This window comes from uncultured Kriegella sp. (genome assembly GCF_963975415.1).
In the GTDB taxonomy this organism is placed as follows: Bacteria; Bacteroidota; Bacteroidia; order Flavobacteriales; family Flavobacteriaceae; genus Kriegella.
This window is the reverse complement of sequence record NZ_CAXBGN010000007.1, coordinates 115,343-230,685: the sequence shown is the minus strand read 5'-3', so window position 1 is coordinate 230,685 and position 115,343 is coordinate 115,343. Positions and strand designations below refer to the sequence as shown.

Sequence of the window (115,343 nt, the reverse complement as noted above, 5' to 3'; positions counted from 1 at the left end):
TTTGGTTATCATTGCAGATGATGCCGGATGGAACGATGTGGGTTACAATGGTTCTGAGGTACAAACCCCGAACCTTGATCTTTTGGCCAAATCTAGCGTTCGTTTAGACCGTTTTTATGTAAACCCTACTTGTTCACCTACAAGAGCTAGTTTTTTGACCGGTATGCCAGCCAGTCGCATGGGCATTGTTGCCCCAATCGCCGGTCGTAGTGAAAAAAAATTGCCGGATACGGTAATTACTTTGCCCCAACAATTGCGAAAGCGAAACTACCAAACGGCACTATTTGGAAAATGGCACTTGGGCTTAAAGCCGAGTAGCGGACCAAAAGCCTACGGCTTTGATTATGCCTATGGGTTTTTGCATGGGCAAATTGATCAGTACTCCCACGAATATAAGAATGGAGACCCTAGCTGGCATAGAAATGGCGAGTTTATTGAGGAAGATGGGCATGCAACTGATTTAATAGGGGAAGAAACCATGACTTGGCTCCATTCAAAACGTGATACGACCAAAAATTTTTATGTTCAGTTGGCCTATAGCGCTCCCCATTATCCTTTACAGGAAGAGGAGCGGTGGAAAAAACGCTACCTGAAATCGATTGAAAATGAATCTAGAAGAGATTTTGCCGCTGCCATGACACATATGGACGATAATATCGGGCAGGTTTTAAAGACCTTAAAAGAACTTGATCTCGACAAAAACACCATCGTCATTTTTATGAGCGATAACGGGGGTATGCCCAGTTGGTATCCTGGAAATCAATACAACGGCAAACATGGTCCCAATTCAGTATTGGGAAACAATCTTCCTTTACGCGATTGGAAAAAATCGAATTATGAAGGTGGTATTCGTGTACCCGCCATTATTTCATGGAAGCGTAAACTAGCATCCTCAATCAATACCGATTACATATCGGTTATCGATGTGATGCCTACCTTGCTTGAACTCTCGGGGGCGACATCGATCCCTGAAACGGTGGAAGGAAAAAGCATATGGACTTCCCTTGTTTCCGGTAAGAGCTGGAGCAATGAAATTTATGTGAGAGGACATTTACAGGAAAGCTTGACAAAAAAACCTTGGAAATTAATTCGCACACGGCATCGGGGAGGGGTTCCAACTGAATTTGAATTGTACAACCTAGAAATCGATCCAGAAGAAAAGGATAATGTTTATTCCGATGAGGCAACCATCGCCAAAGATTTAAATGAACGGTTACAAAAACAATTTGCTAAAGATGCTCCGACGGTAAATGCGGAGATAAACTAAAATCAGATTAGAATGTATAGAAATGCCTTTACGATGAAATTAAAACCTGGGTTCGAAGCGGAATATAAAAAGAGGCATGATGAAATATGGCCCGAACTTTCTGCCTTACTTTCGAAATCGGGTATTCATGAATATTCAATCTTTCTAGAAGAGGATTCACTCACACTTTTTGCCTTTCAGAAATTGAAAGAAGGGTTTGACGGTACCGCGGTTTCCAATGACCCAATTGTACAAAAGTGGTGGGCATATATGGCCGATATTATGGAAACCAATGAAGATCATTCCCCGGTTACCAAAACGCTGAGTGAAGTTTTTTATATGGATTAAGGGAAGGGAACCTATTCATCCATGCGAAATTCCAATAGTGCAGAAACACTTAAACGGAATTCCGCTCGATGTATTTAAATACGTTCTTTACTTTTTCCGTTTTGTTTTTGAGAATCATATAGGCTGTAGTTTCGCCCATTGCCTTAAAGTCGGTACTGATTACGGTAATGCCCAATAATTCTTTTAGAGGGGTGTCATTGTATGAGATAATGCCAACATCTTTACCCAAGACCATATTTTTTGCATTGATCTGCCGCACCAAGTTTACCAAATCCATCTCTTCAATGGTGATATAAACATCTTTACTATTTAATTCCATGTCATCATAAATTTCATCCAATACTTCGGAGTCAAAACCAAATTCACCACAAAAACGGGTGAACCCGTGAACGATGCGCATGGGGTAGGGGAAAACTGATTTTCGAGGATAGACTAAAATTAGTTTGTCGTACTTTCTTAATTTATCGATTCCTTCTTGTAGTGCGTTATACAAATCATCTTTGAAATCTTGATAAATAGACCCGTATTTGCCCTTAATTTCCAACCTGTTATTGTCGAGAATAATGAGCTTGTCTTTCGGTATTCGCTCTATTTCCTTTAAAACCGCATCCGTAGCACTGACATGCGCTAATTTTTCGTCTTTAAAATGAGGCATAATAACATAGTAGTCAAAAGCACCTAGATTTTTCTGTAACGCCCTTACGAAGAGTGTTTCGTCACAATGGTAGATCGACAGGGTGACATGGCCATTAACCCCAATGCCGTTTACAAAGGCATTGTAAATGCTCATCTTATAGTAACTGGGTTTGTTGACCAAAAAGAATATACTGATTTTGGATATCAAGTCGGTTTTGGAAGTGTAGTACCCTTTACCCTTTACCGAAATGATGGCCTTTTTGTTTTTCAGTTCTTTATAAGCTTTTTCGACAGTGTCCCGAGATAGGTAACATGAAGCGCTCAACTCATTGATCGAAGGTATTTTTTCGCCTATTTCCAATTTGCCTTTGGCAATATCATTGGTAATAGACTCTACGATTTGCTTGTATTTTGGAATTCTCGATGATTCGTTGATCTTGATATTGAGTTTTTGGATCATACCTGCAAATTAGGAAATTTCGCCACACGGGTCAACAGGGGAAAGATGGCACAATGCCGAATAACAACATTGATTTTTAATTGCGATTTTTTTGATCGCATAACATAAATAAATACGGTCTTTAGGTAACGAAATTCAGCTTTATGAGCATTTCATAATCCTATAAATTCATTGTACTAAAAACCGCACTATTTAAAATGAATTGACGACGAGATTGATTTGATGCGTGCCGGGAGTCAAACGAAGGGAGCCGAAGGCCATACTGGCCTTTTCCCCGTTCAACGTGACCACATCATTTTCAGCGGCCTTGATGTTGAATTCCGCGACCATATTGGCGGGAATTTCTACCGTATATTGCTGTAATCGTCGGCTTTTGTGGGTATAGGTTGCCTTGATTGTTCCCTTAATAGTAGGTACTTCAATGGTGCTACTCTTTAAATCTCCCATCTGGGGTTTAATAGTAGCAATGCCAAAGCCTGGTGTTTTTGGTTGAATTCCCCAAAGTCCGCGGGGAATCGCGTTTGCGGGTACAGCTCCCCAGGCATGGTTCCAATCGAGATTGTTTTTATATTTTAAATCCCAAGCTTCTAACGTAATCGTAGAACCAATGCGAATCATATTGTACCAACTTCTGTCACTGGTATCTGTTAATAGATCCAAGGCATAATCTGCCGCTCCAGCATTATATAGGCCATCCATCAAATATTGTGAACCATATACACTGCACGCCATTCCTCTTGACTTAACAAATTCAACTACTGAAGCCTTGTGCTCCTCTGGAACCAAATCAAAAGCCAGTGGCATCATGTTGGCATGTAATGAGGCATGGTCTGTTCCAATCCCATCTATGTAAATTCCTCTCTTTGCATCAAACATTTTTTCATTGAAAGCCTTTTTTGCTTTCAAGCCCCTTAATTTAAAATCTAAAGCTTCTTGTGTCTTCCCTAAAACTGTAGCGAATTCGGCCATGATTTTCATGTTTTGATAATAAAAGGCATTGACCACGGTATTATAGTCCTTAAAAACGTAGCCATCGCGTTCGCCTTTGTTTGCCGGATCACCGCCCCAGCCAGCAGAGGGCCAGTCAACAATGTCTCTAAAAGTTTCCTTCATGGTTTTGGGAAACCCGAGATTGGCCATTAATTCGGGGGTCATTTTGGTCGAAGTGATCAGGCCATCTTCGTTCGCAAGTTCATAAAGTGTTTTATATTTTAATTGATCGTAGTATTTCTCAATAAGCTCCGTATTGCCCGTATACATATAATCGGCATAAAACATGAGTGCTACATGTTGTTGCCATTCTGTTGGCCATGTAGGGTGTTCCATAAAATACTCGATGGTCTGTCTTGCGATGGCATATTCACGGTCGGTGGTGTAATGGCTCAGTTGGTTCAGGTAGGCATCGGCCTCATAGGGAATTCTTTCTCGGTCACCATCTACATATAATCCGTTAAAGGTGGTAGCCTTTATAGAATATTTGCATAGATCCCAAACCTGATTTAAAATATCATCTGAACTTGTGAAACTGCTTGCATTATCTTCCCAATAACTGTGATGGGCAAGTTGCGTAAAATTTTCAGCAGTCAATGATTCTTGGGCACCGTCAACCTCGGCGTATCGAAAAGGCATCAAAACCGGAAAACCTTCAGGTAGCGGTAGTGCCTTTCCCGGCAGGGTATTTCGCCTATTTGGTTTTATTTGAAGTTGGTATTCGGTTTGTTCGGGTTTTACCTCAACTTGTATTTCTTGATATCGAATATGGCTTTTTTCAAAGGGTTTTCTATTGATGTTTTTACCCGCTAGCTGTTCCCCGATTCGAAAGGTAAGCGTGTGTTCCGTTTGGGCATTATAGGTAAAATCAAGGGTTGCAAAAGCAGCTTTTCCGAAATCGATAAAATAGGAGTCCCCTCTTTTTTCGAATTCGACCGGTTTTATTTTGTCGATTTGAAAACTATTGGGTGTAGTGATCGTGGCTTTTGGGTTTCCCATGGTGAATGACTGACTTTTTGAATAACGAGAAAGCCGATTGTCTTGGTCCCAAATGCGTACTTTCCAAAAGTAGGTCTCTCCATTTTTTAATGGTGTTCCCGCATGCTCTATTTCCGTGGAGGCATCGGTTCTTATTTGGCCACTATTCCATATATCGCCTATGTTGTTAATTATCTTTTGTTCAGACGATGCTACCAATACTTGATAAGCCGATTGTGAGACTGCACCGTTTGGCACCACCCACCCGTATTCTGGTTTGGAATCTATGATGATAACCCCGGCTGTGTTTCTTATCCATTCAACAATTAAATTGGAAGGTCCGGCTGAATATTTATCGGAAAGTTCAATGGTTAAGTCATCCGTTTTTTTACGGAAGGCTTTGAGCTTCTCAGTATATTTTGAATTTTTCGCTAGGTTATTGATTTCTTTTGGGTCTTTCTTAAGATTGTAGAGTTCCTCGAACGATTTGTCATTGACATACCTGAAATACTTCCACTCTTGGGTGCGTACCCCTTCACTGGGCGGAATATTTTCAAATTCCCAGAGATGCTCGATGAGCACCGTGTCTCGTTCCAAATTTTTACTTTGACCGACAACCAGAGGGAGAAGACTCTTCCCTTGCCAACTTTGGGGCTGTGCTACTCCGGCCATATCTAAAATAGTTGAAGGCACATCTATGTTTAGGGCCATGTCGTCAAGGTCTTGGTGTTTTTTAACCCTTGGGTCGTAAATAATAAGGGGCACACGAACCGAATTATCATACAGCAGCCATTTTCCGGCCAATTGACGTTCTCCTAAAAAGTAACCGTTATCACCCATTAGAATGATAACCGTATTTTTATCGAGTCCTTTCTTTTTGAGACGCTCCCGAATTTTTCCTATTTCTCGGTCAATCCCTGAAATCATACGGTAATACCCCTTTAAACTGTGCTGATATTTTTCAGGGGTATCATACCGCCAATGCCAGCGGGTACGGTTAAAGCCTTCCCGAACGAATTTGGGCTGTTGCTCGAAATACTTGTCTTCGCCAAGAGCAGGGCCGGGCATGGTGGTGTTTTGCAATAGCTTATCAGATTCCTCTTGCCAAAAGTATTGGTCCTTGGCGCCGTCATGGGCATGGGGTGCGCTAAAACTGAGTGATAGACAAAAGGGAGAAGATGCATCGGCGGCATCAATATAATCCAATGCTTTTTGACCAGTATAGCGAGTTAGGTGTACCGTGTCTTTACCCAAGGTTTTATAATAGTAGCCCCGTCTGTCTTTAAAGGCTCCGTTGCGGTCATACGATTCAAAGACATCGAATTGCTTTTCGAGATGGTCATAGCGCACACCGTACTTTCCAAAAAAACCGGTGTGATAGCCGTTATTTTTTAAAAGGGTAGGATAAGAGGTAGCCATATAACTGTCCCTAATATTTCCCGTTTGAAAGTTGTAATTGTGGGTGCGCTCGTAAAGTCCGGTCAAAATACTGGCACGACTGGCGGCGCAGATCGGGGTGGTTACCATGGCATTTTTGAAATAGACGCCAGACTTGGCCAGTTCGTCCATTTCTGGTGTATGAATCAATGAATTTCCCGCATAGCCTAGTGCATCGAACCGCTGGTCATCGGTTAAGATAAATATGATATTCGGACGGTCAGTACCTTTTTGTGCTTTGTTCTTTTGTGCATGGAACTTGGGCCCCGATACCAAAAACAAGAGTAGAATAAAGTGGGCACTATATTTTTGATAATTCATTAATTTTAATTTTTTAAGCAGAATTTTGAAGTAGGTCAAACTTAAGCCATTTCCTATGATTGGGTATCCTGTGCCGTCCTGTTTCTTAAAAATAAACTTTCTCACTTCCTCTATAAATATATACCTTTAAGGTCGATCGATGTCATCTTGTAAATCTACTTTTAAGAAAAACGAAATCCCTGAAATGATAAGGAGTTTAATAAAATCGGTATTTATTTCCGTTACATTATTGTTTTGTGCACCATGTAAAAGCCAAAATAAAGTAAGTGATTTTGATCTTTTTCAAATAGAAAGAAACCGAGTGGTCGATAGGGCGCGGGAATTCGCCACTTTAGAGCCTATTACCGTAACCCATGATTATAGTGAGCGTAGTGCGGGTACGCTGCATGATTTTTATTCGGAGGGAGATTATTGGTGGCCCGACCCGCAAAACCCTGATGGACCTTATATTCGAAAAGATGGCTTGACTAACCCAGATAACTTTACGGCGCATCGTAGGGCCATGATTCGTTTGAGCCAGATTTCCGGGGCTTTGGCATCGGCCTATTTGGTTACCGGTGATAAGGCTTATGTCAAACAGTTGCTTCCACATTTACAGGCGTGGTTTGTTAATGAAGACACTAAAATGAACCCCAATCTGCTGTATGCCCAGGCGATTCAAGGAATTGTGACAGGAAGGGGCATCGGTATTATCGATACCATCCACTTATTAGAAGTCGTTCTGGCGGTTCAGGCGATCGAAGACGCAAAAGTAATTTCCGTTGGTGAGATGGTTGAAATACGGAAATGGTTTTCCGATTACTTGGAATGGATTACAACACATCCTTATGGCATGAAGGAACGTGATAATGGAAACAACCACAGTGTTTGTTGGGCCATGCAGGTTGCCGTTTTTGCTGATTTTGTGGGCGATGCTCAACAGAAAGAATTCGCCCGGAATTTTTATAAGGAAACCTTGCTGCCTGATCAAATGGACGATAGAGGCGCTTTTCCCCTAGAGTTGGCGCGGACGAAACCCTATGGGTATTCTCTTTTTGTACTTGACGGAATGGCAGCGCTTTGCCAAGTTCTGTCTACCAAGCATGAAAACTTGTTCACCTATGTCACGCCCGACGGGAAAAGTATGATCAAAGGACTTTCGTTTTTATATCCTTATGTGAAAGATAAAAGCAGTTGGCCCTTTCAGGAGGATGTCATGTATTGGGAGGAATGGCCCGTGAGACAACCGTCGTTCCTGTTTGGAGGAATGGCACTGAATAAGACCGCCTATTTGGATTTATGGAAATCCCTTGAGCCTCATTTCGATAACCCTGAAGTTATACGGAATATGCCCATACGCTATCCGTTACTTTGGGTAAGGAAATAAAGGATTTACTCTAAAAAAAAGGGGTGTATTGCTTTATAGTTTTTTTAATAGAATGTTTCTGTATTCGACTTTCATTGGTGGGCCTACATGCACTTGAACGCCCAAATAACCTGAAGATGACCGGTTTACGGTGTCATCATCGATGACTTCACTCATCAAAATACCGTTGATGTAATGTTGTAATTTGTTTCCTTTGATGATGAGGTGGGCTTCGTTCCAATCTTCGCTTTTGATCTTTGTTTTAAGTTCATCGGAGTCGCCTAGAGATTCGACGACTTCACGGCTCTGCCAAGCATTTTTTGCGACATTGGCACGCAAAGATCCTGGGGTATCGGCATTTTCCTGTGAAGTAATAACGGCCTTTTCACCACGATAGGCAAGGGTAGCGCGTTTTTTCTCCTCATAGTTCTGCCCTGTATACCTGATTTTGCCATCGATGTCGGCCTGATAGCCCCGTAGTGCATATTGAATCGTGTCGATTTTTTCGCTGCGGTAATTAATGCCGCTATTTCCTGCTTCTGCAATACGGAACTCTAACTTCAATTCGAAGTCGCTGGGCTGATCACCCTCCCAAATAATAAAGGTATTGTTTTGCAGCAAAGTGGAAGGGGTTACTTCACCCACCAAATTGCCATTTTCTACCCGCCAGTAATTCGGGTCTCCCTGCCAATTGTCTAGGGTCTCCCCGTCAAATATTGCTTCAAAACCATCATTGTCGTCGACCAATGTAGTCGATTCTTCCGTAGTTTGACTTTCCTTTTTCTCCTTGCAAGATTGTAAACCGATAAGAACTAGAATTACCAGTGCGTAGCGCATATACTTTGTTTTGAGGTTCATTTTTTTTATTTTTTTGTTGGTTCGTTGTAATAGATTGTTAGCCCGTCTTTTCCGGCTACGATAATGTCTTTCATTCCGTTTTTGTTCAAATCGGATACGCTAAAATAGACTCCGGTACCTTTTCCTTTGCCATAAGCACCGTAATCGATAATTTGCTTGCTGAAATTTTCGCCCGTCCATCTGAAATAATAGAGTCCGAGTTTATCATTCCCGCCAGGGTCTTTGCCATTGTGGGCTCGGTATCGCTTGCCAGTCACCAATTCATTTTCCCCATCCTGATCGATATCGGTCCATTCCATACTATGGTATTGTGAATTATAGGGATCAATGGCATGTTTGGTCCAGGTTGTTTTTTTATCTTTTTGAGATGTTGTTTGTTCGTGCCAATGGAGCCCGTAACCATGGCCTTGACCAACGATTAAATCGGTGAGTCCATCTTTATTGATATCGGCAATAATCATAGGCACGCTGGCCGTACCGAGCTCAAAGTCTTGATGAAATTTCCATTCTCCGGTAAACGGATTCTTTGGTGCTTCGATCCAACCCGATGGAACGACCAAATCTTCGCGGCCATCGGCATTAATGTCGCCAAAACCTAGACCATGGCCATGTTTTCCGGTAATGGCGTGTTTACTGAATTTTCCGGCACCCTTCTTATTATGATCCAATACCAGGCGATAGATAACTAAGGAATCATTGGGTGTGTTCGGAACGATTTCGATGATGCCGTCGCCATCAATATCCCAAGAACGGGTACTTTTGATATTACCTACTTCAGCAATCAGATGTTCTTTCCATTCACCGTTATCACCGGGATTCTCTTTCCAAACCAATTGTTTTCCAAACCAGCCCCCAGTAATAAAATCTATATTTCCATCACCATTGACATCGAGTGGAATGGTCGAAAAGTCATCGTAATATTCGCCATACCGTTTTGCCGAACCGATATAGTGTCTGTTATGATAATCAGGTCCCTCGTACCAGTAGGCACCCGATACGATATCAGGCACATTGTCATTGTTGACATCGAAGACCCCGGCCGATTCATAACTTTCTGAAGCAATCGATTTTTTGGTAAACACTAAAGGCTTCGATTGGGCGTATCCAAAAACACCTACCAAGAAAAGGAGGATGAGCAGAGTGCGCACTGGGATATTTTCGGATGTAATTTTAGAAGCTGGCACCATGTAGTCTATGGCTACATAACGACCAGCTTCTTTTACTGACGTATTCATTTTAATTGTTAGCCTCCGTGTAAATAGGGTTTTTAGGATCGCCTCCAGAAATCAAGTAAGCCAGAAGGTCTTTTAGTTCATCCTCGTTTAACGAATTAATGGTGCCCGGGGGCATTAATGACACAGTTGACATTTTTATGTCGGTCACCTGATCTTTGGCAATCTCACGTGTAATGTCGGGAGCGTAAGGGTTCTGGGAAACTACATAGTTTTGATCGGTTTCGTTCATCAACCTGCCCACTATCGATTTCCCATCTTTTAGGGTATATACTGTGGAGTTATATTGGTCGGAGATAACGTCATTTGGATCGATAATAGCCTTTAATATATCTTCAGGAGAGAAACGAGTACCAAGTTGTGTAAGATCGGGCCCGATGTTTTGGCCTTCGCCTTGCATAGTATGACAGGTAACACAGCTTGTAGAGGCAAACATACTTTTACCATATTCAAAATCTCTCCCTTTTAAGCCATCGGCCAATAAGGGCTCGATTTCATCTACCTTCCAATTATGTCTAGGTCCTTTAGGTGATACTGTGGAAACGGCTAAATCGTTACCCGAACTTGTCAATAAGTCGGCACCTGACATTTTATCGTAGAAATCGAATTTAGCCTTAGGTACATGGGTCAGGGCCTTTTTTCTGGCCTTATCAATAAAACCAATATAGCTTCTGCCAGCCTTGAACGAAAATGCCTTGTTAAACCACTTGAAGTACTTTTCTCGGAGTTCGGGAGTCCATCCTTTGTCGACATCTTCAATAACCATACCGTAGTAGGTGTGTTGGGCCGGAGGCATGTTTTTCAAGGTAAGGGCGATATCCATACCGTATTGTGGGTTTCTTAAAATCAAATCGGAGGCATCGGTGGCCGTGTTGGCCATTACGTCTACATTCTCACCGGTATTCGATTCTAACAATGCCAATGTTTTCTTGGCGACTGTAGGGTCATCAAGATAGGCAAGGGTTTTACTTAACAACTGATTCAATACATCGGTCTGTGCCGGATATTTTGGTGAAAGATAGTTGATGACTTTATTTTTTGTACTGGTCGATGGCACTCCGAAACGGGAGAGCGTTAGTTCAAAAGCTCGAAGCAGATCAACCTGGTGTTGTGGTGAAAGTGAAGCATAATCTACACCCAAAAGTGCATTGAGCATTCCGGTTTGTTGTGCTTTTGAGCCATGGCGGGCCAAAGCGATAACACCTTGTGCCAAGGCTACCGGGTCCTTTTCGGCCAACACCTTGGCTTGCCATTCTTGTACAGGCTGATGTTCTACTGCAATTCGTGCGGCATACTGTAGAAAGCGGTCTTCACTGTTTAAATGGGGCCAGGCAAAAGCTATGGCTCCTTCTTTTGGTCCTTCATGGTAGGCCTCAAGTTGTCTTCTGATTTTATTTTCTTCGGTCAATTCGGAAGCTTCGTTTGAAGCTGCAACTGACTCATCACCGGTATAATGTACTCGGTAAAGGTCGGAATCTAACCTACGACCACCCGACATAAAGTACATCGCTCCATCTGGGCCAATTACCCCATCTGTCAAAGGCAGGGGAATACCCGATAAAAATTCCTCGCGTTCACCATCGTAAGAAGAGCCATTAGGTGTAAGGTGAATGGCATAGATCATTCCAAAACTCCAATCGAAAGCATAAATGCTTTTTTGGTATTTCTCAGGAAATTTTGCTCCTCTTCCATACACCACATTGGTTGGCGAGCCTTGGCCAATATTCACTATTGCAGGAAGGTTGTCAGGGTAGGCCGGTGACCACTTTCCGTTACCGGTACGCCATCCGAATTCACTACCACTTGTTACATGGCATATACGGGTTGGTCGGTACCAAGGCATGCCTAAGTCCCATTCCATATCACTATCGTAAACGAACATATCGCCTTCATCATTAAAATCAAGGTCAAAAGGATTTCTGAAGCCGGCGCTCACCAATTCCCAATTTTTTCCCTCGGGGTCGATTTTTGCTATCCAGCCCCCTGGAGCGCCTCTATCATTGGCATGACCCCTAGGGTCTTTGACCTGGGGGAATAGGTTGTCGTCTTGCCACACTTTTGGCAAACGATAGGAATCCATTTCAGGGAGGTCGGTATGATTACCCGCAATGACGTGAAGTGTCTTTCCGTCGGGACTCATTACGATACTATGCGGACCATGTTCACCGGCGCCATTCAACGCCTTTAGTAAGGTAATCTTGTCATATTGGTCATCGTTATCAGTATCCTGTAAACGGTAAAGACCGCTGCTTTTTTCAAATTCGTCGTTGCCCCGGTGGTTGACCATAACGTATAGGCTGTTGAAAGCATAAAGTAGACCTTGTGCGTACCCCATTTGAATAACGGAATCGGCAACAGTTTCCCCGGTCTGGATTTTAAGCTTTTCAATTGTTGGTGTCACATCATCAGCACCGATAGGGGGAATTTCCATACGATATAAGGCGCCGTATTGGTCGGCTGTAATTAGGCGATCTTTGTCATCAAAGGTCATGGCGACCCAAGATCCTTGGTCATTATCTGCAGGACTATACAGGTGTTCTGCCTCAAAACCTGGCTGTAATTTAAGCTTCGATAGTTTTGGGTCAAGCTCTTGGGTGCTTTTTGAATCCGTTTCCTTGGCATCCTCACAAGAAATGGAAAAAAGCATTGCAAAAATAATTGCGACGAAAAGTCTGGTCATGTTTTTGGATTTATGATTATAAGTCGACTAATTTAATTAAAAATTCGGGTTTAAAGACGATTCGGATGCTGGAAGTGCATAGCGTTCAGAGATATTGGTAAAGACATTGCCCCTTGGTTCTACCCCTGCCGGATAGTAGTAGTCAACCGGGTTGGCTTTTATTTTATTTCCATGGGCGGTAATCACATCTATGGCACGACCTGTGCGTACAAGATCGAACCATCTTTTGTTTTCAAACGCCAGTTCAACCCTTCGTTCGTTAAAAATGGCTTCTCCCAAATCACCTGTAGGGGCACCAAGACCCGCACGTGTGCGAACTTCAGTTAGATACGGAAGAGCTTCTCCATTTTTACCTTGTTCTTCCAAGGCTTCCGCCAAAAATAACAGTACTTCGGCATACCGATAAACGGGCCAATTCATACCATGGTTGCCATGCAAGGCATGAGGTTCAACATATTTTTTAATGATGGGATAAATGCCATCTTCCCAAAAACTCTCGCTAGCGGTGATGTACATTATTGAAGCTTCTTCCCTTAAATCCCCATCTTCATAAGCTTCGATGATATCTGGGGTAGGAATATTGTTCCCTTCACCGTTAACGGGTTGCGGATTTGATGTTCCGGTTATTGCACCAACTTCTTCGGCGCTAATTGGTCTTGGGAGAAAGTTATATAAAAAACTACCATTCAATCCTTCGGCACCTTCCCGGTATTGAATTTCAAAAACCGACTCTATATTATTCTTATTGTCACTATTCCCTGAAAAAGCATCCTCATAGTTGGGCATTAAGGCATATTCATTACTGGCTACAACCGCCTTCAAAACAGTTTCGGCTTCGGGCCATTGTTGACGTACTATATATACGTTGCCCAATAGGGTTTGAGCAGCACCAGAGGTTACCCTACCAGGCTGTTGTTCTGATTTGAGTGGTAATAAGGGAATAGCCGCTTGGGTATCTTCGATAATCTGTGCATAAAGTTCATCTTCGGAGGCTAGCGGCAAAGCAGCCCCTTCACGGTCTACTACAGGTTCAAGGTGCATGGGTACGCTACCAAATAACTGTGCTAGGTCAAAATAAGAATACGCTCTTAAAAAAAGAGCTTGGCCTTTTACATTCGCTTTTGCAGTTTCATCAAACTCAGCGTCATCTATTGTTGCTAAAATCTGATTGGCTCGGGCGATAACTTCATAGTAGCCAACATAAACATTATTTACGTGGGTATTTGCCGTGATACCTCCATCGCTTGGTATAGAGTGGTCGGCTATATCCTCTTGGTTGTCTGTAGCTCCGAAAGCCGTATTACGCGCAAAATAGGTATTGTCAGAATGCATTTCGGCCAAAAAGGGCTTCGATTGATTGTTGATACCACGTAGCGGTACATAGGTGCCATTGATGGCCTGGGTAAAATCTTCTTCTGTTTTAAAGAAGGTAGGCACACTTAACGAGTCTTCTGGGAAAATGGTTAGCTCATCGTCGCAACCGCTTATCAGAAACCCCAGTATTATTGCGATAAAATAGAATATATTTTTCATTTTTTCATTTTTAAAATTTGTCGAAAGTGATCTATTTTTTGACATAATAATTTACGATTTAAAAGTTTAAGTTTAAACCCAAACTAAATATACGCGGAACCGGATATCCTGAAATATCTACTCCGGAAGCCAAATTGCCACCATCACCCTCTCCATTATTCTGGACACTTATTTCAGGGTTTGGTCCGCCCCAATATTTTGTAAAAATGTGGACATTTTGAATTGAACCAAATACACGGGCCGACTTGAAATACTTCTCCAATCCCGGAATTGTATACCCTAAAGTGATGTTTCGAATATTGAAGTAAGAAGCGTCGGCAACGAATCGATCATTGATCCAGTCTCTTTCAATACCGGTAACGTTACCACCGCCAACCGTAGTGCCATAAAAACCGTCACCAGGGTTCTCAACCGATCGAAAACGGTTTTCAACATCCTTCAAAAGGTTAAAGACCCCGTCTAAGTTTGTTGTGCTATACAAGTGTCTGACAAGTAGTTCGTTACCGTATGAGCCTGTACCCACAATAGAAAGGTCAAAATTATTGTAATTGAAAGTATTTGTGATACCATAGGTGAAGTCAGGGAAGGGACTTCCCATGATGGCGCGGTCATCTTCATCACCCCCACGAGTAATGATTCCGTCACCATTAACGTCGAGTAATTTAATACTGCCTACCGTAGAACGCCCTGGTACCTGGGGAGAGCTGTCTAAGTCTTGCTGGTTAAGATAAACCCCATCGGATAAATGACCATAAAATTGACCAAAGGGCTCGCCTACTTTTGTAATATGCCATCCGCCCGGCCCATAAACTCGATCAATCCCCTCCGCAAGTGCTACTACTTCATTGCGGTTGAACGATATATTGGCGTTGGTGGTCCATTGAAATTCACCGGTGGTGTTAACCGAATTTAGACCGAACTCATGGCCCCAAAATTTGATTTCACCAATATTATCGCTGAAGTTGGAAAATCCAGATTCCCTGGCGACCTGAACATTGTATAGTAGATTTGTCGTGTTTTTGGTGTAATAGTCATAAACCAACGATACCCGATCATTGAATAGACTTAAATCCATACCAATATCAAACTGTTTTGTGGTCTCCCATCCCAAATTAGAATTTGAGAGTGAATTTACCGCTGAACCAGGCGCAAAATCGTTGCCAAATACGGCATTCACTGTATTGTTGATTAAGGCGTATTGGGTGTAATTTCCTATATTATTGTTGCCGGTGACACCATAACTGGCGCGTAATTTAAGAAGCGAAATGGATTCTATATTTTCTAGAAAAGCTTCATCGGAAGCTATCCATCCTGCAGATACGGAAGGAAATGTACCCCACCTATTCTCAGATCCAAACCGTGAAGACCCATCACTACGAATAGAGCCCGTCAATAAATATTTTCCTTTATAGTTATAAGTCAACCTAGAAAGAAATGAAACCAAACTCCACTCCTGTACTTGGTCGAAAGTACCGCCTCTATTAATGTTGGTCGCACCTTGTATATTAGGCAATCTGTCGTCAGCAAAATCACTGGCCGCAACCCTACTGCGGTCCATACGATATTTTTGATAGGTAAATCCTCCTAAAAGAGAGAAGGTATGGTCACCGATACTTTTGTTGTAAGTAACCGTGTTCTCGTTCAGCCAAGAAAAAGTATTTCGGTCGTCCCAAACCGCTTCGTTATTTGTAGGTATAGGACGATTTATTGCATAAGTAGCATTGGTAGGACTGAAATATTCGTATTGACTATTATAAAATTCGGCATTTAAACTCGATTTAATGGCAAGCCCTTCTATAGGCTGATATTCGATATAGGCGTTTGACAAAAGATTAAGTTCTTTGGTTCCGTCTTGAATTCTCTCGGCAGAATTAAGCCAGTTGGCATAAGAGAAGATGTTTCCTGTATTCGCCGGAAAATTATTGAACTCTGTTCTGGTTCCGTCAGGATTGTAGATTGGCATAATCGGCCAGGTGTGCAACGCATTAAATAGAAGGCCTGTTCCCCTGCTACCATCTGTTCTTGGTATATTATCCAATATGTAACTAGGTGCAATATTAACACCTAAGCGAATCTTGTCGGATAAATTATAATCCAAATTTGCACGTAATGAATATCTTTTATAATCTGAGCTTAAGACTACACCTTCTTGATCCAAGAAACCTAAAATCAGAGAGGTTCGCAATTTTTCTTTATTGGAGGTAACGGTGAGATTGTAGTTGGTCATAGGGGCCGTTCTAAGCATTGCATCGTACCAATCGTTGTTTTGTCCCTCATACTGTGACGGGTTCTGATAGATATCAGGAACTGGGTCCCCTTGATCCTCATAGTACTCCTTTTTAAATTGGGCAAATTCAACGGCATTCATCATTTCTATTCTCCCTCTATCCGGAACGTTCTGCATACTGCTTGTAACATTCAAGCTTATACTTGTTTCGCCTGGCTTTCCGCTTTTGGTCGTAATCAGCACAACACCATTGGCGGCCCTTGAACCATAGAGCGAAGTTGATGCGGCATCTTTCAAAATGGAAATATCCTGGATCTCATCAGGGTTTATATTGTTGATTCCTCCTGAAATCGGGAAGCCATCAACTACATATAAGGGATCGCTACCACCTGAAACAGATAGTTGCCCGCGAATTCTTACCGACATGCCCTGACCCGGTTTACCCGTAGTTTGGTTGATTTGAACCCCTGGAATTCTACCCTGTATTTTTTGAGTAATCTGGGAGACCGGAATATCGGCAAGTTCAGTGGCCTGAATGGTAGACACTGACCCGGTAACCTGTCTTTTAATCTGGGTGCCATAACCCACTACGACGACTTCATCGAGACCGGCGGCGCTTTCTTCGAGTGTGACTGTTATAGTCGATTGTCCGTTTAAGGGGACTTCCTTAGTGGCAAACCCGATGTAAGAAAAGACCAAAGTGGCGTTTGTGTTGGCAACCTCAATGGAAAAATTTCCGTCAAAATCTGCCGTTACTCCATTTGTAGTGCCTTTTTCAACAATGTTGGCTCCGGGAAGTCCTAGACCGTCGGTGGAAGAAAGAACCGTGCCTGTAATGGCCACGTCTTGAGCTTGGGTGTTAAGTGCAAAAAGTAACATTAAGGCAATAAGAAATACCTTTGAAACAGCGTTCAATTTTTTTTTCATTGTAGTGTTGATTAAGTTGTTGTCTTTAAAAAAACGAGATGTCAAAATACCTTATAGTGTTTCAAAGTAATTCTGTCGTCTTTTTGTCGAAAGTACTGACCTAATCTTGATGAACTATCCTGTACTGTCCTGTTTAAAATGAATATTATTTAGTATTGATGGATTTTTTTTATCAAAAAATATTTTTTTCGCGTAAAAAACAAATAATTCAACAATACTGAGTGCTTTGTGTGAGAGTTAGGGCTGATTTTTTTCATCGAATCGGGACAGTACAGGATACCTCGCTCGATTCCCTTGCTTACTTTAGCCCTATCAAAACTAAATTAAGACGATTAAAATGAGCAATACGGTTAAGAATTTCAACTATGTAGATTATCTCTGGGACGAGGAAAAAGCGGCACAACTCGGTGAAGACCAGGTCGCACTGTTTTTATATCGTTCGAATATTCTCGGAGCCGACCTGAGAATAACAAATTACGGTGGGGGTAATACGAGCTGTAAGACCATCGAGAAAGATCCATTGACTGATGAAGAAGTCGAGGTGATGTGGATCAAGGGGTCAGGCGGTGATATTGGTACCCTTACCAAGGCGGGTATAGCTGGGTTGTATACCGAACGGCTCCGCAACCTAAAAAATGTATATGGAGGATTGACCGACGAAGACCGTATGGTAGGCCTCTTCAATCATTGCATCTATGATTTGGATAGCAAAGCACCTTCAATCGATACCCCTTTGCACGGTCTGTTGCCCTTTAAACATATCGATCACTTGCACCCCGACGCGCTTATTGCGGTAGCTGCCGCTAAAGACAGTGAGAAAGTGACCAAGGAGATTTGGGGCGATACCATGGGCTGGGTGCCATGGCAACGACCAGGCTTCGATTTAGGGTTACAGTTGGAAAAATGTTTAAATGACAATCCTGGTATCCGCGGTATCGTTTTGGGCAGCCACGGACTTTTTACATGGGGAGACACTTCATATGAATGTTATATGAACAGTTTGGAAGTCATTGAAATGGCTTCCGAATATATTGAGAAGAAAATCAAGGAGAAGGGCAGCGTTTTTGGTGGGCAGAAAGTACAGTCGCTCCCAAAAGATGAACGCCTTGAAAAGGCAGCGCAATTAATGCCGATGTTACGCGGACTCTGTTCTTCGGAAAATAGGATGATAGGCCATTTTACCGATAGTGATGTGGTACTTCAATATATAAACAGCAATGATCTTGAGCGTTTGGCGCCCATGGGTACTTCGTGTCCCGATCATTTTTTACGTACAAAAATTCAACCCTTGGTACTTCAATTGGATACCAAGGAAGACCTTTCCGATACCGAAGCGGTGCTTGATAAATTAAGACCGGCTTTCGAGCAATATCGAAAAGAATACCAAGATTATTATGATACCCACAAACGGGATAATAGTCCCGCAGTTCGCGATGCCAATCCGGTCATTATTATTTATCCTGGGGTGGGTATGTTCAGCTTTGCCAAGAATAAACAGACAACCCGTGTGGCCAACGAATTTTATGTGAACGCAATCAACGTAATGCGTGGTGCCGAGGCCATTACGGAGTATACTTCGTTGCCGAGGCAAGAGGCCTTCGATATCGAATATTGGTTGTTGGAAGAAGCAAAGCTACAACGCATGCCCAAGGAGAAGCCCTTATCAAGAAAAGTAGCATTGGTAACCGGTGCCGGAGGTGGTATTGGAAAAGCGATTGCCGATAAATTGGCTGAACAAGGCGCCAATATAGTCTTGACCGATATTGCTGAAGACCGTCTACAAGAAGCCCTGGGGACCTATGGCCGGGATACGGCGGCCTATGCCGTATGCGATGTTACTCAAAACAGTTCCATTGCCGAAGCTTATAAAAAGGCATGTCTAGAATTCGGGGGTGTCGATATTGTTGTGCACAGTGCGGGTCTGGCCATTTCCAAACCGTTGCAAGAAACCACCGAAAAAGATTGGGATATTCTTCAGGACGTCTTGGTCAAAGGGCAGTTTGAACTTGCCAAACAGGCTGTTGCGGTCATGCGCAAACAAGGTCAGGGAGGTGATTTTATTAGTATAGCCAGTAAAAATGGTCTAGTTTCAGGTCCCAATAACGTCGGTTACGGTACCGCAAAAGCAGCCCAACAACACATGGCCCGTTTATTGGCTGCTGAATTGGGCGGTGACAAGATACGTGTGAATACGGTCAATCCCGATGGGGTAATCGTCGGTAGTAAAATCTGGGAGGGCGATTGGGCCGAAGGTCGTGCCAAAGCCTACGGTATTACCGTGGAGGAATTACCGGCGCATTACGCGAAGCGTAATCTGTTGAATGAGATTATTTATCCTGAAGATATCGCCAATGGGGTCTTTGCCTTGGTCGGTATATTGGATAAGTCTACAGGAAATATTATCAATGTCGATGGCGGTATGGCCAACGCATTTGTACGATAGTTATTTGAGTGAGTTTTTTTGAGTTATTTTAGGACTATCCGCAGGCCCGGTGCCTGTGGGTTTTCCTTCTTGTAAGTACATCATTATTATGAAGATAGAAAAAGAACAGATTTTAGGTGAAAACCAACAGCAAACGACTTCGCATAATGAAAGTTTTGATTTTTTGGGGAGCTCCTTGGGTAAGAAAGGAGTCGATGTTGAAGAAGTCGTTCGACGGTTGGCCGATTTTCAAGTAGCCATCCCAAGTTGGGCCTTAGGTGCTGGGGGAACACGGTTCGGAAGGTTTTCCTTTTACGGTGAACCTGCAAACTTGGAACAGAAAATCGACGATGTCGGTGTTTTGCACGCCCTTACGGGAACGGCCGGGGCCATTTCATTGCATATTCCTTGGGACATTCCCGAAGATTATAAGGCCATAAGGGAACGGGCGGCCTCTCACGGATTGATTTTCGATGCGGTCAATTCCAATACTTTTCAAGACCAGAAAGATGCTAAAGAAAGTTACCGGTACGGTTCGCTATCGAACAGAAGCGATGCTGCACGCGAACAAGCGGTACAACATAATCTTGATGTCATTAATATTGGCGAGAAGCTAGGATCAAAAAGCCTTACGGTATGGCTTGCCGATGGTTCCAATTTCCCGGGCCAGGACAATTTTCAAACAGCACTGTTGAACACCGAGAAGAGTTTGAAACAAATCTATGCAGGCCTTCCCGAAGACTGGAAACTCTTTATTGAATACAAGCCCTATGAGCCTAATTTTTACAGTACCGTAATACAAGATTGGGGCACTTCGTTCCTATTGGCGAACGCCTGTGGAGAAAAGGCTTATACGCTTGTCGATTTGGGGCATCACCTGCCCAATACCAATATCGAACAGATTGTCTCAACCTTAATGTTGAAGGGTAAATTGGGGGGCTTCCATTTTAATGATAGCAAGTATGGCGATGACGATAGTACGACAGGAAGCGTTAAACCTTATGCGCTATTCTTGATATTCAACGAGCTGGTATATGGTATGCAGAACAATCCACAAAACCCATATCCCGCCTGGATGATTGATGCCAGTCACAACATCAAAGATCCATTGGAAGACTTGATGCAATCATTGGAGGCCATACAGGAGGCCTATGCCAAGGCCTTGTTGGTCGACCAAAAACAATTGAAAGCGGCTCAAGAGGAGAATGACGTGGTTCAGTGTCAAGAAATTTTGCAAAATGCATATCGAACCGATGTCCGACCGTTGTTAGAACGGGCGAGACTTCAAAGAGGCGGTGCGTTGAATCCTTTAATGGCTTTCCGTTCGCTAAAAGTACGTGAGAACTTAATAAAGGAGCGAGGCAGGCACACGGTTGCTACCGGACTTTAAGCTATTTCAATGAAAACGAAAGTTACGGCCATATTCGATATCGGGAGAACCAACAAAAAGTTCTTTCTTTTTGACGAGGATTTTCAAGAAGTCTATCGGGAATATTCCCGTTTTGAAGAAATTACGGATGAGGATGGATATCCTACGGAAGATCTGGAAGCCCTTGAAAATTGGTTGAAAGAAGTCTTTGACCGTATGATGGATGTACCCGATTATGAGATAAGCGCCGTTAACTTTTCCAGCTATGGTGCTACTGTCGTTCATATCGACGAACATGGTAAGGTGCTCACCCCCTTGTACAACTATATGAAACCTCTGGATGAAGCCATATCCAACACGTTTTATGACGAATACGGTCCCGAGGCGGAACTTTCAAGAATCACGGGGTCGCAAAAATTGGGTATGCTGAATACGGGCATGCAGCTCTATTGGCTCAAACGCACACGACCGGAAGCCTTTCAAAAAATAAAATATACACTACACCTGCCACAATACCTGAGCTATTTGTTTACGGGCGTACCTGTGAGCGAATATACCAGTATCGGTTGCCATACGTTGCTTTGGGATTTTGAAAAAAAGGAGTACCATGCATGGGTCTACAAGGAAGGGATAGATAAATTATTGCCACCCATCACTACCGCCGATACTTGTTTGAATGTGGATTATAAAGGTAGAAAGCTAAAGGTCGGGGTGGGTATACATGACAGTTCTTCGGCGCTTTTGCCGTATGTGCGGAGCACTGAAAACCCTTTTGTATTGGTTTCCACGGGAACCTGGAGTATCTCCATAAACCCGTTCGCCAAAGACATGCTTACCGATGACGATATCGCTAACGACGGCCTTTTCAATATGCGTATCGATGGAAGCCCGGTCAAAGTATCCCGTTTGTTTCTCGGCAATGAGTACAAATTTCAAATAAAACAACTCTCTGCACATTTTAATCTTCCAGAAGATTACCACAAATTGGTTAAATTCGATCAGGAAATTCTGTTCGAGGTTACCAAAGATTTTGTCCCCATGTTCAAATGGACGAGCATTTCGGCCAAGAATATGCCGGCAGAAACTACGATCCCATATGACAGGTTCGAACACTCCTATCACCAATTGATGCTGGAACTGGTGCTGTTGCAAGTGGAAAGTATTAAGTCGGCCGTAGGTGCTACCCCTGTTGAACATCTTTTTGTCGATGGTGGTTTTAGCGATAATGATGTGTACATCAAATTGATGTCCCATTACTTGGGCCATATGGGGTTGCAAACTACCGATTCGTCCTTGGGGTCGGCGCTGGGTGCGGCAATCGTTATTTCGAAGGCGAAGCTTGATACGACATTCCTTAAAAATAATTATGCTTTGAAGACACATGCACCCTTTATCTTAAAATAACTATGAAGTCCGAAATAAACTCACAATACCCGTCCGTAGAAGATTTAAGGGAAAAAGCCAAAAGGCGAGTTCCCAAATTTGCTTTCGAATATCTTGATGGCGGCTGTAATGAAGACGTAAGTATTACAAGAAATACTTCGGAAATACGAGAAGTACAGTTACAACCTAGATACCTTCGAAATAAAGGTATTAGTGATACTAAAACTAAAGTGCTGGGAATGGAGTTCGATGCCCCTTTCGGCATAGCGCCTGTTGGTCTTCAAGGCCTGATGTGGCCTAATTCGCCTGAAATTTTGGCCAAAGCGGCTTTTAAGAACAACATTCCTTTTATATTGAGTACCGTCACCACTATGAATATCGAGCGGGCGAGCGAATTGACAGAAGGGAATGCCTGGTTTCAATTGTATAATCCTGTTGAAGATGAGCTGCGCGATGACATTATTAACCGTGCAGAAGCCGCTGGTTGCCCGGTGCTTGTATTGTTGTGTGATGTACCTACATTTGGTTATAGACCCCGTGACATTCGAAATGGTCTGGCATTGCCACCCAAAATGTCTCTGACCAACATTCTGCAGATTTTAGGAAAACCAAGTTGGGCCTATAACACCCTCAAATACGGGCAGCCGACTTTTGAGACTTTAAAACCTTACACGCCCGAAGGACTCAATTTAAAACAGTTGGGACAATTTATGGACAAGACCTTTTCTGGTCGTTTGAATGAAGAGCGAATAAAACCAATTCGTGATAGGTGGAAGGGAAAATTGGTATTAAAGGGTGTAGCTTCCGAACAAGATACCCAAGATGCAATTCGAATGGGCTTCGACGGAATCATTTTATCCAATCATGGGGGTAGGCAGTTAGATGCCGCTCAATCGACCATCGGTTCACTACAGGAAGTGGCATCTAAATATGGCGACCAGATTGAAATCATGATGGACAGTGGTCTTCGATCGGGTCCTGATATCGCCAGAGCGATGGCTAGTGGTGCGAAATTTACTTTTATGGGACGTTCTTTTATGTATGGGGCAGGGGCTTTGGGCAATAAAGGTGGTGATCACACAATTGCCATGTTAAAGACCCAGTTCAAACAGGTCATGGACCAATTATGCTGCGAAAGGGTTGAAGATCTACCAAATCATTTACTCCAACGTGCTTAAATAATAACCATCCGAATAACTTTACTTAGAATATTTCAAGTTTAAAACCATACCAATGAGCCAATACAGTATCGAAGAGGAAATAATCGAAGAAATCACAGGAGGCGAGTTTGAACGAACTCCCGTTCCCGAATCTAGCCTCAAAGGATGGAAAAGTTTTTTAGGTATGTATGCAGGTGAGCATGCCGCGGGAACAGAATTTATCATTGGTCCATTGTTTTTAACAGCAGGGGTAAGTGCATTTGATTTGATTATCGGGTTATTGATAGGCAACCTATTGGCTGTATTGAGCTGGCGTTTTTTGACTGCCGAAATTGCTGTGAAGTATCGATTGACCCTCTATTATCAATTGGAGAAAATCTGCGGAAAAACGCTGGTGACGGGTTATAACTTGGCCAATGGTATATTATTCTGTTTTTTAGCGGGGGCCATGATTACCGTTTCCGCAACGGCAGTAGGCATCCCTTTTGGTATGGAAATGCCCAAATTAACAGATACCATGCCTAATGGCCCTACTTGGGTCATCATTGTTTTGATTGTCGGAGCCGTAATTTCATTAATCGCCTCCAAGGGCTACGATACTGTTTCCAAGGCAGCGAATTGGATGTCTCCTGTAATCGTCTTGGCGTTTATTGCCTGCGGTGTTGTTGCATTAGGGCAATTGGGGGTAGACAGTTTTTCTGATTTTTGGAATATCTGGGGCGAAGGCTCCGATCCCTTTCCAGGACAATTGAAATACACTTTTTGGCATGTGGTTATCTGGTCGTGGTTTGCTAATGCGGCCATGCATATTGGTATGTCGGATCTTTCGGTTTTTAGGTTTGCCAAAAGTCCCAGTTCAGGTTGGACGACCGCTGCAGGAATGTACGTCGGCCATTATATGGCGTGGATTGCAGCTGCGTTGTTATATGCCGTCTATCTCAAATCTCCCGAAGCCCAAGCATTTTTAACCAATGGGGAAGCCCCGCCCGTGGCTCCGGGACCTTTAGCGAATAATGCCATCGGTATTTTCGGCATCATTGCCGTGGTTTTGGCTGGCTGGACAACCGCTAATCCGACCATTTATAGGGCCGGACTTGCCTTTCAGGCCATTGTTCCGAAACTCTCGACATTTTGGGTCACTATTATCGCAGGTACGGTAGCTACCATCGCAGGGCTTTTTCCAGCCTTTGCCATGAAACTATTGGGTTTTGTAGCTCTATATGGATTTATTCTCGCACCTTTTGGAGCAATTATCGTGTTCGAGCATTTCTTTTATAAAAATGCCGGCATCGTAAAAAATTATGCCGAAGCTGCGAACATCAAGTTTAATAGATCGGTGTTTTGGGCATGGGCACTAAGTTTCGGACTTTTCTATTTTATATCCTTGCAATTCGATGTGTTCCTAAGTTTCGTAACGCTTCCTGCATGGTTGCTCTGTGGTGTACTTTTTCTGTTGTTCAGTAAGATGTGGCAAAAAAAAGATTAAAGGGGAAACCTTTATGATAAAGCCTTGTTTAGAGGGCTTTTAATCTAGTTGGTTTTTTTTAAAGCATCCCATCTCGTCTATTTTTTTATCAAATTAGCATGGTTGCTGTTGCTATACGGGACTGTAACTTGCCATGTTTTTCCTTCTGATTTTATCGTTAAACTTAAGTCATCTTTGTTTTCAGAAATAATCTTGGCCCTCACCTTTGGTGTTTCCTTTTCGGAAGGAAATAGCAGCCAGACAAAAGAACTATCAGCGTTGATTTGCGTACTGTACTTACTGGCAATGTTCGGTTCGAACAAATTATATTCAGGGCTATACCATCCTTGTATTTCGGGAGTTTCCTGCCCTTTGATGAATTCAATATCGAATTTTTGTTTGCTAATTGGTATGACGGCCAAGTTCCCGAATTCATTAGTCGTCTTGACAATCGAACCGTCTTTTTCGACCACTGATTCTGGATGCCAGTGCCACATCACATCTATTTTTCTCGGTCTATCCGTAGCAATACGGTCTACGACCACCCAAAATTCACCCCGAACATAAAGTACGGCACGAGTGTGCTTGGCTTCTCCGGTAACATCAGTATATTGGTCAAACGAATTCGAGGCATAATCGAAATCATCGGTAATTCTAAAAAAGTTGTCACCAATGGGTTCTGTGGCGAGCCTTGGTCCTGCATTTTGACCTTTTTGGTCGATTAAAATACTATTATGTCCTGCCGTGCCTTTGGCGTAAGGCCTAAATTTTTCCGCTACTTCGCCAGTATAGGCGAACCTTCCCGAATCGACTAAAAGATCTCTACCGTAGGCGGAAATGGAAATATGTAATTTGTCGTTATGTTGATGGCCGCTGCCCCAAGGGCCTATATCGAAAAATGACCACTGTGCATTGGCATCGAAACCACTTCGTGATATAAAATGACCGGCCCAAGGATAAAAATAAGAGGGGCCGTCATTTGGTTTGATTCCTGATGTACCGTTCGTGGCAATGTATTCCCACTCCGGGTGATTGAATCTTTTTGCACCTTTTAGAATTAAATCACGGTCACTGCCCTTATCACCATCATTATTCAAAATACGAAAACCGCTTGGGCGCACGACGTGGGAGATATAACTGTACATATCTTCAATCGTATTGTTAAAGAAGTCGGGTAGTTGTTTGTTGGCCCTGTTACAGATATCTTGAAAGAGTTGAAAGTTGTGGAGTGAAACATTATGGTAATGGGAGGTAAGTTCCGTTTGAACCCCGTCGGCATATACTTGTCCTTTCATGCTTTCGCTCATCGTTTCAATGGCATAGTCTAACCATTCATTCGATTTTTTATATTCTGGGAAATTAGCCGATACGGTCGCCAAAGCCGAAATTTCCATGGTCAACCAGTTGTTGCCACTGTGAAAATTTCTGTTGTAGTGGGCATGGTCTGGCAAACTCGCCAGCATCAAAAGTTGTGTGGCAGGTGAAATATATTCACTGTCGATCATCCCATAAAAAATTCGGGACCAGACTTTGACCCGAGCTGCAACTTCTAGACCGCGCCATACCGAGGTGCCGCTTTTAACGGCAGGGTAGGGCATACTTTTAATGATAAAATCCCTTAGAAACTGATCGATATATTCTGCATATTTCGGGTTGCCCGTTTCCAGATAAGTTGCGAATACACTGCTTAGTTGACTATGTCTATTCGATAGCCAAGCCCATTCTTTGTCATTGTTCGGGCCTTTATAATACCAATCACGGTGACCATCACTTAAAACAGGTACTTTTCCCCTTACATTTTGAATGATAAAAACATCTGTCAGCGTCGTGTCGGTTTCCGTTTTGGTGCTATTCGATTTTTTGGGCGAATCTTTTCTGAGCTCCGCCGCTGTATTTCCATTCTTGTAGTAGGCTAACAACGCGGTACTGGCCTCTACCATGTTTCCGTTGGAGTAAGCTTCTTTTACTTTTTCCAACCCGGGGTAGTCAAGATTGAATTGCTCCAACATCTTTTTTACGGTCTCGGGATAGCTTGTACAAAGTTGCTCCACAGTGGTAATGTCCTTCCAATTAGATTGGGAAAAACAAGTGGAATACGCACAAAACAGCATAATTAGTAGGGCAAGGTTCCGCTTAATTTTTAATATCATCGTTTGTTTTTTGGTTATAGTGACTTCGGATTTTTCTCTTTTCCGAGGGATTATTTGTGATGTTTAATTCGCTAATTTTCTTTTTGTATCAGGAACAATTGTTTGCAATGCTTCATCGGCATTGATGTATTTGTGTAGATCTCTTAGGGCGATTACGGTAAAGTCATGATCGGCCAAATAGTTCAGATATGCCGTAAATAATTCAGGGGGCGTGTTGACCCAAGGATGTTCGACATCGGGAACCCCGTGAAGCGTCAAGACAACAATTTTTCCATGTTCGGCGTGATCAAGCGCTGCTAAGATGATTTCTTTGTTCTCTGCATTGGTAGCCCAACTCGGAATAAGAAAAGGGTGGTCGACCAAGGGTGCATAGGCTCTTGAACCACCTGCGCGGGCGAAACGATACCCAAGTTCACTTAAAAATGGAAGAACCTCTCCGTTAAGTCCGTAACCCGGGTAAGCAAAACTCGTCGGTTTTTTAATGTTCAGCGACTCGCATTTGTTTTCAATATAGCTAAGTTCCTTTATAAATTGTGCTTTCGACAATTTGGTAACATTCGCATGTGTTTTGGTATGATTGGCTATTTCAAAACCCATATTGTCAAGTTCCTTTATTTGGCGCCAATTCATATAAAGTGTACTGTCTTTATAGTTTGGTGGAAATTCACACACGAAAAAGGTAGCCCCAAAACCAAATTTTTTGAGCAAGGGTGCCACTACCGAATATTGACTTGCCGGGGCATCATCGAACGTAAGTACAACTAGTTTGTCTGGAATTTCTTTTTTTAGGATTTGGGAATGCCCATAAAAAAAAACAGAAAACGCAAAAAACAGTGCGAGTACTGACCTCATTTCAGGTTACTTGGTTTAAAGAATAAAGCCATAGGCTATTTAACGACCGATATGAAAATCACATAACGGTCTCTAAAAATAAGCGATTAATTTTAATCTGAAATGAATTCGTAGAGATTTACAGTTTAGATATCTCCGGATAATCAAAGAAATATAACGCTAAGGCAAGAACATGAAAAGTTTCAGCCACTAATCGCTTACCAATTTTTGAGTTAAGAGAATTTCCATTTTTTTATTTGGTAAGCACTGTCCCAAAATTCGAACTCCATTCGGCTAGCAGTTATAAAAGCTTCAGTCATATTGTTTTGGGTCGAAGAATTGGTGTTGGCCGCTGCCCTATCGCAAATTTCAATAGCACGGGCTACAGCAATGCCAAATTCTTCCCCAGCGTAGGTGTCGATCCATTTTTGATAGGGATTGTTTGGCGCTTTTTGATGTTTATAGATATGGTTGCCAACTTCTTTATAGATCCAAAAACAGGGAAGTACGGCTGCCATGGCAATTTCAATGGACTCATAAGCTGCAGTGCTTTTCAAATAATGGATGTAATGATGGCACGTAGGTTCTAACTTCCCGCTATCCGTAATACCAAAATCCTTAAAATACGATTCGTGAAGCGCATTTTCCACCAAAATGGCATTTTGTCCAAATTGTATAAAAGCTAAAGCGTCTTCAATATGTGGTGCTTTGGCCCCTATCATTGACAAAGTGCGGCCAAAATGTTCAAGATACCCAGAATCTTGTGCCATATAGAACTGGAATTTTTCTATAGGCAGGCTGCCATCCATCAATTCTCTAATAAAAGGCATAGTGATAATAGACTTATAAATGGGAACGATACGTTCCCATGTTTGCTTAGACCAGGTCATTTTTTACTAATTTTTGAGGGTTGAAAAAGTGGTTTAACGGGCCATTTCCTTTTCCGATAACTACATCTTTACCATGGAAAATGGCTTTATGAACATAGGCTTGTCCTTTTGAGATGGCTTCTGTGAAAGAATTGTCTAAGGCAATATAACTGGCTATGGCAGATGAAAGTGTGCATCCCGAGCCATGGGTGTTGGTGGTCTCATATTTTTCCTGTTGAAAAGCGGTGACCTTATCGGAATTATCAAAGTACAACGAGGTCAATTCTGGTGTTTTAAGATGCCCTCCTTTTAGCAGGATGTCATTTGCTCCCAATGCCTTGATTCTTTTGCCGGCCGTATACATGTCTTCTATGGTAGTGATTTCCATTTGTGCCAAGATGGCCGCTTCGTCCAAATTCGGAGTGAGAATATCGGCAATGGGAAATAGCTTTTCTATAATGGTGTCAATGGTGCTGTCTTCAATAAGTTTGTGACCACTAGTTGCGACCATTACAGGATCGACGACCAGTGGAATTTTAGGATATTTTTTTAGGGTTTCGATAACCGAAGACACAAGTTCAGAAGTGTGCAGCATGCCAATTTTAATGGCATTTGGGGGAATGTCTTCCATAATAGCCGCGATTTGCTCTTGTACTGCTTTATAGGAAATTGGATAGATCGATTTTACACCCGTAGTGTTCTGAACAGGCAAAGCGGTTAAGACAGAAGTAGCGTAACATCCTAAGGCAGATATGGTTTTGATATCTGCTTGTATACCAGCGCCACCACTACCGTCAAAGCCTGCAATGGTCATAACCGAAGGGTAGGAATACTGTTTCATAATGTTTTTAGAATCTTATTTTTAAGTTCGAAGGCTGCTTTCTCTGGATTTTTAGCGCTGCAAATGGCCGAAACCACTGCGATGCTGTCAGCACCTGCTTCCAATACGGGTGCTATGGTGGCAATATTCATGTTTCCGATAGCTATCAAGGGTTTCGGTGTCAGGTCGCGAATGCGCCGAATACCTGCCAATCCCCACTCCGTTACCGTATTTTCTTTCGTTTGGGTTTTAAAGACAGGGCTAACCCCCAAACAATCTGCCATTTGTGTTTCTTGGGTATAGAGCTGTTCCAGGGCTTCTAAAGAGTAGCCTAACGATTGACATCCTTTCCAGATTTTACGAATGTTACTAGGAGGAATGTCGGTAGTGCCCACATGAATTCCGAAAGCATTTACCTTTATGGCAACCTTTAAATTGTCGTTTATGATTAAGGGAATATTATATTTGTCTGTTATCTCTTTAAGTTTTTCGGCTTTGGCAATGAACATTTCGTCATCACAATCTTTTTCCCGGAGTTGAATGAGGTCGACTCCGCCACGAATGGCAGCTTCGGCAACTTTAAGAAAGGATTGGTGCTTGCAATCACCTTCTGAAATGACTAAATACAGTGGGAAAGGAAATTCATGATTAGCCATTGCTCTCGATTTTGAGTGTGGCAAGAAATTCTTTTTCAGTGATATTGTAGAGTTTGTCCAACAATTGAACCTGAAGACTTCCGGGGCCGGCGCTGTTTTGAGCGGCCAACTCTCCGCAAATACCAAGTAAGGCCATGGCTGCCGATACAGCTTCCGTTTTATCTTCTATAATGGCAATAAAAGCGCCAATTATGGCCGTCGCGGAACACCCTAGACCCGTTACCTTGGTCATCATCACATCGCCATTTTTGATGAAAACGGGTGTATGGTCACCCACAACAATATCTGTCTCACCCGAAATACAGACCACTGCGTCATATTTTTTGTGTAACACCTTGGCGGCTTCGATAGCGTCGGTACTAAAAGCTGTACTGTCAACCCCCTTGGTCTTTGTTCTTTTGACCTGGGCCAAAGCCATAATTTCGGAGCCATTGCCCCTGATTACCGTTGGTCGGTATTCGAGTAATTGGTCCAGCAGGGTCGTGCGGTAATGGGAGGCTCCGGCGCCGACGGGGTCGAGAACCCAAGGTTTCTTTATTTGATTCGCGAATTCAGCCGATTTCAGCATTGCTTGCGACCAATAATCGTCTAACGTACCAATATTGATAACCAACGATTGACAAATGGTGCCGATATCCTTGATTTCGTCATGTCCGTGGGACATGATGGGAGAGGCTCCCAAGGCTAAAAGAGCATTTGCCGTATTGTTCATTACCACAAAATTGGTAATGTTCTGTACCAGAGGGGCAGCATTTTTAACGGCTTCAATGTGTTTCCAGAAAAGGTTTTCCATAATATTTTGTGTGTTATATATTATGGCTATAGGGCATTTCTCGAATATAAGAAGATGCTAGGTCACTGTGGTGACCAGATACTTTTCCCTACGACGGTATCAACCGTTTCAGGTTCAAAGGGACTCTCTCAATTCCTTTTGCGGAATACCCCTAAAGCCATTTCAAATATAGCATGCTTTTATGAAAAGATAGGCTAAAATGACGATTCATTAACTTTTAGATTCGATTTCTTCTATATTTAGCCTCATATTCAATATGTTGGGTTGAAACCCCATTTTCCTATAGGCACGAATAGCACTGTCGTTCGAAGCGTACACTTCCAATTGAATTTCAGATAGACCACGTTCTTTGGCCCATACAATCAAATTCTGGTTTATGACCCCATTGATGCCTTGTCCCCTATACTTTGGTGCTACAAACATAAAGCCTAAATAGGCATACTGCTCTGACCGGAAATAAGGTTCTGATTTTTTTACGAGCGCGTAACCCGAAGCGATGATTTTATTTCCGTCTACAGCGACCAACACTTGGGCGTCATCTCGTTGAATAAGCTCTTTAATGTCGTAATAGGTTATAGGGTCTTCTTTAAGTTGCGGGGCAAAAGATCGTTCATAACGAATGATTTCTTGTTCAAATGCTTTAAGGTCGGGTAGCTCTTCAAGACGTGCCTCCCGAACGATTATGTCAATTTGTTTGTTCATTGTATATATTATCAGCTTTTGATATCTTTTGTGCAATCTGTATCATTTTTATGAGCCTTACAATTTCTTTTTAAAGGCCGTCGGACTTAATCCGGTATGGTTTTTAAAGAAACGTGAAAAACTACTTAAAGATTCAAATCCGAAGAAAAAAGCCATTTCTTTTAGGGTCATATCCTCTTGTTTGATCATTCGTTTTATTTCGGTGGTTTGTCGTTGTTGAATAATTTGCTTAGCCGTTCGGTTCAATTTTTTTTTAAGAATTTGATTGAGCCTTTTTTCACTTATCCCAATTTCTTGGGCGTAGAACAAACCTGATGTTTTGTCAAGATAGTGCGATTCCATTAGCTTTAAAAAAGAGAAAACTCTTTTTTGGTCAAGGTCTTGTTCAAGATAGACTGTGTTTTGCAGTCTGATAAGTTGTAGCATTAGAACTTTGAGGAGCGATTTAATAATTAAATAGCCATTGCGTTTGTCATGGTACTCTTTTGATAGTAATTCGATTACGGCTTGAATGGAAATAAATTCATCTTTAGAAATAAAGAGGCGTTTTTTGGATGCTAGATTGAACATTTTTAAAATGTCAAGTGCATATTCTTTATCATCTTCCTCAATAAATTCACGTTCAAAACAAAGGTATAAACCTTGGTTTGCTTCAAAGAGAACAGCCGGAAAAAGCTCGTTCAAAGGTTTAAAATAGACATAGCTGCCCTTTTGAATGTTCACAAAAAAAAGTCCGAAAGAATTTTCGTGCGGAAAAGCAGGTTCAATATCGCACTGCTCGGTTATATTAATTTTAGTGCTCCAATTTTTCATTCGTAAAAGGTAGAGAGCCTAAAAGTACCAAAACATTTTTATGCCCTTGCCAGATATACAGACATCTTCTTGGAAAGAAGGAATAAAATGGTCGAAATTATCAATGCCAAAAATGCGGCAATGCCAAAGATTGTTCTGGGGTCGTTTGCTATAAATTCGATGAATGTTGAAAGAAATTGTCCTGCGAAAACAGCCATAGAGTAAAGGCCTAAATTCTTTCCTTGGCTCTTTTTATCACTAACTTCTACCATCATATGGTTTAGAAGGGGAATAGTGAGTCCAAAACCTATTCCGATAAAAATAGCGGCCGGAAATAATAGGGTAATCGTCATTGAAAATGCAAAGCAAATATAGCCTAACATAAAAAATGCAAACCCCAAGGCAACGGTATTGTAAGAATTTATTTTAGCAACAATTTTTGGCATTTGACTGGCTGAAATTACTGCTATCAGTGAAATGAGTGCCATAAAATATCCAACGTATGAGTCACTGAATTCAAAACTTTCGGGTAAAAATTGGGGTAGACGCACGAAACTGACAAAAAAGAGAACCATGGCGAGAAGTGCACTCCAAAATATGATGGTTACTTCCTTTTTTTCCTTGGTGCCAATTATTGGGGCAACTGATGAAACAGGGGCATTATGAACTCTTTTTTCTTTGGGGAGTACGGTGCGAACCAAAATAAAACAGGGCAAGGCAATCAAGTATATTAAAAAGGGACTGCGCCAGTGCCATTCGCCCAAGACACCTCCGATTGAAAGAAACACTACACCTCCGACCTCTATGGCCATCCCTTGCCAAGCGATAAGTTCTATTCTTCGTTGTCCTTCAAAATAATCGGCAATGTAGGTGGTTACCGCTACCTGAATGGCTACTGCCGAGCCGCCCAATAAGATACGATTCACAATCAGTACATACGGATCGGAAATATAGCCGCCAGAGTAGCCCAGAATAGCATAGGGTATCAACCCCAATGTTAATAGTTTAAAGGCTCCCAGCTTTGAGATAAGCCGGCCGATAATCGGGGCAAAAAGAACAACGCCCAAGGAGGGCAGTGTAATCAGCCAACCCGGACTAAAGCTGAAGTCAAGATTGATGGCTATTTCAGTTAAGGAAGGTGCTATGGCAGTACCTACCATAATGGTGAGACTGCTGGTTAAAAGAAGTGCTATTATACCCGATTTTGTGATGTTTTTCATTCCGTTTGATTTTCGTTTTAAGGTGCAAAGTTGTGACATCCCCAATCGAAACGGATTCCCATTTTTCTAAATTAGTATACCATTTTGGAAATGAGTTGATAGGGAGGTGATTTAAGTAGTACAATATTCAGGTCATTTCGTGGGAAAAGAAAGATGGTTAAAGAATTGTGGCCTGCATCGTTTTGAAGCGGTTCTTTGGATTTCTTGTTCCGATGAAAATGTTGGCTGTGGAAGTTCGTAAAAGGGAGTTAAGGTCCAGGGTCCGCTAATTGGGCTTTTTTTAAAAGCGTTCGTTTTCGCAGGAATCTTTTGTTCCTCATGTCTACAAAATAGCGACAATCTTTCCTGTATGTCTGCCGCGGCCAAAATATGTTATAAGTTCTGGTATTTTCTCAAAAGCATGCGGACCATCAATAATGCATTTTAGTTTTCCTTGGCTATAAAGCTCGTTAATAGTGTCTAGACCTTGATTCGGTTTAAGACTTAGAATCTGGAGTTGCCTCTTAAAGAAAAAGGAAATGAATTTTTTGTAGCATAATATTTGCAATAGACGATGTAGTTTTCCACCTATCGAAACGTAACGGCCATTCTGCTTTAGTGAACGTAAATAAGCAAAAGGATTTCGATTGGTCTTACAATCTAGAATCAGGTCGTATTCTTGTTTGTTTCTGGTGAAATCGATTTTTTTATAGTCGATGACATGGTCAAACCCCATTGATTTTATGGTTTCCAGTTTTTTACCGGTGTCTACTCCTGTAACTTCACACTCGTGATGTTTTGCCAGTTGAAGAGCGAAAGTGCCTACGCCCCCACCGGCACCGTTGAGCAAAATTTTGTATCCTTTTTTAATTTTTCCCATCCGTAGGCCCTGTAAAGCCAAAAGTGCCGCATGGGGTATTGAAGCAGCTTCATGAAAATCCATGGTCTCCAGTTTTTTGACCACTGCTTTTTCATGAATGCAAATGTATTCGGCAAAGCTGCCGAAACCATAGTCAGAAATATCACCGTAAACGCTATCACCGATTTTGAGATTTTCAACATTCGGGCCTAGCGCCTCTACCGTACCGGCCAATTCCATTCCTGGAATTTGTCTTTTAGGTTTTCCAAGGCCGAACATAAGACGGTACAAATAGGGTTTACCGCGTACCATGCTCCAATCATAGTCGTTGATGGCTGTGGCACGGACACGAATTAGAACTTCATTTTTTTTAGGTACAGGTTGTGCTACTTCTTGAATTTTGAGCAACTCCGGAGCCCCGTATTTTGTACAAACAATTGCTTTCATTGAAACGGAAAGGGTTAATTTCAGTCGAGAATTTAAATATAGCAAAAAGGAAACAGGCCCGGTATACGCTCCGTTTCTTCGCCCTACTGTTCTTAAATTTCGATTACAAACGAGGTAATGGATTTTAATTTAGTGGCTTTGGCTCCGCTAAATTCATAAAAATCTGAAAAAGCATAGTTTTTTCCGTTTTGCATTTTCACAATTCCGCTAGCTGCGCCTTCCTTTCCATGGGTTAAAATTCGGTCAAGTATTAATTCAGACACCTTTTGTGCTTTCATATTTTTCAATTCTTCCCTCAATTTTTCTTTGCCCTCAATTTTTTTATCGCCGATTATATTCCAAACTATGCCGTCTGTAACACTTTCGAGCAGAAAATCTGAATTTCCTTTGGCAAAAGCGATATTAATCTTCTTTATGAATTCTTTTTTTGGTGCGTTTCCGCAATCTATGGTCAAGGTGATTTTTGTCATTTTGTGAATTTATATCCTTACTCCAACTAGTGGAGTAAAAAATATGTAGTTATTGGGATTGTATAATTGAAAGACAGTTATTTTGTCGAGGTTTTGAAGGGGTGTGCATAGTTAGTTTCCTAGTCCGTTTAAGTTCGCTTTTAAAATGGACTCGACATCGGCCTCTTCAACATGACCCAAAATGCCAAAATCTCCTTTGTATCCTTTTTCTATCAATATGTTGATCATTTCTTTTTCATAGTCACCCGCTCCAATGGTAAGTAATTTTGGCCCTTCTTTTCTTAGTCCATTTAAATTTACATTCCAAAGGTGGGGCAACATTATGGTTACCAATTCAGGAAAAGCGTCAATTTGTTTGTGCGCATGATGAAAATTGTAGACCAGGCCTAAATCTTCTTGCGGTAAAGATTCGATTATCTTTATTTGATTTTTAGGTTCCCCGAACCAACCCCCATGATTATACAACGCAACTTTACAGCCCAGGGTGGTTGCTTTTTTACTTAAGAATGCAATCATTTTCGCACCCTTTTCCATTGCATCGGCATCCGAAAGGTTCTCAAAAAAATTGTTATTGAAACTTACCCAGATATGTCCCTCATAACCTACCTCCTTTATTACACTAAAGACCTTCTCATTTGAGTTGTTCAATCCGTTCAAAGAATCCGAGTTATTATCTATCCAAAGCCAAAGCGCAATTACTTCGATGTCGTTCTTTTCAGCCAATCTCAATTCTTCAGCCATTTGTGGAAGATGCTCGCTTCTCCAATCATAGGCGTATTTCGTAATTCCCAGCCGCTTAAGCATTTCAATTCTTTCGGCAGGAGACCGTTTCATACGGTCATAGGGAACAATGCACCAAGCGTAAATATTCTCAAGGTCAATGATGCGATCCTTTTTTGTTTCCTTGCATGAAACGAGAAAGACAAGGGATACTATCAATATTGGAATATAATGTTTCATGTCGTTTGATTTTGTTCCTTAGTTTTTCGTATCCGCTTTGTTCAAGTGCGTTTTTTATGGAAATTGGCCGCGATGAGTGGTTCGAAATTTAAGTGATGGCCGATTCTTGGGTGTTTTGATTGGTGTACAAGAATATTGCCCTACTAATATAGCCATTAACGGTACGGGGGTGCTTACAAATTTAATCGTTTTTGATTTTCGTAGGGAATATTTAAAAACAACGCTTCGAACATTGGCTGCCCGAAGCGCTGGTTACTATTTTTGTTTAAGGAGTTTTATTCTACATCCCACCAAACTCGTGTGTCTAAAATATCAGGGCCTTGTCTACCAATTGCAGCGTCTAGATTGGCCGAATTGACCGTTCGTTCGGCATCGGGGTAGGTCAACCTTCGAATAAAATCTTCGGTCTTCAATTCCCCGCCAGGGTAGGGGTTAGGGGCTACGACGGGAAAACCGCTTCTTCTGAAATTGGCCCAACTCTCCGAACCGTTCAAAAAGGAAGATATCCAATATTGGGTGTTAATGTCTTCCAATTCCGATCCCGGTGTCAATGAATGTGTTGCCAAGTAAGCTGTGATTTCAGATTCAGGAACGGTCGTTTCTCCCGGCCAATCGGCCAGTTGTTCCATATGGGCGCGAATAGCCTCTTGATATACGGCGTTGGCATCACCGGAAGCCCATCCACGAACGATTGCCTCGGCATGTAACAATAACGTTTCGGAATAGGTTACATAGAAACTTGGAGCTTCGGGGGCGCCTAAGCGTGTTCGATCCAACTGGCTGTAATCAAAAAGACTTGCTACTCCGTCGGCGGCAACCTGTGGCGCTATGGTGGTATTATCGAACCCTTGAGGCATTCCTATTTGCACATCGGGATCTCTATCGGCATTTTCTGGAATTTGCCCCCCCTCCGACGCCGATCCTACATACCGAACCGCTATGGCCTCCAATCTTGGATCATCGTTGCTTTGCATAAAGTCGACCAGCTCTTTGTCCAAATAATAAAATGGCGCTTGACCACCGTTCAAATTGGTTCCCATAGCATTACGGAAGCTGGGGTCATGTCGAACCAAGGCATTGTCTTCATTGGAAGTCATTATACCACCGGCAATCGCCTTCGCCGAAAATTCTTGGGCCTTTGCGGGGTTGACTTTGACCAATCGCATGGCTGCTCTTAATAAAAGGGAGTGCCCCAATCTTTTCCATGCACTTATATTATCGCTAATGCCGGCACCGGCATACATGACTTCTTGGTCTACTGCATCATTTGCAGGGTTTAAGGCTGCGGAAGCTTCTTCCAGTTCTTTGAGCAGATCGTCGTAAATCAGCTCCTGAGGATCGTATTCCGGAAAAGGAATCTGTTCCAAAAATCCCTTCCCGGCACTAAAATATGGTACATCTCCATAGCTGTCGGTCAAAATCATAAATTGATGCGCCCGCCAAATTCGAAGCATTGACAATAAATTCGTTTTTTCGGGATCATCTTCAATGGATGCGATGCCGTCGACTAGATTTTTGATGGTGGTGCGATATCCAAGGTTCCAAAGTTCGAGCGTTGCAGCACGGTTATCTTGATTGAGATTCGCCCCGGTACCAACTCCCGCAAAGGGAGTAATCATCTGTCTCACGATTGTTACTTGATAGGTCAGGTTATTCCCATAACCAGGGGCACCTTGTATGATGGCGGTGTTCAGTTGATAGGTTGGATCTATTGAGACCAGACGGACTTTGTCGGTATTCAGGTCATCGAACCCATCGTCACATGAGATAAGCAATGCCATTATCAAAAACGTACTCGATATATATTTTGCTATATTTTTCATCGTCTTTGTATTAAAATTTAATGTTCATGTTAAAACCGATATCCCTGGTAATCGGTAGACCGGTGGCCTCTAGACCTGTGTATTGATCCCCGATGATCCCGTTTTGATCGGGATGGATATGGGGGACCCATTTTTTAAGAACGGCCACATTATTGGCAACAATATCGAATTTCAAGTTTTTTATAAACTTGATTTTATCCAAGTGTGATGTAAAGTCATAGCCTATTGATAATTGTCTTAGCTGCCAAGAGCCCGCATTGAAAACCGATGCTTCAGATCCCCTATGGGTACGTATCGTCTGGTAGTACCCTTGAATATCGGCCTGTGCCGTATTGACACTGCCATCGGGATTGACCCCTTCGCCAATGACGTACCCGACATCCCGTCCGACCAAAGTGGCTTTGTCAAGCCCGTGCCGATACGCATTGATGTGGGTACCTGAAATCATTTTATGGCCCAATTTGTAGTCTATTAAGAAGGACGCCGTAACGTTTTTGTATTTAAAGGAATTGGTAAAACCACCGACCCAGACGGGTAGGGCAGTACCAAAATTAAGCTGCTCTTCAGACCGTAGCGGAAATCCATTGTTTGGGTCGAATACCTGGTTTCCTTGGTCGTCGCGCAACCATCCATACCCGTAGAGCTGTGCCATAGGCTTACCGACCACCTGTCTAAGTTCTCCATGGAACTCGGCAAGTCCGACGGTAATAAAGTTATCATCGACACTTTCGCCAAGACTCAATACTTCAGAAGTATTATAGGATAAGTTCGCAGCGGTGTTCCATGTAAAGTTTGGGCTGCGTATGGGACTGACCGAGAGGAAAACTTCAAATCCTTCATTTCTACTTTCCCCAACATTTATACGACGGGTGGTATAGCCCGAGGCATCTGAGGTTTGTGCCTGGAGTATCTGATCGGAGGAAAGCTTGTTGTAATACGAAGCCTCGAACCGCAAATTATTGAACAGGGTCAGTTCTAACCCTATTTCCCGCTCGGTCACACGCATGGGTCTTAAATCGGTGTTGGGAATAGTACTGGTGTCGATACCGCCAACAGGCTGGCCTAAAAGTTGTAACGGATTGATTCGATAAGGCAGGTTGTCGGCGTATGCGCCCACATCAGTATCACTGCCAACCTCTGCATAGGCTAATCGTATTTTTCCGAAGGAAAGCCAGCTGGGCATATTTTTAAAGGCCTGGCTGAAAACAAAACTACCTGTTATGGAAGGATAGAGGATGCTTCTATTTTCAGGGGAAAGGGTAGAGAACCAGTCATTTCTGGCGGTGGCATTTACATACAGGAAGCCGCCGTAAGAAAGTTCGGCTGCAGCATATAGCGAATTTATCTGTTCTTCCGAACGCACGTAATTTGGCGATACCGTACTGGCATTTCCAATAGTGTATAGATCTCTAGTGTAAAAGTTCTCTCCTAAAATAGTATTTACATCAGATCGTCGATACATTTGGTTACCACCAAAATTCAACATGGTGCCAAACTCGCCAAATTGTTTGTTGGCACTGATCAAAAAGTCGGCATTGACCTCTCTGAAGCGGCGTTGGTCTTGAATATATTGACCGTTTACAAAACCTGGTGGCGGATCAGATTGTCTTTGACTCCCCGTGGGCAGGTTATAGTCGACATCGCGCATATAATAATCTTGCCCGACCCGAACTTGGGCAAAAAGCCAATCAGCAAAATCGTATTTAGTCGTAATGTTGCCATACACCCGATCTCGCGTATTGTTTTCAAACCGTTTTAGTGCAAAATAAGGGTTGGTTCTATTGGTAAACCTTGAATACGGAATTTCGTCCCCATTTGCATCGCAACAGTTCTCCCTTAAGAGATCTAGTGGCATTGTAGATGCAAGGGTATAAATGACCACAGGGCTAAAATCCTGTTCGGCGATATTCGGGGGGTTGGTACGTTCCTCATTCGAGTAATTGACATTTCCTGAAATGGTAAACTTGTTAAGTTTTTGGGTAAAACCAAGGTTTACCGTTCTTCTTACATAGTCGGAACCGGGCAGAATAGAAGTTGCATCCATATTGGAAGCGGAAAAATTCAAGCCGCCATTTTCGCCACCCGAAGCAACACTAATGGTGTTCATTAATGTAGAACTATTGCGATAATAATCCCTGATTTTGTTCGGCGTCGGGGTATAAGGCACTACTAACCCGTCGAATAAGACCTGTGTGCCCCCTACAGGCTCTCCGAAACTCCAAACCCCTGTATTGGGGAACGGCGCATCGGGTCGAACCCCGCCTTCACCTTGACCATATTCATACTGATAATCGGTGAAATCAAGAGGGGCACCATTGGTATAATTGGTGTTGAAGGTAACTTCTACCCCGCCATCTGCAGACCTATTTTTGGTCGTAATCATGATGACGCCATCTTTGGCCCTTGATCCATATAAGGCTGATGCGGCCGCACCTTTTAGAATGGTCATGTCTTCGACATCGTCAGGATTGATACTACTGAGTCCGTCACCACTATCGGACCGTCTATTGCTGCCTACTTCGCCAACGTCTCCCTGTACACCAAAAGAGGTGTTGTTTATGGGAACACCGTTTACCACGATTAATGGGGAGTTGTTATTCCCGAACGAGGAAATACCGCGGATCCTTATTTTACTGCTTCCTTGGGGGCCAGATCCCAACCCTGAAATATTGACCCCTGCTACTTTCCCTTGAAGGGCATCCATAAAATTCGGGGTTCGATTTACCGCGAATTCTTCTGAATCGACGTTGGCAGTTGCATAGCCCAGAGTTTTTCGGTCTCTTTCGATTCCCAGTGCCGTCACTACGACTTCACCTAAGGCCTCGGCACTTTCTTCTAAGGTTACATTGATGGTAGTTTGCTCTCCGACGACCACTTCTTTAGCCGTAAACCCGATATAGCTAAAAACCAGAACGGCACTACTGTTCGGTACGTTTATAGTATAGTTGCCATTGAAATCAGAGGTGACCCCAGTATTGGTTCCTTTTACAAGAATGCTTGTTCCGGGTAACGGCCCACCATTGACATCGGAGACGATGCCACTTATCGCAATGGGATCTTGCAATATGATGGGAGTTGTCGTATTTCTCGTAGTGCGATTCGTATTATGCGATATCAGTACGATTTGTTTGTCAATAATCTTAAAGTTTACCTTGCCAAAGGGAAAAAGCTTTTGGAGTATTTTTTCTATGCTTAACCCCTTTACCCGTATATTTACTTTGCGTTGCAAGTTTAAATCTTGTTTGCTATAAAAGAATTTAAACTCGGTCTTTGCTTCTATAGCATCGATTATTTCGAGTATCGTAGCGCCGGTTTTGTCTAAATCGATTTTTGTGTTTTGGGCGTAGCCCGAGGTGGCATGTAATTGACAGATTGATCCAGTGAAAAAAAAGAGGATTGCAATCACTTGACAATTGAATTTTGGAAGCAGCACATGGGCAATTTCCAATAGTTTCATTGGTTTTTTCATAATTGCTTTTTTGGTTGATTATGTTATTGAGTGTTTTGCTTGAAGGTGTTTCAGCACTTTCAGAATGCATACTTGTAATAGGTTGCGTTTAATTCATTCAGTAATTTTTAAGATTTTTCTTTTTCCCTGATGGTTATTGTGCTTCCCTTTATCCTAAAATCAAAAGGGGTGTGTTCTTGAAATACCCTCAAAATTTGATCTAGGGATTCTTTGGTGAAAGTTCCTGTAAATCGTTTTTTATTTAATGGTGCAACTTGGTTGTCAATAGCGATATTAAAATGTCTTTCCAGTATTTTGACAATTGTTTCAAAGGGGTCATCGATGAATATCAATTTTCCAACTGTCCAAGCGATGTGCTTATTTACGTTTACTTCGTCGATGGAAATGTCATCTTTGATCATGAGGGCGCGCTGTCCTGGAACAATTTTGATATCGTCATGGCTTGAGACATTACTGGTTTTATAGACACCGACACTTCCTTCAACTAAAACTACGGCGGTTTCTTCTTCTTCCCCGTAACCGCAAATGTTGAATTTTGTTCCGTATACCCGGGTATTCATAGTATTGGTGATAACTTTAAAGGGCCAAACCTTATCTTTTTCTACTGAGAAATAGGCTTCGCCATCAAGAAAAACATTTCTTGCGCTATTGTTTGAGAAGGCTACAGGATAGCGCAATTTAGAGCCTGAATTCAAAAAAACATGAGAGCCGTCTGAAAGTCTTAGTTCGAATTTTTTGCCGTAGGGTACGACGAGCTCATTGTAGGCTATGTGCTGTTGGTCACTAACTCTTTTCTTATCGTAAACGAGTGTGTTTCGCTCTTGATTTACAATCCTATTCCCTTTTTCGTTCATAATAACTTCCGAGGCCTGCTCCTTTAGAACGTGCACCGATCCGTCTTCAAGTTTTAAGGTTATCCGTGAGCCCATAGGCTCAATATTCCCTTGTTCTGAATTGAACAGCAAGTGGTAAAGCGCGAAGGTGGTACTTATTACGATAGTAAAGAGTGCCGCAAACCGGAGAAGGGATTTGATTTCAAATGGAGATGAAGGGTACAGTTGAAAATAGTTCCTGTTGCTTTTTTTCTTTCTTTTTTGAAAAATATTTTGCCACATCGTATCAATTTCCGTGGCAGAAAGTTCTTCTTTGCCGGCGAATTGTATCAGTCTTATCATACGTGCCGCATTTTCAACGGTATCCTTTTTATGGGGATGTTGAAGTACCCAATTTTCCCAAAAATTTCGGGTCAAACGGTCAGGGTCTAAGATCCATTTCTGAAAATAGGTGTCCTTTACAAAATCTTCTTCTTTGTAATGGGTGTATTTCATGCTTCAATCCATTAGGTACTATAGCAAGTAATTGCCCAGACTTACTACTTGTCTTTAGAAAGAGATGGAAAGTTGAGTTTTACCCCAACGAAATCTGTTTTTTTTGCATAAAAAACAGTGTTTAGTAGCTTGATATAAAGTGTTTTGGTAAGAATATTGTCAAACATGGGTATTCCTTTCCCATGTATATGCAACCTAGTTTTATTTCTGAAGATAATGCTATAGAACGCGTTACAGAATGCTATTTTGTCGTAACTGGTTTTTAAGATGATTTTCAAAAAAAACAGCACCATTTAAATCAAACGATGCTGTTTCCGACTAACTAAACTAACTAATTCTTTTATGAATAGCCCATGTCAATGGCGTGCATTAGCGCTTTAATATACCCAAAAGCATAGGCGTGACCTTGAAGATTGCTTCCCGGATCTTCGTGTCGCGGAATATGGTCGGGCATGACCATTCCGGCATAATCAACATCACGTAGGGCTTTGATAATTTCACCGAAATCCATATCGCCATTGTCAGGATAGACTTCCTGGAAATTATTATACCCTCCTTTGATATTGCGTAGATGGATGTTGAATATCTGTTTGCGTTCGCCCACCCATTTAATGATGGGTAGAATTTCCGTTCTTGGGTCTTTTAAGCCTTCTGCCGTCGATCCAAGACAGAGGTTAAAACCATGTGAAGGGCTGTCGTACAATTGGGCAAAGCGTTTTATGCCCTCAAATACGTCGGGGCTGTTCCATCGGGTAATGCCACGAAAACCTACAGGTGCCGGGGGATCGGCGATATGGTTGGCCAACTTTATATTATATTCCTCGGCTACAGGAAGCACGCGGTCAAGAAAGTACGTGATGCGCTCATAAATTTCGTCGATGTCTACTTTTCCGGCAACGGTAAGCCCTTCATTTTTAGCGAGGGCCTTTTCAAGATTCCAAGTGCTGTAATAGGAATTGCCCCGTGTCGGATCTAAAGTGGGTTCGGTTCTGAGAATGACGTGTATGATGGTATTATATAACAGTGCTTTTACACCAGTTTTACTGGCGACGGAAATCATTTGCTGAATCATTTCGATTTCGCGGTCACGTTCCGGACTTTTACCCAACATAATATTCGGCGTGCTAATGTTTTCAATGCCGGCAGATGATAAAGGAAGGTGATAGGCGTCTAGCGCGATACCGTATTTTTCGCAAGCTTCCCGTTTTCGCATGGAGTCATCAAGGTCCCAGCCAATGCCTTCGATCATTTTAGGAGACCCACCATCCATATTAAAAACCCCGTATCGGGCTAAAAATTCGAGGTTTTCTTTTCCGGTTCCTCCATGTTGACATCCAATTTTCATCAACATTGGTTTTTTAGGTGTCTTGGTAACCGGGGCTTCTTCACTTGTCTTTTGAGCTTGGTCACCGCAAGCCGAAATAGTTCCTATTGACCCGAATGCCGCAGTAGCTCCTAATCCTCCTTTTAATAAAGTAGAGAGGGCCTTTCTTCGATTTAAGTTTTCAATTTCTTTCATTTTTAAAGGTTTTTAAAAGCATATTTAGCGACTTGGGCTTATGGGGTGATTACCATCTTTGTAGTTTAAAGTGCCATTGTGGGTCTACTTTTTGCATTTCTACTTCATCATTGCGTTCTTTTAAGCCGCATGCCAGAAATTTTTCATGCAGTTTTTGCAGCTGCTCCCGATCTAAGGTTACTCCAAGGCCGGGTCTGTCCGATACTGTAACGAATCCGTCTATTATCGGAATTTTCCCGCCTTCTATTACCTCGTCTATCTGCCAAGGGTAATGGGTGTCGAGGGCATAATCAAGATGAGGTATTGCTGCCCCCAAATGGGCCATTGCAGCCATGGATATGCCGAGATGGCTGTTGGAATGCATTGAAAATCCCCTATCAAAAGTTTGGCAGATTTTGTTCAGTTCCATAGATGCGCGCAAACCGCCCCAAAAGTGATGGTCGGATAAAATGATATGTTCAGAACCTAACCGAATGCTTGCAGGAATGTCTTCAAAAGAAGTAGTGCACATATTGGTCGCTAACGGAATGTTAACTTTTTGACTCAATAAAGCCATGTCAATTTGGCCTCTGACAGGATCTTCATAATATTCGAGAATACCCTCCATTTTCTTGCCGTATTTTATGGCGGTTTCCAACGACCAGATCGCATTCGGGTCTAACCGCAAAGGCATATCGGACCCAAAAGCTTCTCGCAAAGCCAAAATGCTTTCATATTCGATTTCCGGGGGGCGGGCACCGCCTTTTAATTTTATGGATTGAAAACCGAACGCCTTGCACATGGCTTTGGCTTGGTCGACCATTTGGGCGGGTGATAAGGCTTCTTCTTGTCGGGCCCGTAACCAACCCGTTGCTTCTTTGTCCGTACCAGATCCGAGTGCGCCACCAGCACCTTCGTATTTATAGAAAAGGTAAGCCGAAAAGGGTACCTTGGTTCTAGACCTTCCGCCTAATAAATCAACAACGGGCCGGTCTAATTTTTTTCCGATACAATCTAAACAGGCAACTTCTATTGCACTAAATAAATGAACCAATAACCTTTGGTCCCAAGGAGCTACGCCCCGTTGGTCTTCCCGTTCCCCAAATTTTTGATTGATCAACTTCTTGATCATATTGAGTTGGAACACGTCTTGACCGATGAGATATGGTTTTAATTCGGACAAGGCCTTATGTATTTTTTCGCTTCCTGGAATTTCACTCAGTCCGGTAATTCCCGAATCGGTAATTAGTTCTACGATAATTCGCAGGGCGTACGGGGCATGCAGGCCTGCAGCATTTAATAGGGGAGGGTCTCCTACTGCAATCTGGGTGATATCTATATCGGTTATTTTCACGGTTTCATTTTAATAGGATATTCAAGCTATTGGAACATTCAAATACCGGCCAATTCGGCAAGTAATACGTACAGGGCGCTATGGTCGAGCTCCCCTTTTTCCTGGGCGATTAGGGCATCCATGTTAGAAGCGACCTGTGCACTGCCGGGTAATGGGACGGAGAATTCCTTTCCCGCCTGAAGCGCGATGTTCATGTCTTTTCTATGTAATTTCACTTTAAATCCGGGTTTGAAATTGTCATCGATGATGCGTTGGCCGTGTAAATCTAGAATACGGCTTTGGGCGAATCCACCTAATAATGCCTCCCTCATCTTTTCGAGATTTACATCGGCTTTTTTGGCCAGGGCGAAAGCTTCCGCTACGGCTTGAATGGTCATTCCCACAATGATTTGATTACAAGCCTTCGTCGTTTGGCCGGCCCCTGCATCACCAATCAATACGGCACTTTTCCCCATAACATTAAATAGTGGGAGTACTTTGTTAAATGCATCTTCACTTCCCCCGACCATAATTGATATCGTGCCGCTTTCGGCACCCACTTGCCCACCGGATACAGGAGCATCCAATGCTTCAACCTTTTTTTCTTGAAAGGCGTTGTGTATTTTCTTTGCGGTAGCGGGGGCTATGGTCGACATATCGACGAAAATTGATTCCGGGCGTATGCCTTCAAGAACGCCATCTTTACCTAAAACTACCGTTTCAACTTCAGGGGAATCGGGAAGCATCGTTATGACGATGTCGCTATCATGGGCCAGATCATTACTCGTTCTATACGACTTTGCCCCGGCTGCAGTTACAGCTTTGGCCTCTGCGCTAGTTTCTAATATCAATACAGTATATCCGGCCTTGATTAAATTTAGTGCCATGGGTTTTCCCATTATTCCCAATCCTATAAATCCTACTTTTTCCATTTGCTGTGTTCTTTTTCTACTATTGTTTATTAAAATTAATTATGTTTTAGTCTTGTTGTTCTTACACCAGGGGCCATAGTTGCGCGGCAATTAGAATGACGATTAGACCAGTTACACCCATTATCGTCAACATGGGTGAAAATGTTTTTAATAGTTCCTTTTCTGTCAAGTTACTCATTTTACATACAATCCAAAACCCGCTATCGTTCATCCAAGGAAATATTTTAGACCCGCAGGCAATGGCAAGTCCGACATAAAGTTGATGATAGCCAAGGTCCATTGTTGCCGACATTCCTGCAAGGATGCCCGATGCAGTGATCATGGCAACTGTAGCCGATCCTTGGGCTGTGCGAACTACAACGGCTATAAAAAAAGCCAAGGGTATGATGGCCATTTGATAGCCCTGGGTAAGTTCTCCGATACGTGCGCTTATGCCTGTTTGTTGCAGCATTCCTCCAAAAGCGCCCCCCGCTGCGGTAATCAATATGATGACGCCACCGCTCATGAGTGCAGTTTGAACTGCCCGGCCCATAGCCGTTTTGTCTTCTTTTTTTTGAAGCACCAGAAGCACCAATGCGGATAACGCCCCGCAAATCAGGGCTGTGTTCTTCTCCCCGAAAAAGTTAACCAAAGTTAGTAAGATGCTTTCGGTGTTCTCGATATTCATAAAAGTATCAATTACCGCTTTGACGGTTATAAAAACCAAGGGAATTAAAACGGGAAGCGTAGAAAACCACAATGAAGGCAAGTGTTCATCTGATTTTAATGACAAGGCTTTTATATCTTTTAGTGGAGCGTCAACCGAATCGCGAAGGGGTACCGGCCATTTTCGATTCGCCCATACCGCATACATATAGCCCGTTGAAATAGTGAAAAGTCCAACTAAAATACCACCCAACATCATCATACCAATAGGAATGTTCATTTCGCTGATCAAGAATAAAGGTCCGGGTGTTGGTGGCACCAATGAATTGGCCATAGCGGCGCCTGCGGTAATGGCAAGTACCAAAAGTAAATAGTTTTTCCCTAATTTGTTGGCCAACGCTTTGGCCAAGGGAATCATCAGGTAAAAAACAGTGTCAAAAAAAACGGGAATGCCCAAAAAGAAACTTCCTCCTAAAAATGATATGGGGGCATTTTTGACCCCGGTCCATTTGAGAAGTGACCGTATAATTTTCTCTGCCGCACCACTTTCGAGCATACACTTGCCTATAATGGCGGCCATGGCTATGAGAATTCCGATTTTACCACATGTTTCGCCAAAGGCAATAGCAATTCGTTTGCCGACGTGCCAATGGGACATTTGGAGTGCCGTTTCACCATTGACGCCCTTGGTCAAGGCGAAAGTTTCAATAGCTGAAGCTGGGGTCAATAAAGCCACAGCGAAGGCTGCGATCAATAGGGCCAGAAAAGCGTGGAGACGAAGTCCGATAATTCCACCGACAACAATTACAATACCTATTAAAAGAATAAATAAAGGGTCGGAAAAAAAACTGACTAAGGCCATAGTGGTGGATTACGCTTTTTTTGAATTTAACAAATTGGCCATTTGGGAGGCGCCTTGACTCACAAAGGTGGCGTCGGAGCCACAGGCAATTAGTCGAATACCCATGTCATAATAAGTTTTATAGTCGTCAGGGTTGAACAGGAGGATGCCTACTGCCTTTTTGGCTTTGTCGGCAGCAGCGATAATGGCTTTTAAGGCGTTGATATAACGCGGGTGGTCTAGTTGGCCAAATATTCCTAAAGACATCGTTAAATCTGAAGGCCCCACAAACAATACATCGACCCCATCCAAAGCTGCAATTTCATCTAAATGGTTTAGCGCTTCGGTAGTCTCTATTTGAATTACCCCTAGAATGTTCTCTTTCGACTTTGTTCTGTAGGCATCGAAGTTTTTACCAAAATCCGTTGCCCTTACCATTTTGGCTACGCCCCGTTTTCCATCAGGTGCGTAATACAAGCCCTCAATTACTTTTTCTGCATCTGACGGGGTTTCGACTTGTGGACACATGATGCCTTCGGCCCCCATGTCTAAGGCTCGCTGAATACGTCTTTTATCATTGCTCTCAACTCGAATAACGGCACCCGTTGAACTGGCTTGTAGCGCCTGAAGCTGTAAGAGCGCGTCTTTTTCATTCCCTGAGCCATGTTCAAGATCTATCAAGACCCAATCAAAGCCTGCCTGCCCTACAATTTCGGCTGTTAATGAGCTGCCAAGATTTAACCAGCAGCCATTTAAGGCTTCTCCGTTTTTAAGTCTTGTCTTTAGGTTTTTCATAAAATATGCAATTGATTGGTGGTTATGAAAGCTTGGGTAATTGGTGGTGCTTTACAGTCAAGAGAGGGATTTTTAATTTTTACCCCATAGTTGAAGCATATTTTTCGAAAGTGTTGATATTTTATTGAATAGGTAAGTTTATATCGCGTGGTTTTAATCATAATCCAGCTTGGAGTTGAACTACTCAAAAATTATACTGCACTGCAGATTTTTTATTTTTTATACAACTATCGAATTCATTTTATTGAATGTATTAATTATTAGTTGTTAATTTATTTTGTACTTTGTTGGCATATTCCCAAAATTCCCCTAGCATTAATAGCATATAACTATTTTTCAACTGCGGATATATTTTATTTTGGATTTAAACTTATCATATTTTCAGAGCTACATTTCGGATGAGCGAAGTAAGATGCCCAAGATTATCTCAAGAGATAACAAGGGGATAGCAGATTTTCAATTATGGCAAGAGTTCCAGGCCGGAAGCGATATTGCATATGCTACTATTTATAGAGATAATGTGTCCTTTTTATATAGTTACGGGCTAAAGTTGATTAAGGATAAAGAATTAATCAAAGATTGTATTCAAGAACTTTTTGTGGAGATTTGGAATTCCAAGCATAAGTTGGGTCGAGTGAAATCGATAAAGTCATACTTGTTCAAATCTATTAGAAGAAAACTGATCGCCGAATCTGTAAAGCAACGCAAGAGATCGATGCCCCTTGATTTAAAACCTAATTTTTTAAAAGTATTGGTCACCCCTTCAATTGAGTTCGATATGATTGAAAGACAATGTTTTGATCAGCAATGTCAAAAACTAAAAAAGGCACTTGAAAAGCTTACGGATAGACAAAAAGAAATCATTCATCTAAAATACTATACCCAATTGAGTTATGAAGAGATAGCAGAGATTATGTCGCTCAGTAAAAAGGGAACTTATAAGTTAATGGGTCGATCTATATGTTTTCTTAGAAAATATATGGGAGCTATTCTTTTTCTAGCCTTGCTCTTACAATTTTAATTAATAGGATTGGACTATGGTAATCATCTGTCAAGACCTTTTTATTCAAAAAAAATGGTTTCTAGGGCTTTGTGTCGTTCTATAGTTTTTTTTGAAACCTTGTCTTTTGATGATATCGCCTTTTGTACTTGCTCGTATAGCTCCTGATGTGTTTTGTGTTCCACTTCTTCACAGGCTTCTTCCCTTGCCTTGTATTCCTTTTCTATTTCATCTTAAATATCACAAAGAAAAAGGTACGTACCACTAAGGCCGTTTCTAAAGTAATGATATGTAATTCATGATAAATTTGGTGCATTTTTTCCTTTTCGAGAAAATGGCCTTTTTTCCGGGAAAAAATAGTTTAACGTTTGCAATTGCCAATCCGAATATTAAGATAATAATAAATGAAGAAAGGTGCATTTTTTTGTCTATGGCGTAAAATAATAACAACACGGCAATGAGCAAAAATTGCTTTGCCTGACTTTTTATGCGTTAAAAAATGAGTACAAGGGCATAACTTGCGACTATTGAAATAACTATGGTCAAAACGCTATTACCTATGAAGCCGAGGGCTCCTGGGTCTTCTTCTGGATTGAGGCCTCCTGCTAAAAAATAGAACATCATAATACCCATAATGTCGGAAAAGGTGCTTTCATAGATGTGGAACTCTTTCTTGTCGTTGGAAAGACCGCCTACGCTAGGGATTATGATGGCAGGTGAAAGTATAGATAGTGGCGTAGCACAGAGCCAGGCTGATTGCGTGGTCATATCGGGTATGAACCGTTACAGTATCAATGCGGCCGCCCAGGCGGAGCCAATTAAGCCGATTAGGGCAACTGCCATTGATTTTAGAAGGGGTTCCAGTTTTCTCTTTTAAGTTGCAATTCCAAGGTAGCTTCCAGTACGATCATGATAAACCCTATGGTTCCAATAATTTCCAGGGTGCCTTTTAGGCCCTTTTCGAAATCAATGTGGTCTCCGATGAAATATTTTAGTACAAACTGTAAAACAATGCCCAGAACAATGAGCATTAAAACCGAAGGTATATTGGTTCGTTTAGAAATTCCATTAAACGAAAAAGATAAAATAACGATGATAGAAGCTCCGATTATTTTTTGTATGAAGACAATACGTCTATGGGGTAGGCAGGTTATTCTGTGTTGTTGTTTTTAAACAATACGCCTTACATAGCAAGTTAAAGTTCTTTTTATTGCAGTAAATAATAGAAGTTTAAGGTGTTGGAAAAAAGGGCTTTGCCACAAATAAATTGTGGGAAACAAAAAAATTGTATATTTGCACCACTGAAAGGATATAAAAGTATTCATGAGGGGACCATAATAGTCCTCTTTTTTGTTTGCAAGATTTTCTTTTCTTGGGGTATTAAGATGCGAAGTAGAGCGAGTCGATCGTATCGATGCTGAGTAATTTGAAAGATTTTAAACGTTACGATTCATGTTAAAAGATAAAGTTAGGGCACTTTTAGAAGCTGCTTTACAAGAGGATTTATCTCTCTTTCTTATAGATTTTTCCGTAACACTTGATAATAAAATAAAGGTCATTATTGATGGCGATCAGGGCGTTACGGTGCAAGATTGTATGAAAATCAGTAGGGCTATAGAGCATAATCTCGATCGGGAAGAAGAAGATTTTTCACTTGAAGTTGCTTCTGCCGGTGCCGCTGCACCGATGGTGATGCCTAGGCAGTATAAAAAAAATATTGGCAGAAAATTAGAGGTCAATAGTTTAGGTGATACCTTTGAGGGGAATCTAACCGATGTTACCGAAAATGGTATTATCTTAGAATGGAAAGCGCGCGAACCCAAACCCATTGGAAAGGGAAAGGTTACGGTTCGAAAAAAAAAGGAAATCGGATTTGCCGATATAAACGAAGCAAAAGTTATATTAAAATTTTAATTGTAGCATAAAAATGGAAAATATTGCGCTCATTGAATCTTTCTCTGAATTTAAAGACGATAAATTCATAGATAGGGTAACGCTAATGGCGATTTTGGAAGATGTTTTTAGAAACGCGCTAAAGAAGAAATTCGGTTCCGATGATAATTTTGATATTATTATCAACCCTGATAAGGGGGATTTAGAAATATGGAGGAATAGAATTGTTGTTGAAGATGGTGAGGTTGAGGATCCAAATGAAGAAATATCACTGTCTGAAGCCCGTAAAATCGAGCCTGATTTTGAAGTTGGCGAAGATGTTTCCGAAGAGGTGAAATTAATAAATTTAGGGCGAAGGGCTATTTTGGCATTACGTCAGAATCTTATCTCAAAGATTCATGAACATGACAATACGACCATTTATAAGCAGTTTAAAGATTTAGAAGGAGAAATTTATACGGCAGAAGTACATCATATTCGTCACAAGGCCATCATTCTTTTAGATGATGAGGGCAATGAGATAATTATGCCAAAAGACCGACAGATTCCATCTGATTTCTTTAGAAAAGGAGATAATGTACGTGGTATTATAGAAAGTGTAGAATTGAAGGGAAGCAAACCGACCATAATCATGTCGCGAACCTCTCCCAAATTTTTGGAAGCTTTGTTTTTTCAAGAGATCCCCGAGGTTTTTGATGGCTTGATTACGATTAAAAAGGCAGTTCGAATTCCTGGAGAAAAGGCAAAAGTTGCCGTTGATTCGTACGATGACCGTATCGATCCGGTAGGTGCTTGTGTAGGTATGAAAGGTTCTCGTATCCATGGAATCGTGAGAGAACTGGGTAATGAGAATATCGATGTAATTAATTGGACGGGTAACCCACAATTAATGGTGACCAGGGCGTTGAGTCCGGCACGTGTTTCCACGGTGAAACTGAATGATGAGAAAATGACTGCACAGGTATATTTGCGACCTGAAGAGGTTTCAAAGGCTATTGGTAGAGGTGGGCATAACATTCGATTGGCGGGTCAACTGACTGGTTATGAGATTGATGTGTTCCGTGAAGGTGTTGAGGAAGATGTAGAGCTTACCGAGTTTTCAGATGAAATCGAAGGGTGGGTTATTGAAGAATTCAAGAAAATTGGAATGGATACGGCACGAAGCGTTTTAGAGCAAGACGTAGCCGATTTGGTAAAACGTACTGATCTTGAAGAAGAAACAATTTCAGAAGTTGTGCGCATACTAAAAGAAGAATTGGAAGATTAGCTATATATTAGCGGTGTTTTATTGAAAGAATAGGAATTAATATTTATGGCAGAAGTTGCAAAAATTAGGCTTAACAAGGTTCTCCGAGAGCTCAATATTTCATTGGATAGAGCTGTGGATTTTCTTAAGGAAGCAGGGCACGAGGTAGAGGCGCGACCGACCACGAAAATATCTAATGAAGTGTATCAGGTGCTTGTCGACGAGTTTGAAACCGACATGAGCAAGAAAGTTGCTTCAAAGGAAGTCGGTGAGGAAAAGCGCAAGGAGAAGGAAGCCCTAAGACTGCAACTGGAGCAAGAGCAGGAAGAAAGGCGTTTGGCCCGGGAGAAGCGAACCGCAGCATCTGAGAATATTATTAAGGCAAAAGCTTCACTTGCGGGACCAAAGACAGTTGGTAAGATTGATTTGGACAATAAGAAGAAGCCCAAGGCAGAGGTTGAGGAAACCCCTAAAGCTGAGGTGCCGAAGGCGCCCGAAGTCAAAGCTCCTGAGGTTAAAGCTCCTGAAGTCAAGGTTCCTGAAACCAAAACGCCTGAAGCAAAAACCCCTGAGGTTAAGGCTTCCGAGCCGAAAAAGCCTGAGGTTGTCAAACCATCTGAACCTGCAAAAAAGGAAGAGCCGAAGGAAACACCTAAGGTAGAAGCGAAAAAGGAATCGGAAGAGGTTAAGAAAAAGGAGGAGGAACCTGCACAGACAGAGGGAGAAACTATAGCTACCAACTACAAAAAGTTGAGCGGACCAAAAATTACTGGTGCCAAAATAGATTTATCCCAGTTCAATAAGCCGAAGAAGAAGAAAGAGGAAACAAAAGCTTCAGATTCCGGTGATAGAAAGAAAAGAAGACGCCGTATTGTTAGTGGTAACAACACCAAGCCTGCGGCAGGAAGGGGTACTGGGCCAAGAGGTGCTAATTCGGGATCAAACGACGGAAGGAGAGGTCCGGGCAGACGTTTTACGTCACCTGTTAATAAGGTCGAGCCTACCGAAGAAGATGTACAAAAGCAGGTAAGGGAAACCCTGGAAAAATTACAGGGTAAATCCAAAAAGGGAAAAGGTGCCAAATATCGTAGGGATAAGAGGGATCAACATAGGCAACAAACAGAAAAAGATTTAGAGCAGCAAGAACTTCAGAGTAAGATTTTGAAGGTTACCGAATTTGTTACGGCAAGCGAGGTGGCAACGATGATGAATGTTTCTACGACTGAAATAATTTCTGCCTGTATGTCACTTGGTTTGATGGTTACCATGAACCAGCGATTGGATGCTGAAACGATTTCAATTGTAGCTGAAGAGTTTGGTTATGAGGTCGAATTTGTGACCGCCGAAATCGAGGAGACAATCGAAGAGCATGAAGATGCACCGGAAGACATGAAGCCGAGAGCGCCGATTGTTACGGTGATGGGGCATGTGGATCATGGTAAAACTTCACTTTTGGATTATGTTCGCGAAGCTAACGTTATTGCCGGGGAAAGCGGTGGCATTACTCAGCATATCGGTGCTTATGGCGTAACTTTGGGAGGGGGTCAAAAGATTACTTTCTTAGATACTCCGGGTCACGAGGCCTTTACGGCGATGCGTGCAAGAGGTGCTCAAGTGACCGATATAGCGGTTATTGTAGTCGCTGCAGATGATGATATTATGCCGCAGACCAAAGAAGCTATTAGTCATGCGCAGGCAGCTGGGGTGCCCATTGTATTTGCGATTAACAAGATAGATAGGCCAACAGCGAATCCAGAGAAGATTAAAGATGGTCTGGCGCAAATGAATTTATTGGTTGAAGATTGGGGTGGTAAGATACAATCACACGATATTTCTGCTAAAACCGGGGAAGGGGTTAAAGAACTCCTTGAAAAAGTACTGCTTGAAGCCGAATTGCTTGAGTTAAAGGCAAATCCTGATAAATTGGCTTTAGGTACGGTTGTGGAGGCCTTTTTAGATAAGGGGCGCGGTTATGTGTCGACCATTTTGATTCAGGCGGGTACGCTCAAGATTGGTGATTATGTTTTGGCGGGTACCCATAGTGGTAAGGTTAAAGCTATGCATGATGAACGAGGTAAAGAGGTTCAGAAAGCAGGTCCTGCTACACCAATATCTATATTGGGGTTGGATGGGGCTCCGCAGGCAGGTGATAAGTTCAATGTCATGGAAGACGAACGTGAAGCCAAGCAAATTGCATCGAAAAGATCACAGTTGCAGCGTGAACAATCTGTACGTACGCAACGACACATTACATTAGATGAAATTGGAAGGCGAATAGCATTAGGCGATTTTAAAGAGTTGAATATTATCTTGAAAGGTGATGTTGATGGTTCTGTTGAGGCGCTGACAGATTCTTTCCAGAAATTATCTTCCGATGAAATTCAGGTAAATATTATACATAAAGGTGTGGGTGCGATTACAGAGTCTGATGTGCTATTGGCATCGGCTTCTGATGCGATTATAATCGGCTTTAATGTGCGTCCGATGGGCAATGCCCGTGATGTTGCGGAAAAAGAGGAAATCGATATCAGAATGTATTCCATTATTTATGATGCCATCAATGACCTTAAAGATGCGATGGAAGGAATGTTGTCTCCGGAAATCAAGGAAGAGATTACAGGAACTGCTGAAATTCGCGAAACCTTCAAAATTTCTAAGGTCGGTACCATTGCAGGTTGTATGGTCACAAGTGGAAAGATATTACGAAATGCCGGTATACGATTAATTCGTGACGGTGTGGTGGTATATACGGGTGAGTTGTCTTCCTTGAAGCGATTTAAAGATGATGTCAAGGAAGTTGCGAAGGGCTATGATTGCGGACTGCAGATCAAGAACTACAATGATATATTCGAAGGAGATATTGTTGAGGCTTTCCAAGAAGTGGCCGTCAAGAAAAAGTTGAAATCCAAATAATCAAAGCGTTGAATCTAAAGCATTCAAATTTTTCGCAGTTTGGTAATAAGTCATTTTGACTTGATTGAGGAATAAAAAAAAATCGACCTATTTGGTCGATTTTTTTGGTTTTAATAACATTGCATCAGGATATTTTGCCCTGACTTCCATAAAATTTCGTTCTGCTTCCAATTTGGTTTTGAACCTGCCAACACGTACACGATAGGTAGGTGATTCAAAAACGGTTTTTGAAGCCAATTGTGGAAAATCTATTTCTACATTCGATTTTATTTCCTGTGCTTTCTTGGAAGAGCCAAAACCTACTTGTATTCTGTAGTACTCAGAATCCTCTTTAGGGGATTTGTATAGGCCGATTAATTCATTTATTTTTTGATCTTGTTCAATATTGATCTGCCCTTTCTGTGCAATTCCTAAGTGACAAATAATGGCGAAAGTGATGATGCTAATCCTTGTTTTCATTCTAATGTATTGTGTTTTAGTGGGTCACTGTAAAAGTAAATCTTTCCAGCCAGTCGACCAAAAATGTGTTTATTTAGAACTGTTATAAATTATAAATTATAGATCCATTAACATTTTGCAAATAAAGTCTATGTCGTATTTTTGCCTGCAATTTAGGCATGGGAAACAATCCATAAATTTATCTAAAGCAATAGAAAATATCATGCCAAGATTTGAAATACTTTATACATGAAAAAGGTTATATACCGTAATCAAATTTCCAAAGTCTTAGGTATCGGTCTGGTAGTTTTCCAACTCTTTTCCATTTCGCTTAGTGCGCAGGAAGATGCTGCGGCCGCTGGTGGTGATCCAGTAAAAGGAAAGGCATTGTTCAATCAGAACTGTGCTGCCTGTCATGCTTTAGACCGTAAAATGACGGGTCCTGCGTTGGCCAATGTAGAAAGTCGCCTTGCGGATGACGAAGGTTTGGATAAGGAGTGGATCCATTCTTGGATAAAGAATAGTCCGGGAATGATTAAGTCCGGCGATTCTTATGCAAATAAGATATACGCAGAGTACAATCAAGCGGCTATGACGCCGTTTCCTACTTTATCGGCTGAAGATATAGATAATATTTTGGCTTATACCGCGGCTGCACCTGCGCCGGCAGCCACTGCTGCAGTTGGTACGGGAGTGGCGAATGGGCAAGGTGGACAACAGTCTGGCTCTAGTATTTCCAATGAAGTTATCTTGAGTGCACTTGTTTTGGTCTTTGGTTTGTTGGTGTTGATGTTGTTTATGGTGAACAAGACATTGCGACAAATAGCTGTGGCCAATGGTGTTGATCTAGAGAAAGAACGGGGGGGCAAGCGATTGCCGCTTTGGAAGGCTTTTGCCCAAAATCAATTTCTAGTTTTGGTAACGGCAATTTTCTTGCTTCTGGGAAGTGCGTATTTTGCCTATGGTTGGATGATGCAGGTTGGTGTGGATCAGGGTTACGAGCCTATTCAGCCGATACATTATTCGCATAGAATACATGCGGGTGATAATAAGATTGAATGTAAATATTGTCACTCTTCTGCTCGGGTATCCAAAACTTCGGGTATACCGTCCTTAAATGTTTGTATGAACTGTCACAAGTCGATTTATGAAGTTGCTCCGGAAACTTTGGCGGAAGGAAAGGCTCATGGGGTTGATTATAATGCGGAAATTCAAAAGCTGTATAAAGCGGTTGGTTGGGACGAAGAAAATCAAAAATATACCGGTGAATCTAAACCGGTAGAATGGATACGGGTGCATAATCTTCCTGATTTTGCATATTTCAACCACTCGCAACACGTTTCGGTGGCGGGTGTAGAATGTCAAACTTGTCATGGACCTGTAGAGGAGATGGAGGTAATGTATCAACACGCTCCTTTGACCATGGGGTGGTGTATCAATTGTCACAGGGAGACCAATGTTAAGGTCGCCGGCAACGCATACTATGAAAAAATTCATGCCGAACTTTCCAAAAAATATGGTGTAGACCAGCTTACGGCGGCCCAAATGGGTGGATTGGAGTGTGGAAAGTGTCATTATTGATTAAAAGAAAAGTAGCTAAATACCTATAGATAAGTATGGCATCAAACAAGAAATATTGGAAAAACGAGGTGGAGTTAAATCCTAACGATTCCATTGTTGAGGCGCTAAGACAGAATGAATTTGTTGAGGATATACCCGTTGACGAGTTTTTAGGCGATAAAGAAAATTTGTCTGCCACCAGTACCAATAGAAGAGATTTTCTTAAATATGTGGGTTTCAGTACAGCGGCTGCTACGGTGGCGGCCTGTGAGGGGCCTGTGATTAAATCCATACCTTATGTGGTGCAGCCTGAGAATATTATTCCTGGTGTAGCTAATTATTATGCTACCACAATAGCCGATGGATTCGATTTTGCAAGCATCTTGATTAAGACCCGAGAGGGTAGGCCGATTAAGGTTGAGAACAATACCGATGCCAAAATCGCAGGTGGAGCTAACGCTCGGGTACAGGCATCAGTGTTGTCGTTATACGACAGCACACGTGTTCAGGGGCCTTTGGCAAATGGAGAGCCGGTTGAATGGTCTGCTTTGGATGCTGCCGCCAAATCAAAGTTGAATGCTTTGAAGGGTTCCGGCGGGCAAATCGCTGTTTTGACACAGACTTATGCAAGTCCTTCAACTACAAGATTGTTGCGGGAGTTTAAAGAGGCTTACGGGAATGTGAACCATGTAGTTTATGACGCTATTTCTGAAGATGCTGCGTTAACAGCATTTGAGAATAGATATGGTGAGCGGGCTTTGGCTGATTATGATTTTGAAAATGCCGAAATAATAGTCTCTTTTGGTGCCGACTTCCTTTCTGATTGGCAAGGGGGCGGCTATGATAGTGGTTATGCCAAAGGGCGTATTCCTAAAAACGGTAAAATGTCTAGGCATGTGCAGTTTGAAGCGAATATGTCATTGACCGGGGCGAATGCGGATAAGCGAGTTCCGTTGACTCCTATGCAGCAGAAAATTGCTTTGGCTCAACTCTATGCAAAATTGAATGGTACAAATGTGTCTGGCGAGCTACCCGAATATGCGCAACGAGAAATTGAAAATGTAGCAGCACTTATTCGAAAAAATAAATCTGCAGCTGTTGTTGTTACGGGTATTGATGATGTTAATGCGCAGGCAGTTTCATTGGCTATAAATGATGAAATGTTGGGAAGTAGAGCTTTTGATGCCCAAGCTCCCCGATATGTAAGACAAGGAAGTAATGCTGGTGTGAACGCTTTGATTGCTGATATGAAGGCTGGTAAAGTGGGGGCATTGATAATGGATGGGGTAAACCCAATGTATTCATTGCCTAATGCTGCCGATTTTGCGGAAGGTCTTTCTAAAGTTGATTTTTCGGTGGCTTTTGCTACCAATTGGAATGAAACTACTGAAGTTACTCAATATACCGCTGCAGCGAATCATTACCTTGAGTCTTGGGGGGATGTTGAAATCAAAAAAGGACATTTTAGTCTGGCGCAACCTACCATTCGGGAGCTGTTCGATACAAGGCAGTTTCAAAGTGCGTTGTTGTTGTGGACTGGCAGTGAAAAAACGTATTACGATTACATAAAAGAAACATGGAGTGCTGGTGTACTGAATGGTTCTGATTGGAACAAGGCGCTGCATGATGGTGTTTTTGTGGCTTCCTTAGGTTCGTTAGAGACTGCGGAGTCTGATCCGGTAAATGGAGGTGTGCAGTCTGATAAAGAAGAAGTGGAGTCTGGCGGTGATTCGGTTGCTGAGGCTGCCGTTGTTCCTATTGCTTCCGCGGTAAGAAGTTTGGCAGGTGCCACCAGTGGTGGAGGTATGGAGCTTACATTGTACTCAAAAGTTGGTATGGGTGATGGACAGCAGGCGAGTAATCCTTGGTTGCAAGAGTTTCCAGATCCTATTACCCGTGTTTCATGGGATAACTATGTGACTGTTTCCAAGTCAGATGCTGAGAAATTGGGCCTCGTGAACGAGCATGTTGCCAATGGTGGTATGGATGGTAGTTATGCGAAGCTTACGGTTAATGGGGTAGAGCTAAATAATGTTCCAGTTATTGTTCAGCCTGGTCAAGCACCTGGTTCAGTTGGCTTGTCTTTTGGGTATGGGAAGAAGGTAGGTATGAAGTCTGAAATGCAGACCGGTGTCAATGCCTATCCTTTATATCAGAATTTTAATAAGGTCCAATCCGTTACTTTGGAGAAAGCAAGTGGTATGCACGAATTTGCGTGTGTTCAATTGCATAAAACCCTGATGGGGAGGGGCGATATCATTAAGGAAACAAGTTTAGAGATATTTAATACAAAAGACCACGCTGAATGGAATATTGTTCCGCAGGTCTCTTTGAACCATCAGGAAGTTCCTGCGGCAAGTGTCGATTTGTGGGATAGCTTTGATCGTTCTATAGGTCATCATTTTAATTTGTCGATTGATTTGAACGCTTGTACCGGTTGTGGTGCTTGTGTAATTGCTTGTCATGCAGAAAATAATGTACCTGTTGTTGGAAAAGAAGAGGTAAGGCGTTCTCGAGATATGCATTGGCTGCGTATTGATAGGTATTATTCTTCAGAGGATACTTTTGAAGAGGATAATATCAAGAAAGATGAATTTGATGGACTTTCAGGCGAAAAGGGTTCGTTAGGTGGGTTTGGTGAGTTGGAGCATCCAGCGGCCAATCCGCAGGTAGCATTTCAGCCGGTAATGTGTCAGCATTGTAATCATGCACCGTGTGAAACGGTTTGTCCTGTAGCTGCAACATCGCATAGTAGACAGGGTCAAAATCATATGGCCTATAATCGATGTGTGGGTACTAGATACTGTGCAAACAACTGTCCGTATAAAGTACGACGATTCAATTGGTTCCTTTATAATAATAATGAGGAGTTTGATTATCACATGAACAATGATTTAGGGAAAATGGTTATTAATCCTGATGTCAATGTTCGGTCTAGGGGTGTAATGGAAAAATGTTCCATGTGTATCCAAATGACCCAAAAGACCATTTTAGACGCTAAGCGTGATGGTCGTGTTATCAAGGATGGGGAGTTTCAAACAGCGTGTTCTGCGGCATGTAGCAGTGGGGCCATGGTCTTTGGAGATGTCAATGACAAAGATAGTCAGGTGGCTGAATTAAGCCATAGTAACAGAATGTACCACCTCTTAGAGCATATTGGTACGAAACCAAATGTATTCTATCACGTTAAGGTTAGAAATACCAACGAAGCATAATCATAAAATTAAGCAAGTAACTATAATAGAAATCTATGGCGTCGCATTACGAAGCACCTATACGAAAACCCTTGGTTGTTGGAGACAAAGGCTATCACGATGTATCAGTCGATATAGCAGCTCCGGTAGAAGGAAGAGCCAATAAACATTGGTGGATCGTCTTCTCTATTTCCTTGGCGGCCTTTCTTTGGGGGGTTGGTTGTATTCTTTATACCATTTCTACGGGAATCGGTACTTGGGGGTTGAACAAAACCGTAGGCTGGGCCTGGGATATTACCAACTTTGTTTGGTGGGTAGGTATCGGTCATGCCGGTACTTTGATATCAGCCGTATTATTACTTTTCCGTCAAAAGTGGAGAATGGCTATAAACCGTTCTGCTGAGGCAATGACCATATTTTCGGTGGTACAGGCGGGACTTTTTCCAATCATACACATGGGTCGACCATGGTTGGGGTATTGGGTGCTACCTATCCCGAATCAATTCGGCTCTTTATGGGTAAACTTTAACTCCCCGCTTTTGTGGGATGTATTCGCTATCTCTACATACCTCTCGGTTTCATTGGTTTTCTGGTGGACAGGATTGTTGCCTGATTTTGCCATGATTCGAGATCGGGCCGTGAAGCCTTTTCAGAAAAAAATATACAGTCTGTTGAGTTTCGGTTGGACAGGTCGGGCCAAAGATTGGCAGCGGTTTGAAGAGGTGTCTTTGGTATTGGCAGGGTTAGCTACGCCACTGGTACTTTCGGTACATACTATTGTATCGTTTGACTTTGCTACTTCGGTAATCCCCGGATGGCATACGACAATATTCCCTCCTTACTTTGTGGCAGGTGCAATTTTCTCTGGCTTTGCCATGGTGAACACACTATTGATTATCATGCGTAAGGTGTGTCATCTTGAGGCTTATATTACTGTACAGCACATCGAATTGATGAATATTGTAATAATGCTTACAGGTTCGATTGTAGGTTGCGCATATATTACGGAGCTTTTTATGGCTTGGTATTCCGGCGTCGAATACGAACAGTATGCATTTTTAAACAGGGCTACAGGTCCTTATTGGTGGGCATATTGGTCAATGATGACTTGTAACGTTTTCTCACCACAGTTTATGTGGTTCAAAAAATTGCGTACCAGTATTATGTTCTCTTTCTTTATCTCTATTGTGGTAAATATAGGAATGTGGTTTGAGCGTTTTGTGATTATCGTAACTTCTTTACATAGGGATTACCTTCCGTCTTCATGGACGATGTTCTCCCCGACTTTTGTTGATATTGGAATTTTTGTAGGTACTATAGGGTTCTTCTTTGTATTGTTCTTACTATATGCACGGACTTTCCCGGTTATTGCTCAGGCCGAAGTGAAATCTATTTTAAAATCTTCAGGTGAGAGGTACAAGAATCTGAGGGACGCTGGAAAACCGCTTTATCAAATCAATATCATGGCAGATGACCGATCGAAACCGGTTGTTGAAAAGGTGGTAGTAAAAAAACCAGAAGCTGATCTCGGTGAAAAGAAAGAAGAAGTTTCGGCATTGTTGGGGGCCATTGGTGTTTTCGATGCGTCAAAAGAGACTGCCGATGATCTGAAAAGAGTTAAAGGGATCGGACCTAAAATGGAGGAGACCTTGAATGAAATTGGTATATACACTTTTGCCCAGGTAAGTAGAATGACTGAAAAGGAGTACGATTTACTTGATTCTATTACGGGTTCTTTCCCCGGTAGGGCGCAAAGGGACGATTGGGCAGGACAGGCAGAAAAATTAAACAACAAAAAATAGATATGGCATCTAAAGTTATACACGCATATTACGATGATGACGATGTGCTTATGCATGCGGTCAAAAAGGTGAAGGCGGCCAAACACCACATCGAAGAGGTGTATTGCCCGTTCCCCGTTCACGGTCTTGATAAGGCTATGGGGTTGGCTCCGACACGAATTGCCATTACTTCCTTTATTTATGGTTGTTTGGGTTTGACGGTGGCAACGGTTATGATGAACTATATCATGATTGAAGATTGGCCTCAAGATATCGGTGGTAAACCAAGTTTTAGTTATATAGAGAACATGCCGGCTTTTGTGCCTATTATGTTTGAGCTTACGGTGTTTTTTGCTGCGCATTTAATGGTTATTACTTTCTATTTGAGAAGTAGGTTGTGGCCGTTCAAAGAAGCTGAAAATCCAGATGTACGAACTACCGACGATCACTTCGTTATGGAGGTTGAAATACATGACAATGAAAACGAATTGTGGGATTTGTTGCGTAATACAGGAGCTGTGGAGATTAATATATCAGAAAAAAACAGTCATTGAATATGAACAGTTTTAGCAAATTAGGAATTGTATTAGGGTTGGTTCTCTTAGTTGCTTCCTGTAAAAAGGATAGAAGTCCGAATTATCAGTATTTTCCGAATATGTATGAGCCTGTGGGTTATGAAACATATGGTGAAGTTGATTTTTTACCCAATGGGCAAGAGGCAATGTTACCTGCAGAAAATACCATCCCTCGAGGTTGGATGCCGTACGGTATTGAAAATACCCCTGAAGGAAAAGAACAGGCCAGATTGCTGACCAGTCCTTTAGATTCACTTCAAATGGATGAGAATTTGGCCAACGGTGCCCAATTGTATACCATTTATTGCGCAATTTGTCATGGTGATAAAGGTGATGGGCAAGGAACATTGGTGAAAAGGGAAAAGATTCTAGGGGTACCTAACTACAGTGATGTAGCTAGGAATATCACAGTAGGAACTACGTATCACACCATTCAATATGGTTTGAACTCCATGGGGTCTTACGCCGCACAATTGGACACCAAGGAAATGTGGCAGGTTTCCGAATATGTAATGAAATTGAAAGAAGACTTATAACAAAATAATACATAGAACATAGATATGTACACGTTTTCAAATAGATTAAAAATTGGCTCCTTTATTTTGATGATAGTGGGTGCGCTATGTATTGTGACCGGTTTTTTGTCGGCTCCTGGTACAGTGGAGGAGGCAAAGGCGATAGTAGCAAGTCATAGTGGTGGTCATGGTGAATCTCATGGAGAAGAAGTTGGTCATGCTGTCGAAAGTCATGGTGCGGTTGCGCATGGTGAGGAGCATGATGCCTCGCATGATGAACATTTGTTACATCAACTTCAAAACAGACCTTGGGCAGCTCTCTATGTAGCCGCGTTTTTCTTTTTTATGATTGCGTTGGGGGTGTTGGCCTTTTATGCCATACAGCGCGCAGCACAGGCAGGATGGTCGCCATTGCTGTTTCGGGTGATGGAAGGAATAACCGCATATGTAGTGCCAGGGGGTATCGTTGTATTTGTAATTCTGGTGCTTTCCGTAATGCACATGAACCATTTATTTGTTTGGATGGATGCTGATGTTGTTGCACATGATAAACTTTTACAAGGTAAAGCCGGGTATTTGAACCCAACTTTCTTTTTGATTCGTGCAGCTGTCTTTTTAGGGGGTTGGATTTTATACCGGGAGTATTCAAGAAAACTTTCGTTACGACAAGATGAATCAAATGATAACGCTAACTTCAAGTTGAATTTTAGAATATCAGCGGCCTTTTTAGTCTTTTATCTTATTTCAGAGTCAATGATGTCTTGGGATTGGATTATGAGTGTCGATCCGCACTGGTTTAGTACCTTATTCGGGTGGTATGTGTTCGCAAGTATGTTCGTGTCGGGGATTACGGTGATAGCGATGATTACTATTTATTTGAAATCGAAAGGCTATTTGGAAGATGTGAATGATAGTCACGTTCACGATTTGGCCAAGTTTATGTTCGGTATCAGTATTTTTTGGACCTACCTTTGGTTTGCTCAGTTCATGCTTATATGGTACGCCAATATACCAGAAGAGGTTACTTATTTTATAACGCGAATTGAAGATTATAACTTGCCCTTCTTTGGCATGATAGCCATGAACTTTATTTTTCCGATTCTGTTGTTGATGAATAGTGATTATAAACGAATCAATTGGTTTGTTATACTTGCCGGTATTGTAATTCTATCCGGGCACTATTTGGATATATTTAATATGATAATGCCAGCTACCGTAGGTGACCAATGGTTTATTGGTATTCCTGAGATAGGTTCGATACTGTTCTTTGCCGGATTCTTTATTTTCTGGGTTTTCAGGGCATTGTCTACAGCACCACTTCAGCCTAAGCGTAACCCGTTTATCGAAGAGAGCAGGCATTTTCATTATTAATTGTTTTTTAAGGTATAATATCTAAAGATATACGATGACTACAATATTAACTTTAGCTGTTTTGATTCTAGTGGCAATTGCTATTTGGCAAATGACCAAGATATTTGAATTTTCTCAGCTTAGTACACAAACATCCGAAGTTGCAAATGATGAAGACAACAAGTACAACGGTTATCTGCTGTTTGTCTTTCTTATATTCATCTATGGAATAACAATTTTCAGCTTTTGGAAATATGGGAAAATGTTGTTGCCCGAAGCGGCTTCCGAACATGGGGCCGACTATGATAAATTGGAGCTGGTTTCCTATATCATTATCTTTACTGTGCAGGCCTTGACGCAGACTTTATTGCATTATTTTGGGTTTAAATACCGCGGAGAGAAAGGGAAAAAGGCTTTGTTTTATGCCGATAATGATCGCTTGGAATTTATTTGGACGATTATACCTGTTATCACTTTGGCCGGTTTGATTTTATGGGGACTTTACACTTGGACTACCATTATGGATGTTAACGATGAAGATGATCCATTAATCGTTGAACTATATGCGCAACAGTTCAGTTGGACTGCTAGATATGCCGGTGACGATAATGTGCTGGGTATGGCGAATGTTAGAATGATCGATATCGACAAGGCCAATGTCTTAGGGCTTGATGAATCCGATACATATGCTTCTGATGATGTTATTGTAAAAGAGCTACATCTTCCCGTAGGGCGTAAGGTCAATTTTAAAATGCGCTCTCAAGATGTTTTGCATTCAGCCTATATGCCCCATTTTAGGGCTCAAATGAACTGTGTGCCCGGTATGATTACCGAGTTCTCTTTCACTCCTAATAAAACCACCGAAGAAATGCGGTTAAATGCAGATGTGGTTGATAAAGTAGAGCGCGTTAACAAGATACGAACAGAAAGGGCTGCAAATGGAGAGCCAAATTCTGATCCATGGGAGTTTGATTATATTTTGTTGTGTAATAAAATATGTGGTAAATCACATTACAATATGCAAATGAAGATTATTGTCGAAACACAGGAAGAGTATGAAGAGTGGATCAAAAGTCAACAGACTTTCGGTAAGACCATGGCTTCAGCACAATAAACAAAGATTTAAAGAACAATAGTAAAAAAAATAAATAGATTATGTCTGCCACAGCACACGAACAAGTTGAAGATCATGGGCATCATCATAAGGAGACCTTTGTAACTAAATATATATTTAGTCAAGACCATAAGATGATATCAAAACAGTATTTGATTACTGGTTTGATTATGGGTGTTATAGGTATAGCAATGTCATTGCTGTTCAGAATGCAGTTGGCGTGGCCAGGGGAATCCTTTCCTGTTTTCGAGGCTTTATTGGGTAAATGGGCTCCTGACGGTGTTATGGATGCTGATGTTTACTTGGCATTGGTTACGATACACGGTACGCTAATGGTATTTTTTGTATTGACTCAAGGTTTGAGTGGTACGTTCAGTAATCTTTTGATTCCATTGCAGATTGGAGCACGTGATATGGCTTCCGGCTTTTTGAATATGTTGTCATATTGGATGTTTTTTATCTCTTCTGTGGTTATGATTGCCTCATTGTTTCTTGAGGCGGGCCCCGCAGCAGCTGGTTGGACGGTTTATCCGCCCTTAAGTGCCCTTCCAATGGCTCAACCCGGATCTGGTTTGGGTATGACCCTTTGGTTAGTGTCAATGACTATATTTATTGCATCTTCGCTATTGGGGTCTCTGAATTACATTGTCACCGTATTGAATCTAAGAACCAAGGGGATGTCAATGACACGTTTGCCATTGACGATTTGGGCTTTCTTTGTAACGGCAATAATCGGAGTAATATCATTTCCCGTATTACTATCTGCGGGTCTTTTATTACTTATGGATCGAAGTTTTGGAACGTCATTTTTTCTGTCTGATATTTTCATTCAAGGTGAGGTCTTACATTATCAAGGCGGTTCACCAGTGCTATATGAGCACTTATTCTGGTTCTTGGGCCACCCAGAAGTATATATCGTTATTCTGCCAGCAATGGGTATTGTATCGGAAGTAATGGCAGTGAACGCCCGTAAACCCATCTTCGGTTACCGTGCAATGATTGCGTCTATTTTGGCGATTGCTTTTCTTTCGACTATCGTTTGGGGGCATCACATGTTCATTTCAGGAATGAATCCGTTTTTAGGTTCGGTATTCACCTTTACTACGTTGTTGATTGCCATACCATCTGCGGTAAAAGCCTTTAACTGGATTACTACCTTATGGAAAGGTAATTTGCAGTTGAATCCTGGAATGCTATTTTCGATAGGTATGGTATCTACTTTTATATCAGGAGGTTTGACGGGTATAATCTTAGGAGATAGTACTTTGGATATTAATGTTCATGACACCTATTTTGTTGTAGCTCACTTCCATTTGGTAATGGGTATATCTGCACTATATGGTATGTTTGCAGGTATTTATCATTGGTTCCCTAAAATGTTCCATGGCCGAATGATGAGTAAAAACTTAGGGTACGTACATTTTTGGATTACAGCAGTAGGGTCTTACGGAATCTTTTTCCCTATGCACTTTGTGGGTATGGCCGGGGTGCCAAGACGGTATTACGAGAATACCAATTTTCCAATGTTCGATGATTTGACGGACATACAAGTATTAATGACGGTTTTTGCGCTTATCACGGCGGGAGCACAGTTGATTTTTGCCTATAACTTCATTGTTAGTATTTTCTACGGAAAGCGAGGGGTTCAAAATCCATGGAAAGCAAATACTTTAGAATGGACAACACCATTAGAGCCCGTTCATGGCAACTGGTATGGTGAAATACCACATGTTCACAGATGGGCTTACGATTACAGTAAAGTTGATGATAAAGGAGAGTATATTATTCCCGGACAAGATTTTGTGCCGCAAACGGTGCCATTGCTAGACGATGAAGAAGAGTTGCAACATTAAACTCTTGCTCAAACAAATAAAAAATGCCCAGCTATATAAGTTGGGCATTTTTTTTGATATATTTAGTTGTAGCCATTCAATGAGATCGTAGGTGTTCTACGTGCCAATGATTGTGATTTATTCATTGATACCTTGAGGTGGGAATAATACGAATTATACTATGAAAAATTTAATCGTTTTGTGTGCCATAATTTTTTGCTTTCAGGCTTTTTCCCAACGAAAGCCGAAAATCAAGGGGAATAAAAATGTCGTTGAGATTGTAGAAAATCTTCCACCGTTCAATAGTATTGAGTTAAATGATGATCTTGAAATAGCGCTTCAAAAATCATCTCAAGAAGGGTATGAGATTACTGCTGACGATAACTTGATTGATGTGCTGAAATTTGAAGTGCAAGACAACACTTTGATGATAAGTTCATATTACAAGATTACTTCGAAAAAGAAACTGGATATTACAATTAATTATTTTGAATTGAATGCTATAACCATGAATGATGGTCGTATTCGTATGAATGATGTGATTAAGTCCGATGAGTTGAATGTTAATACCTTCGGAAGCTCGAAATTGGAACTCTCGGCGAATGCCCCGTTTATCAATATCAATATGGAAGATAATAGCTCTGGTGATTTTAACCTTGACAGTGATTCGCTTAATATTGTTTTGAAAGATCGGATCGATGTTCAAGTCTATTCGGTCAGTGAGGCCAATACGATTAAAATGTACAAGAATGCTACTTTGAAAATGGAGGGCACCACCAATACTTTTATGATAAACCTTTTAGAGAGTGCCAACTTGAAAGCCGAAAGATTTGAAGCCAAGAACGTAACGTTGAACTCAAATGATTCATCTACTGCTATAGTTAATGCCCTCGAAACTTTTGAACTTTCTTCTAGTGGTTCATCGAAGGCGTATCTATACGGAAGGGCCAAAATAACTATTCTTGACTTTCTTGACACCTCTGAACTTCACAAGGAAAAATAAATGAAATTAGACCTTTAGGAATAGTGTCACATTAGAGACAAGAAAGAAGATTACTTAGTTCTGAATGGCATTTTGTTTTTTAGAATTATTAACCGCTCCCCTAAAATAGTATTAGGATTAATCAACAATTCTAACTTATTTTAATAAAGTATTCAGAATGGTTTTTCTGCTGTAAAATGGGACACTTTTCTAAATATTCTACTGATGACAAGTTAATTTATTGGTGGCTTTTAAAAACTATGGATTATATGCAAAATGTTTGTGTTATATGAATCTTCGTGATGGCGTAAAGACTTCCGATAATAAGGTTTCCGCTGAAACTGAAAAGTTGGCCGATTTCGTTAAAGATGAAAGTAAATCGCTAATCGATAGGCTTGAGTGTTATGAAGATATCATCAACCTAGAGGTTGGGGATACCGCGCTCAACAGGGCAAAAACCTTGGAGCGGGAATTTGATATTCGACAACTTTACATTAAGTATGAGGGCGACAATCCTACAGGCACGCAAAAAGATCGAATAGCATTTGCCCAAATGTACGATGCCCTTCGAAGAAAATATGAAGTAACCTCTCTCGCCACCTGCGGTAATTATGGGGTCGCGGTGGCGTTGGCCGCTAACCTAGCGGGTATCAAATGTAAAATTTATATACCCGATTCGTATCAGACCGATCGTTTCGAAGAGATGAAATCGCTAGGTGCTGAAATTATCCAGTTGCCTGGTAGCTATGAAGATGTAGTTCACAAAAGCAGTGCATTGGCACAAGAGAACGATTGGTACGATGCCAACCCGGGTGGTGCAAATACCCCGTTACAGATTTCAGCCTATTCACAAATTGCCTTTGAAATAATCGAAGAGTTGGGTGATGCCCCCAAATATTGTGCGGCCCCTGTTTCTAACGGAACATTGTTTGCGGGTATTTACCGAGGCTTTGTGAGTATGTATAAGAGAGGAAAGACATCTCGAATTCCTAAAATGATAGCCGCCTCTTCTTCTCGAAAGAATCCGATTGTACAGTCTTTTATTCAAGGCTTGGACTATTGTAAAGATTTGGACCCGCAAGCCGCTAAAGAAACCAAGTACAATGAACCTTTGGTGAACTGGCATAGCTTTGATGGAGAGGAAGCGCTATACGCACTCATACAGTCAGAGGGTAGTGCATATAATATTAGTGATAAGAAAATGAAGGAAATGAGTGGTTTTTTACTTAAAAAGGAGGGACTACGTATTCTGCCGGCAGCTACGGCCGGACTTATTGCCTTATTGGAAATGGATGAAAAGTTTAATTTTGAACCGGATCGCTATGTTTCGGTTTTAACTGCGAAATATTAGTGTTATGAAAGAAGAATCTATAGATGGTAGGGCCTTGGTGTATTGCGAACAGGCTTTCAATACCCCTAATGGAAAAACGGCTCATGGCCTCGTTCGTTTTACGGAGCGCTACGATATAGTTGGTGTTATCGATAGTAACTACGTAGGTCAAGATGCAGGAAAAGTACTTGATGGAAAAACTAATGGTATTCCAATATTCAAAAGCATCGGTGAGGCCACTAAAAAACTTACCGATTTAAACAAGGTACCCAAATCGCTCGTTATGGGTCTTGCGCCAGATGGTGGTAGATTGCCTGTGCAAGCCAAGATTACTATTAAAAAGGCACTGGAAATGGGATGGAATGTTGACAGTGGCCTGCATGACTTTTTGACCAATGATAAAGACTTGATGCGACTTGCCGAGGTTAATGGTTGTCGCGTACGAGATATACGCAAAACGCCGGATCGCGATATGCTCCATTTTTTTACGGGTGATATTGAAGAAGTATCGTGTCTTAAGCTAGCCGTGTTAGGTACCGACTCCGCTATAGGTAAACGTACAACGGCCTGGTTGTTGGTACATGGTTTTCGCAATAAGGGGATAAAGGCCGAAATGATTGGAACGGGACAGACGGCTTGGATGCAAGGGGCAAAGTACAGCATGGTCATGGATAGTTGTATCAACGACTTTGTTTCCGGAGAGATTGAACATGCCGTAGTTAGCGCGTGGCGCAATGAAAATCCTGATGTAGTAGTTATTGAAGGTCAGGGTAGTTTAATGAATCCCGCTTATCCTGGAGGTTTTGAGATTTTAGCTGCCGGTAGACCAGACTACGTTGTTTTGCAGCATGCACCGAAAAGGCTGGAATACGATGGTTTTCCTGGTTATAAATTACATTCTATAAAAGAACAGATACATGCTATTCAGGTTATCTCGGGAAAAGAGGTGATTGCTATAACTTTGAATCACGAACTCATGGAACCGGAAGAAATAGTATCGGCTTGTGAGGCATTGACCACCGAAACTGGTTTGCCTACTTTTGACGTGTTGGCCCATGGACCTGATGAATTGATTGACCTATTGAAGTCCAAAATAAAATGAACGACATTCGCGCATTAGTTGTTTTTAATGAATTAAAAGTTCATCAAATTATTATTGAACCAAAACGGGTCAAGGCTACCTATACGATAGTGAAAAATGATGGGGAGACGGTGAGCAATGAACTTATTTATTCTTATAAAGACGCCTATTTCGATAAAAGTTGTGCCGAAGATGCCAATTTGGCTTCCATGATGGTGGCACAGGTGGCCCTTAATTATGGGCTCTTTTTTAAGACCATCATCTTCGATGGACTTTTCGATGCAGCCGATAAGCGTTTCCTTCTAGACATGATCGAGAATACCTCGCGTGAAATTACGGTAAACAAGTTTTTGGTAAAAAATGAATTTTTAAAACCTCCTTTTGATAGTCTTTCGCCGGAAAAATTAGCACGGTATACGGCAGCCGATTTAAACTTTATAAATTCCCGTTTTGGGAATTTAAGGGTGGGTAATAACAAAGTGGCTTTAGATATAAATAAGTATGCCATTCTCAGTAGCGGGGGGAAAGACAGTTTGCTCACTTACGGAATTATAAAGGAAATAGGGGAGCCGCATCCTATATTTATTAATGAGTCGGGAAGACATTGGTTTACCGCCATTAACGCCTATGACCACTTTGAGAAAATAGAACCTAATACCGTAAAACCTTGGTGTAATAGCGATCGAATTTTTAATTGGATGCTAAAGCAAATGCCATTTATAAAGGAAAATTTTCAGAACATACGGGCCGATATTTACCCCATCCGGTTATGGACGGTTGCCGTTTTCCTTTTCGGTGTACTACCGGTTGCCCGAAAAAAAGGCATCGCGAATATTCTTATTGGCAATGAATATGATACCACGGTAAAAGGAAACCATAACGGCATTAGTCATTATAACGGACTCTACGATCAAAGTAAATATTTTGACAATGCATTGACGCGATACTACCAAAAAAAAGGATGGAACATCTATCAATATTCGATTTTAAGAAGCCTATCGGAACTCCTTATCCTTAAAGTGCTGGTAAAACGCTACCCCGATCTGCAACGGCATCAGGTTTCTTGCCATGCCGCCCATGAAGAAGAAGGTCGTATGCTTCCTTGCGGCAAATGTGAGAAATGTCGCAGAATTGTCGGTATGCTAAAAGCCTTGGATGAAGACCCAAAGCGTTGCGGGTACTCCGATAATCAAATCGAAAACGGACTTAAGGCCTTGGGCCAACAGAAGGTAAAACAAATAGGAAGCGACGCAGCTCACCTCTATGACCTTTTATTGCAAAAAAAACTTATTGAAAGAAATGAGCATACCTCGAAAATTGGCAAACCGCACCCTGAAATCGTAAAATTGCGTTTTGATAATGAAAGGAGCCTATTGTCAGACTTGCCAAAACATATTCGGAAACCGTTGTTTACAATCCTATCAAAATATAGTGACGGTGCCGTACGACTTCTAGATCGAAAATGGCATACCTTTATAATCGAAGATGAAGTTCTTGAGCCGGTCTATTTTTTGGATAAAGGGGAATGATAGCATATATTTTTTGCACTATGGGCATCGGGCCATTTGAAATAAATATAACGTATTCCCGAGTTCATCTTGTCAGCTTTTTTCCAATTAACAAATATTTGAAGTATGAAAGAACCATATAAGAAAGGAAGCTTCCTTTGGGAACAGATGACATGGCCCGAGATTGAGGCCTATCTTAAAACCGTAGATACTGCCATTTTACCTTGTGGCGCCATAGAGCAACACGGTCCGCATTTACCTGTTGATATTGATTATTTTGATGCAAAATATATGGCCTTTAAAGTGGCTGAGGCTTGCGAGGATCCAAAACCCTTGGTGCTGCCCACTATTCCTTTTGGGGTTTCGTACCATCATGACGATTTTAAAGGCACGTTGAGTGTAACCAATGATGCACTCTCGAAATTTGTATATGATCTGGGTATGAGCCTTGCCAAAAATGGGATTAAGAAAATCATCATTTTAAATGGGCATGGCGATAACGAACCGACATTGACTTATGCAGCTCAAATGATCAACCGAGATGCCAAGATTTTTGTTTGCGTAGATACCGGTGAGACCAGCGATGTTGATTTGTATGGTCTTATCGATACGCCTAACGATATTCATGCAGGTGAAATAGAAACGAGCACTGCCCTGGCTTTACGACCCGATTTGGTGCAAATGGATAAGGCCGTCAATGAAACGATACAGTTTGGTAGCAAATTTCTTGATTATGACAATGAACGCGGGGTAAATTGGTACGTTCAAACAAATAAAATTTCAGAGAGTGGGGTGATGGGCGACGCCACCAAGGCAAGTGCTGAAAAAGGACGAAAAATGTGGGAGCTGATGATCCATCATATGGTCAGGTTCGTCGAGTCGATAAAAAATACACCTTTGGAAGAACTTTACCAGAAGAGATATTGATGAGAATTACCAAGGTATCATATGAGCGTTTTGATATTCAATTGTCGACACCGTATACTATTGCTTATGAAACGGTATCAAAGTCGGTCAACTTCATACTTAAACTCGAATCGGAAAATCTAATTGTGGGCTATGGTTGTGCCGCACCTGATAAAGTCGTCACAGGTGAAACCGCCGATCAGGTTGAACTGGCCATTCAAAACACGATTATTCCTTTTTTGAAGGGTAAAAATCCCTTTACCTATATTAGCATCATTGAGGAGTTAAAACAGCTGTTAAAGGGATATGCCTCGACATTGGCCATGATCGATATGGCTTTGTTTGATTTGATTTCGAGAAAGGCGGATGTTCCGTTATATCAATTTTTGGGCGGTTTTCGAAGTAGTGTTCCTACGAGTGTTACTATAGGCATCTTATCAAGTAAGGAGACGCTCGAACAAGCGAAAGAGTTTGTCAGACGAGGTTTTTTTATTTTAAAGGTTAAAGGCGGGCTTAACCTCGAAGAAGATATTGGGAAAATGAGGTTGCTACGTGAAAATTTTCCTGAAATTATTCTTCGGTTCGATGGTAATCAAGGGTACTCTGTAGAAGAATCGATTTCTTTTGTTGAGGCTACGAATGAAGTTGGAATCGAAATATTCGAGCAGCCGACAAAAATCGGGGAGGAAAAAAGTCTTGGGGCAGTTACTAAAAATGTAGGTCTGCCTGTAATGGCAGATGAGAGTATAAAAACCTTGGCCGATGCATTTCGTTTGGCGCAACACCAGCGTATCGATATGGTGAATATTAAAATTATGAAAGTTGGCGGCATTGTAGAAGGGCTGCATGTAAATTCTGTAGCAAAATCGGCAAATTTAGAGGCAATGGTCGGTTGTATTGACGAGTGTCGTTTAGGAATTTCCGCCGGACTGCATTTTGCGTTGTCAAGACCGAATATTCAATTTGCCGATTTAGACGGCCATTTAGACATGTTGAACGATCCATTTAGCGACTTGTTCCATCTAAAAAAAGGAATTTTGTACCCAACCGACAGTCCTGGTTTAGGAAACATCAATTTGTGATAGGTGCGGTCATACAATGCTCCGGAATTCCGTAACCTTCGACCAATACTTCAATATGCGGGCGCAATTCAGAACATAATCGCTCTACACGTTGCCGAATTGCTTTTGATTTTGTACTTCCAATATAGCCTTGTTCGAGAAACCAAGAAGCATTTTCCTTAATTTGGTTGAGCGCATATAGGGTTCCCAGTTTTTCAAATAAGAGTCGATTCTTTTCATCGGAAATGTTTTCGGTGAATTGTACAAAGGTATGATAGGCCAATTCGTGGCTATATGCCCTGCCCAAGGCCAGTAAATGATCTTGTACCTTCAGAAATGCTTGGTACGAAGGCATTCCCTTTTTTATATAACTGCGAATACGCATGGCTAATGTATAAGTCAGTCTTCTTGTGCGATATTGAAAGGCATGTCTGTGAAACTTGGTATTGAACAAATGTTCTTTATCAATTTTGTTGGAATATACTGGGTTGATAGTCGTGAGTTTGTCACTAATTTGCGACCCCACCAATTTTAGCACTGAGGCAAATCCGGGGCTGTTGAATTCCGAATTAAAGTCTGATAAAATACCCTTGGCGGCTAGCTGTAGTAGAACGGTGTTATCTCCCTCAAAGGTGGTGAAAATGTCTACATCCCCCTTGAGGTCCGCAATTCTATTCTCAATAAGATATCCTTTGCCGCCACAGGCTTCCCTACATTCTTGAATCGTATCGTTCGCAAACCAAGTGACGATTGATTTGAGTCCGGCAACTTGTGTTTCGATTTTCCGTTTGTCGTTTGAGGTGTCGGCGGCATAAGTCTGCATAATATGATCTAGCGTGACACTATATATATAGCACTCGGCTACCTTTGGTGTCAAGCGAAGTTGATGGCTTGGATAGTCCATGATAAGGTCTTCCTGAACTTTAATGCTATCGTTGAATTGTCGCCGTCCCAATGCATATTTGACGGCAATGGTCAAGGCCATTTTGGCTCCTCCCAATCCGGCGCGGGCTACACAGATACGCCCCCCGACCAAAGTGCCTAACATGGTAAAAAAGCGTTTGTTCGCATTTTTTATTTCTGAAAAATAGGTGCCATTCGCATCAATATCACCGTATTTATTAAGTAGGTTTTCCCGAGGCACGGAAACTTGATCGAACCATATCTTGCCATTGTCTACACCATTTAGGCCCAATTTGTAACCGTTGTCTTCCACCATGATTCCAGGCAAAAGTTCGTGATTTTCATTTCGAAGAGGTACGAGAACGGCATGTACGCCCTCATTTTTGCCCTCTACGATCAACTGGGCAAAGACCGTTGCCATTTTAGCGTGAAGCGCATTGCCTATATATTCTTTATTGTCGTTTTTTCCAGGAGTATGAATAACAATTTGATCGGTTTCTTTAATGTAAGTCGCCGTTGTACGAATGCCACGTACATTCGAACCATGTCTGGTTTCTGTCATGGCAAAGCATCCGAGCAATTTGGCGGTGCCGGCATCTTGCAGATACAGGTCGTGATGTTTTTTGGTTCCTAGCTTTTGAATACTTCCTCCAAAAAGGCCCACCTGCACCCCGAATTTTATGGTGAGACTGCCATCGACATACATCAGATTTTCAAAAATATGGGCGTAGGCCGGCATATTATTAATTCCACCATAGGCTGTCGGGTAGGCCATTGCCCCATATCCCTTTTTTCCTAAAAATTGAACCTGCCGAAGAACCTTTTGCCTAAACTCTTCTTTGTTTCTTTTTATTTCCCAGGTAAAACTCGGATCTGCCAGAAACTGGCGAAAACTATCGAGGTGTTCGGCATGTTCTCCTTTTAGGATGCCATCCAATTCGGAAGCATTATAATAATGAGAGGTTTTTTCGTGCACTACCGCTACCTCGAATAGGTGATTGTAATGGTTGGGCTGTATGCCCAAATTTATTTCGATATGTTTTAGTTGGTCATTAAAAGGGCACTTTTCCAAATAACTGCACACCATTTTTTGACTAAAAGAGGAAAGGGGGAAGGTGTCACTTTCAATAAGTTTTACCCCTGAATTCGAAATAACATGTTTCCAGTTTTTCAATTCTGAATTGGCAGGCGGATGGTCTCTTTTTAACCACTCAAGCATTGTTTTTTTATCCGAATCGCTAAGTGATTCATCAGTATCGAATGCTTTTTTTACAACTTCGATTTCAGAAACGGATAAAAGGTCATCAGACCAAATCACATAGAAAAAGGGAATATATTGTAATATACCGGAGGAATATGTTGTCTTTTGCATAGGCTGAATTTACGAATTAATTGCATTTGTTTTATAAGTATATAGCACTAGTTTAAATCTTTAATCGGGCATGGAGGGGTATTGAAAAATTAGGTTTTTCTATCCAAATTTATAATAGAGGTCTATGTCTAATTTGTCTATCTTTGTTAGCCTATGAACGAGCATCTAGACCCAACCACCGGTAATTTTTCTTCTGAGGAAATAGACATCGAAAGGGCTTTAAGACCTGTTACCTTCGATGATTTTACAGGGCAGGAGCAGGTATTGGAGAACTTAAAGGTCTTTGTAGAGGCGGCCAATCAGCGTAATGAGGCATTGGATCATACGCTATTTCACGGTCCCCCGGGATTAGGTAAAACAACTTTGGCCCATATTTTAGCCAACGAATTGGGGGTCGGTATCAAAATCACCTCAGGGCCGGTATTGGACAAGCCTGGTGATTTGGCAGGTTTGCTGACTAATCTAGACGAACGTGATGTACTTTTTATTGATGAAATCCATCGATTAAGCCCTATTGTGGAAGAGTATCTCTACTCGGCCATGGAAGATTATAAAATCGATATCATGATTGAGACCGGACCCAATGCGAGATCGGTTCAAATCAATTTGCACCCATTTACTTTAATTGGTGCCACTACGCGTTCAGGCTTATTGACAGCGCCCATGCGTGCTCGATTTGGTATTCAAAGCCGATTGCAATATTACGATACCGAGTTGCTTTCTACCATTGTCGAACGTAGTGCCGATATTTTAAAAGTACCAATTACCCCCGATGCCGCTATTGAAATTGCTGGGCGGAGTAGGGGAACGCCTAGAATATGCAATGCGCTTTTAAGAAGAGTCCGTGATTTTGCTCAGATAAAAGGTAACGGCAGCATAGATATGGCCATTTCAAAATTTAGTCTTAAGGCTTTGAACGTCGATGCCCACGGTCTCGATGAAATGGATAATAAAATTTTAACTACTATAATCGATAAGTTCAAAGGTGGTCCTGTAGGGATTACGACTTTGGCTACAGCGGTCTCTGAAAGTGCGGAGACAATCGAGGAAGTATATGAACCTTTTTTGATTCAACAGGGTTTTATAATGAGAACGCCAAGAGGTCGAGAAGTTACCGAATTGGCTTATAAACATCTAGGAAGGATTAAGGGAGGGGGCCAACCAGGACTTTTTTAACCTTAGATCCAAAACCAAATGCAGCATAAAATTCCAGTAGTTTCCTTGCCTCAATTTTTACTGCATTCATTAGATATTCTTAAAAATCCATTGCCTTTTCATCATTCTAATTTTCAAAAGCATGGTGATGTCTTTCGATTAAAGATTGGGTTTAAGAATTCCGTTATTTTTTCACGTGATGCCGCGTTGGCGGAATACGTACTGCAAAAGAATTGGAAGAACTATACAAAATCATCGATACAGACTGTAGATTTGGCCAAGTATCTAGGAAAAGGATTATTGACTTCAGAAGGTGAACATTGGCGCAAGCAGCGAAAATTAATACAGCCTGCCTTTCATAAAAAACAACTTGCCAGACTATTGGCGAGTATTCAAGAGACTATAATTGATGCCTTAAATCAGGTTAATACCGGAATGTCGACCGATGTTTTTCCTATTTTCAATGATTTAGCCTTTAAGACCGTGGTTCGGTCTTTGTTTAGCAATGCCGTTAGTGATCAAGAAATTGCACAGTTGCAGCATAGCACTGAAATGAATCAAAAAATGTTGGTAAAAGAATTGCGCCAACCTTATTTGGGTTGGTACTTTAGGGCTTCTGGCAAAATAGACGAACATATTAAACTGGCTGAAACTTCGAAATCTATTCTGCTCGGTATCATTTCCCGCCGAAAAGCGTCTGGTCAACGTTACGACGACCTTTTAGATATGCTTTTAGAGGCTCGTTATGATGATGGAACTGCCATGTCGGAAGAACAATTGATCGACGAAATTCTAGTGCTTTTTGTGGCTGGTCATGAGACTACGGCCAATACCCTCAGTTTTACGGTACAACTTTTGGCGCAGCATCCAAAATGGCAAAAACAGATAATGAACGAGTTTAGAAAGGTGGGGAATGCCGACCAAGATCTAATACAAGTCGTCATGTCGTCGCCTATTGTGACTCAGGTTATTGAAGAATCAATGCGGTTATACCCACCAGCCTATTTTATGGATCGTGTGAATTTAGAGGAGGATAGTTTTAATGGATTCATTTTTGAAAAAGACTCTAGCCTACTTTTTTCCATTTATGAGATTCATAGGCATCCTGAACTTTGGGAAACGCCAGAAAAATTTATGCCCGAACGCTTTCAGTTCGATAAGGCCAGAAATTATTCATCTTTTTATTTTCCTTTTGGGGCAGGGCCAAGAAAATGTATTGGCAATAATTTTGCTATGTTCGAAATGATAATGACCGTTATACAACTCGTTAAACGTTTTGAAATCATCCCGGTGAAGGATGAAATAGAAATTAACCCCTTAATTACCTTAAAACCTAAGAATGCCTTGGTTGCATTTAAGAAAAGAAATTTAACTTAAACTAAGTGCATTTCTCTTTTCTTTTAAACCTCCTTTGAATTACTCTAATCCAAAATAATTCATCACGGCAGCATAATTGCTTACATTTACTCCCGATGACTTTAGGTTGTCGAGAACGTTCGTTGTTTTACCTGATGTTTCTGAAAGTGCATTTGAAGATTCGATGAGTACAATTCTGAACTCAATAGTGGTTGGAACGTCTTCATCTGGAATTCGGTCAGGCTCATACCCATTTATAGTTTTTGCCAACAAAAGTCGATTACTGTTAACTTGCAGGTTAATCAGTAGGCCAAATTTATCCGATGATGTAGAAACCATTGCCGTATATGGCAATAACTTTGTCATGTTCGACGCAGTTGCTCTTCCTGATTCTGTGGCATAAATAGGCATGGCATAAGCCAAAATTGCATTTCCTTCATCATAAAAATCGAATAAGTTAACCCCTCCGATGCTATCTGAGGGAATGCTATAATATCGATATTCATTATTTCCTCCAAAGTGGAAGTTTGAGGTCCAATCTGTGTTCGCAATGACCAAGTCATAATGTTTAATATTGGCATTTCCTGTATCGCCTTTAATACCTTGTTCGCCTTCAATGCCCTGAATTCCTTGTTCACCCTGTGGTCCTTGGGGGCCGATCGGTCCCACATCGCCATCTTTTGAGCATCCGGTTAGTGCCAAGGCACTACAAACAAGTAAACATATAATAATCTCTAAAATGTTTTTCATGACTTTATGGTTTGATTCTATTATTCATTTCGTGAAAATAAAATGTAATTAATTCTACTTTAGAATAAATGTGTATACAGCTGGGGAAGAAGTGTAGATGACTTGTTTTTATGTTTGTTTAGAAACATGGGTAAAATCCAAAGAAGGAATAAAAAGAGCAATTCCGAATTTTTGATGATATGTTTTAGTTGTTTTAAAGACTGGAATCTCAAATGGAATTCGTTGCCGTATAATTTTGTATTAAAGGATGCTTTTCATGAGATGACCGGGATTATGAGCGCAAATTTTTATGTAATTGTAATTTGATTTGACGGTATTAAGGGTTACAATTATGAAAAATGGTGTTATAACCAAAAAATTTGCGCTTGTTCGTTAATTTTTTGATACTGTAGGTTGATATGGAATATTTGTAGGTAGTTACTTAATTTTTGGTAAAAAAGATAGTAAATCGTACAAGAAATTGTGATACTTTTATTATGATAGGTGTCAATATGGTAAGAATGTAAAATGCACTGGGCTTTTTAGAAGAAGAAATTTCTATTCCTTGGGTGTTATATTTTTCAGATAGAGAAAAAAGAACTTAGATTTTTAATTTAATGTTATGAGAAAAATGCGTATTAGTTTATTTGGATTAATGGGAATTGTACTGTTGTCATGTAGTAAGAGTGACGACTCGACTCCACCAAAAGAAGATCCTGACCCCGTAAATCAAGCACCTGCGGCTTTTGATTTACTGACGGCACCAAATGGAGCAGCTGGGGTTGATGTGCTACCTACCCTAACTTGGGAAACGGCTACAGACCCCGATGGTGATGCGGTGAGTTATGATATTTTTCTAGATACCACTTCCGACCCTAGCACTTTGTTGTCAGGGGCAATTGGAGGCACCACTGTTACGGGAACTGAGCGGCTTCATTTTTTGACACCCTACAATTGGAAAGTGGTTGCTAGTGATACAGAGGGGGCTACCACAGCAAGTGGGGTCTTTGGTTTCACCACAAGAGGATTACGGGTTCCTGCCGCAGCAACAACAGAAGCTGCTGCTTTTTCGCCCAAGATAGCACTCTCATCAGTGGCATTTGGAGACAAGCTTTGGGTAATTGGCGGAAGAGATGCAGCAGGATTTCAAGAAGAGGTCTGGTCAACGAGTGATGGTGCCGATTGGACCTTGGTTACCGAAGAACCAGGTTTTCTTGGTAGAGCGAGCCATACCACGGCGGTCTTTCAAGACAAGGTATGGGTAATGGGTGGTACCTCGATTCGTGAAGTACCTCCGACATCTGAAAATCCATCTGGAGACGAACAATATTATATGAATGATGTATGGTCAAGTGCCAATGGGGTTGATTGGGATGAACTTACCCCAGAGGCTGCTTTTGCGAAACGCGATGGATTGACCGCTGCAGTTTTAGGTGATCGACTATTCATCATGGGCGGTTATGATGGTACCTATATGAACGATGTTTGGTCTACAACCGATGGAGTACTATGGGAGCAAACCACGGCATCTGCTGGGTTTACGGCAAGATCAGGTCACTCCACCGTCGTTTTCGACGATAAAATTTGGATAATAGGTGGTTGGGACGGTACCCAAAGATTGAATGATGTTTGGTATAGTACTGACGGTGTGACTTGGACAGAAGCCACTGGGGCAGCTCAATTTTCTGCACGTGTAAACCCAACGACGGCCGTATTCGATGACAAGCTCTGGGTTATCGGTGGATATGCCCCTTCAGGCGCCATGAACGACATCTGGTACAGTACAGATGGTGTTACTTGGGAACAAACTTCGGGAGATGAAACTTTTCCGGTAAGAGGCGACCATACAACAGCCGTATATGATGATAAGATATGGGTGATAGGAGGAAATGATGGAAGCCTAAATCAAAAGTATAACGATGTTTGGGCCTTGGATTAAAAAAAGAAGTGGTTAGCCTGGTTGTCAAGCCGATGAACCAATAAGATATGCGGTCGAAGTTGTTTGAAAAAGCACACTTCGGCCGTTTTTATTTATTTAATTTTTGAATCTTGAGGTGAAAGAATTCCCAATGTGCCCTATTAAGGTAGGTCATTTGTAAAAGCCTGGATAAGATTAGTACCTTCGCCATTTAAATAAAAGAGGCCAGATTGGAATGTTAGAAAAACCAGAATATACGGAAGCCATAAAAGGCGAGGCAAAACGTCTTGGTTTTTTGTCCTGCGGTATTTCAAAGGCCGAATTTTTGGAAGAGGAAGCACCGAGATTAGAGAAATGGCTGAAAAATAATATGCACGGCGAAATGGGGTACATGGCCAACCATTTTGATAAACGTTTGGATCCTACCAAATTGGTTGAAGGGTCAAAATCGGTTATTTCGTTATTACTGAATTATTATCCCGAAGAAACACAGCATCAAGACAGTTATAAGTTATCGAAATATGCTTACGGCAATGATTATCATCATGTTATTAAATCTAAATTAAAACTTTTACAAGAGTTTATTTCAGAAGAGATCGGGGCAGTTAACGGCCGTGCCTTTGTTGATTCGGCTCCAGTTTTAGATAAGGCATGGGCGGCTAAAAGTGGTTTGGGCTGGATCGGGAAACACAGTAATCTGCTTACACAACAAGTTGGTTCTTTTTACTTCATAGCAGAACTTATTGTTGATCTTGAACTTGAATACGATTCGCCCGTCACCGATCATTGCGGTACCTGTACGGCCTGTATCGATGCCTGCCCGACGCAGGCTATTGTTGAACCTTATGTGGTTGATGGCAGTAAATGTATTTCATACTTTACTATTGAGTTGAAAAATGAGATTCCTAATGAGTTTCAGGGAAAGTTTGATGAATGGATGTTCGGTTGCGATGTTTGTCAAGATGTTTGTCCGTGGAACCGTTTTTCGAAACCGCATAACGAGCCCTTGTTCAATCCACATCCTGAATTGTTGTCGATGACCAAAAAAGACTGGCAGGAAATTACTGAAGATGTTTTTAAAAAAGTATTTCAAAAGTCGGCTGTAAAAAGAACTAAGTTCACGGGCCTACAGCGAAATATTAAATTTTTGAAGTGATAATCGGCTGTTCATACTGTGTAGATGCTTTAGGTTTGTCGTCAAAGGCGCTTACAGTTTGTAATTCATTTTTATTTGATTCTCAATCTTTCAAGCATTAAAAATACTATATTGAATAGAATTTTTTTTGACTGAACAAGTATAGCCATGAAAATACGGAAGCCCGGGTTGAGTTTTTGGCAAATATGGAACATGAATGTTGGTTTTTTTGGAATCCAATTCAGCTTCGGGCTCCAACAGACTGCCATAAACCCCATATTTTCATTCCTTGGCGCACATCACGAAGAACTTCCTTTGCTCAATCTCGCTGGTCCGGTTACGGGCTTATTGGTCCAACCCATAATCGGGGCGATTTCAGATAAGACTTGGTCACCGCGATGGGGTCGTCGCAAACCTTTTTTCTTGATTGGCGCTATAGTAGCGAGCTTATGTCTCTTTGCATTCCCCTTTAGTTCACATTTGTGGTTTGCCGTTGGGCTTCTTTGGATTTTAGATGCGGCCAATAATACGGCAATGGAACCGTATAGAGCTTTCGTAGGGGATAAATTGCCGGACAATCAACTGACATACGGCTTTCAAATGCAAAGTTTGTTCGTAGGTGCCGGTATTACTCTTGCGAACTTTTCATTGTTTCTGTTTCAAGATTGGTTCAGTGTTTCTTCCGGGAGCGGTAGTCTTTGTACAACGACTACCGAGATGGTATCTGCTATTCCAACCTGGGTTTATTACAGTTTCTTTTTAGGTGCGGTGGCTTCTATGGGAACCATTTTATGGTCTGTAATTAAAACACCTGAGATTCCACCTTCCGAAGCAGAACTTGCCCAAATCAGAAATGAAGACAAGGAGAAGTCATTTATACAGAGAATTTTCGGTCCTGTTTTAGAGATCGTACGTGCTATAGGTAATATGCCCAAACTGCTGTGGCGCCTCTCCGCCGTTTATTTTTTTCAATGGTATGCCTTGTTTGTATACTGGCAATTCATAACCCCTATGCTCAGAACCGGACTTTTCGGCATTAACAGTATAGATATTGAAAGATTCGAATCGATAATGGCGGCTTGCAATTCGGGTGGTGTAATTGGAACAGGTGATTTGTCTTTTGCGAAAAATATACAATCACTATCTGAACAGGCGTTGGCTCAAACCGGATTGATGAACGGTACTTATAATTTGGTGACCATGGTGGTAGCTTTGGCATTGGTGCCCCTGGCTAGAAAATACAGTTCGAAACTGGTGTATGTGCTCAGTTTAATGCTGACAGGAGTGGCGATGTTAAGCATGCCTTATATTTCGGATCAATATGTATTGCTTTTGCCCATGATTTTGTTCGGTATCGGGTGGGCGGCCATGATGGGGATTCCGTATGCCATGGTTTCGAAAGTGATTCCCGAAGAGAAGCGTGGTGTTTATATGGGCATCGTGAACATGATGATTGTGATACCCATGCTGATTCAGACAGTTTCCTTCGGATTTATTATCAAAAACGTTCTTGACAACGATGCGATAAACGCAATTCTTTTTGGAGGTGTATTTTTCATTATTGCCGCTATTCTTGCTATACGCCTAAAAATTCCCGAAGATGCATAAGTAACCCCATTGAGGGGTATCTTAATAAAAATGATAGGGCTACTCCCTCATCTAAAAGTGGGGCAAAAAGTGGGAGCTCTGAACTTAAACGTCATTTCAATAACTTTCAACGACTTTTATCCGAAGAATACTATTAAATTTGTTTTCCAAAGTCGAACTATATGAGCAAACAGAAACAACGGCGTGAAGCATTGGTCTACCATGCCAAACCCCAACCTGGAAAGATAAAGATTGTACCGACAAAGCCATACGCCACACAGCGTGATTTGGCCTTGGCTTATTCGCCCGGGGTTGCGGAACCGTGTTTGGAGATAGCAAAGAATAAGGATAATGTATATAAATATACTTCAAAAGGCAATATTGTCGCCATTATATCAAACGGTACAGCCGTATTGGGATTAGGTGATATTGGACCCGAGGCAGGAAAACCTGTTATGGAGGGAAAGGCTTTGCTTTTTAAGATTTTTGCGGATATAGATGGAATTGATATCGAAGTGGATACCAAAGACGTGGACAAATTTGTAGAAACGGTCAAAATGATAGCCCCGACCTTTGGAGGTATCAATCTTGAAGATATAAAAGCACCTGAAGCCTTTGAAATTGAAAGGCGCTTAAAGGAGGAGCTTGATATTCCGGTCATGCACGACGATCAGCATGGTACGGCAATTATTTCTGCGGCTGCTTTGTTGAATGCTCTGGAAATTGCTGAAAAGAAAATTGGCGAAGTGAAAATTGTGGTGAGTGGTGCTGGTGCCGCGGCAGTTTCATGTACCAAGCTATATAAGGCTTTTGGAGCAAAGGCAGAGAATATCGTAATGTTGGATAGTAAGGGGGTAATTCGAAAAGATGCCGAAAATTTGGCCCCTTCGAAAATGGAGTTTGCCACCGATAGAAAAATTAACACCTTGGTGGAGGCTATGATTGATGCCGATGTTTTCATAGGCTTATCGATAAAAGATATTGTATCGCCTGAAATGTTGCTTTCGATGGCCAAAGACCCTATCGTTTTTGCCATGGCGAACCCTGATCCTGAAATTAAATACGAATTGGCCGTTTCGACTCGAAAGGATGTTATTATGGCTACAGGACGTTCAGATCATCCTAACCAAGTAAATAATGTTTTAGGTTTTCCTTTTATATTCAGGGGCGCTTTGGATGTCAGGGCGTCGGCAATTAATGAAGAAATGAAGATGGCGGCGGTAAAAGCTTTGGCTGCTTTAGCCAAAGAACCCGTTCCAGAACAAGTAAATATTGCATATGGTGAAACTAGGCTGACTTTTGGTAGGGAATATATAATTCCCAAGCCTTTCGACCAACGATTGATATCTGAAATTCCGCCAGCGGTAGCAAAAGCTGCAATTGATAGTGGAGTTGCCAGAATTCCTATTGAAGATTGGGGCAAATATCGCGAAGAGCTATTACAGCGCTCGGGAGACGATAACAAGGTGATGCGGCTACTGATGAATAGGGCGAAAACCGACCCTAAAAAAATCGTTTATGCCGAAGCAGACCATTTAGATGTCTTAAAGGCTGCTCAGATAGCCTATGAAGAGGGTATCGCAATACCGATTCTTTTGGGCAAACGTGAAATCATTGAGGAACTAATGGGAGAATTGGAGTTCGATGCGGATATTGACATTATTGATCCCAACGCCCTAGAATCGAATGAGCGGAGAGACAGGTATGCTACCAAATATTGGGAAAACAGACGAAGAAGTGGCTCTACCTTGTACAATGCGAAATCTAAGATGCGTGAACGTAATTATTTCGGTGCGATGATGGTACTTGAAGGGGATGCCGATGGTATGATTTCGGGCTATTCGAGAGCATATCCTAGGGTGGTAAAACCAATATTTGAGGTTATAGGGCGCGCGACAGACGTAACCAAGGCCGCTACCGTTCATATCATGATTACACGAAGAGGGCCTTTGTTCTTGGCCGATACTTCTATAAATATTGATCCTACGGCTGAAGAAATAGCAGAAATTGCCCGAATGACCGCCAATGTTGCGGCTACTTTTGGTTTCGACCCCGTAATGGCTTTATTGTCTTACGCGAACTTTGGATCTTCTAGCCACCCACATGCGACGAAGGTAAGAAAGGCGATTAAAATCTTGCATGAGGAGAACCCTGAATTGGTAGTCGACGGAGAAATTCAAACCGATTTTGCCTTGAATAAAGAATTGCACCAAAGCCAGTTCCCGTTTTCTAAATTGGTAGGAAAAAAAGTGAACACTTTGATTTTTCCTAATCTCGAATCGGCAAACATTACTTACAAACTGCTAAAAGAACTTAATGAGGCCGCATCAATCGGTCCGATTATGGTAGGCTTACGAAGGTCTGTTCATATTCTGCAGTTGGGTGCAAGCGTTGATGAAATGGTAAATATGACGGCAATAGCCGTTATCGATGCGCAAGAGCGACAGAAACGAAAGAAAGCAAAAATAGAAAGTAATTAATTTGACTATTGCCATTGAAGAATTCAAATTTGAACCTGATAAGCGAAATCAATTGGAACTTGACGTGTGATATCGCCATAATTTTAAAACCTTAAACGAACTTATGATTCATCATCTTCACGGTAGACTTATTGAGAAGAACCCTACTCATGTTATTATAGAATGTGCAGGAGTCGGATATTTTGTCAATATATCTTTGAATACCTTTTCAAAGGTTTCCGATAATGAGAATATCAGCTTGTATACCCATTTGCAGGTTAAGGAAGATTCGCATACTTTGTTTGGGTTTGCAGAGAAATCGGAACGTGAGATATTCCGTTTATTATTGTCTGTTTCCGGTATTGGTTCCAGTACGGCTCGAACGATGTTGTCATCACTTTCTCCATCTCAAATAAGAGATGCCATAGCCTCTGGCGATGTGCCAACCATCCAAGGGATAAAAGGTATCGGCGCAAAGACTGCCCAACGCGTGATTCTGGATCTTAAGGACAAGATTTTGAAAATTTATAATATTGATGAACTTTCCATTGTTTCGAACAATACAAATAAAGATGAAGCGTTATCTGCATTAGAGGTTCTTGGATTTGTCAGAAAGCAAGCCGAAAAGGTCGTTGACAAGGTTTTAGCACAAGACCCGACACTGAGCGTCGAGGAAACTCTAAAACGCGCGCTCAAAAATTTATAACAAGTTTGAAAACAGGGGCAAAGAAAATTCTTAAATCATCATTTAAGCTTACCTTTCTATTCATTATTTTCTTCATGGCAACGGAAACTTCCTTTGCGCAAGATACCGATGAAGAAGAAACGGATGAACAGGAATTGGATTCTGTAAAGACAGGTTTTGAGCTAGGGAAACTAAAGATGCCCAATCCCGAAACCATTGTTTCAAAATATATTTACGATCCAAAACTTGACCGATACATTTACAATGAGAGCATAGGTGATTTTAATATAGGCTATCCGATAATCTTAACCCCTGAGCAATATCTTGAACTGGTTCGTCAAGAGGGGATTAAAGACTACTTTAAGGAAAAATCCGATGCTTATTCCGGAAAAAAGGAGGGGAGTGAGGAAGCTCGAAAAAACCTCTTGCCAAACTTCTACGTGAACAACAATTTTTTTCAATCTGTATTTGGCGGAAATACCATAGAAGTAATTCCTCAAGGGTCCGTGGCCATGGATTTGGGTGTAATATGGCAGAAAAACGACAATCCTTCGCTTTCGCCGAGAAACCGTACCAACCTATCTTTTGATTTCGACCAACGTATAAGTTTAAGTATGCTGGGGAAAATAGGCGAGCGGCTTCAAGTAACGGCCAACTATGATACCGAAGCTACTTTTGATTTTCAAAACCTTGTGAAGTTAGATTATACGCCGACCGAAGATGATATAATTCGCAAAATTGAAGTGGGTAATGTGAGTATGCCACTCAATAGTTCCTTGATTCAAGGGGCGCAGAGTCTTTTTGGGGTGAAGACCCAATTGCAATTTGGTAAGACTATGGTGACTGCGGTTTTTTCAGAACAGCAATCACAGAATAACACGGTAGTGGCACAAGGGGGCGGGACTTTAAATGAATTCTCTGTAACGGCTTTGGACTATGACGAGGACAAACACTTTTTCCTTGCCCAATATTTCAGGGACAATTACGACGAGGCGCTTTCGAATTACCCTTTTATTCGCAGTGGAATACAAATAACGCGCCTTGAAGTGTGGACTACCAACCGGAGTCAGCAAACCCTGAACGTGAGAAATATTGTAGGTATTCAAGATTTGGGGGAATATGATCCGCTCAACGGTCCTGCAAATTCAAAAACGAGAATTTATAGTCAGATTGCAGGTAATAATCCACCAGCCGGATTCTTTAATACCAACACGACTGATATGCAGCCTAACGGTCTACCAAGAAACAACGCCAATGACTATGATCCAACATTGATTGGAGCTGGTGGGGTGTTGACAGAGAGTATTAGGGATATTGCTACGGTCGAACAAGGTTTTAATGTGCCTGGTTACCAGGTAAATCAAGGGTTTGATTATGCTATTTTAGAGAATGCACGAAAATTGGAATTGGGGCGAGACTTCGAATTTAACTCGCAATTAGGATATGTTTCTTTGAATCAACGTTTGAGTAACGATGAGGTTCTGGCCGTAGCCTTTCAATATACTTATAATGGAAAAGTTTACCAAGTGGGTGAGTTTGCCAATGGTGGGTTAGATGCAACTACTATATCCGGGGGTGTCAATCCTGTTATCGAAAATAACACCTTGGTTTTAAAGTTACTTAAGAGTAATATCACAAATGTCTCTGATCCAATTTGGGATTTGATGATGAAGAATATTTATGCGACCGGGGCTTTTCGTTTAAGTCAAGACGATTTTAAGATGAATATTTTATATTCCAATCCGACTCCACGAAACTATATTACCCCTGTTGAAGAAGCTACATGGCCTGACGGGTTAGAAGAAGATATTTTACTGAAAGTGTTCAATTTCGATCGGTTGAATGCTTATAACGATGTGCAGGCAGAGGGTGATGGTTTCTTCGATTTTGTGCAAGGAATAACGGTCGATACCCAAGGAGGTAGTATTATTTTTACGAAAGTGGAACCTTTTGGGGAATTTTTATTCGAAACATTGGGTGGTGGTGATTACGATGTTGCCAATGGACAAGGGTATAATGCCAACCAGCAAAAATATGTGTTTAGGGATATGTACGAGTTGACCAAATCGGCAGCGCTGCAAGACCCCGAAAAGAACAAGTTTTTATTAAAAGGAAGTTATAAATCTGAAGGAAGTAATGGGATTCCCATAGGGGCTTTCAACGTGCCAAGGGGCTCCGTAAGGGTTACGGCCGGAGGGCGCCAGTTGCAGGAAGGTATTGATTACACCGTAAATTATCAGGCGGGTACCGTACAATTATTGGATCCAAGTTTAGAGGCTTCCAATACGCCAATCAACATATCGGTAGAGAACAACGCAGTTTTCGGGCAACAAACCAGAAGGTTTACCGGTGTCAATGTAGAACATCAATTCAATGATAACTTCGTATTGGGGGCAACGTTCCTGAATTTGAACGAACGTCCGTTGACACAAAAATCGAATTTTGGGGTAGAACCCGTGAATAATACAATATTCGGAATTAACGGAAATTTCTCTACAGAAATTCCTTTTCTGACACGTTTGGTTAACAAACTACCGAACATCGACACTGATGTGCCTTCTAATCTTTCCGTCCGGGGCGAGGTGGCCTGGTTGAAGCCGAATTCTCCCAAAAATGCTGATTTTCAAGGAGAGACCACAACATATCTTGATGATTTTGAGGGGGCGCAGGCGCTTATAGACATTCGTTCTTCTTTGGGCTGGTCGTTGGCTAGTACGCCTATCGAATTTCTTGATAGTCCGACTCAAAAGGGTTTGGAAACAGGTTTTCAGCGCGCAAAATTGGCCTGGTATACCATAGATCCCATATTTTATACCAACCAGAGGCCATCCGATATTGGTGATAGCGATATTTCTATTAATGAAACCAGAAGAATTTTCGTTAATGAGGTATTTCCGCAAGTAGAGATTGCCCAAGGCCAGACAACGCAACAGACCACTTTAGATTTGGCATATTATCCAAACCTTAAAGGTCCGTACAACGCAAATGAAGATTTTGATGACGCCGTGGCCAACGAACGTTGGGGAGGTATAATGCGTTCGTTGAGCAGTACCAACTTTGAACAGAGCAATGTTGAATTTGTGCAGTTCTGGGTCATGGATCCATACGAGGATGGTTCAGCTACCAGTTCGGGTGAATTGGTTTTTAATCTTGGAAACATCAGTGAGGATATTCTGTCCGATGGTCTAAAACAGTACGAAAACGGACTTCCTGTAAATGGGGTGGGTAGTGTGAAACCAGAAAACCCTATTTGGGGGGTAGTACCTGCTACACAGGCATTGGTGTACGCCTTTGATGTCGATGAAGCCAGTAGAGCTGCGCAAGATGTCGGTTTTGACGGACTGGATGATCTGGCCGAGGTAGATATATATGGTCCCGGTGAAGACCCTGCTTCCGATAATTACGAATACTTTTTACAAAGGGAGGGAGACATCTTGAATCGTTATTTGAATTATAACAATCCTCAAGGCAACTCTCCTGTACAGGTGACAAATGATAACCGTGGGTCTACCACCTTGCCCGATGTTGAAGATATTGACCGTGATCTTACCATGAATACGGTAAATAGTTACTATGAATATCGTGTTCCGATCAAGCCCAATACCAGTATTAACGATAAGTATGTTACTGATATTCGTGATTCATTGGTGTTGTCGGGTAATCGTATTCCTGATGGTAGTACGGTGCGAACAAGGTGGATCCAATATAAAATTCCACTAAGCGATTTTACAGATGCCATTGGTGGTATTACAGACTTTAGGTCTATCAGTACAATGCGTATGTATATGACCGGTTTTACCGATGATGTGATACTGCGTTTTGCGACATTGGATTTGGTAAGGGGCGATTGGCGTACCTATACTAAAACGTTACAAGATGAAGATTTAGACCCACTTGATGATGGAACGAGTTTAGATGTGAATGCTGTAAATATTCAGGAGAACGAGAATCGGAATCCAATTCCGTATGTACTTCCTCCAGGGGTACTTCGTGAGCAGCTGAACAACAACAATACGATTATTCAACAGAATGAACAATCACTTTCTTTAGTGGTAGAAAACTTGGAAGCGGAAGATTCGAGAGGGGTATTCAAGAATTTGAATATTGATGTTCGTCAGTATGAAAAGCTTAAAATGTTTATGCATGCCGAAAAAATATTTGACGCTGATTACCCTATTGATGATACGCCCTTGGTAGGATTTTTACGCATGGGTACCGATTTTTCTGAGAATTTCTATCAAATGGAACTTCCGTTAAAATTTACCCCATTCAGTGCCGTGTCAGATACTGAGATTTGGCCTGAGGAGAACGAATTGGAAGTTATTTTGTCCGACTTGAATAAAGTCAAGTCTTTGCGTCTTGCTTTACGGTCTCTAAGCGATGTGCCACTTGACGAGCTGCGATTTTTTGAGATTGATGGAGGCACCGTGGTCGAGGTAGATGAATTTTCGCCCAGAACCCTAGGGAGAATTCGAATCGGAATAAAAGGAAATCCCTCGTTGGGAAGTATTCGCAGTGTTATGGTCGGTGTAAAGAATATCGACGACCTACCCGCTCGTGGTGAAGTTTGGTTCAATGAACTTCGGTTGGCAGGTCTAGATAATAATGGGGGATGGGCAGCAGTAGCCGCACTCGATGCGAATATTGCCGATTTTGCCGATATTTCTGCGACTGGAGGCACGAGTACATCTGGTTTTGGTGCTATCGATCAGATGCCCAACGAAAGGGCGCGTGAAGATGCTATATCATATGATGTGGTTACCAATGTAAATGCAGGTCAGTTGCTTCCTAAAAAATGGGGTATTCAATTGCCTTTCAATTATGGCATATCGGAACAACTGATTACACCTGAATTCGATCCCGTCTATGACGACCTTAAACTGCAAGATAGAATCGATGCGGCCGACAATGCCGAGAATGCAAAAGAGATAAGAGAGCAAGCCGAAGATTATACAAAGCGTACAAGCATCAACTTGATCGGGGTGCGTAAAAATAGAGGTGAAGAGGCCGATGCCAATTTTTATGATATCGAGAATTTTACATTCAATTATTCTTACAACGAGACGGATCATCGTGATTTTGAGATTGCAGAATTACGAGATCAAAATGTTGTCACTGGCCTTGTTTACAATCATAATTTTAAGCCAGTGGAGGTAGCTCCGTTCGCTAAAAAAGACTCGCTGCTCACAGGTAGGTATTGGCAATGGTTAAAAGAATTGAATCTTAGTTTATTGCCTGCAAGTGTTTCGGTTAATTCTAATATAAACAGACAGTTTAATCAACAAAGGTTTAGGGATGTTGTGGAAGAGGGTGTAGATAAATTGGCTTTACCGACACTAAAACAACGCAATTATCTATTTAATTGGCAGTACGCGGTTAACTATAGTCTTACCAAATCATTGCGGTTGAATTTTAAGGGAAGCAATAATAACATCGTACGTAACTATTTTGAGGAAGAAGGGAATCCTGATTCCGAAATAGATCAGATGTTGGGGCTCTGGGATGGCTTCTGGGATTTGGGGGAACCAAACCGACATTCCCAACAGATGGAGTTGAATTATGAATTGCCTTTTAACAAAATCCCCGCTTTAGACTTTATCAGTTCACAATACAGTTACACCAGTAACTTTGATTGGCAGCGCGGTGGAGATGCTTTACGAGAGGTTGCTGGCTCTGATATCAATACGGTACAGAATGCCAATACCCATAATTTGACGGCTGCATTGACGCTCCAAAAATTTTACGATTTGATCGGATTGAAAAAGCGATCGGGTAAGACCAGGGCCAATTCAGCTTCTGTGCAACGAGACAAGGCAGGTAACCCCGCCTCAAATACAGAACAAGCAAAGAAGAAGACTGGTGGCTTGTTCAATACTGCTGTAGACATCTTGACGATGGTAAAACGATTGAACTTCAACTATAATGAGAGTAACGGAAAAGTACTTCCGGGGTATACTCAGTCTGTGGGGTTTGTAGGTTCTTTGCGGCCTTCGGTGGGTTTTGTTTTCGGGAGCCAGTCAGATGTTCGTTATGAAGCTGCTCGTAGAGGATGGCTAACCAGATTCACCGAGTTTAACGAGCAGTTTATAGAACGTACGAATAAACAATTGAATATTACCGCTACGGCACAGCCTTTTCAAGATTTGACTATAGATTTGTCGGCAGATCGACAATATTCGAGCAGTTATCAAGAGAGTTTTGAGGTCATTGATGATCTTGAAAATGGAGGGTCACGCTATAACAGCTTGTTAGGGAGTAATTTTGGTAACTTCAGTATTTCAACTGTGATGATCGGTACTGCATTTGGTAAGAGTGATGAATTTACTTCGGAACATTTTGAGCAGTTTAAAGAAAATAGATTGACCATAGCAAATCGTTTGGTATCCGATAGAGGTGGAGTGCCGGGTACGTTAGATGAAGATGGTTTTCCCGAACGGTATAGTAAAACAAGCCAAGACGTTTTACTTCCCGCCTTTTTTGCAGCTTATACAGGCCAAGATGTGAACCGGGTGAATCTAGATGTTTTTAGACAGATTCCTATTCCTAATTGGAATATAAAATATACAGGATTGATGCGTAATAAATGGTTCAAGAAAAAATTCAAACGTTTTTCTCTGGGTCACGGGTATAGGGCTTCTTATAGTATTAACTCTTTTCAGACCAATTTGGAACGTGAGAATGGACTTATAGACCCTGAAACGGATGACTTTTTACCTGAACTTATTTTGAACAATGTGGTGCTTACCGACCAGTTCAATCCGTTGATGCGTGTCGATTTTGAAATGAAAAATTCAATTAGCGTTTTGGCCGAAGTACGTACCGATAGAGCCTTGTCGCTTAGTTTTGATAATAATTTGATGACCGAAATCAGTGGTAAGGAATATACGGTAGGTCTGGGTTATCGTGTCAAAGATGTACAGTTTGTAACAAATATCGGCGGGAATAAAACGCGGTTGAAGGGCGATTTGAATTTAAAGGCCGATGTAACTTTACGCGATAATATTACCATTATACGCAATCTTGATATCGATAACAATCAAATTACATCGGGGCAGAATCTCTTGTCGATGAAATTCACTGCCGACTATGCGCTGAGCAAAAACTTGAACGCCCTGTTTTTTTATGATCATTCGTTCTCACAGTTTGCCGTTTCCACAGCTTTCCCCCAGACTACAATAAACACGGGGTTCACATTGCGTTACAACTTTGGTAACTAAGGGTATTGGCCGCGGCCTTGTTCTTGAAAGAAGGGTTTAAGCAGGAACAAAACGGTCAATTTAAAATTCAACCGATTTGTAAAGGGGCTTAATTTAGCACTTGAACTTGTGCTTATTTTTTGAATTCCTCTTCAGAATCAGTTACATTTGCTTTCCTAAAAAGAAAGAAATGAATATACCATCGGAATTAAGCTATACCGAAGATCATGAATGGGTAAAGATAGAAGATGACGTTGCAACAATTGGTATTACCGATTTTGCCCAAGGTGAATTGGGAGATGTCGTTTATGTTGAAGTAGAAACTGTCGATGAAACAATAGAAAGGGGAGCGGTTTTTGGTACGGTGGAAGCAGTGAAAACTGTTTCGGATCTTTTCCTTCCTTTAAGTGGGGAGATTATCGAATTCAACGAAGCTTTGGAAGATGAGCCTGAAATGGTGAACACGGATCCCTATGGTAAAGGTTGGATGGTCAAGGTCAGAATTAGCGAACCTTCCGAAATTGCAGACCTACTGAGCGCAGCAGATTATAAGGCGGTGATTGGTGCTTAAGAATTGGTTGTATACCATAGCTTTCACAAGTTGGATGTCCTTGGTTGCTTATTCATGTCTGACATCCTTTTCAGGAGAGGATATTCCCAGTTTTAATTTGCCCCATATAGACAAGGTTGTGCATTTCGGATTTTATTTTGTCGGTGCGATTTTGGGAACAATGGCCCTTCGGGAACTTTCAAAAAGTAAAATCCCACTAAAAAAAGTATTGCTTATAATCTTAGTGATGGTCATTGTGTTTGGTATGATTATTGAGGTTTTACAGCAAGAGTATACGCTTGATAGAGAGGGTGATATGTTTGATGTTTTGGCAAATAGTCTTGGTGCTGTTTGTGGATCGCTGTGCATGAAATCTTTATTTTCCGGCAAAACACGATTAAAATGGGAAAATTAATTGCTTGATTATCGATTATTTATTTAAATTAGCAAACCTTAAAATTTGTAGATATGGAACCGAAAAAGAACCCGAAAGCAGATATAGGACGCAATAGCGGCTTGTACTTTGTTGTCGGTTTGACACTGACAATGCTTTTAGTATATGGCGCTCTAGAGTGGAAAACGTACGATAAGACCAATGATTATGACATTTCAATGAATGTTGATGATGATTTGGATGAGGAAGTACCAATGACGGAGCAGATTAAAACACCGCCACCGCCACCGCCACCGGCAGCACCTGAAATTATTGAAGTTGTCGAAGATGAAGAGGAAGTTGAGGAAACTGTTATCGAATCTACCGAGACTAGTCAAGAAGAAGAGATTATTGAGGTTGAAGATGTTGCGGTCGAAGAAGAAATAGAAGACGTTGATGTACCTTTTGCGGTAATTGAAGATGTTCCTATTTTTCCAGGTTGTGAAAATGAAAGCGACAAAAGGTTGTGCTTTAACAAAATGATGCAAAAGCACATTAGTAAGAACTTTAGGTATCCTGAAATTGCCCAAGAAATGGGAATTCAAGGTAGGGTTAGTGTAATGTTCGTAATCCAGAAAGATGGTAGTATCGGTGGTGTTAGGATGCGTGGTCCAGACAAGAATCTTGAGAAAGAGGCAGCGCGAATTATTGATAAACTTCCAAAAATGACTCCGGGTAAACAAAGGGGTAGGGCAGTAAGGGTTCCTTTTAGTATTCCTATTACCTTTAAATTACAGTAAATATATATTTTTCAAGATATAGAAACCCTGATAGTGTGAGCTGTCAGGGTTTTTTTTATGGCTAAAAGATAAACATCGTCAAGAGGTTGCACAAAATAGTGTTTGAGACTATCTTTGCATTCCGATAAAAAAAGGAGAATGAAGGCTGTGGTCAATACGCCAACAAATGCTGTTTGGGCAAATACAATTGCTGATTTTAAAGAGATTACCAAGGCCCGACTTGCGGTCAGTGTAGTTTTTTCTTCTTTGGCAGGTTATCTTCTGGGAGCCTATCAGATTGACATAATCTCGATTTTATTGCTCGCTTTTGGCGGGTATTGTATGGTTGGGGCTTCAAATGCATTTAATCAAATCATAGAGAAAGACTTGGATGCGTTGATGAATCGTACCAGAAACAGGCCTATTCCTTCTGGTAGAATGTCAACCGGCAGAGCAATGACTCTTGCCATAATTCTTACCGTTTTAGGGGTTGTCGCATTATATGTATTGAATCCTAAAACGGCGATGTTCGGGGCAATTTCTATTTTCTTGTATACTTGTGTATATACACCTTTAAAAACGAAGACTCCTTTGGCGGTATTTGTAGGGGCGTTCCCTGGTGCAATACCTTTTATGCTGGGCTGGGTTGCCGCAACCAATGAGTTTGGAATAGAACCCGGTACCTTGTTCATGATTCAATTTTTTTGGCAATTCCCACATTTTTGGGCATTGGGGTGGATGCTAGACGAAGATTATAAAAGAGGCGGCTTTAAAATGTTGCCTACAGGAAGGAAAGACAAAGGGACTGCGTTACAGATTATAATGTATACCATTTGGATGATGGTTATTTCGGTCGTTCCTGTCTTTGGTGTTACTGGAAGATTGCAATTATCTTTGCCGGCTGCGGTTATCGTATTTCTGATGGGAATGGTCATGTTGGTATTTGCTCTGCGACTTTTCGAAAAGCGTGATAATGTTTCGGCGCGTAAATTAATGTTGGCAAGTGTAAGTTATATTACATTGATGCAGATAGTCTATGTTGTAGATAAATTCATATAGTATAAAAGGAGTAGGGGATGCGCATTTGATGTTTTGCCCGCTCCCTTAGGTGTATAGATTGATAATAAGGTTGGAATATAATAGTTGATGATGGATATAACGCAAGCGACTGATAAGGTTAAAAATGAAAGAGCTAAGAAGATGATGCTCTGGTTCGGTATAGCGAGCTTGCTTATGGCGTTCGCTGGATGGACAAGTGCCTATATTGTGAGTAGTAGCTCTCGTGAAGATTGGATAAGTGACCTGCAAATGCCTTCTTCTTTTTATATAAGTACGGGAATACTAATTTTAAGTAGCATCACCTATATTCTGGCAAAGAAAGCAATGCGTTCAGGGGTTTTGAAACAGTGTACCACATGGCTGGTTGTTACACTCGGGTTGGGAGTAGCATTTATCGTGTTTCAATTCAATGGGTTTTCGCAAATGGTGGCCCAGGGCTATTATTTTACGGGCCCTACAAGTAATATTAAATTGTCATATGTATTCTTGATTGCCACCGTTCACATAGTTCATGTACTTGCAGGGATAATCTCCTTGACGGTTGTACTCTATAATCAAATGAAAGGTAAATATAGTCCTCAAGAAATGCTCGGATTGTCATTGGGGGCTACTTTTTGGCACTTTTTGGATCTTCTATGGATCTATTTACTCCTTTTCATGATTTTTGTTGGATAATAATTTTAAATAAAATAGGTTTTGATTACGATTGGGCTTTTGTTTGGTCGAAAAAAATGTAAATTTGTGCAAATTCTAAATAAACGTTAAAAAATATATGGATTCTACGGTGACAACAGCTACGGAAGAAAACGTTTGGGGCGGCGGTGCTAATCGACCCTTGGGCGCTAGTTACGGAAAACTTATGATGTGGTTTTTCTTGGTGTCCGATGCCTTGACCTTTTCTGGGTTTTTGGCCGCTTACGGGTTTTCACGATTTAAGTTTATAGAAACATGGCCCATTGCCGATGAGGTATTTACACACGTACCTTTCTTTCATGGCAATTACCCCATGTACTATGTGGCATTCATGACCTTTATATTGATTATGTCTTCTGTAACTATGGTTTTGGCGGTTGATGCCGGTCATAAGTTGAAAAAGAATGCCGTAATATGGTATATGTTCTTAACTATTATTGGAGGAGCTATTTTCGTCGGGTCCCAAGCTTGGGAGTGGGCAACCTTTATTAGTGGTGATTATGGTGCAGTAGAGACGCGTGGGGGAAGAATATTGCAATTCGTTAAAGCTGATACTGGTGAGCGTACGGCTTTGGCAGATTTTGCAAAGACCATACCAGGGGAGCGAACCGAACACGAAAGAAAAAACGGAATTTGGTTTTTTGATGAGGGCTATATGCCGAGCTATAGTTTAGACGAGGTTGTTGAAGGCTTTAAGGCCGACCCTAATGTTTTGATACGAATCGAAACAGTTAATGATGATCATCAAAAAATTGTTCTTTCAAGAGATGAGTCTTTAGCTAAATTGAAGAATGCGACACAGGTCGTTGAAGGTGCGAACTTGATTCACAACGAATATGGGAGTAGACTTTTTGCCGACTTCTTTTTCTTTATAACAGGCTTTCATGGTTTCCACGTATTTTCAGGTGTAGTGATAAATATCATAATATTCTTTAATGTGATATTAGGAACTTACGAACGTCGTGGTCATTATGAAATGGTTGAAAAAGTAGGATTATATTGGCACTTTGTAGATTTGGTATGGGTATTTGTATTCACCTTTTTCTATTTGGTTTAAAAAAATTGATGGTCATTTTTGATTAAAGATTGATATTTAAGTAACAAGACTGTTTATAACATGGCACACGAACATAAATTAGAAATATTCAGGGGACTTTTAAAGTTCAAGTCCAATACACAGAAAATTTGGGGTGTACTCATTTTCTTGACCGTAATTACCACAATTGAAGTGGCTTTAGGTATTATTAAGCCCAAGTCTATGACACATTCGTACTTTTTGGGTATGAAAGTGCTGAACTGGATATTTATTATACTAACTTTAGTAAAGGCCTACTATATTGCTTGGGATTTTATGCACTTACGTGATGAAAAAAGTGCGCTGCGAAGAGCGATAGTATGGACACCTATTTTTCTTGTGGCCTATCTGATATTTATTCTCCTCTTTGAAGCTGACTATATTTACAACGTCTTTAAAGATGGCTTCGTAACTTGGAATTTCTAAGGTAAAATTAACAGAATGAAAAGACGGTATAACAACCGTCTTTTTTATTTTTGTACCATTCTTAAACTACCATGAAAAAGACATTTGTACTCGTAGTCTTGTTCGTTTTCCCTGTTGTTATTTATCTCTTCTTTGCTTCGGGAGTTAACAATTTTGGCAGGTTGCCAATACTTACTGAAAATGTGCCGGAAATCAGCGCTATCGATAGTTCGGTGTCACTACAAGACAAGATTACCGTCTTGGGTTTTTTGGGAGATGACACCTCGAATAAGAAAGGAATTGCCTTTAACCTTAACCAAAAAATCTATAAGCGTTTCTATAAATTCAATGACTTTCAATTTGTGATGATGGTTCCTTTGGGAAAAGAAAAGGAAGTGGCAGCGATAAAAAAGGAACTGGGTAAGTTGGTCGATATGCAGAAATGGAACTTTGTGTTCGCCGAAGAGAACAAGATTCGTGATTTTTTCAAAGAATTGAAAACCGATAATGAACTAGATGAACACTTAGGGGTTCCGTATGTTTTTATTATTGATAAAGATAGAAGTCTTCGTGGTCGAAAGAATGATGAGGATGAAGGAACAAAATATGGTTTTGACGCCTCTTCAGTGGCCGATTTAAATAATAAAATGGTTGATGACGTGAAGATTATTTTGGCTGAATATCGCCTGGCGCTTAAAAATAACAATGCCGATAGAAAAAAATAATGAATAAAAAGTACACATATATATGGGTGTCTTTGATAATTCTGATTTTCGGAATAATTTTTATTCCCAGAATTGTTGACCGTATCAAAGGCGGAACAATTGTTGAAACCGACCGTATGAGTGTCGAACCACCTAAAATTCCTTTACAGTACATAACGCAAAATGGTCAAAAGCGAAGGGTTCCCTCTTTTGAATTTATTAATCAAGACAGTTTGTTAATTACTGATAACGATTATTTGGGCAAAGTATATGTGGTTGAGTTCTTTTTTACCACGTGTCCATCGATTTGTCCCCAGATGAATAAAAATTTGGTAACACTGCAAGATGAGTTTGAGAAATTTGATGATTTTGGTATAGCCTCATTTTCTATCACTCCTGAATATGATACCCCAGAGGTGTTAAAGGAATACGCCGAAGAGTATGGTGTCACCGATATGGACTGGAATTTGATGACGGGTGATAAAGAAAAAATTTATGAATTGGCGAATGCCGGGTTCAATATCTTTGCGGCAGAAGTGCCCGACGCTCCAGGTGGGTTTGAACATTCCGGTCTTTTTGCACTTATCGATAAGGAAGGGTTTCTTCGGTCAAGAACGGATCGATTCGGAAATCCAATCGTGTATTATCGAGGTGCTATTTCTGAAGCTGATGGTGAGAACGAACATGGTGAAAAACAACAAATTTCTATTTTAAAAGAGGATATTAAAAAGTTGCTGGATGAGTGATATGGGATTTGATTTGGCAAAGGAGCGAAAGTTCAATAGATTGATTACGTTGGTATCTGTCGTTATTCCGCTCGTTGTAGCGGTTCTTTTTAGGGTGAAGCTCCCGAATGTGGAGCCATTGTCATTTCTTCCTCCTATATATGCTTCCATTAACGGAGTGACTGCCATTCTGCTGCTTGTGGCCGTTTGGGCCATTAAAAATGGAAAAAAACAATTGCATCAGAATGTGATGACCTGCTGTATCGGGTTGTCGGTACTCTTTTTGGTGATGTATGTGGCTTATCATATGACTTCTGAATCGACAACCTATGGAGGTGAGGGCACAGTGAAATATATATATTATTTTATTCTGATATCACATATTATATTATCGATAGCAATCATTCCACTAGTGTTAAAAACATATGCCAGGGCCTACTTGAAAAAGTTTGAAGCACATCGAAAACTGGCACGAATTACCTTTCCAATTTGGTTATATGTAGCCATAACGGGTGTAGTTGTTTATATGATGATTTCTCCATATTATGTAAATTGACGCTGGTCTTGTTACAATTGAAAAGCATTATGAAAAGAATCAATGGTGTTTTATTATTTTTAGTGCTACTATTGCTTCCCCGAATATCGGAAGCCCAGTGTGCCATGTGTCGGGCCGTGTTGGAAAGTAGTGACAATGTCGGCGCTGCTGAAGGAATTAATAATGGCATCGTTTATTTGATGGCGGTACCCTACATATTGGTGGCCGTACTCTTTTATTTTGTCTACAAAAAAATGCGCACCTAGAACTATCGGATCGATTCTCTATAATTTCTGATCAACCTATCTAAACACATTTTTATAAATTTCATTGGGGAAGCTTTCTTTGTATGCTGACCCTTGTTTTCGGTGACCCATTATAGAGGATGCGTTTAGTTCAAAGTGTAGATTCGGTCATTATTGAAGGGCGGTGGTTGCCTGTAATGAACTTTCGGTTTATTTAACATAATTTTTGCATATTGGTCTGTAACAATGGTAGGCACTGTTAGTCTTATTGCTAAGATTTAAACCTGAATAACTAACATCTTCCACATGATCGAGATAAAAGACCTTCACAAATCATATAAAATGGGAAGTAATTCCCTTCATGTTTTAAAAGGAATCAATTTAGTGATAGAGGCTGGCGAACTTGTGGCAATCATGGGCTCTTCAGGGTCAGGGAAATCTACTTTGCTAAATATTTTGGGAATGCTTGATGAAGCAGATTCGGGGGAATACAATCTTGACAGTGTTCCCATTAAGAACCTCAATGAAACTAAGGCGGCCAAATACCGGAATAAATTTTTGGGCTTTGTATTTCAGTCCTTCAATCTGATCAATTACAAAAGTGCCATGGAAAATGTGGCGCTCCCTTTATATTATCAAAGAGTTCCTCGAAAGGAAAGAGAGCAAAAAGCGTTGAAATATTTGGGTCAAGTAGGGTTAAAAGAATGGGCCACCCATTTGCCGAATGAACTCTCAGGGGGGCAAAAACAACGTGTGGCCATAGCCCGTGCAATGGCTGCTGAGCCAAAGGTGCTTTTGGCCGATGAGCCAACAGGGGCCCTGGATAGTAAAACTTCCTATGAGGTTATGGACCTCATTCAAAAAATCAACGATCAAGGTAATACTATTTTGGTGGTGACCCACGAAGAAGATATTGCCCACATGTGCAAGCGCATCGTACATTTAAAAGATGGTGTCATTGTAGAAGATAAAAAGGTTGAACAAGTCAGAGCATCTTCTTATGTTTAGCAGAGACAATTGGAAAGAGATTTTTGAGACTATTCAAAAGAATAAGTTAAGAACCTTTTTATCTGGTTTTACGGTTTCGCTGGGTATTCTGATATTTGTGGTTCTTTTTGGCTTTGGTAATGGTCTCATCAATACTTTTGATGACTTTTTTGGAGATGATGCCACGAATGTCTTTTTTATTTTTCCCGGTCGAACTACGATTCCCTACAAAGGGTACAAGTCAAACAGAACTATTGAGTTCGAAAATAGCGATCTGGCCGATATTGAAAAGAATTTTCCACTTTTCCTAGAATATGTAACACCCCGTATTTCAAGGCAAGATACCGTGAAATATAAGCAAGAATCGAATAGTTATACGACCCTTGGGGTTGCTCCATCGCATCAGCTTAGCGAAATGACTATCATTATGAAAGGTCGTTACCTGAACAAGCTTGATATAAAGAATAAGACCAAAAATGCGGTTATCGGCAGATTGGTAGAGCAAGATTTATTTGGTGCAAAAAATTCGGTTGGAAAGTTTATTGATATCGGAGGTAGTTCTTTCAGGGTAGTGGGCGTATTTCAAGATGATGGGGGAGACAATGAAGAGCGTGTTGTAGTAATACCTTACACCACACGGCAACTGATTGAAAAAAACAACGATAAGATCAATCAGATTATTGTGGGGTTCAAGCCTCAAATTGGTTATGCCGGCGCTATGGCATTTGAAAAAAGTCTCGACCGCTTTATTCGGGAAAAAAAGTACATAAGCCCACAAGACCAAAACGGAATTTTCATTCGTAACGTAGCGGATCAGTTGAAACAGAATCAGCAGTTTGCCAGGGTACTTCAGATAATTGTAGCCCTTGTCGCATTCGGTACTATTATCGCAGGAATTATTGGAATAAGTAACATCATGGTCTTTGTGGTAAAGGAACGAACAAAAGAACTAGGAATACGAAAGGCCTTGGGCGCAACACCAAAAGCGGTTATAGGCACAATTCTATTAGAGTCAGTGTTTATTACGACCATATCGGGGTTCGTCGGAATGTTGATCGGTATCGCTATTCTGAGTTCGCTTGGGGAGAAGTTGAAAGACTTTTTTATTACCAATCCATATATCGATACGGGTACGGCGATTTTTGCCACAATGATTCTGATTTTTTTCGGAGCTATAGCGGGGTATGTGCCTGCTAGAAGGGCTGCGCGTATAAAACCTATTGTAGCACTAAGAGACGAATAGTATGAGATTTTTATTCGATAGAAATACGTGGCAAGAGATTTTTGGTTCTATAGGAAAGAACAAAATCAGAACGATAATAACCATTGTGGGAGTGTTATGGGGAATCTTTATTTATATCACGTTATCTGGAGCGTCAAAGGGGATGGACAATGGCTTCGAGCGTATGTTTGAAACTATTGCTCGAAATAGCATGTTCGTTTGGGCCCAAAGTACAAGTATGCCCAACGAAGGTTTTAAAACAGGCAGGCAGTTGCAACTGAAACTTGGCGATGCCATAATGATTGAAAATAGAATACCGGAAGTGCAGTATATCGCGCCGCGCAACGTAAAAGGTTTTTTTGGTTCTACCCCGGCTAGGGTAGGACGGGGAAAAGAGTCTGGTAGTTATCCTGTCTTTGGTGATTTTCCCAGCTTCACAAAGATTGCCCCAAAAAAAATATACGATGGGGGTCGATTTTTAAATGATGAAGATATAGAAAAGGCGAGAAAAGTATGTGTCATTGGTGAACGTACAGAGAAAGAGCTTTTTAAGAAAGGAGAAAAGACAATAGGTGGCTTCATTGAAATTGATGATGTGTTTTTTCAGGTAGTGGGAGTGCACAAATTTGATGCAAGTGGTGGTTTTGGTGGTGATGGCGATATTTTTATTCCTTTTGCAACTTTTAAGAAGCTTTACAATACAGGTGATAATGTGGGCTGGTTTTCCATTGCTGCCTATGACGATGTCGATGTGGTCAAGGTGGAAGAAAATATCAAAAATCTTTTAAAGAATATACATCATGTGCACCCTGATGATGAAAGGGCATTCGGGTCTTTTAATTTGGGTGAACAATTCGGTAAGATAATTGGATTCGCAAAAGGTATAACCTTTCTCTCACTGATTGTTGGCATAGCTACCATTTTAGCCGGTGTAATCGGTATCGGAAACATCTTGTTGATTTCGGTAAAGGAACGAACCAAAGAGTTAGGGGTGCGAAGGGCTTTAGGGGCCACACCAAAAGAGGTGCGTTCACAAATAATTTTAGAATCTGTTTTCCTGACCATGATTGCTGGTATCATGGGAATTATTCTGGGTGCTGGTACACTTAGTTTGATTAGTCGTATGACTAAAGACATTGATTTCCCTTATACCAATCCTACGGTTCCTATCCCTTATGTGTTTGGGGCATTGTTGATAATGGTGGTTTTAGGCACTTTGATAGGCTTGATACCGGCACAACGGGCTGTAAGCATTAAACCTATTGATGCATTAAGGGAAGAATAACAAGCTATTGAAAATAAGATGGGAGTACACGTAAACTTTTAACTAAAAACCACGAATACAATAACAACAAATACAACTTTAAAATGAACAAGATCGTAAAATACATACTAATAGGTTTATTGGTACTCGGAGCGCTATGGGCGGCAGCTTTTTTTATAAAAACCAATAGTAAATCAGCAATTACTTTCGAGACCCAAAAACCTTTTGTGACCAGCATTGAACAAAAAACAGTGGCAACCGGCAAAGTTATTCCTGAAGAAGAAGTGGAAATCAAACCTCAGATTTCGGGTATTATTGATAAAATTTATCTGGAAGAGGGCGATGAGGTCAAGGCCGGCGATTTAATAGCTAAAATTAAAATCGTACCGAACGAACAAGCCTTGAATCAATCTAGGGGCAGGGTCAGAAATGCTGAAATAGCACTGGGCAATGTGAGAATTGAATATGAGAGAAATAAGAAGCTGTTCGATAAAGGAGTGATTTCTAGTCAAGATTTTAATACGTTGCAATTACAGTTTGACCAATCAGAACAAGAGCTGCAGAATGCAAAGTCAGATTATCAAATTATTCGTAGCGGTTCGGCAAGTGGTTCTGCCACTGCAAATACCAACATAAGGGCAACTGTTGCCGGAACCATACTGGAAATACCTGTTGAGGAAGGTGATCAGGTGATTGAAAGCAATAACTTCAATGATGGTACAACAATAGCCTCAATTGCAGATTTAAACAAAATGATTTTTGAAGGAAAGGTTGATGAAGGTGAAGTGGGTAAGCTAAAAGTGGGAATGCCATTGAAAATTAGCCTGGGTGCTATCGAAGGCGAAGAATTGGATGCTAAATTAAAATTTATAGCACCCAAGGGTGTTGAGGAAACCGGGGCTGTTCAATTTAAGATAGAAGGTGATGTAGAGATTAAGGATGATGTTTTTATAAGGGCCGGTTATAGTGCCAATGCCTCATTGACGCTTGAAAAGAAAGATGATATCTTGGTTGTTCCCGAAGCCTTACTGCAATTTGATAAGAAAACCGACAAGCCTTATGTTGAGGTAGCCGTGGGCGCGATTGTCGATCAAAAGTTTGAGCGAAAAGATATTGAGATTGGTATTTCAGATGGCGTAAATGTAGAAATTGTTTCCGGACTTAGTGAAGATGATGAAGTAAAGCAATGGAATAAAACAGAGCCTATTAAGAAAGGTGAAGATGAAGAAGAGTCGGAAGACACGGAAGGCTAAAAATCATCAATCGTAATTAAATCATAATCAAATGAATTTTAAACAAACAGCTTTAGTACTCCTGTTGTTTACAGTGGGGAGCATAGCGGCACAGCAAAAGAAATGGACACTTCTTGAATGTGTAGAATATGCCGTCGAAAATAACCTGACCGTTGAGCAATATGAACTCGATCTTTTGAGTGCACATATCGATAAATCAGATGCATTGGGAGACATGCTTCCGAATCTCAATGGCTCGATGAGCACCTCGGGAAATACGGGTCTTTCTTTTGATCCTACGACTCAAGAGCCGGTTACAACAACCATTATGACGGCTAGCGGCGGACTCTCCTCTTCGGTGACTTTATTCGACGGTCTTCGTAATATTCACCGGTTAAACAGGGCGAAATTGAATGCCCTTGCCAATCAATATCGTTTAGATGACCTGAAAGACGATATCAGTCTTAATGTAGCAAATTCTTATTTGCAGATATTGTCGAACAAAGAGACATTGAAGGTATTTAATGCGCGATATGCCGTTACAGAGCAAGATTTGAAGCGTACCAAAGAATTGGTTGATGCAGGTGTTTTACCGTCGGGCGATTTGTTGGAAATAGAGGCTACTGCGGCCAATTTGGAGCAGCAAATTGTAAATACGGAGAATTTGGTCCTGATTTCAAGAATAAACCTGGCTCAGCTCTTACAGATAACAGACTATGAAAATTTTGACGTAGTTGATGTTGACTTTGAAATACCACCGACCGATATTCTGAATAATTCGCCTAAGGAAATTTTTGCCAAAGCCTTGACTTTTCGAAACGATATCAAGTTCTCGCAATCAAATATCGATTTGGCCATCGAAGATTTAAAAATAAGCAAAGGCGCATTATTGCCTACCTTAGGAGGTTTTTTTAATTACAATACCAGATTTTCAAACCAAGAAAGGTTTGACAATATCACAGGGCAGCTATTTAGAGAGAGCTTTGGTGATCAATTATGGATGAATGATGGTATTTCTTATGGTTTGCAAATGAATATTCCCATTTTTAACGGTTTTAGTGTAAAGAACAATATAAAGCGTTCCCAAATCAATGTTGAAAGGGCCAAACTACAGTTGGAGCAAGAAAAACTGGGCTTGGAAACCAATATTAATCAAGCCTACGTAGATGTTAAAAGTTTTTCAAAAGCATATGAAGCGGCACAAAAAACATTGGCCGCAAGACGTTTGGCCTTTAATTATTCTAAAGAAAGATATGACGTGGGTTTGATGAATGCCTTTGATTTTAGTCAGGCTCAATCCCGGGTAGACGATGCCGCGGCCGAGTTGGTGCGTACCAAATACGATTATATGTTCCGGATCAAGGTATTGGAGTTCTATTTTGGTGTTAAACTTGATCTTGAGGGGTATTAGTACCGATGGGGTTTTTAAACCTAAATAATTTGGGTAAATAGGGTTATATTTGTGCCCATTATGGCGACGATTTTAAACCTTGAAACTGCGAGTACAAATTGCTCGGTAAGTATTGCTAAAGATGGCGAACTGCTCGTAATTAAAGAGCACGACACGCCTAATTACTCTCATGCGGAGCAATTGCACGTCTTTATTGAAAAGGTCTTGCAAGAGGCTTCCATTTCTTTCCACGAATTAAATGCAATTGCGGTAAGTAAGGGGCCAGGTTCATATACAGGGCTGCGTATAGGGGTTTCGGCGGCCAAGGGTTTATGTTTTTCTTTGGATGTTCCCCTGATTTCGATTTCGACATTAAAGAGTCTGGCCCATCAGGTCGAATTTGGCGCTTACGATTTTGTTGTTCCTGTGTTGGATGCACGCCGTATGGAAGTATATTCTGCAATTTTTGATAAAACAGGAAGTGAAATTCGTGAAACACGGGCACAAATCATTGATCAGAATGCCTTTCGAGAGCTAGTGGGGAAGGAGAAAGTTCTAGTGATTGGCAGTGGTGCCGATAAATGCAAACAAGTGTTAGAACATTCGAACTTTAACTTTGAATTAAGTGCCGTTCCATCGGCTCGGGAAATGGCCTCGTTATCTTATAAAAAATTCCAAGAAGGCGACTTTGAAAATGTCGCCTATTTTGAGCCATACTACCTTAAAGATTTTATACTTCAAGGGAAAAAATAATCCCGAAAACTTGCTTGGGACAACTAGTGCCTTCGGCTTGTTTCGGGATATGTGTGGAGAGGTTGCTAAAAGAAGGACTTTATGCCTTCATAGCCTGTTCTTTAACATGTATATCACGTTGTGGGAACGGAATTTCTATCTCGGCTTCATCGAATCTTTTTTTGGTTTCCTCTATTACGTGAAAATGAGCACCCCAAAAAACACTGTTTTCTGCCCAAAACCTAAGCGTTAGGTCTACAGAGCTATCTCCAAGTCCATCTACATAGACTTCCGGTGCCGGTTCTTTCAAAATGTTTTCGTTGTCGGCACAGATCTGTAATAAAATTTCCTTGGCGATCTTTATATTGGAAGTGTATCCGATACCCACATTTATCTTGTCTCTACGAGTAGGCATGGCATTGTAATTGATAACATTGTCGTTCGATAGTTGTCCATTCGGAACGATAGCTATTTGATTGCCAAAAGTGGTTAGCTTAGTGTAGAAAATCGTTATTTCCTTAACCGTTCCATCGACTCCCTGCGCAGAGATAAAATCACCCACCTTAAAAGGTTTGAAGAGTAAGATGAGTACGCCCCCGGCAAAGTTTGACAATGAGCCTTGCAAAGCAAGTCCAATTGCCAATCCGGCTGCACCTATAATGGCAATAAGGGAAGAAGACTGTACGCCCAATTGGGTTATTACGAGAACGAACAGTACTATTTTTAAGGCAATACTGATAAAACTCTGTAAAAAGGTTTCAAGGGTAAGATCGTAATCTTTTTTTGCGAAAAACCCGCGAACCATACGATTGATAAAACGCACGACCCATAATCCTATGACTAGAATTAAAATGGCCGTTATGAGATTGGGCAATGCCGTCCAAACCCATGCGATGGCGTTGTCAATGTGTTCTTGATAATTCGTTAATTCTTTCATAAAATAGTTTAATTAATTTTTGCCAACATAACAAAAAACTTAATGCTCATCAAAGAATAAGGAATAAACTATTGTTAATATAACTTAACTCTTTAGTGTGAGAAGCTCTTTAGTGTGTTATGATTATTGCTGTCGATAATTCTTGGAGTGACATCGGTATCATTTTCAACAATGGTGATGAAAGAGAAAGCGTGATAAAAAAAACGTCCGGTAAGTACCAGACGTTTTCTATAGGTCAGGATAATTTTTAATTCACTTCGAAAGTGATTTTTACATTGACCCTGTAATTATCCATTTTGCCATCCTTGACGGTAGCACTTTGCTCGTTGATATACACCGAGCGAATATTCTTTACCGATTTCGAGGCATGTTCAATGGCATTTTTAGCCGCATCTTCCCAACTTTTATCGGAATTCGCCAATACTTCAATAACTTTTAAAACTGACATAGTGTATGGGTTTTTTGATTTCCTTGAAGATAATGAATATTAACCGCAAAGACGAAAATCCAAGTTGAAAATTAGCCGTTTACCGCTACTACTTCATTGATTTTGTCACCCATCATATTTTTTAACATGTTCTCGATTCCATTTTTCAAAGTGAAAGTTGATGAGGGGCATCCACTACAAGCTCCTTGTAGAATAACATTGACTGTTTTACTCTCTTTTTCATACGATTGAAAAAGAATGTTTCCGCCATCACTGGCGACCGCAGGTTTTACATATTCTTCAAGAATGTCGATAATTTCTTGTGAGGTGTCATCCAAATTTTTACTGGCTACCTCGCTATTGGCGACTTGTAAACTTTCTTGGCTTAGGGTTTCCGCTGAAACGACTTCTTTGCCTTCGGCCAGGAAGTTTCGGATAAATTCGCGAAGCTCCATAGTTATATCGTTCCACTCGGCAACATCGTATTTTCTGATGGAAACATAGTTTTCGTCAAAGAAGACCTCCTTTACAAAAGGAAAATGAAAAAGTTGTTTGGCCAAATCGGATGTTGCCGCCTCATCGATATTTTTAAACTCGAATGTTGCCGGAACAATACGTTTGTTGGCCACGAATTTCATGGTGGCCGGATTAGGTGTTACCTCGGCATAGACCGTCACTGGCGACAATTTTGAATCTTCACGTTCTATAACGATTGGTTCACCTGCATTCAGGTATTCCACCAATTGTTGGGCAACTTCGTCTTTGACATCGTCCCATTCTACAATATCGAAACGTTCGAGGCCTATAAAGTTGCCTGAAATATAAACCGTTTTGATGAAGGGAAGATAAAACAATTGCCGGGCCAATGGAGAGTCTTTGGCTTCGTCAATATTTTTGAACTCATAGTTCTTATTTGTAACCAAAAACTGATTCGTCTCGAATTTTAATATGCTGGGGTTGTTGGTTTTGATCGTGGTGATGGTATACTCTTTCATCGCTTTTAATTTTATGTAAAAATACAATCATTTTTGCAAAGTACGTAGGCTTTTATGGGTGTCTTAACTAAAGTGCCTTAAGCGCTTCCAAAGGATGGTTATTTGAGATAATATTGTTGTATTTCATCCGTTATTAGTTATGTTTAGTCGATAATACGAACTTTTGTTCCAACCAAATAGATGAAAAATCGTTTGCTTCTTTTACTCGCTTCCTTTGCCTTTGGCCTAAATACATACGCGCAGGAAGGAATTCCGGTATATTTCGACTATCTGGCAGACAATTATTACCTGGTATATCCATCAATGGCGGGTATTGGTGAAGGAGGGAAAATTAGGGCCACTGCCCGAATGCAATGGTTCAGCGTCGATGACGCCCCCAATCTACAGACCATAAATGCGAATTTTAGACTAGGGGATAGCAATAGCGGCGTCGGGGCCATATTTTTCAATGATGCTAATGGATATCATGCCCAGACGGGAATCAAATTGACTTATGCACATCATCTAAAGCTTGGTGGTGATATTCGAAACCTTAATCAACTTTCTTTTGGGTTGAGTCCTACATATTTACAAAGTAGTCTCGACGAAAGCGAATTCAGGTCGGTACAAATAGACAATGCCATTACTGGGGGTAAGATTAGTCAAGGCTATTTCAATGTAGATTTAGGATTATCGTATAACCATATGGAGTTCTACTCCCATTTTGCCATATTAAATGCCTTGGAAAGCAAACGTAATCTATATCGCTACGGAAGACAGAATCCAGATAACGTGCCCGTAATCGATAACCTTAGACGCTATCTGTTTTCGGTGGGTTATGTGTTCGGGAAAAGCGAATGGCAACTTGAACCTTCGGTTTTGTTTCAAATGACCGATTTTACCAAAGAAAAAAGTTTGGATATAAATGCGAAAGTATATCGCGATGTTGATTTTGGAAGGGTCTGGGGCGGAGTATCGTATCGAAGAAGTTTTGATGGGGCACAGTACCAATCAGGCAATGCCTTGGTGGTACAGCGATTACAACTTTTTACACCCATTGTGGGGGCAAATATCAAGAATTTCATGGTGTCTTATAACTACTCGTATCAAATGGGTGATATTCGGTTTGATAGTGGTGGATTCCATCAAATTACCCTGGGTTACGATTTTGGACAAACAGAGCGTAAATACGATTGTTATTGCCCTGCCGCCCAATAAAACCTTCCGTGATGCAGACCGTCTTTATTGAGCCGCATTTTTGCTGGCGGCAGCACTTTTAAAGATAAGGGCTGTCAAAAACAGGGCGACAAGGTACTTTCATACATTATCGCCGCTTTAAGTTTTCGTTACCCATTTCAGTTGATCTATTCCCATTTGTACGCCTTTTGAGCAGCTTGTTTTTCGATAGCCTTTAGCATAGCGTTCTCCAATTCTCCAGTGGCGCCTTCTTTTTGATTTTTGGAGATATAGGCATCACGCTTGGCATTTAATTCCAGAATCTCCTTTTGTATTTGAGTTCGTTCCGATTTTTTTTCTTTGATGTATGTCGCTATTTGGGCAGTTGTTTTGCCCTGTAGCTCTTTTGGCAGCTCCGTTTTTTTAATTTTAGAAACATCAAATTTCATATCATCCGAAGCATCGACTAAATCCCATGAAGAGTTCGAATACAAGCGTGAACTTTTGCTTACTGCCCGTTTTACCATGACCACCTCTTCCAAAGTCTCCGCATTGGCATCTTGCGCTGCCTGTAATCGCATTTTTGATTGTCCTAACGCCCCGTACGAAATGTACGTTTTGTTCAATTTTGAATTCAACCGAATGATGACATCGTCATAAGGTGTGTCGATTTGGACTACCTGGCGGTTATGGTCAATGGCCATGTACTCTCCACCTGTTAGTGCAGCTCCTTTTTTCCATTCCGCGTTTATACCTTGCTCATAGTCGCCGCAGAAAATAGTATTTACAACAATGTCCTTTTCTTTCGCATCGGTAACGGCGTCCTTATAATTTAATTTGCCTTGGGTGAAAGGTTCATTACCGGCAATGAATATCATTTTTAGATTATCAGGATTTTTTCCCCATTCCAATTGTCGCAAAGAGGTATTGATCACTGTACCGCAGTATTCTTCGCCCCCATCAGTAGTCAATGAAAAGAGTTTTTCTGAAATTTCATCAAGGTCACTACTGAAGTTCAATACCTGTTCAATATAACCTGCTCTAGAAGAAAGATTGTCATTTCCGTATTGGTACAGGGCAATCTGAAGTTTTGGTCTGGCTTCATTGCCACACTTGGCATGTGTAAATTTGTTTACAATATCCCACAATTGTGCTTTTGCTTGGTTGATAAGGCCATCCATACTATTACTTGTGTCGAGCAGAAGAGCGATTTTCACTGTATTGTCGTCCGGTTTTTCATCGTTTGTGATGACCTGGGCAATCAGCGGTTCGACACTTTGTTTTTTTGACTTCGTTTCACATGCGGAGACCGCTGTTATCGTAAAGCTCATTAAGCCCATTCCTAAAAGTTGCTTTATGTTTTTCATAGATTACTGATTTTAGTGTTAATATGGAATAAATGTAAGCCCGAACTTTTTTTTCAAAAACGACCATTGAGTGAACGTCCTGTTTGAATGCGTAAAGTGTCGTTTTGACTTCGTAATAGAATATAAACGGCTTGTTATGGCGTGGTTATTGGCCATTTCCCATTTTTTTGTACCGCTTAAATCAGCTAAGTTTACGTTGTAAATAAGGTTATGAAGAACTATTGTTTCATAGGAGTATTTCTGTTTTTTGGACTTGTTACGGTTTTTGCCCAAGTATCGGACAAAAGGGCGAGTCGTGAAATTTCAAAGCATCAAGCTTACCTTGATTCCGCAGCATTTTATAAGAGAAAGGATATTGGAAAAAGTATCGATTTTATCACACGATCCATTGCCGAGCTTGGCAAGAAAGCAAATAAAAAAGATTTGGCTACTTCTTTGACCGCACTTGGTGAGGTCTACCAATATTACGAACAGTACGATCTCGCTATT

Annotated in this window: 89 protein-coding genes and 1 riboswitch (2 of these 90 running past the window's edge); of the genes, 53 read left to right on the top strand and 36 right to left on the bottom strand. The window is 41.3% G+C overall.

Annotation, left to right across the window (positions count from 1 at the left end):
- Together AACZ88_RS16525 and rhaM are read left to right on the top strand one after the other, a co-directional pair.
- On the top strand, positions 1-1,267 hold the 3' portion of the coding sequence (locus AACZ88_RS16525; protein ID WP_339712460.1) for a sulfatase-like hydrolase/transferase. 134 nt of this gene lie to the left of the window's left edge; the window shows 1,267 of its 1,401 coding nt (coding positions 135-1,401); its start codon lies beyond the left edge, outside the window; its stop codon occupies positions 1,265-1,267.
- A gap of 12 nt (positions 1,268-1,279) precedes the next feature.
- On the top strand, positions 1,280-1,594 hold the full coding sequence (rhaM, locus tag AACZ88_RS16520) for an L-rhamnose mutarotase (protein ID WP_339712457.1): 315 nt from the start codon (positions 1,280-1,282) through the stop codon (positions 1,592-1,594).
- Between the two features lie 49 nt (positions 1,595-1,643).
- Here rhaM and AACZ88_RS16515 read toward each other — a convergent pair whose 3' ends face one another.
- Both AACZ88_RS16515 and AACZ88_RS16510 read right to left on the bottom strand, forming a co-directional pair.
- The gene (locus AACZ88_RS16515) at positions 1,644-2,690 is read right to left on the bottom strand and encodes a GntR family transcriptional regulator (RefSeq protein ID WP_339712454.1); all 1,047 of its coding nucleotides are present in this window, start codon (positions 2,688-2,690) and stop codon (positions 1,644-1,646) included.
- A 192-nt stretch (positions 2,691-2,882) separates the two neighbouring features.
- On the bottom strand, positions 2,883-6,416 hold the full coding sequence (locus AACZ88_RS16510; RefSeq protein ID WP_339712451.1) for a sulfatase-like hydrolase/transferase: 3,534 nt from the start codon (positions 6,414-6,416) through the stop codon (positions 2,883-2,885).
- A gap of 184 nt (positions 6,417-6,600) precedes the next feature.
- Between AACZ88_RS16510 and AACZ88_RS16505 the strand changes: the two genes are divergently transcribed.
- Entirely contained in the window at positions 6,601-7,782 is a 1,182-nt protein-coding gene (locus AACZ88_RS16505) for an alginate lyase family protein (protein WP_339712448.1), read from the top strand.
- A 33-nt stretch (positions 7,783-7,815) separates the two neighbouring features.
- Here the strand turns inward: AACZ88_RS16505 and AACZ88_RS16500 are convergent, their stop codons facing one another.
- The 5 genes from AACZ88_RS16500 to AACZ88_RS16480 are packed head-to-tail and all read right to left on the bottom strand — an operon-like array spanning position 7,816 to position 17,218.
- Positions 7,816-8,619, bottom strand: a complete 804-nt coding sequence (locus AACZ88_RS16500; RefSeq protein ID WP_339712445.1) for a DUF1080 domain-containing protein — start codon at positions 8,617-8,619, stop codon at positions 7,816-7,818.
- 5 nt (positions 8,620-8,624) lie between these two features.
- Positions 8,625-9,854, bottom strand: coding sequence for a VCBS repeat-containing protein (locus AACZ88_RS16495; RefSeq protein ID WP_339712442.1), 1,230 nt, complete (start codon positions 9,852-9,854; stop codon positions 8,625-8,627).
- A 1-nt stretch (position 9,855) separates the two neighbouring features.
- Positions 9,856-12,531, bottom strand: a complete 2,676-nt coding sequence (locus AACZ88_RS16490; protein WP_339712439.1) for a c-type cytochrome — start codon at positions 12,529-12,531, stop codon at positions 9,856-9,858.
- A gap of 36 nt (positions 12,532-12,567) precedes the next feature.
- Positions 12,568-14,064 (bottom strand): RagB/SusD family nutrient uptake outer membrane protein, encoded by a 1,497-nt coding sequence (locus AACZ88_RS16485; protein WP_339712436.1) that lies wholly within the window; start codon positions 14,062-14,064, stop codon positions 12,568-12,570.
- Between the two features lie 58 nt (positions 14,065-14,122).
- The gene (locus AACZ88_RS16480) at positions 14,123-17,218 is read right to left on the bottom strand and encodes a TonB-dependent receptor (RefSeq protein WP_339712434.1); all 3,096 of its coding nucleotides are present in this window, start codon (positions 17,216-17,218) and stop codon (positions 14,123-14,125) included.
- 337 nt (positions 17,219-17,555) lie between these two features.
- Between AACZ88_RS16480 and AACZ88_RS16475 the strand changes: the two genes are divergently transcribed.
- The 5 genes from AACZ88_RS16475 (at position 17,556) to AACZ88_RS16455 (ending at position 25,038) form a co-directional block, all read left to right on the top strand.
- Positions 17,556-19,661 (top strand): bifunctional aldolase/short-chain dehydrogenase, encoded by a 2,106-nt coding sequence (locus AACZ88_RS16475; RefSeq protein ID WP_339712431.1) that lies wholly within the window; start codon positions 17,556-17,558, stop codon positions 19,659-19,661.
- An 88-nt stretch (positions 19,662-19,749) separates the two neighbouring features.
- Positions 19,750-21,030 carry a sugar isomerase gene (locus AACZ88_RS16470; protein ID WP_339712428.1) on the top strand — a complete coding sequence of 427 codons (1,281 nt, stop codon included), beginning with the start codon at positions 19,750-19,752 and terminating at the stop codon, positions 21,028-21,030.
- 9 nt (positions 21,031-21,039) lie between these two features.
- Positions 21,040-22,413 (top strand): FGGY family carbohydrate kinase, encoded by a 1,374-nt coding sequence (locus tag AACZ88_RS16465; protein WP_339712425.1) that lies wholly within the window; start codon positions 21,040-21,042, stop codon positions 22,411-22,413.
- Between the two features lie 2 nt (positions 22,414-22,415).
- Complete coding sequence (locus tag AACZ88_RS16460; protein WP_339712422.1) at positions 22,416-23,570, top strand: alpha-hydroxy acid oxidase; 1,155 nt, start codon at positions 22,416-22,418, stop codon at positions 23,568-23,570.
- Positions 23,571-23,625: 55 nt separating this feature from the next.
- A complete protein-coding gene (locus AACZ88_RS16455; RefSeq protein WP_339712420.1) occupies positions 23,626-25,038 on the top strand; it encodes a hypothetical protein in 1,413 nt (470 codons plus the stop codon).
- A gap of 77 nt (positions 25,039-25,115) precedes the next feature.
- Here AACZ88_RS16455 and AACZ88_RS16450 read toward each other — a convergent pair whose 3' ends face one another.
- The 20 genes from AACZ88_RS16450 to AACZ88_RS16355 all read right to left on the bottom strand — a co-directional run bounded on the left by AACZ88_RS16450 (position 25,116) and on the right by AACZ88_RS16355 (position 49,229).
- Positions 25,116-27,167 carry an alginate lyase family protein gene (locus tag AACZ88_RS16450; protein WP_339712417.1) on the bottom strand — a complete coding sequence of 684 codons (2,052 nt, stop codon included), beginning with the start codon at positions 27,165-27,167 and terminating at the stop codon, positions 25,116-25,118.
- Positions 27,168-27,230: 63 nt separating this feature from the next.
- Entirely contained in the window at positions 27,231-28,019 is a 789-nt protein-coding gene (locus tag AACZ88_RS16445) for a polysaccharide deacetylase family protein (protein ID WP_339712413.1), read from the bottom strand.
- A gap of 212 nt (positions 28,020-28,231) precedes the next feature.
- The gene (tenA, locus tag AACZ88_RS16440) at positions 28,232-28,888 is read right to left on the bottom strand and encodes a thiaminase II (RefSeq protein WP_339712410.1); all 657 of its coding nucleotides are present in this window, start codon (positions 28,886-28,888) and stop codon (positions 28,232-28,234) included.
- On the bottom strand, positions 28,875-29,708 hold the full coding sequence (gene thiD, locus AACZ88_RS16435; protein ID WP_339712407.1) for a bifunctional hydroxymethylpyrimidine kinase/phosphomethylpyrimidine kinase: 834 nt from the start codon (positions 29,706-29,708) through the stop codon (positions 28,875-28,877). The genes tenA and thiD overlap by 14 nt, the downstream gene beginning before the upstream one ends.
- The gene (gene thiE, locus AACZ88_RS16430) at positions 29,705-30,343 is read right to left on the bottom strand and encodes a thiamine phosphate synthase (protein ID WP_339712404.1); all 639 of its coding nucleotides are present in this window, start codon (positions 30,341-30,343) and stop codon (positions 29,705-29,707) included. The genes thiD and thiE overlap by 4 nt, the downstream gene beginning before the upstream one ends.
- Positions 30,336-31,136: a hydroxyethylthiazole kinase gene (thiM, locus tag AACZ88_RS16425; protein ID WP_339712401.1), complete on the bottom strand. Its 801-nt coding sequence runs from the start codon at positions 31,134-31,136 to the stop codon at positions 30,336-30,338. The genes thiE and thiM overlap by 8 nt, the downstream gene beginning before the upstream one ends.
- A 68-nt stretch (positions 31,137-31,204) precedes the next feature.
- Positions 31,205-31,299: riboswitch (TPP riboswitch) on the bottom strand.
- Between the two features lie 47 nt (positions 31,300-31,346).
- Positions 31,347-31,838: a GNAT family N-acetyltransferase gene (locus tag AACZ88_RS16420; RefSeq protein ID WP_339712398.1), complete on the bottom strand. Its 492-nt coding sequence runs from the start codon at positions 31,836-31,838 to the stop codon at positions 31,347-31,349.
- A 57-nt stretch (positions 31,839-31,895) separates the two neighbouring features.
- A complete protein-coding gene (locus AACZ88_RS16415) occupies positions 31,896-32,651 on the bottom strand; it encodes a helix-turn-helix domain-containing protein (protein WP_339712395.1) in 756 nt (251 codons plus the stop codon).
- A 38-nt stretch (positions 32,652-32,689) separates the two neighbouring features.
- Positions 32,690-33,850: an MFS transporter gene (locus AACZ88_RS16410; RefSeq protein ID WP_339712392.1), complete on the bottom strand. Its 1,161-nt coding sequence runs from the start codon at positions 33,848-33,850 to the stop codon at positions 32,690-32,692.
- Positions 33,851-34,172: 322 nt separating this feature from the next.
- A complete protein-coding gene (locus tag AACZ88_RS16405; protein ID WP_339712389.1) occupies positions 34,173-35,135 on the bottom strand; it encodes an NAD(P)-dependent alcohol dehydrogenase in 963 nt (320 codons plus the stop codon).
- Positions 35,136-35,227: 92 nt separating this feature from the next.
- Entirely contained in the window at positions 35,228-35,605 is a 378-nt protein-coding gene (locus AACZ88_RS16400; protein WP_339712387.1) for a nuclear transport factor 2 family protein, read from the bottom strand.
- A 111-nt stretch (positions 35,606-35,716) separates the two neighbouring features.
- Positions 35,717-36,565 (bottom strand): hypothetical protein, encoded by an 849-nt coding sequence (locus tag AACZ88_RS16395; RefSeq protein WP_339712385.1) that lies wholly within the window; start codon positions 36,563-36,565, stop codon positions 35,717-35,719.
- A 275-nt stretch (positions 36,566-36,840) separates the two neighbouring features.
- A complete protein-coding gene (locus AACZ88_RS16390) occupies positions 36,841-38,388 on the bottom strand; it encodes a SusD/RagB family nutrient-binding outer membrane lipoprotein (protein ID WP_339712383.1) in 1,548 nt (515 codons plus the stop codon).
- Between the two features lie 10 nt (positions 38,389-38,398).
- Positions 38,399-41,857 (bottom strand): SusC/RagA family TonB-linked outer membrane protein, encoded by a 3,459-nt coding sequence (locus AACZ88_RS16385; RefSeq protein WP_339712381.1) that lies wholly within the window; start codon positions 41,855-41,857, stop codon positions 38,399-38,401.
- Positions 41,858-41,964: 107 nt separating this feature from the next.
- Positions 41,965-43,185 carry a FecR family protein gene (locus AACZ88_RS16380; protein ID WP_339712378.1) on the bottom strand — a complete coding sequence of 407 codons (1,221 nt, stop codon included), beginning with the start codon at positions 43,183-43,185 and terminating at the stop codon, positions 41,965-41,967.
- Between the two features lie 340 nt (positions 43,186-43,525).
- On the bottom strand, positions 43,526-44,704 hold the full coding sequence (locus tag AACZ88_RS16375) for a mannonate dehydratase (RefSeq protein WP_339712375.1): 1,179 nt from the start codon (positions 44,702-44,704) through the stop codon (positions 43,526-43,528).
- Between the two features lie 49 nt (positions 44,705-44,753).
- On the bottom strand, positions 44,754-46,037 hold the full coding sequence (locus tag AACZ88_RS16370) for an enolase C-terminal domain-like protein (protein WP_339712372.1): 1,284 nt from the start codon (positions 46,035-46,037) through the stop codon (positions 44,754-44,756).
- A gap of 38 nt (positions 46,038-46,075) precedes the next feature.
- Positions 46,076-46,948, bottom strand: coding sequence for a 2-hydroxy-3-oxopropionate reductase (locus AACZ88_RS16365; RefSeq protein WP_339712369.1), 873 nt, complete (start codon positions 46,946-46,948; stop codon positions 46,076-46,078).
- A 61-nt stretch (positions 46,949-47,009) separates the two neighbouring features.
- The gene (locus AACZ88_RS16360; protein ID WP_339712366.1) at positions 47,010-48,455 is read right to left on the bottom strand and encodes an SLC13 family permease; all 1,446 of its coding nucleotides are present in this window, start codon (positions 48,453-48,455) and stop codon (positions 47,010-47,012) included.
- Positions 48,456-48,464: 9 nt separating this feature from the next.
- Positions 48,465-49,229, bottom strand: a complete 765-nt coding sequence (locus AACZ88_RS16355; RefSeq protein WP_339712364.1) for an aldolase/citrate lyase family protein — start codon at positions 49,227-49,229, stop codon at positions 48,465-48,467.
- 412 nt (positions 49,230-49,641) lie between these two features.
- On the opposite strand from AACZ88_RS16355, the gene AACZ88_RS16350 reads away from it, so the two are divergent.
- On the top strand, positions 49,642-50,250 hold the full coding sequence (locus AACZ88_RS16350; RefSeq protein ID WP_339712361.1) for a sigma-70 family RNA polymerase sigma factor: 609 nt from the start codon (positions 49,642-49,644) through the stop codon (positions 50,248-50,250).
- Positions 50,251-50,721: 471 nt separating this feature from the next.
- On the opposite strand, the gene AACZ88_RS16345 is transcribed toward AACZ88_RS16350, so the two are convergent.
- Complete coding sequence (locus AACZ88_RS16345) at positions 50,722-50,997, bottom strand: hypothetical protein (protein WP_339712358.1); 276 nt, start codon at positions 50,995-50,997, stop codon at positions 50,722-50,724.
- An 80-nt stretch (positions 50,998-51,077) separates the two neighbouring features.
- Positions 51,078-51,275: a hypothetical protein gene (locus AACZ88_RS16340; protein ID WP_339712493.1), complete on the bottom strand. Its 198-nt coding sequence runs from the start codon at positions 51,273-51,275 to the stop codon at positions 51,078-51,080.
- Positions 51,276-51,681: 406 nt separating this feature from the next.
- On the opposite strand from AACZ88_RS16340, the gene rimP reads away from it, so the two are divergent.
- From rimP to infB, 3 genes are read left to right on the top strand one after another with little or no spacing between them, the layout of a single operon-like run.
- Positions 51,682-52,143, top strand: a complete 462-nt coding sequence (rimP, locus tag AACZ88_RS16335; RefSeq protein ID WP_339712355.1) for a ribosome assembly cofactor RimP — start codon at positions 51,682-51,684, stop codon at positions 52,141-52,143.
- A gap of 13 nt (positions 52,144-52,156) precedes the next feature.
- Positions 52,157-53,389 carry a transcription termination factor NusA gene (nusA, locus tag AACZ88_RS16330; protein WP_339712352.1) on the top strand — a complete coding sequence of 411 codons (1,233 nt, stop codon included), beginning with the start codon at positions 52,157-52,159 and terminating at the stop codon, positions 53,387-53,389.
- Between the two features lie 45 nt (positions 53,390-53,434).
- Positions 53,435-56,281 (top strand): translation initiation factor IF-2, encoded by a 2,847-nt coding sequence (gene infB, locus AACZ88_RS16325; RefSeq protein WP_339712349.1) that lies wholly within the window; start codon positions 53,435-53,437, stop codon positions 56,279-56,281.
- Between the two features lie 87 nt (positions 56,282-56,368).
- On the opposite strand, the gene AACZ88_RS16320 is transcribed toward infB, so the two are convergent.
- Entirely contained in the window at positions 56,369-56,740 is a 372-nt protein-coding gene (locus AACZ88_RS16320; RefSeq protein ID WP_339712347.1) for an SPOR domain-containing protein, read from the bottom strand.
- Positions 56,741-56,968: 228 nt separating this feature from the next.
- On the opposite strand from AACZ88_RS16320, the gene AACZ88_RS16315 reads away from it, so the two are divergent.
- The 14 genes from AACZ88_RS16315 (at position 56,969) to AACZ88_RS16250 (ending at position 75,529) form a co-directional block, all read left to right on the top strand.
- Positions 56,969-58,300 (top strand): c-type cytochrome, encoded by a 1,332-nt coding sequence (locus AACZ88_RS16315; RefSeq protein WP_339712344.1) that lies wholly within the window; start codon positions 56,969-56,971, stop codon positions 58,298-58,300.
- Positions 58,301-58,335: 35 nt separating this feature from the next.
- A complete protein-coding gene (locus tag AACZ88_RS16310) occupies positions 58,336-61,494 on the top strand; it encodes a TAT-variant-translocated molybdopterin oxidoreductase (protein ID WP_339712342.1) in 3,159 nt (1,052 codons plus the stop codon).
- Positions 61,495-61,529: 35 nt separating this feature from the next.
- Positions 61,530-63,275 carry an NrfD/PsrC family molybdoenzyme membrane anchor subunit gene (gene nrfD, locus AACZ88_RS16305; RefSeq protein WP_339712340.1) on the top strand — a complete coding sequence of 582 codons (1,746 nt, stop codon included), beginning with the start codon at positions 61,530-61,532 and terminating at the stop codon, positions 63,273-63,275.
- A 2-nt stretch (positions 63,276-63,277) separates the two neighbouring features.
- Entirely contained in the window at positions 63,278-63,808 is a 531-nt protein-coding gene (locus AACZ88_RS16300; protein ID WP_339712337.1) for a DUF3341 domain-containing protein, read from the top strand.
- Positions 63,809-63,810: 2 nt separating this feature from the next.
- On the top strand, positions 63,811-64,365 hold the full coding sequence (locus tag AACZ88_RS16295) for a cytochrome c (protein WP_339712335.1): 555 nt from the start codon (positions 63,811-63,813) through the stop codon (positions 64,363-64,365).
- A 24-nt stretch (positions 64,366-64,389) separates the two neighbouring features.
- Positions 64,390-65,715 (top strand): quinol:cytochrome C oxidoreductase, encoded by a 1,326-nt coding sequence (locus AACZ88_RS16290; protein WP_339712333.1) that lies wholly within the window; start codon positions 64,390-64,392, stop codon positions 65,713-65,715.
- A 34-nt stretch (positions 65,716-65,749) separates the two neighbouring features.
- A complete protein-coding gene (locus AACZ88_RS16285; RefSeq protein ID WP_339712329.1) occupies positions 65,750-66,808 on the top strand; it encodes a cytochrome c oxidase subunit II in 1,059 nt (352 codons plus the stop codon).
- A gap of 41 nt (positions 66,809-66,849) precedes the next feature.
- Positions 66,850-68,661, top strand: a complete 1,812-nt coding sequence (locus AACZ88_RS16280; RefSeq protein WP_339712326.1) for a cbb3-type cytochrome c oxidase subunit I — start codon at positions 66,850-66,852, stop codon at positions 68,659-68,661.
- Positions 68,662-68,821: 160 nt separating this feature from the next.
- Positions 68,822-69,643: a DUF2807 domain-containing protein gene (locus tag AACZ88_RS16275; RefSeq protein WP_339712324.1), complete on the top strand. Its 822-nt coding sequence runs from the start codon at positions 68,822-68,824 to the stop codon at positions 69,641-69,643.
- A 268-nt stretch (positions 69,644-69,911) separates the two neighbouring features.
- Positions 69,912-70,973 (top strand): pyridoxal-phosphate dependent enzyme, encoded by a 1,062-nt coding sequence (locus AACZ88_RS16270; protein ID WP_339712321.1) that lies wholly within the window; start codon positions 69,912-69,914, stop codon positions 70,971-70,973.
- Positions 70,974-70,977: 4 nt separating this feature from the next.
- Positions 70,978-72,054, top strand: a complete 1,077-nt coding sequence (locus tag AACZ88_RS16265) for a DUF1611 domain-containing protein (protein WP_339712318.1) — start codon at positions 70,978-70,980, stop codon at positions 72,052-72,054.
- Positions 72,051-73,562: a hypothetical protein gene (locus AACZ88_RS16260; protein ID WP_339712315.1), complete on the top strand. Its 1,512-nt coding sequence runs from the start codon at positions 72,051-72,053 to the stop codon at positions 73,560-73,562. The genes AACZ88_RS16265 and AACZ88_RS16260 overlap by 4 nt, the downstream gene beginning before the upstream one ends.
- A gap of 105 nt (positions 73,563-73,667) precedes the next feature.
- A complete protein-coding gene (locus AACZ88_RS16255) occupies positions 73,668-74,468 on the top strand; it encodes a creatininase family protein (protein WP_339712313.1) in 801 nt (266 codons plus the stop codon).
- The gene (locus AACZ88_RS16250; protein ID WP_339712311.1) at positions 74,468-75,529 is read left to right on the top strand and encodes a dipeptide epimerase; all 1,062 of its coding nucleotides are present in this window, start codon (positions 74,468-74,470) and stop codon (positions 75,527-75,529) included. The genes AACZ88_RS16255 and AACZ88_RS16250 overlap by 1 nt, the downstream gene beginning before the upstream one ends.
- On the opposite strand, the gene AACZ88_RS16245 is transcribed toward AACZ88_RS16250, so the two are convergent.
- Complete coding sequence (locus tag AACZ88_RS16245; RefSeq protein WP_339712308.1) at positions 75,519-77,783, bottom strand: acyl-CoA dehydrogenase; 2,265 nt, start codon at positions 77,781-77,783, stop codon at positions 75,519-75,521. The genes AACZ88_RS16250 and AACZ88_RS16245 overlap by 11 nt on opposite strands.
- 153 nt (positions 77,784-77,936) lie before the next feature.
- Between AACZ88_RS16245 and ruvB the strand changes: the two genes are divergently transcribed.
- Together ruvB and AACZ88_RS16235 are read left to right on the top strand one after the other, a co-directional pair.
- Entirely contained in the window at positions 77,937-78,959 is a 1,023-nt protein-coding gene (gene ruvB, locus AACZ88_RS16240; protein ID WP_339712305.1) for a Holliday junction branch migration DNA helicase RuvB, read from the top strand.
- Between the two features lie 18 nt (positions 78,960-78,977).
- Entirely contained in the window at positions 78,978-80,315 is a 1,338-nt protein-coding gene (locus tag AACZ88_RS16235; RefSeq protein ID WP_339712302.1) for a cytochrome P450, read from the top strand.
- Between the two features lie 39 nt (positions 80,316-80,354).
- Here the strand turns inward: AACZ88_RS16235 and AACZ88_RS16230 are convergent, their stop codons facing one another.
- Positions 80,355-81,044: a hypothetical protein gene (locus tag AACZ88_RS16230; RefSeq protein ID WP_339712300.1), complete on the bottom strand. Its 690-nt coding sequence runs from the start codon at positions 81,042-81,044 to the stop codon at positions 80,355-80,357.
- 601 nt (positions 81,045-81,645) lie between these two features.
- Here AACZ88_RS16230 and AACZ88_RS16225 point away from each other — a divergent pair.
- From AACZ88_RS16225 to tsaB, 23 genes are all read left to right on the top strand, one after another.
- Positions 81,646-82,962 carry a kelch repeat-containing protein gene (locus tag AACZ88_RS16225; protein WP_339712297.1) on the top strand — a complete coding sequence of 439 codons (1,317 nt, stop codon included), beginning with the start codon at positions 81,646-81,648 and terminating at the stop codon, positions 82,960-82,962.
- A 214-nt stretch (positions 82,963-83,176) separates the two neighbouring features.
- On the top strand, positions 83,177-84,097 hold the full coding sequence (gene queG, locus AACZ88_RS16220; RefSeq protein WP_339712294.1) for a tRNA epoxyqueuosine(34) reductase QueG: 921 nt from the start codon (positions 83,177-83,179) through the stop codon (positions 84,095-84,097).
- A 147-nt stretch (positions 84,098-84,244) separates the two neighbouring features.
- Positions 84,245-85,684 (top strand): MFS transporter, encoded by a 1,440-nt coding sequence (locus tag AACZ88_RS16215; protein WP_339712291.1) that lies wholly within the window; start codon positions 84,245-84,247, stop codon positions 85,682-85,684.
- A 161-nt stretch (positions 85,685-85,845) separates the two neighbouring features.
- Positions 85,846-88,143, top strand: a complete 2,298-nt coding sequence (locus AACZ88_RS16210; RefSeq protein ID WP_339712289.1) for an NADP-dependent malic enzyme — start codon at positions 85,846-85,848, stop codon at positions 88,141-88,143.
- 103 nt (positions 88,144-88,246) lie between these two features.
- A complete protein-coding gene (gene ruvA, locus AACZ88_RS16205) occupies positions 88,247-88,828 on the top strand; it encodes a Holliday junction branch migration protein RuvA (protein ID WP_339712287.1) in 582 nt (193 codons plus the stop codon).
- A gap of 5 nt (positions 88,829-88,833) precedes the next feature.
- Positions 88,834-96,024, top strand: a complete 7,191-nt coding sequence (gene sprA / locus AACZ88_RS16200; RefSeq protein ID WP_339712284.1) for a cell surface protein SprA — start codon at positions 88,834-88,836, stop codon at positions 96,022-96,024.
- 169 nt (positions 96,025-96,193) lie between these two features.
- A complete protein-coding gene (gene gcvH, locus AACZ88_RS16195) occupies positions 96,194-96,574 on the top strand; it encodes a glycine cleavage system protein GcvH (protein ID WP_339712280.1) in 381 nt (126 codons plus the stop codon).
- 34 nt (positions 96,575-96,608) lie between these two features.
- Positions 96,609-96,968, top strand: coding sequence for a VanZ family protein (locus tag AACZ88_RS16190; RefSeq protein ID WP_339712277.1), 360 nt, complete (start codon positions 96,609-96,611; stop codon positions 96,966-96,968).
- A gap of 53 nt (positions 96,969-97,021) precedes the next feature.
- The gene (locus AACZ88_RS16185; RefSeq protein ID WP_339712275.1) at positions 97,022-97,726 is read left to right on the top strand and encodes an energy transducer TonB; all 705 of its coding nucleotides are present in this window, start codon (positions 97,022-97,024) and stop codon (positions 97,724-97,726) included.
- A gap of 138 nt (positions 97,727-97,864) precedes the next feature.
- Positions 97,865-98,764, top strand: coding sequence for a heme o synthase (cyoE, locus tag AACZ88_RS16180; RefSeq protein WP_339712273.1), 900 nt, complete (start codon positions 97,865-97,867; stop codon positions 98,762-98,764).
- A 90-nt stretch (positions 98,765-98,854) separates the two neighbouring features.
- On the top strand, positions 98,855-99,439 hold the full coding sequence (locus AACZ88_RS16175; RefSeq protein ID WP_339712491.1) for a cytochrome c oxidase subunit 3: 585 nt from the start codon (positions 98,855-98,857) through the stop codon (positions 99,437-99,439).
- 97 nt (positions 99,440-99,536) lie between these two features.
- Entirely contained in the window at positions 99,537-100,514 is a 978-nt protein-coding gene (locus AACZ88_RS16170; protein WP_339712271.1) for a cytochrome c oxidase subunit 3, read from the top strand.
- Between the two features lie 60 nt (positions 100,515-100,574).
- Positions 100,575-100,958, top strand: coding sequence for a cytochrome C oxidase subunit IV family protein (locus AACZ88_RS16165; RefSeq protein WP_339712270.1), 384 nt, complete (start codon positions 100,575-100,577; stop codon positions 100,956-100,958).
- Between the two features lie 71 nt (positions 100,959-101,029).
- Complete coding sequence (locus tag AACZ88_RS16160) at positions 101,030-101,662, top strand: hypothetical protein (RefSeq protein WP_339712267.1); 633 nt, start codon at positions 101,030-101,032, stop codon at positions 101,660-101,662.
- The gene (locus AACZ88_RS16155) at positions 101,662-102,387 is read left to right on the top strand and encodes an SCO family protein (RefSeq protein ID WP_339712264.1); all 726 of its coding nucleotides are present in this window, start codon (positions 101,662-101,664) and stop codon (positions 102,385-102,387) included. The genes AACZ88_RS16160 and AACZ88_RS16155 overlap by 1 nt, the downstream gene beginning before the upstream one ends.
- On the top strand, positions 102,380-102,922 hold the full coding sequence (locus AACZ88_RS16150; protein WP_339712261.1) for a DUF420 domain-containing protein: 543 nt from the start codon (positions 102,380-102,382) through the stop codon (positions 102,920-102,922). Before AACZ88_RS16155 ends, AACZ88_RS16150 begins: the two co-directional genes overlap by 8 nt.
- A 29-nt stretch (positions 102,923-102,951) precedes the next feature.
- Positions 102,952-103,167, top strand: coding sequence for a hypothetical protein (locus AACZ88_RS16145; protein ID WP_339712259.1), 216 nt, complete (start codon positions 102,952-102,954; stop codon positions 103,165-103,167).
- Positions 103,168-103,452: 285 nt separating this feature from the next.
- Positions 103,453-104,154 (top strand): ABC transporter ATP-binding protein, encoded by a 702-nt coding sequence (locus AACZ88_RS16140; protein ID WP_339712256.1) that lies wholly within the window; start codon positions 103,453-103,455, stop codon positions 104,152-104,154.
- Complete coding sequence (locus tag AACZ88_RS16135; protein ID WP_339712253.1) at positions 104,147-105,376, top strand: ABC transporter permease; 1,230 nt, start codon at positions 104,147-104,149, stop codon at positions 105,374-105,376. The genes AACZ88_RS16140 and AACZ88_RS16135 overlap by 8 nt, the downstream gene beginning before the upstream one ends.
- Before the next feature lies 1 nt (position 105,377).
- Entirely contained in the window at positions 105,378-106,640 is a 1,263-nt protein-coding gene (locus AACZ88_RS16130; RefSeq protein ID WP_339712251.1) for an ABC transporter permease, read from the top strand.
- Positions 106,641-106,723: 83 nt separating this feature from the next.
- Positions 106,724-107,872: an efflux RND transporter periplasmic adaptor subunit gene (locus tag AACZ88_RS16125; protein ID WP_339712249.1), complete on the top strand. Its 1,149-nt coding sequence runs from the start codon at positions 106,724-106,726 to the stop codon at positions 107,870-107,872.
- Positions 107,873-107,903: 31 nt separating this feature from the next.
- A complete protein-coding gene (locus AACZ88_RS16120) occupies positions 107,904-109,262 on the top strand; it encodes a TolC family protein (protein ID WP_339712246.1) in 1,359 nt (452 codons plus the stop codon).
- A gap of 60 nt (positions 109,263-109,322) precedes the next feature.
- Positions 109,323-109,994 carry a tRNA (adenosine(37)-N6)-threonylcarbamoyltransferase complex dimerization subunit type 1 TsaB gene (tsaB, locus tag AACZ88_RS16115; protein ID WP_339712243.1) on the top strand — a complete coding sequence of 224 codons (672 nt, stop codon included), beginning with the start codon at positions 109,323-109,325 and terminating at the stop codon, positions 109,992-109,994.
- Positions 109,995-110,073: 79 nt separating this feature from the next.
- Here tsaB and AACZ88_RS16110 read toward each other — a convergent pair whose 3' ends face one another.
- The 3 genes from AACZ88_RS16110 to AACZ88_RS16100 all read right to left on the bottom strand — a co-directional run bounded on the left by AACZ88_RS16110 (position 110,074) and on the right by AACZ88_RS16100 (position 112,332).
- Positions 110,074-110,910, bottom strand: coding sequence for a mechanosensitive ion channel domain-containing protein (locus tag AACZ88_RS16110; RefSeq protein WP_339712240.1), 837 nt, complete (start codon positions 110,908-110,910; stop codon positions 110,074-110,076).
- Between the two features lie 247 nt (positions 110,911-111,157).
- A complete protein-coding gene (locus tag AACZ88_RS16105) occupies positions 111,158-111,358 on the bottom strand; it encodes a dodecin family protein (RefSeq protein WP_339712237.1) in 201 nt (66 codons plus the stop codon).
- Between the two features lie 71 nt (positions 111,359-111,429).
- Positions 111,430-112,332 (bottom strand): NifU family protein, encoded by a 903-nt coding sequence (locus AACZ88_RS16100; RefSeq protein ID WP_339712234.1) that lies wholly within the window; start codon positions 112,330-112,332, stop codon positions 111,430-111,432.
- A 180-nt stretch (positions 112,333-112,512) separates the two neighbouring features.
- On the opposite strand from AACZ88_RS16100, the gene AACZ88_RS16095 reads away from it, so the two are divergent.
- A complete protein-coding gene (locus tag AACZ88_RS16095; protein ID WP_339712230.1) occupies positions 112,513-113,529 on the top strand; it encodes a type IX secretion system membrane protein PorP/SprF in 1,017 nt (338 codons plus the stop codon).
- 146 nt (positions 113,530-113,675) lie between these two features.
- On the opposite strand, the gene AACZ88_RS16090 is transcribed toward AACZ88_RS16095, so the two are convergent.
- Positions 113,676-114,854 (bottom strand): vWA domain-containing protein, encoded by a 1,179-nt coding sequence (locus AACZ88_RS16090; RefSeq protein ID WP_339712227.1) that lies wholly within the window; start codon positions 114,852-114,854, stop codon positions 113,676-113,678.
- Positions 114,855-115,064: 210 nt separating this feature from the next.
- On the opposite strand from AACZ88_RS16090, the gene AACZ88_RS16085 reads away from it, so the two are divergent.
- Positions 115,065-115,343, top strand: partial view of a histidine kinase gene (locus AACZ88_RS16085; protein WP_339712224.1) — the 5' portion only. The gene runs 1,668 nt beyond the window's last position; only the first 279 of its 1,947 coding nucleotides appear in the window; it begins with the start codon at positions 115,065-115,067; the stop codon falls past the right edge of the window.

Excerpts from the sequence above, each read along its gene's own strand:
- rhaM (WP_339712457.1), top strand. The coding sequence starts at position 1,280 with ATGTATAGAAATGCCTTTACGATGAAATTAAAACCTGGGTTCGAAGCG.
- AACZ88_RS16515 (WP_339712454.1), bottom strand. The coding sequence starts at position 2,690 with ATGATCCAAAAACTCAATATCAAGATCAACGAATCATCGAGAATTCCA.
- AACZ88_RS16510 (WP_339712451.1), bottom strand. The coding sequence starts at position 6,416 with ATGAATTATCAAAAATATAGTGCCCACTTTATTCTACTCTTGTTTTTG.
- AACZ88_RS16505 (WP_339712448.1), top strand. The coding sequence starts at position 6,601 with ATGATAAGGAGTTTAATAAAATCGGTATTTATTTCCGTTACATTATTG.
- AACZ88_RS16500 (WP_339712445.1), bottom strand. The coding sequence starts at position 8,619 with ATGAACCTCAAAACAAAGTATATGCGCTACGCACTGGTAATTCTAGTT.
- AACZ88_RS16495 (WP_339712442.1), bottom strand. The coding sequence starts at position 9,854 with ATGAATACGTCAGTAAAAGAAGCTGGTCGTTATGTAGCCATAGACTAC.
- AACZ88_RS16490 (WP_339712439.1), bottom strand. The coding sequence starts at position 12,531 with ATGACCAGACTTTTCGTCGCAATTATTTTTGCAATGCTTTTTTCCATT.
- AACZ88_RS16485 (WP_339712436.1), bottom strand. The coding sequence starts at position 14,064 with ATGAAAAATATATTCTATTTTATCGCAATAATACTGGGGTTTCTGATA.
- AACZ88_RS16480 (WP_339712434.1), bottom strand. The coding sequence starts at position 17,218 with ATGAAAAAAAAATTGAACGCTGTTTCAAAGGTATTTCTTATTGCCTTA.
- AACZ88_RS16475 (WP_339712431.1), top strand. The coding sequence starts at position 17,556 with ATGAGCAATACGGTTAAGAATTTCAACTATGTAGATTATCTCTGGGAC.
- AACZ88_RS16470 (WP_339712428.1), top strand. The coding sequence starts at position 19,750 with ATGAAGATAGAAAAAGAACAGATTTTAGGTGAAAACCAACAGCAAACG.
- AACZ88_RS16465 (WP_339712425.1), top strand. The coding sequence starts at position 21,040 with ATGAAAACGAAAGTTACGGCCATATTCGATATCGGGAGAACCAACAAA.
- AACZ88_RS16460 (WP_339712422.1), top strand. The coding sequence starts at position 22,416 with ATGAAGTCCGAAATAAACTCACAATACCCGTCCGTAGAAGATTTAAGG.
- AACZ88_RS16455 (WP_339712420.1), top strand. The coding sequence starts at position 23,626 with ATGAGCCAATACAGTATCGAAGAGGAAATAATCGAAGAAATCACAGGA.
- AACZ88_RS16450 (WP_339712417.1), bottom strand. The coding sequence starts at position 27,167 with ATGATATTAAAAATTAAGCGGAACCTTGCCCTACTAATTATGCTGTTT.
- AACZ88_RS16445 (WP_339712413.1), bottom strand. The coding sequence starts at position 28,019 with ATGAGGTCAGTACTCGCACTGTTTTTTGCGTTTTCTGTTTTTTTTTAT.
- tenA (WP_339712410.1), bottom strand. The coding sequence starts at position 28,888 with ATGACCTGGTCTAAGCAAACATGGGAACGTATCGTTCCCATTTATAAG.
- thiD (WP_339712407.1), bottom strand. The coding sequence starts at position 29,708 with ATGAAACAGTATTCCTACCCTTCGGTTATGACCATTGCAGGCTTTGAC.
- thiE (WP_339712404.1), bottom strand. The coding sequence starts at position 30,343 with ATGGCTAATCATGAATTTCCTTTCCCACTGTATTTAGTCATTTCAGAA.
- thiM (WP_339712401.1), bottom strand. The coding sequence starts at position 31,136 with ATGGAAAACCTTTTCTGGAAACACATTGAAGCCGTTAAAAATGCTGCC.
- AACZ88_RS16420 (WP_339712398.1), bottom strand. The coding sequence starts at position 31,838 with ATGAACAAACAAATTGACATAATCGTTCGGGAGGCACGTCTTGAAGAG.
- AACZ88_RS16415 (WP_339712395.1), bottom strand. The coding sequence starts at position 32,651 with ATGAAAAATTGGAGCACTAAAATTAATATAACCGAGCAGTGCGATATT.
- AACZ88_RS16410 (WP_339712392.1), bottom strand. The coding sequence starts at position 33,850 with ATGAAAAACATCACAAAATCGGGTATAATAGCACTTCTTTTAACCAGC.
- AACZ88_RS16405 (WP_339712389.1), bottom strand. The coding sequence starts at position 35,135 with ATGAAAGCAATTGTTTGTACAAAATACGGGGCTCCGGAGTTGCTCAAA.
- AACZ88_RS16400 (WP_339712387.1), bottom strand. The coding sequence starts at position 35,605 with ATGACAAAAATCACCTTGACCATAGATTGCGGAAACGCACCAAAAAAA.
- AACZ88_RS16395 (WP_339712385.1), bottom strand. The coding sequence starts at position 36,565 with ATGAAACATTATATTCCAATATTGATAGTATCCCTTGTCTTTCTCGTT.
- AACZ88_RS16390 (WP_339712383.1), bottom strand. The coding sequence starts at position 38,388 with ATGAAAAATATAGCAAAATATATATCGAGTACGTTTTTGATAATGGCA.
- AACZ88_RS16385 (WP_339712381.1), bottom strand. The coding sequence starts at position 41,857 with ATGAAAAAACCAATGAAACTATTGGAAATTGCCCATGTGCTGCTTCCA.
- AACZ88_RS16380 (WP_339712378.1), bottom strand. The coding sequence starts at position 43,185 with ATGAAATACACCCATTACAAAGAAGAAGATTTTGTAAAGGACACCTAT.
- AACZ88_RS16375 (WP_339712375.1), bottom strand. The coding sequence starts at position 44,704 with ATGAAAGAAATTGAAAACTTAAATCGAAGAAAGGCCCTCTCTACTTTA.
- AACZ88_RS16365 (WP_339712369.1), bottom strand. The coding sequence starts at position 46,948 with ATGGAAAAAGTAGGATTTATAGGATTGGGAATAATGGGAAAACCCATG.
- AACZ88_RS16360 (WP_339712366.1), bottom strand. The coding sequence starts at position 48,455 with ATGGCCTTAGTCAGTTTTTTTTCCGACCCTTTATTTATTCTTTTAATA.
- AACZ88_RS16355 (WP_339712364.1), bottom strand. The coding sequence starts at position 49,229 with ATGAAAAACCTAAAGACAAGACTTAAAAACGGAGAAGCCTTAAATGGC.
- AACZ88_RS16350 (WP_339712361.1), top strand. The coding sequence starts at position 49,642 with ATGCCCAAGATTATCTCAAGAGATAACAAGGGGATAGCAGATTTTCAA.
- AACZ88_RS16345 (WP_339712358.1), bottom strand. The coding sequence starts at position 50,997 with ATGACCACGCAATCAGCCTGGCTCTGTGCTACGCCACTATCTATACTT.
- rimP (WP_339712355.1), top strand. The coding sequence starts at position 51,682 with ATGTTAAAAGATAAAGTTAGGGCACTTTTAGAAGCTGCTTTACAAGAG.
- nusA (WP_339712352.1), top strand. The coding sequence starts at position 52,157 with ATGGAAAATATTGCGCTCATTGAATCTTTCTCTGAATTTAAAGACGAT.
- infB (WP_339712349.1), top strand. The coding sequence starts at position 53,435 with ATGGCAGAAGTTGCAAAAATTAGGCTTAACAAGGTTCTCCGAGAGCTC.
- AACZ88_RS16320 (WP_339712347.1), bottom strand. The coding sequence starts at position 56,740 with ATGAAAACAAGGATTAGCATCATCACTTTCGCCATTATTTGTCACTTA.
- AACZ88_RS16315 (WP_339712344.1), top strand. The coding sequence starts at position 56,969 with ATGAAAAAGGTTATATACCGTAATCAAATTTCCAAAGTCTTAGGTATC.
- AACZ88_RS16310 (WP_339712342.1), top strand. The coding sequence starts at position 58,336 with ATGGCATCAAACAAGAAATATTGGAAAAACGAGGTGGAGTTAAATCCT.
- nrfD (WP_339712340.1), top strand. The coding sequence starts at position 61,530 with ATGGCGTCGCATTACGAAGCACCTATACGAAAACCCTTGGTTGTTGGA.
- AACZ88_RS16300 (WP_339712337.1), top strand. The coding sequence starts at position 63,278 with ATGGCATCTAAAGTTATACACGCATATTACGATGATGACGATGTGCTT.
- AACZ88_RS16295 (WP_339712335.1), top strand. The coding sequence starts at position 63,811 with ATGAACAGTTTTAGCAAATTAGGAATTGTATTAGGGTTGGTTCTCTTA.
- AACZ88_RS16290 (WP_339712333.1), top strand. The coding sequence starts at position 64,390 with ATGTACACGTTTTCAAATAGATTAAAAATTGGCTCCTTTATTTTGATG.
- AACZ88_RS16285 (WP_339712329.1), top strand. The coding sequence starts at position 65,750 with ATGACTACAATATTAACTTTAGCTGTTTTGATTCTAGTGGCAATTGCT.
- AACZ88_RS16280 (WP_339712326.1), top strand. The coding sequence starts at position 66,850 with ATGTCTGCCACAGCACACGAACAAGTTGAAGATCATGGGCATCATCAT.
- AACZ88_RS16275 (WP_339712324.1), top strand. The coding sequence starts at position 68,822 with ATGAAAAATTTAATCGTTTTGTGTGCCATAATTTTTTGCTTTCAGGCT.
- AACZ88_RS16270 (WP_339712321.1), top strand. The coding sequence starts at position 69,912 with ATGAATCTTCGTGATGGCGTAAAGACTTCCGATAATAAGGTTTCCGCT.
- AACZ88_RS16265 (WP_339712318.1), top strand. The coding sequence starts at position 70,978 with ATGAAAGAAGAATCTATAGATGGTAGGGCCTTGGTGTATTGCGAACAG.
- AACZ88_RS16260 (WP_339712315.1), top strand. The coding sequence starts at position 72,051 with ATGAACGACATTCGCGCATTAGTTGTTTTTAATGAATTAAAAGTTCAT.
- AACZ88_RS16255 (WP_339712313.1), top strand. The coding sequence starts at position 73,668 with ATGAAAGAACCATATAAGAAAGGAAGCTTCCTTTGGGAACAGATGACA.
- AACZ88_RS16250 (WP_339712311.1), top strand. The coding sequence starts at position 74,468 with ATGAGAATTACCAAGGTATCATATGAGCGTTTTGATATTCAATTGTCG.
- AACZ88_RS16245 (WP_339712308.1), bottom strand. The coding sequence starts at position 77,783 with ATGCAAAAGACAACATATTCCTCCGGTATATTACAATATATTCCCTTT.
- ruvB (WP_339712305.1), top strand. The coding sequence starts at position 77,937 with ATGAACGAGCATCTAGACCCAACCACCGGTAATTTTTCTTCTGAGGAA.
- AACZ88_RS16235 (WP_339712302.1), top strand. The coding sequence starts at position 78,978 with ATGCAGCATAAAATTCCAGTAGTTTCCTTGCCTCAATTTTTACTGCAT.
- AACZ88_RS16230 (WP_339712300.1), bottom strand. The coding sequence starts at position 81,044 with ATGAAAAACATTTTAGAGATTATTATATGTTTACTTGTTTGTAGTGCC.
- AACZ88_RS16225 (WP_339712297.1), top strand. The coding sequence starts at position 81,646 with ATGAGAAAAATGCGTATTAGTTTATTTGGATTAATGGGAATTGTACTG.
- queG (WP_339712294.1), top strand. The coding sequence starts at position 83,177 with ATGTTAGAAAAACCAGAATATACGGAAGCCATAAAAGGCGAGGCAAAA.
- AACZ88_RS16215 (WP_339712291.1), top strand. The coding sequence starts at position 84,245 with ATGAAAATACGGAAGCCCGGGTTGAGTTTTTGGCAAATATGGAACATG.
- AACZ88_RS16210 (WP_339712289.1), top strand. The coding sequence starts at position 85,846 with ATGAGCAAACAGAAACAACGGCGTGAAGCATTGGTCTACCATGCCAAA.
- ruvA (WP_339712287.1), top strand. The coding sequence starts at position 88,247 with ATGATTCATCATCTTCACGGTAGACTTATTGAGAAGAACCCTACTCAT.
- gcvH (WP_339712280.1), top strand. The coding sequence starts at position 96,194 with ATGAATATACCATCGGAATTAAGCTATACCGAAGATCATGAATGGGTA.
- AACZ88_RS16190 (WP_339712277.1), top strand. The coding sequence starts at position 96,609 with ATGTCCTTGGTTGCTTATTCATGTCTGACATCCTTTTCAGGAGAGGAT.
- AACZ88_RS16185 (WP_339712275.1), top strand. The coding sequence starts at position 97,022 with ATGGAACCGAAAAAGAACCCGAAAGCAGATATAGGACGCAATAGCGGC.
- cyoE (WP_339712273.1), top strand. The coding sequence starts at position 97,865 with ATGAAGGCTGTGGTCAATACGCCAACAAATGCTGTTTGGGCAAATACA.
- AACZ88_RS16175 (WP_339712491.1), top strand. The coding sequence starts at position 98,855 with ATGGATATAACGCAAGCGACTGATAAGGTTAAAAATGAAAGAGCTAAG.
- AACZ88_RS16170 (WP_339712271.1), top strand. The coding sequence starts at position 99,537 with ATGGATTCTACGGTGACAACAGCTACGGAAGAAAACGTTTGGGGCGGC.
- AACZ88_RS16165 (WP_339712270.1), top strand. The coding sequence starts at position 100,575 with ATGGCACACGAACATAAATTAGAAATATTCAGGGGACTTTTAAAGTTC.
- AACZ88_RS16160 (WP_339712267.1), top strand. The coding sequence starts at position 101,030 with ATGAAAAAGACATTTGTACTCGTAGTCTTGTTCGTTTTCCCTGTTGTT.
- AACZ88_RS16155 (WP_339712264.1), top strand. The coding sequence starts at position 101,662 with ATGAATAAAAAGTACACATATATATGGGTGTCTTTGATAATTCTGATT.
- AACZ88_RS16150 (WP_339712261.1), top strand. The coding sequence starts at position 102,380 with ATGAGTGATATGGGATTTGATTTGGCAAAGGAGCGAAAGTTCAATAGA.
- AACZ88_RS16145 (WP_339712259.1), top strand. The coding sequence starts at position 102,952 with ATGAAAAGAATCAATGGTGTTTTATTATTTTTAGTGCTACTATTGCTT.
- AACZ88_RS16140 (WP_339712256.1), top strand. The coding sequence starts at position 103,453 with ATGATCGAGATAAAAGACCTTCACAAATCATATAAAATGGGAAGTAAT.
- AACZ88_RS16135 (WP_339712253.1), top strand. The coding sequence starts at position 104,147 with ATGTTTAGCAGAGACAATTGGAAAGAGATTTTTGAGACTATTCAAAAG.
- AACZ88_RS16130 (WP_339712251.1), top strand. The coding sequence starts at position 105,378 with ATGAGATTTTTATTCGATAGAAATACGTGGCAAGAGATTTTTGGTTCT.
- AACZ88_RS16125 (WP_339712249.1), top strand. The coding sequence starts at position 106,724 with ATGAACAAGATCGTAAAATACATACTAATAGGTTTATTGGTACTCGGA.
- AACZ88_RS16120 (WP_339712246.1), top strand. The coding sequence starts at position 107,904 with ATGAATTTTAAACAAACAGCTTTAGTACTCCTGTTGTTTACAGTGGGG.
- tsaB (WP_339712243.1), top strand. The coding sequence starts at position 109,323 with ATGGCGACGATTTTAAACCTTGAAACTGCGAGTACAAATTGCTCGGTA.
- AACZ88_RS16110 (WP_339712240.1), bottom strand. The coding sequence starts at position 110,910 with ATGAAAGAATTAACGAATTATCAAGAACACATTGACAACGCCATCGCA.
- AACZ88_RS16105 (WP_339712237.1), bottom strand. The coding sequence starts at position 111,358 with ATGTCAGTTTTAAAAGTTATTGAAGTATTGGCGAATTCCGATAAAAGT.
- AACZ88_RS16100 (WP_339712234.1), bottom strand. The coding sequence starts at position 112,332 with ATGAAAGAGTATACCATCACCACGATCAAAACCAACAACCCCAGCATA.
- AACZ88_RS16095 (WP_339712230.1), top strand. The coding sequence starts at position 112,513 with ATGAAAAATCGTTTGCTTCTTTTACTCGCTTCCTTTGCCTTTGGCCTA.
- AACZ88_RS16090 (WP_339712227.1), bottom strand. The coding sequence starts at position 114,854 with ATGAAAAACATAAAGCAACTTTTAGGAATGGGCTTAATGAGCTTTACG.